Source organism: Bartonella sp. DGB1, assembly GCF_041345015.1.
GTDB lineage: Bacteria > Pseudomonadota > Alphaproteobacteria > Rhizobiales > Rhizobiaceae > DGB1.
In genome coordinates this window covers 1205888-1321230 of record NZ_CP166769.1, presented here as the reverse complement: position 1 = coordinate 1321230, position 115343 = coordinate 1205888, and the positions used below count along the sequence as shown (strand labels likewise).

Sequence of the window (115343 nt, the reverse complement as noted above, 5' to 3'; positions counted from 1 at the left end):
GAAATATTCTATAGAACAGCTACAGGATACATTAGCTGAAGTAGAACAAGAATTAATTTGGTTATTGAATAAATATAATGATCCAAATTCAGTATATTTATCTTATAGCCGCCCTAAAAACGCTAATTATAAGAATGATTATGATCATTTGGCTCGTATAGATGAATGGTTGGAGGGATTACACAATGATTAATCAAATTCCTACAATAGCTATTGCAGCACAAAATATGGCCTCAAATCCAGATATGAATATTTGGGTTGCAGCTAATGCTGGTTCTGGAAAAACACATGTGTTAACTGAAAGAGTTTTACGATTATTGTTAACTGGAGTTAAACCCGCTCGCATATTATGTCTTACTTATACCAAAGCTGCGGCAGCTGTTATGCAAGAGCGAATATTTAATAGATTATCTTTATGGGTTAACTTAAGTGAAGAGCAGTTAAAACAAAAGTTATTTGCTTTAACTGGTAATCATCCAAGTCAAAAAGACATCATTAAAGCCAGGCAATTATTTGCTAAAGCTTTAGAAACTCCTGGTGGGCTTCGAATACAAACAATACATAGTTTTTGTGAGGGTATTTTACGACAATTTCCGTTAGAGGCTCAATTATTTCCAGCTTTTAAAGTGGATGAAAATAAAATTAATATAATTTTTGAGCAATGTTATCAGGAATTATTTATTGATGTTAAAAACGATAAAAATTCTATTGAAGCTGATTTATTAATAAATAGCTTTAGAAAATTAGGCGGATATAATTTTAAAAAATTTTTACGAGAAATAGTTAAAAAAGAGGAAGTTATATTAAATTTACATCAAGAGTTAGAAAATTCTTTTTATTTGGAATTATTTAATCTACTTCAAGATTTAACTAAAGACGACTTATATATAAAAATTAAGAATGATTTTAGCTCTATTAGTTGGAGAAATATTCTACAGGCATTATCATATGGAGGAAAAAGAGCCGCTAATTTTATAGCTCAATTAGATGAATGTTGGAAATTACCAGCTGATTGCTGGTCAGAAAAATTAATATCTATCTTTTGTGTTAAAGCTGATTCTAAGCATATTGAATTAAAACAATTTAATATAATTGCTACTCAAGCTACTAGAAATGAGTTACCTGATATTGTTGAGTTAATGGAATTAAAGGCAAAACAATTATTAATCTGGTTAGAACAAATAGCTATCTTAGATTTAATAGAAGATAATATACAATTATTTAAAGTAGCTAAATATTTTTTAGGTAAATATAATAGGTTAAAAAATCAATCGTCCATTTTAGATTATGATGACTTAATTTCTAAAACTTTAGCCTTGTTAAAATCTTGTGATGTCGCTTGGATTCATTATAAACTTGATAAAGGTATAGAACATATTTTAGTTGATGAAGCGCAGGATACTGGTAAACAACAATGGGAAATTATTCAATTACTAACAAGTGAATTTTTTGCTGGTGAAGGGCAAATAATTAAAAATCGTACTATTTTTGCTGTTGGCGATGAAAAACAGTCAATATATTCTTTTAGAGGAGCTGATCCGCAAGAATTTGCGAATAATTATAGATATTTTAAAAATAAAGCTAAAGCAGCAAATTTATCATTTGAGCAAGTTAAATTGAATTTTTCTTTTAGGTCTTCACCCGCAGTGATTGAAGCCGTTGATAAAGTTTTTTCTAAGCCAAATAATTATAGAGGTTTAAGTGTTGATAAACAGCCAACGACACATGATTTTATTAGAAAAAATATCGTTGGAGAAGTGGAATTATGGGATTATGTAATTGTTGAAAAAGTTAAGAATGATTTCACTAATTGGGATATGGATAAAGCTAGCGTAACTACAGCTGTAAGTAAATTAGCTAATAAAATAGCTAAAACTATATCTGGTTGGTTAACAGAAAAACAGATATTGTTAGAAAAAAATCGACCTATAAAACCAAGTGATATATTAATTTTAGTAAAAAATAGAACTAATATATTACCTTTATTAATAAAGTCATTTAATAATTATAATATTCCAACCACGGGTGAAGATACTTTAAAATTATTAGATCACATTGCTATTCAAGATTTAATTGCTTTAGGTAAATTTTTGTTACAACCAGCTGATGATCTGTCTTTAGCTGCAGTGTTAAAAAGTCCTATTTTTAATTTAACAGAACAACAGTTATTTGACTTAGCTCATAATAGAGATAAAAATTCCAGTTTATTCTATGCGATTAAAAAATATGCAAAAGATGATCAAAAGATAGCTGATATTTTAATGGAATTAGAGATATTTTTAGCGTTAGTAGATAATATTACACCTTTTGAATTTTATAACCGTATTTTAGCACAATATGAAGTTAGAAAAAGGTTCGTTGCTAGATTAGGTGAGGGTGTGAATGAAATATTAAATATTTTTTTAGATAAGTTGCTTGATTGTGAAAATAATAAAATTAATAGTTTAGAACTGTTAATAGATAATTTAACGGAAGCAAATCCTACAATTAAGAGAGATTTAGAGCAGACTTTAGATCAGGTAAGAATTATGACAGTTCATGGTTCTAAAGGGTTAGAAGCTCCTATTGTTTTTTTAATTGATCCAGGAAAAATAGAGTCAAACCCAGCGAAAAGTTCAACTAATTTATATGTTTTTGATAGAAATGCTCAAGATGATAAGAAATTACATTTATTTTTAAATAAGGATAATAAAAATTTATCTGTATTTAAAGAAATCTGTAATAAAGAATTGCAGCAAAAAGAGGATGAATATTGTAGATTATTGTATGTAGCTATGACTAGAGCTGAAGATAGATTGATAATATGTGGTTTTAAAGGTGAAAAGAATACAAAAGATAATTTATGGTTGGATAGAGTAAAAGCCGTTTTTAATGCGGAGGAGCTGGAATCTTATCTTGATGAAGATAAGCTTTGGCGTTGGAAATATAAAAAAAATGCAAGTAATCTGCTGTTAGTCAATGAGCAAAAAACGGAAACGATCGTTAATTATCCAGAGATACCAGATATATTTAGAAAAACTTTACCGGTAGAAAAAAATTTAACTTACCATATTCAACCTTCAAATATTTTAGTAAAGGATGACCAAGAAAAATATCAATCACCTTTGTTAACAATTCCTTCTGAAAAGAGTGTATTTTTATTAGAACGAGGTATAATAATTCATAAATTGTTACAATATTTACCTATGATAGATAAAAATAAGCATGAAGAAGCAGCAAAAAATTATATAAAAAATTATGCAATAAATTGGAGTCAAACACAGCAACAATCTATAATTACTTCTGTTTTAAAATTATTAAATGATCCAGAATATAATTATATTTTTAGTAAAAATAGTAAAGCAGAAGTTCCAATAAGAGGAGAATTGTTAATAAATGGAAGCAAAAAACAAATTTCAGGTTTAATTGATCGAATTATCATCGAAGATAATAATTTATTGTTAATTGATTATAAAACTAGTTTTTGCCCTTCAACTATTGAAGATATTCCAATAGCTCATATTGCACAGTTAGCATTATATGAAAAAATTGTTCAACCCTTATATCCTGATAAGAAAATTGATGTTATTTTGATTTACACGCAGGTTCCAAAGTCATATAATATTACTGAAAATTTAAGAAATAACGCTTATAACGAAATAGTAAAAACAATAACTTAAATATAGTTAGGAATATATGATGCTTTTATCAGTAACAAAACAAAATTTTGAAGAAAAAGTATTACAATCACCAGAGGTTGTAATAGTAGATTTTTGGGCAGAATGGTGTGGACCTTGTAAAGCTGTGGCGCCGATATTAGATGAGATTGCTACAGAAGTAGGAGAAAAAGCAAGGATTGTAAAAGTTAATATTGACGATCAACCAGATTTAGCCGCGCAATATGGTATTAGATCTATTCCAACTTTTTTAGCTTTTAAAAATGGAGAGGTTACCGCTAATTTAGCCGGAGCTGTGCCTAAAAGCCGCTTATTAGAATGGATTAAGTCTTTAATGTAATTTACTTTGTGATAATTATAGAAATATAAATCTAATATTAGCTGAATGATTTTTAATTAATATTAGATTTATATATTATTTGAGGGTGATTATTATTTTTAATATTTCACCAACTAGATAAAGCTAACTATTAAATATAATTCTTAGCATTGAAACATTTTTATAGCTCTCTGATAGATAATTATAGATTATAGTTATTGAATATTAAATTTGTATATTATTTTATTGCGGGGGAGTATGATTTTTTCTAATCTTTCATTAACTAGATAAAGTGAACCATTAAATATAATTCTTAGAATTGGCGCATTTTATAGCTCTCTAATGGATAGTTATAGATTATAGTTATTGAATATTGAATTTATATATTATTTCATTGCGGAGGAGTATTATTTTTTTCTAATATTTCACCAACTAGATAAAGTGAACCATTAAATATAATTCTTAGCATTGGAACATTTTTATAGTTCTCTGATAGATAATTAATGGCAGCATCTAAACTTTCTTGTTTAATAGCCTTTAAATTATAGTTTATTGCTATATTCGCTAATAAATCTGGGTCAGTGGATATTTCTTTGTTTAATGGTATTGTGAGTATTTCTAAATCGATGTTAATCTTATTATTTGCTATTTCTTTCAGATAGCCTTCCGCATCTTTCCTTGGTAGCATTGCTAATAGTAAAATATTTTTTGCTGGTTGTTTTTTATTTAGTTTTAATATGGTTTGCATTAATTCTATAGCAGAATCAGCATTATGACTACCATCTAACCAAATTTGTGCTGTAGAAGGTAGTTTGTTAACTAAATTACCGTGTGTTAATGGTTGCATTCTACCCGGCCAAACAGCATTTTTAAGACCTTTAGCAATTATTTCTCTTTCAGTTACTAAATTAGTTACTAATAATGTTTGAATTGCGTTTGCTGCATTCATTATCTGATGATCACCTATTAAGGATGGTAGTGGTAGATCCCATAATAATTCATTATTTTGAAAGATCATTTTATCATTTTCTATAAAAGCGTAAAAATCTTCACCAAAGGAGTAGCTGTTGAGACTATTTTTTTGTGCTAATCGTTGTAATGTAGTTTTGGCTTGTTCATATCTTTGTTTGGCTAAGACTGCAGGAGCATTCTTTTTGAAGATACCTGCTTTTTCTGCAGCTATTTCATTAATATCATAACCTAATTTATCCATATGGTCATATGAAATGCTAGTGATAACCGTAGCTAAAGCTTTATCTATTACGTTTGTAGCATCAAATTTTCCTCCTAACCCTACTTCAAGTAAGGTTATATCAGCTGGATTTTCGCTAAACAGTAAAAATGCAACTACTGTCATTAGTTCAAATAAAGTTATTGATTGTTGGTTATTAGCAATTTCTGCTTTACGTAAAGCTGTGATTATCTCTTCATTAGTAGCAAATCTACTACCACCTTTTTTACCAATACGATATCTTTCTTGCCAGTGGACTAAGTGCGGTGAACTATGACTATGAACTAAAAAACCTTTAGCTTCCAGCATAGCACGCATAAAAGATAAACTGGACCCTTTACCGTTGGTTCCAGCTATATGGATAACTGGAGGAATTTTTTCTTGCGGGTTATCTAAAGCTTGTAATAATCTTTTTATACGGCTCAGAGATAAATCTACTCCTAAAGGGTAAATTTTAGTAAGTCGGGTTATTTCTTTAGTAAGTGGATCTATAACCATTATTCATTAGTTTTTCATGAAGATTTTCAGCAATTTTGCGATTTCTTTCTTTAATTGCTGGCGTGGTACCACCATATCAACCATTCCATGACTTAATAGATATTCAGCACTTTGGAAACCCTCCGGCAGAGTTTCTCTTATAGTTTGTTGTATAACTCTAGCACCAGCGAAAGCAATAAGTGCACCAGGCTCAGCTATATGTATATCACCTAACATAGCATAAGACGCAGAGACACCGCCCGTAGTAGGATTAGTAAGTACGACAATATAAGGTAAATTAGCTTCACGCATCATTTCTACAGCAATAGTAGTACGTGGCATTTGCATAAGTGATAAAATACCTTCTTGCATTCTAGCGCCACCAGAAGCAGCGAATAAAATTAAAGGTCTTTTTTCAGCAATAGCTACTTCAAAACTTTTAATAATTGCTTCTCCTGCAGCCATTCCTAAAGATCCGCCCATAAAAGAAAAATCTTGAATAGTGACCATAACGGGTAGGTCTTCAATTGTTCCTTTAGCGCTAACAATAGCATCTTCAAGACCGGTTTTTTGTTTATATTCTTTTAGTCGATCTGAATATTTTTTTTGGTCTTTAAATTTTAGTGGGTCAACGACAACAGGTGTATGTGATAATATTTCAAATTCCGCATTATCGAAAAAGGATGACAATCTCTTTAGCGCGGGAATTCGTGCATGAAAACCTGACTTAGGAAAAACAAATTGATTGTTCTCTAATTCAAGGTGAAAAACCATTTCTCCCGTAATTGGATCTTTTATCCATAAATTTTCTGGTATATCATTACGTTTAAATATGGAATTTATTTTAGGACGTACATAATTTGTAATCCAGTTCATTTAGATATTCCTGATTCAGTAAATCTTAATTAATATAAATGTTTTGCTATTTTTTGCATAAAATACTATTTCTTGTCAAGAATTTAACTTAATTGTTTTTTATTTTAATTAATTCTTTAGCTATTCTTATTGCTAATTTATAAGAAACTAATTTTTTATCCATTGTTTCCCATGTTTCGCAATTTGTTTTGGTTAGTAAATGAATTTTATTATTTTTTCCTCCCATAACGCAAGAGCCATCTTTTTGTGTGGATACATCATTAGCAATAATCCAGTCAGCTCCTTTAGATAATAATTTTTTCTGTGCAAAATCTAAGAGATCATGAGTTTCAGCTGCAAAGCCAATTAATAACGGGGGCTTTTGCGGGCTGTTACCTAAATTAGCTAATATATCCGGAGTCGGTGCTAATTGTAACATGAAACTGTCAGAATTTTCTTTTTTTATTTTTAGAGACTTAGGATCCTTTAGGTAAAAATCTGATATAGCTGCAGTCATAATTACACAATCAGCCGGTAAATGGTTAGTTAAAGTATCTTGCATTTCTTTAGCTGATTCAACCTTAATTAATTTAACATTAGCAGGAGGTTTAACACTAGCTGTTGCTGAAATTAATAAGACATCTGCTCCTAATGCAGCTAGAGAATAAGCTAAACTATATCCTTGCAATCCTGAAGAGCGATTAGATAAATAACGTATTGGGTCAATATTTTCACGTGTAGCACCTGCCGTTACTATAATTTTTTCATTATTTAATTTTATATCTTTGGGCGATAAAATATTAGCAGCAGCCATTAAAATATTAGATGTTTCTGCCATACGTCCAATACCATATTCATTTTGTTCAGCCATTTCTCCTACTTCAGGTCCTACGGAATAAAAACCTTCTGCTAATAAATAATTATAATTAGCTTGTGTAGCAGGATTTGCCCACATTGTTGGATTCATAGCTGGAGCTAATAATATAGGTACTTTACTAGCTAATGTGATGCTACTAGCTAAATCGTCACAAAAGCCATGCGCCATTTTTGCTAATCTATTAGCAGTTGCTGGAGCTATAATTATTAAATCAGCCCAGCGTGCTAAATTAATATGCGGTATTGTTTCAGCACCATTGATATCAAATAAGTCACTATAAGTAGGATTTTGAGATAAAGCTGCTACAGTGATAGGGGTAACAAATTCTTTAGCGCTAGCAGTTAAAATTACTTTTACTTCACACCCTTTATCTCGCAAGCGTCGGATAAGCTCTAAAGCTTTATAAGCTGCTATACCGCCGCCAATGATTAATAAGATTTTCTTATTAGTCAAATGAGAATAATCTTGATAAATATCATTGCTAGTTGGTATATCAATAGCATTAACAGGCTGTGCAAGACGAAGTCTAGCTTCCTCTTCCATTGAACGCTGGTTTTTTGCCGCGTGATCTTGTAATTGTTGTTTAATATGTGATGGTAATCTTCTAATAGTAATATTATGCATAAGTTACTTATAATTAATTATGCTATCATTTACAAGATCTTTGCTAGCATAATTACCGAAATTAATAAAATAACTACTAATATCAGTAATATTTTATTAATTTTATTGCTAGAACTAATATTTTTATTTATTTCATTTAACAGTGTTATATTATTTTGATTCTGAGTTAGCTGCTGTTGATAATATTGTGGATAATTTAACAATAGCTGCCCCCAGTTAGTTGCAGATTCTTGTATTTTAACTTTATATGCTGTGATGCTTAATTCTTCTCTAATAATTTTTTCTAAGATTGGCGTAGCCGTTTCCCATAAATTAAAGTTATTATCTAAAATTCTAGCGTTACCTTCTACCATTACCATGGTTTTTTGTAATAAAAGTAGTTGAGGTTGAGTTTGCATATCAAATAAGGCGGTAATTTCAAATAAGGTAGCTAATAATTTACCCATAGAGAAATTAGTAGATGATTGTCCATAAATAGGTTCAACCACTGCACGTAAAGCTTGAGCAAATAAATGTACATCATGATAGTTTGGAACATAACCAGCGTCGATATGTGCCTGAGCAACTTTTACATAATCTTTCTTAACAAATCCGTATAAGATCTGTGCCATAAAATGTCTGGTTTCAGGTGAGAGTCGGCCCATTATACCAAAGTCTATCGGTATAATATTAGCTTTATTATCTATAAATACATTTCCAGCATGCATGTCAGCGTGGAAAAAGCCATCGCGCATAGCATGTAATAAAAAAGATTCCATTAAATTTTTAGCTAATTGTTTTTTGTCAATTTTAGCTTTATTTAAATTATCTAGATCATTTAATTTAATGGCGTCTATCCATTCAATGGTTAACATATCATTATTAGTATATTCCCAAATTATTTTAGGTACTTTAAAATGGTGATCATTAATTGAATTTTCAGCTAATTCTTGTAATGAAGCTGCTTCGAAACGTAGATCCATCTCTAATTTTGTTATCTTATCTAACGTTTCAACTACCTCTATTGGTTTTAATCTTGCGATAGTTCGACTAAGAGACGCTTGTAATCGGGCAGCAAAGTAAAAATCCTGTAAATCTCGGGTAAATCTCTTTCTTACTTCTGGGCGAATAATTTTAACAGCTACATGGTTAAATTTATATTTGTGACTTAATGAGTCTGGTAATATAGCCTGATGAACTTGTGCTATTGACGCTGCTGCAATTGGAGGCGAAAAACTTAAAAAGATATTTTCTATAGAATCGTTAATTTTACTTTCTATTTTTTTGATAGCGGTTTCTTGTGAGAAAAATTCTAATCTATCTTGTAATATTGTTAATCTATTAGATAAATTGACGCCAATAATGTCTGGTCTAGTAGCTAAAAATTGCCCCAATTTAATATATGAAGGACCTAATTGTTTAGCTAATTTATTAATTTTGATTTGTGTTATTTCATCATTAAATTTAGGAGATATTTTGCAAATTAATCTTGCGATAAAACCAAAGACACCAGATATTTCTGCTGGTACTTTGATAGAAGAAAATAAGCCGGCACGGAATATTAACCAAAAAGCCCGTGATAATCGAAATATAGAGCCGATATATTTCATTATATTTTCCATCCTGAGTGGATAGCTGCAATGCCGCCAGTTAAGTTACGCCAGGATACGTTAGTAAATCCGGTTGCTTCAATCTGTTGGGCAAATATTTTTTGTGAGGGAAATTTACGGATAGATTCTACTAAATATTTATACGAATCACTGTCACCGGTAAATTTTTCTCCTAACCATGGGATAGCTTTTAATGACCATAAATCATATATTTTTGCTAAACTAGAGGGCGATACTTCTGAAAATTCTAAGCACATAAACCGTCCACCAAATTTTAAAACTCTGTGAGCTTCAGCTAGAGCTTTAGCTATATTGGGGACATTTCTTATTCCGAAAGCAATAGTGTAAGCATCAAAACTATTATCAGGAAAGGGTAATATTTGTGCATCTCCTTCGATAAAGTTAATCTGTTCATCAGTGAATCCTTGCTGATTCGCTCTTTCTTTACCAACGGCTAGCATTGAGCTGTTAATGTCTAATACAGTAGCTTTAATTTTAGTTTTAGAGGATTTTAAAGCTCGGAATGCTATATCACCAGTACCTCCGGCTATATCCAAAATATGCCATTCGCCAGTAGTTGGAGGTGAAAGCCAGCTAATCATAGCATTTTTCCATAAGCGATGAACACCTAAAGACATTATATCATTCATCATATCATAATTATTAGCGACAGAATGAAACACATTATTAACTAATGGTTGTTTTTCTTGTGGGGTGATTTGTGTAAACCCAAAAGAATGTTCCATATCTGAAATTTTTGTTACCCGTTGTTTATCCATAGAGGGAGCCACTTTATATCTCGATTATCTAACCATCAGATTATCTTAATTTTGCTTATTTTTCCAGCAAATTGTTAAATAATAACTGTAAGAGATAAATATAATAGATTCTTATAATTTACAATATATTGAACAGAGTTGTTTCTAATGCATAGAAGCTATGCAAAATTAGCTGTTGTCTGTGTTAAAATAATTATCTATACTTCAGACCATAGTTGAGTTTTTTTGCTTCTCTTTCTTTTTAGGCTCAACTATGTATTTATACGGTTATTCCTCCCAAAACCGTAAAAGAGCCCGCGTAATAACCTCCTACGCGGGCTATTCCTCTCTTTAGTCCCCCGCGGCAACAATAATATACTGTTACGCTCAGATAGAGAATATATATATTTTTTTTTCTTGTCAAAGATTTATTTTTTCTACTATAAAAAAAATATATTTATAGAGTATCTTTGTGTATAAGTTTTAATTAAGATTTAATCAAAAATAAAAAATAATATTTTACTATTACTATAGTATCAGGTAAGGTGAGAGTTGCATGATCTTGGTTTATTTTCATATTGACCAAAGTAATATAAATGCTAATTTATTGTTTAGACAGTTTTTTATAATTATCAATTAACTTTTTTAGTTACTTTTATGGGGTATAGTGTACTCTAACTACAGGGTAATTTACTAAATATATTATTTTGAATTACTAACTTTAAGGTTGAGAAAATACTATTATTTTGGTAGATTTATAAGAATTTTATAATAAAATCATAGGGCTAAAAATGAGTAAGATTACTTCAAGCGACTTTGTCGAAAAAGTTGAAGATTCCAATGTAGAATATGGAGCAGATTCCATCAAAGTCTTAAAAGGTTTAGATGCTGTTCGGAAACGCCCAGGTATGTACATCGGGGATACTGACGATGGCTCTGGCTTACATCATATGGTCTATGAGGTTATTGATAATGCTATTGATGAAACTTTAGCCGGTTATGCTAGTCTTGTAACCGTAACGTTACATGCAGATGGTTCTTGTAGTGTTACTGATAATGGTCGTGGTATACCAACTGATATTCACTCAGGGGAAGGGGTTTCAGCCGCCGAAGTTATTATGACACAGTTGCATGCTGGAGGTAAATTTGATCAAAATTCTTATAAAGTCTCTGGTGGTTTGCATGGCGTGGGTGTTTCGGTAGTTAATGCTTTATCAGTTTGGCTTAAATTATCCATAGCTAGAAATGGCAAAATATATAAAATGCAGTTTTCTCATGGTGTTCCAGATGCGCCTTTAGCAATTACTGGTGATGCAAATGGAAAAACTGGAACAGAAGTAAGATTTTTACCAAGTCCTGAAACTTTTACTATGACTGAATTTAGTTATGATACATTAGAAAAAAGACTCAGAGAATTAGCTTTTTTAAATTCAGGGGTTAAAATCTTATTAACAGATAAACGTTCGCCTGATATAAGGCAAGATGAGTTTTTCTATGAAGGTGGAGTAGTAGAATTTGTAAAATATTTGGATAATACTAAAAAACCATTGTTAGATGAACCTTTATTTTTAAAAGGTAAAAAAGATGGTATAGAGGTAGATCTCGCTTTATGGTGGAATGATTCTTATCATGAGAAAGTTCTTTGTTTTACTAACAATATTCCTCAACGAGACGGTGGAACTCATTTAGCAGGTTTTAGAGGCGCTTTAACTAGACAAATAATTGGTTATGCAGAAAGTGCCGGGATATTAAAAAAAGAAAAAGTACAATTAACCGGAGATGATTCGCGTGAAGGTTTAACGGCTGTATTATCAGTTAAAGTACCAGATCCGAAATTTTCATCACAAACTAAGGATAAATTAGTTTCTTCTGAAGTACGTCCTGTGGTTGAATCTTTAGTTAATTTTGCCTTAGCTGAATGGTTAGAGGAACATCCTACTGAAGCTAAAATGGTTATTGGTAAAGTAGTGGAAGCTGCTACCGCTAGAGAAGCAGCTCGTAAGGCCAGAGAATTAACGCGTAGAAAAGGCGCATTAGATATTTCTTCATTGCCAGGTAAATTAGCAGATTGTCAAGAAAAAGATCCTGCTAAAGCAGAGATATTCATTGTAGAGGGAGATTCAGCTGGAGGATCCGCTAAAGGTGGTAGGTCTCGTAAAAATCAAGCTATCTTACCATTAAGAGGAAAAATACTAAATGTTGAAAGAGCAAGATTTGATCGTATGTTGTCATCTGATATGATTGGAACCTTAATTACAGCGTTAGGAACTTCTATTGGTAAAGATGAATTTAATATTGATAAATTACGTTATCACAAAATTATTATTATGACTGATGCTGATGTAGATGGGGCGCATATTCGTACCTTATTGCTAACTTTCTTTTTTAGACAAATGCCAGAATTAATAGAAAGAGGACACCTCTATATTGCGCAACCGCCACTTTATAAAGTAACAAGAGGTAAAAGATCGCAATATTTAAAAGATGAAGCTGAATTTGAAGATTATTTAATTAATTCCGGTATTGATTCTGCGAGATTAGAATTACATGAAGGTGAAATTATCATTAATGAAGATCTTAAGAGAGTTGCTAAAGAAGCATTGAGAGTGCAAAAGACCTTAGGAGATTTGCAATCTAGATATAATGCTATGGTTATCGAGCAGGCTGCAATAGAAGGTATATTAAATCTAGAATTGTGTGATGACGAAATTGCTGCACAAAAGGCAGCTGAACGCGTGGTTAATAGATTGAATAATATTGCTGAAGAAACAGAAAAACTTTGGCAAGGGGGTGTGGATAAAGAAAGAGGCGGGTGGTATTTTGAGCGTTGTTTGCGTGGAGTAAGAGAGGTAACCTATATAGATAGGGCTTTAGTATGTTCGAGCGATGGGCGTTTATTAAACCAATATTATCCTTTATTGAATGAAATATTTAATAAGCCACCGATGTTTATCTATGATGAGCAGAAAAATATTATTTCAGGTCCATCAGATTTGCTCAAGGTTATTTTTGAATATGGTCGCAAAGGTATTCATTTACAACGTTATAAAGGGTTAGGTGAAATGAACGCTGAACAATTATGGGAAACTACCCTAGATCCAGATGTTCGTTCATTATTACAAGTTAAAGTTGCGGATGCTGCTGATGCAGATTCTTTATTTTCACGTTTAATGGGTGATGAAGTAGAGCCACGTAGGTTATTCATTCAAAATAATGCATTAAGTGTTAATAATCTAGATATTTGATAATTAGATTAAGTTAATTGATTAACATGTAAAATCTTATATATCTCTTTATTAAGAGATATATAATTGTATTGTAGTTATTTTAAGCAGTCCTAGTTAATTAGTCACACAATGTTATTTAATTAATTTGTAAATTTTATGTAATTAATGAATTTATCCGTAACCTCTATTAGTTAACCGTGAGATATTTAATTTTTAATTAGTGTTTTTATCTCTTTAAATGATAAAGGCTACTAAAGTTTAGTAGCCTTTACATAGTTAAAAATTTTTAGAGAGTACTCTTATTATTCAATTTATATATCGGTGATCTACAACTCTAGTTTTACTTATTTCCTTTTTATTAAAGTATAATATTTTACTTTTGTTCAATAACAGAACCTTTGACTTTGATTAAAAGATACCAAGTTAATATAATAAGAGTTAAAATATTCACAATTTGTGAGAAAATAGCTTGAGAATATAATGTGATCCCATAATAGTTTAACATATGTGGACCTATATTTGAAATAGCGCTCCCCCAAGCAAAAATTACAAACGCAATTATTAAATGTTTAGCTTTTATTGAAAAGAATATATCTGGTTTTTTTTTGTTAACCATAGCTGGTGCTTGTTTTATTAGGTTGATAACAAAAAAACTTACTACTAATAACAAACCAAGCCAGTTGTTGATGTGACAAAGAATTTGATACATATTTTCTCCTGAAATAAATTTATAATAAAAGTACAGTAGCAAACACTAATTATTATAAAGTTATTTGTCAATATTAGAAATAACTTAAATAACTGTGGTAATTACATGCAGGGTGAAAACTTACAGCAAATTTTATACTTATATAAAATTATATTATAAGTTGATCTATTTATTTTTGCTGAAATTGACTTTTAGTAAATATTAATTAAAAAAGTAGATCTATAATCATTATTAAAAATTTGTTTAACTGTTTTTGTGTTGTTACACTTGTAAATACTAAGGGCTGTCTGAGAATCTAACAGTGATTGAGGTGGCTTTAAGTGAAGGATAATAATTAAAGCAAAATATTATGTTATATAGGTTGCTTTCTTACTACTGCATGAATTCGGCTATGGGGGGGCATTGGTAATTTATGGGGTTGAGCGTTTGATTTCTAAGGAATAAAAATAATATCATCTAATGATGTGACTATAATTATAGTTTAGATATTCGGTAATGTTTTTTGTTGATTAAAAATATTGCTTAATCGTTAAGAGGGGTTTGTTTTTTAGTTATCACCCTCTAATTTTATAAGTGAAAAATAAATAATATTAAATATATTGAAAATTAATATAGTACAAAAAAATATCCTCTTAGGCATAGGAATATTATAATTAAACTCTAAAGATCTTTTTATAATGTTCTATAGCGATTTTATCACCTGTAGCTTTCAACTCTGTATCAGATAATTTAACGGCATTTTTTCCATTAACTTTTGTTACTTTGCAAACTAAGGACATTGCATTGGCTTGGTTGATATTTTCTATTGAGCATCCAGTGAAATCATTGGTTAAATTTGTTCCCCAACCAAACGCCATTTGTACTCTTCCATTAAAATGGTGATAGGTTCTTTCTATAGCTTCTACATCTAGAGAATCAGAGAATATAATTAATTTATTTTTAGGGTCAATACCTTTTGATTTCCACCAGTTAATTAAAAGTTCTCCACCTTCTATTGGCGGCATGCTATCTGGTCGGAAACCTCGCCAATTAGTTATCCAATCTGGTGCATATTTTAAAAAGCTTTTAGTACCATATGTATCGGGTAAAATAACTAATAGATTATCTTGGTAATATTTTTGCCAATCTTTTAAAACTTGATAAGGTGCTTGTAATTTCTCTGTATCATCTGCTAAGGCGGTAATTACCATAGGTAGCTCGTGTGCATTGGTACCAATAGCTTCTAAGTCATTCTGCATTGCTAATAAAATATTACTAGTTCCAGAGAAATGTGAGTGTAAACCTTCTTTTAAAGCCTCTACACACCAGCGCTGCCATAAGAAGGAGTGACGACGACGTGTACCAAAATCAGCAATTTTTAGATTGGGCAACTTTTTTAGTCTTTCAACTTTACTCCACATTTTAGCTTTTGCACGTGCATATGTAACATCTAGCGAAAATTTACCAAAATTTTGCATCATTGAACGTGATTTTAACTCATTTACAATAGCTAAAGCTGGTATTTCCCACATTGTGGTATAACACCATGAACCATGGAAATTTAAAGAATAATTATCTTCATGAGTGATTAATTCATATTCAGGAAGTTGAAAATTTTCTAACCAAGTTAAAAATTCTGGTGAAAAAATTTGTTTTTCTCTATAAAAACTATTACCTCTTAACCAGATCATCTCTTTTTTGGTAAATCTTAGAGTGCGAGCATGATCTAATTGCGCTCTTAGTTCGCTTTCAGGTATGATTTTAGCTAATTTTATATTTTTATCACGATTAATTAGTGAAAAGGTTGTATTGACATTAGGATATAAACCATAAATCATTTGTAGCATTAACAATTTATAAAAATCTGTGTCTAATAAGCTACGAATAATCGGATCCAGCTTCCAGCTATGATTATATACACGACGTGCAATATCAAAAACAGGCACTAATAACCTCCTTAAAACGGATAAATTTACCTGGAATTTTATAAAGGTAAATTACTTATATAATAATTTGTTTATTACAAAAAAAACTGCCAAATTATTGGCAGTTCTTTAACAATTATTGAAATTTATTCTTTATCAGAATTTTTATTTAAGGCGGCTCCTAAGATATCACCTAGAGATGCACCGGAGTCAGCTGATCCATATTGAGCAACAGCTTCTTTTTCTTCAGATATTTCTAGGGCTTTAATAGATAATTGTATTTTACGATTTTTACGATCAAAAACAGTAATTCTAGCATCTATTTTTTGTCCTACGTTAAAACGCTCAGGTCTTTGTTCATCACGGTCACGAGATAAATCTGCTTTGCGAATAAAGGAGTTTAAGTCAAATTCTACTAATTTAACCTCAATACCATTTTCTGTTACGTCAGTAACTTCTGCTGTTACTACAGCACCTTTTTTCAAACTACCGGAAGCAACACCTTCAGCTAATGTATCTTCTGTTAACTGTTTAATACCAAGCGAAATACGCTCTTTTTCAACATCAACATCTAAAACAACAGCTTTAATGATTTTACCTTTAGGATATTCTTCTAGCAAAGTTTCTCCACTGCGATTCCAGTCTAAGTCAGACATATGTATCATTCCATCTACATTGCCTTCTAGTTCAACGAATAAACCAAATTCAGTTTTATTTTTAACTTCGCCTTCAACAATAGATCCAACTTCATGGTTCTTTGCAAATTCTTCCCAAGGATTAGCAATAGTTTGTTTTAAACCTAAAGAAATACGACGTTTTGCAATATCAATTTCTAATACTACTACTTCTACTTCTTGTGATGTAGATAATATTTTTCCAGGGTGGACATTTTTCTTTGTCCAGCTCATTTCAGATACGTGTATTAAGCCTTCGATACTATCTTCTAGTTGTACAAAAGCACCGTAATCTGTGATATTTGCTACAGTTCCAGTAATTCTTTTACCTATAGGATATCTTTCTTCAATACCTTGCCATGGATCTTGTTCAAGTTGCTTCATACCTAATGAGATACGGTGAGTTTCTTGATTGATACGAACTATTTGAACTTGTACAGATTGACCTATAGTTAAAACTTCAGAAGGATGGTTCACACGACGCCAAGCAATGTCGGTAACATGTAATAGACCATCAATGCCCCCTAAATCAATGAATGCACCGTAATCTGTGATATTTTTAACCACACCTGTAACAATTTGGTTTTCTTCTAAATTTTGTACAATTTCATATCTTTGTTCAGCGCGACTCTCTTCTAAGACGGAGCGTCTAGAAACAACTATATTACCTCTACGGCGATCCATTTTTAAAATTTCAAAAGGTTGTAATACATTTAAAAGTACAGATGTATCACGGATCGGACGAATATCTACTTGACTACGAGGAAGGAAAGCGATAGCACCATCAAGGTCAACTGTAAAGCCACCTTTAACTTGGTTAAATATGGTACCTTCAACTCTTTCATGTTTTTTAAATTTCTCTTCAAGTCTAAACCAGCTCTCTTCACGGCGTGCTTTTTCACGTGATAATACGGCTTCTCCGACGGCATTTTCTATGCGTTCGACGTATACATCTACTTCATCGCCTACGGAAATAGGTGCTTCACTAAATTCTTTAAGAGGAACACGACCCTCTACTTTTAGACCGGCATCAATGATAACAAAATCTTTTTCTATAGCGACAACACGACCTTTTACGATAGAGCCTTCATTTAGGTCTTGTTTTTTGAATGATTCTTCAAGAAGAGCAGCAAAGTCTTCATTGGTTGGATTATAGCTGGACATATATACTCCTAAAAGCTATTAATTATAATAGCTTACGTCTTGTTGATTAATCGGCACAAATAGGCGTAAAGACGCATGACCTATCTGCAGTTTATATTTAACCTTGACTTAAGTAAAGGTCAATGATTTTTTTCACTTCTGTAAAGAGTGTATTAATATCTGCTTCCGTTGTATCAAGCAACATAGCATCGTCAGCTTTTTTTAACGGGGCATATTTACGGTTTTTATCACGTTCATCTCTTTCTTGCAATGATTTTAATATCTCAGCGAATGTTATTTTATTATTGCCTGGTTTTAATTCGTTAAATCGGCGTTTGGCTCTTTCATTAATGTCTGCGGTTATAAAAAATTTTAACGGGGCTGTAGGGCATATTATGGTGCCGGTATCTCTGCCGTCTAAGATTATTCCGTTTTCTTGATGCAGTTTAATAAAGTCTTGTTGTTTTTTTAGTAAAATTGCTCTGACTTTAGGAAAGGCGGCTACAATAGAAGATATTTTGCTAATTTCATAAGCTTTTAGTTTGTCTTTATCAAAGTCGTTAAAATCTACATAGATAGCTTGCTTTGCGGCTTCATCTTCATCATTAAAGTTACAGTTATTAATTATCATCTGATATGCGAGCTGACGGTAAATTAATCCAGTATCTAAGTGAGTTAATTCATAGTGACAAGCAATATTTCGTGCTAAAGTCCCTTTACCAGACGCGGCCGGGCCATCTATAGTAATAATTAAGTTTTTATGTTTGAGCTTCATATATATTGGCTCCTATTTTTTGCATAAGAGTTAAAAAATCAGGGAAACTGGTTTTTATTATTCCAGTATTAGTTACTTTTATCGGTGTATTCATGGCAAGACCTAAAATTAAAAAACTCATAGCTATACGGTGATCATTATTACTATCTATCTCATAAAAATTTGGAGTTTTGTTATTAACTTTAGTATCTATACCATAAATTTTAAGCGAATCTTCAGTTGCTTCACACTTTATATTGCAAATATTCAAACCTTGTTCTAATGATTTTATTCTATTAGATTCTTTATATTGTAGCCTTTGAATGCCTAGAAATTGACTGTTACCTTTAGCCATAGATGCTGCTATAGCTAAAATAGGATATTCATCAATTGTATAGGGTAACCAGCTACTGTCGACTGTTATACCGGTTAACTCAGAATTTTCCACATAGATGTCGCCGATTTTTTCTCCATGTTTTATAGCTATATTTTGTAAAGTTATTTTTGCGCCCATTTCTTGTAAAATTTTAATAAATCCGATTCTTGTTTCATTAATTAAAATATTTTTTAATAATAATTTAGCTTTAGGCACAATTATTGCAGCAACAATTAAAAAGGCAGCAGAAGAAATATCACCCGCAATAGTTATATTTTGTGGGGTTAATTTGGTTTGTCCTTGTATTTTTATTTCTCGTTCATTATTTTCATTAAGCTTAATTTCAATATTAGCGCCAAATTCTTTTAGCATTATTTCGGTGTGATCTCGAGTTTTAATAGGTTCGATAACTGTGGTTATTCCAGCTACGTTGAGGGCGGCTAATAATATTGCTGATTTTATTTGTGCTGATGCAGTTGGTAATTTATAGCATATAGGTGCATTAGTAAAAGATCCTTTAATAGTTATAGGTAAATGAGTTTGTTCAATTGGGTAAATTTGTGCTCCCATTTCTTTTAGAGGAATTAATGTTTGTTTTAAAGGGCGTCTTGATAATGAAATATCACCATAAAAACTTGTTGTTATATCATATGAGCTAACTAAACCCATTAGTAAGCGTAAAGATGTACCACTATTACCACAGTCTAGAGATTTGGTGCTTTCTAGTAAACAACCGTTTCCCGTGCCTTTTACATGCCACTTAAAGTTCTCTTTATATATAATAGCTCCAAGATTTTTTAATGCTTTAATAGTGTTTAAAATATCATCAGATTCTAATAGATTTTCAATGATACTTTCGCCGGTAGCTAAAGAGGATAAAATTATAGCGCGATGAGATAGTGATTTGTCTCCTAATAAATGTAAAGAGCCATTTATTGTCGGGGTAAATTTAGAAATTAAAGCAGGCATAGCATTTTCCATATATTTATAGCTTTTATAATGCTAATTAGGGGATAATGCAAAAACAATTTATTTTAAAATATAATTTTACTTGACAGATACAATGGTTATCCTTAATAACACTGTATTTTTTGAAGTTAAATGAGGTATATCGTGTCACGATCAGATTTAGGTACTAAAAGAATTGATCCAGAAACAGGTAAAAAATTTTATGATTTAAATAGAGATCCGGTTGTGTCTCCATACACAGGTATTTCTTATCCTTTGTCTTATTTTGAAGTGATGCCAGAAGTATTAGCTGAGGAAGATGATATAGGTGAAGAACTTGATACAGTCTTGGAAAAAACAGATTTTATCTCCTTAGAAGATACGGAAATAGTTGATAAAGAATTAGATGATATGTCAGACTTAGATGAGGCTACACTACATGATGCTGATACTGCGGATCATGCATTTTTAACAGTAGAAGATGAAGATGATGATATGTCAGATCTAGTAATAACTGACAGTTTGGATGAAGATTTATAATAAATTGTTTATATTTATTATATTATCAGTTTGATAGTTGAAAAAAATATTAAGTTGTTTTAAACGTTAACTATAGGGGCCATAGCTCAGCTGGGAGAGCGCTTGCATGGCATGCAAGAGGTCAGCGGTTCGATCCCGCTTGGCTCCACCATTTTAGTGTATTTCATCTATACTTAATGTAGCTGCAGCTACTCTTAATATTTATTTGTTATTTTATTTAACATTGTTCGCGTAATATACGATATTATATCATTACCTTAGCTAATAGTTATATTTGTTTTTTAGATATTTCATAATTATCATAGGAGCCTTGTGTTATAAGATGATTATTATAATAAGCTTTCCTTTAAACTATTGACTTTTAGTTATGTATATTGCATCATATTTGTGATGTAAGGAGATACAGATGATTATTTATATTTTATTAGGTGTGATTTTTGTTTTAGCAGTATTGTCAATTAAAACAGTCCCGCAAGGGTATCAATATACCGTGGAGCGTTTTGGTAAATATACTCGTACTTTACATCCAGGGTTGCATATTTTAGTGCCATTCATTGATATCATTGGTCGTAAGTTAAATGTCATGGAAAGAGTCTTAGATATACCTTCTCAAGAGGTTATCTCAAAAGATAATGCTAATGTGACTATTGATGGCGTTTGTTTTATTCAAATTATAGATCCAGTAAGAGCAGCTTATGAAGTAAGTAACTTAGAGTTATCAGTGATTAATCTTACTATGACTAATATTCGTACTGTGTTAGGCTCAATGGAATTAGATGAAATGTTATCACAACGTGATTCTATTAATAATAGATTATTACACGTAGTAGATGCTGCTACTAGCCCTTGGGGGGTTAAAATTACACGTATAGAAATTAAAGATGTACGACCTCCAGAAGAGCTAATAAATGCTATGAATGCACAAATGAAAGCTGAACGTACTAAACGCGCTGATATCTTAGAAGCTGAAGGAGTAAGGCAAGCTGCAATATTACGTGCTGAAGGTGAAAAACAGTCGCAAATATTAAAAGCTGAAGGTGAAAGAGAGTCTGCTTTCTTACAAGCTGAAGCAAGAGAAAGAGAAGCCGCAGCAGAAGCTAAGGCTGTAGATATGGTTTCTTCCTCCATAAGTGCTGGTGATACTCAAGCAATTAATTATTTTATCGCGCAAAAATATACCGAGGCGCTGATGAATATAGGTGCAGCGAAAAATAGTAAAATTATTATGATGCCATTGGAAGCTAGTTCTTTAATTGGCTCTATAGGTGGAATAACCGAATTATTAAATAAAAATACTTCTCCTTTTACTGGAAATGATTCTGATAATGCTAGTAAATCAGGATTAGCTGTACCTAATAGTAGGTCTAATAGATAATAACAATTATTCTAAGGTCAAAAAATGATAGGTTTTACAGGGATTTACTTTTGGATTTTATTAGGTCTTATCTTTGGGGCTTTAGAATTGCTAGGAGCAGCTGGTTATGCGACAGTGGTGGCTGTTAGTGCTTTCGTTATGGCTGGTATAATATCTTTATTCCCTAATTTAACAGCTACAACAATTTTCTTTATATTTTTGATATTGGTAATTTCCTTTGTAATAATTTTCTATATTTGGTCAAATAATAGAGCTGCTAGAAGAATAAAATTATTTAATCAAAAAGATAAAGAGCTTATTGGAGTTAGAGGAATAGTTTCTGCTGATAGTCAATCAGGTTATAGTCGTATGCAGCTAGCTGATACAAGTTGGCGTATATATAGTAAAAACTGTCTTCAAAAAGGTGATAAGGTAATTGTTATCGCTATAGATGGAGCAACTTTAATAGTGAAGAATGACAATGAAGATTCGGTTTGTTAAATATTGTTTTATATTATTTTCTACATTATTGTTAGTGTCTTGTGCGCCAGTATTCAATGCGAAAATATCCAGTTATTCTAGCGTTGCTGAATTTAAAGCTAGCGATAAATTTTATATTATGCCGGTTAGTTCAGTACTGGGCGTAGCAAATGATATTGTATTGCAACACCAAGATAATATCATTAAGCAGGCCTTTTATGATGCAGGTTATATAGTGGTAAATAATGCAAAAAATGCTGATTATATAGTAAAGTTTAAGTATCACATAGATGCTGGTACCAAATATAGTTATAAAAAGCCTTTATATGTCAATGAAAGAGTAAGCCTTTCTGGATCTACTAAAGAGAATGAACAATATCTTGGTAAGAATGAGTTAAAAGTGCGTAAGGACACACATAATGAGCTTAATAAGCAAATATTTGTAGGTTATGAAACTCATTATTATATGTTATACGAACGTAGTTTAGTTTTATCTATTTTGAAAGCTAATGGTAATAAGCAAGAAATTTATCGTGGTGTAGCTGTAAATGTAGATAAGAGTAATAATCTGGGTGAGGTTTATAAATGTTTAATAAATTCAATATTAAAAGAGTTCCCAGGTGAAAGTGGTAAATATAGAACAATCAAATTATTGCAATCTGAATGTTAAATTTAGCTTTAATAATTAAATCTATTGACAAAATAATTAAAATTTCGTAGAAATTGCGGATAAATATAAATTATATATGTTAATCGACTGAAAAAAAGATGTCTTCATTAGTGAAAGACAGTGTTAGAACGGAGAAAAAAATGTTCGCAGTCATCAAAACTGGTGGTAAGCAATATAAAGTTGCTGTAAATGATGTGTTACGTGTTGAAAAATTACATGTAGAATCAGGTAATGAGGTTACATTTTCTGAGGTCCTTGCTATAGGTTCTGGAGAAAATATTAATATAGGAGCTCCTTTTGTTAGTGGAGCAAAAGTTATTGCTGAATTAGTAGAGCAAACACGGGCTAAAAAAGTTATTGCTTTCAAAAAGCGTCGCCGTCAAAATTCTAAACGTACCCGTGGGCATCGTCAGCATCTTACTGTTGTACGTATCCGTGAGTTAGTTGTAGGTTAATATATAGAGCATAAATAGATATCTTATTATTAGGATTCTAATATATTAGGTTAATATCTGATTTGCTATAATTGAAGGATTTAAAAAATGGCACATAAAAAAGCTGGTGGTTCGTCTCGTAACGGTCGTGATTCAGAGTCTAAACGTCTTGGGGTTAAGAAGTTTGGTGGAGAAATGGTGCGGGCAGGTAATATTATTGTTCGTCAACGTGGTACTAAATGGCACCCAGGCACTAACGTAGGTATGGGCAAAGATCATACTTTATTTGCTTTAGTTGAAGGTAAGGTAGCTTTTTCTGTTAAAGCTAACGGTCGTAGTTTTATCTCAATAGAGGCATAAATTATAATATATTATGATTTTAAAGAGGGCGATGCCCTCTTTTTTATTATTTTGGATTTTAGTAAATAATAATTTGTTTTATGTAATATATTTTATACTAAGTAAGAATTAGTTTTTAATTAAGTTTATTTGTCTAATAGCTTCACCTGTTACCATCGCTACGGCCATAGCTAAATTTAGGGATCTAGCATCTTTTTTCATAGGAATCGTTAAACTAGCATAAGTATTATTATGTACATATTCTGGTACACCAGCTGATTCTCGTCCAAATAAAATTAAATCTTCTTCATTAAAATTAAAGTCACTATAGGGTGTTTCTGATTTGGTAGTTAGTAAAATTAATCTTTTATTAGTTTCTTCTTTCCAGTGTAAAAAATGTTGCCAACTTTTATGTTTAACTAAATGAGCATTAGCAATATAATCCATCCCCGCTCTTTTAAAAGATTTATCTGAAATATCAAAACCGGCAGGTTCAATAATATGTAACTGTAAATCTAAACATGATACCATACGTAGAATTGTACCACTGTTTCCAGGGATGTCTGGTTGAAAGAGAACAATATGTAATGACATAATAAAGTGTCCTTGAAAATAAAATTTATTTTTGTAATAATAATTATATTAATATTTTAACATAATTTGGTAAATATGGTTGATAAAAAAAAACGTGACTTTTTACAGTTGGCGACAGGGGTTGCTGGCGCAGTTGGTGTTACAGCTATCGCAATAGCTTTTACTAAACAATTTCAACCAAATAGTCTTTTAGAAAATAATAAAACTATAGATATAAATGTTTCAGAAATTCACCCGGGCATGTCGTTAACAACTAGATGGGCGGGTAAGCCTATTTTTATTAGAAATAGATTACCTGAAGAAGTAATTGAAGCTAAAAAGGTGGATATTTCAATATTAAAGGATAAATTTGCTCGAAATGCAAATTTACCAGTAACTAGTTTGGCAATAGATATTAATAGGAGTGCAGGAGAGGGTAAAGAAAATTGGCTGGTATTAATTGCTATCTGTACTCATTTAGGCTGTTTACCAATAGGTGAAACAGGAGAATATGGCGGCTGGTTATGTCCTTGTCATAATTCTCAATTTGATAGTGTAGGAAGAGTGCGAGCAGGTCCAGCGTCAGAAAATTTACATATTCCGCCTTATAAATTTATTGGTGATGATATTATTAGAATTGGATAAAATTTTATGTATAAGCCAAAAAGAAAATTTACTATCTGGTTGGATAATAGATTACCAATAATAAGATTTTTTCATAAGCATTTATTTTCTTTTAAAGTACCAAAAGATTTAAATTATTTTTATAGCTTCGGCGGTATTTTAATAATTATGTTGCTCTCGCAGTTGTTAACCGGTCTGGTAATGGCTATTCATTATATAGCATATGTAAATGAAGCTTTTGCTTCTATAGAAATATTTTCTAGATCAGGATCTTTAGGCTGGTTATTTCATCCTTGGCATACTATTGGTTCTAGTTTTTTCTTTATCGCTGTTTATATTCACATAGCTCGTAGCTTATATTATAAAAGCTACCAAGGTGGTAAAGGATTAAATTGGGGCTTGGGGGTATTTTGCTATTTATTAATGCTTATAATAGCATTTTTAGGATATACATTGTCATGGGGGCAAATGTCTTGGATGGCTGTTACTGTGGTGAGCAATTTTTTTACGGCTGTACCTATCATCGGCGAAAATCTTAAAGTATGGTTTTTGGGTGGTTACGAAATAAGTCAATATAGCTTAAATCGTTTTTATACCTTTCATTATTTTTTAACATTCGTTCTTATATTGATAATTTTATTACATATTATTGCGGTACATACTACTGGACAAACTGGATCTAAAGATAATTTATCATTTCATAAAGCTCCACCGGTAGAATTGGTAAATTTTTATCCTTATTATTGGATAAAAGATTTATTTGCTATATGTATATTTCTGTTGTTTTTTTGTTGGTTTTTATTTTATATACCAGATTATATGGGGGGTGGATCTAATTTTATGCCAGTTAATCCTCTGATACCTCCTAAAGATATAATAGTAGAATGGCATATTTTGCCTTTCTATGCTATGTTAAAAGCAGTTCCATTTAATATAGGTTCTATTGCTGCGAATAAATTGGGCGTATATATATTGGTGGCGGCATTAGTTATTTTATTTTTTGTTCCTGTGTTAGATAAACAACAGGGAGGTGCTACTAGAAATATTTTATTATCTCAAAAAATATTTTTTTGGTTATTTATCATTAATTTTATTAGTATGGGGTATTTAGGAACGCAAAAATTAGCTTTTGAAGGAGAGTTAATATTAAAATTAATGACAATATATTACTTTAGTTATTTTTTAATAATATTACCTTTATTTTCTTATCTTCGTAAAAGAAATTTAAAAAATGCTTATAAAAAATCTTAAAATTATTTTTATAGCTTCTCTATTAATTTTACCAATCAATGGATATGGTTATGATTGGTCTTTTGCTAAACCTTGGGGAGTGTATGATATAAAACAACTGCAGAGAGGTTTTAAAATATATAGAGAAGTTTGTGCTTCTTGTCATTCCTTACGTTATGTGTCTACCAGTGATTTAGCCGCGTTAGGTTATGATAAAAAAACAATTTTAAATTGGGCAGAAGAAACTAGAGTTATAGATGAAAAAAATACATATTACCCTATCAATATGAATTTAGACAATTTTCCCTATTTTTTATCTAATTATCCAGGAGAAATAGTTGACTTATCTTTGATAGCTAAAGCTAGAGAAAATATTAAAAAAAAGTCATTAATATCTAATAATCAAAATAGTGCAGATTATATTGTAGATTTTTTATTAGGATATAGAGATCCACCTAAGGATATAAAAAATAATAAATTTGGTTATTATAATATAGCATTCAGTGGGTCTAATTTTACTGCTATGCCTGATATTTTAGTAGATGATCTTGTTAATTATGAAGATAATGTTGCACAAACAAAAGAGCAATATGCTAAAGATATCGCGGCTTTTTTAGTTTGGGCATCAGATCCACATATGGAAAAAAGAAAAATTCTAGGTTTTTGGGTGATAGTTTTTTTAGTTATCCTGTCTATAATATTATATATTAGAAAAATTATTATTTGGAAAAATGTAACTAAATCAGATAAGTAAAATTAATAAATATTATATTTATTAATTTTACTTTAGGCACTAATAGCGTTGATATTGCTATTAATGTAGGTAATATAAGTAAATAAAACTATAATATTTTATAGATTGCGATTTTTTATGTTTACCATTAACCATAGGTGACGAAAAGATAAGTTTGGTTTGCAGTTATAGTTTTTAGTTATTCTAGTTATAATATATAATAAAATTATGACTGAGATATAGTCAAATTGGATAAAAGAAAATGATCAATATCACCTCAGAAGAAAAAAATATTTTGACAAATAAAATAGTAAATATTTATGATTATCCTATAAAAGGCGTTGTTTTTAGAGATATAACTCCTTTATTAGCTAATGCTCAAGCTTATAATTTGATAATAGAAAAAATCGCTAAAACATATAAAAATATTGATATTGATTATATAGTAGCTATAGAAGCAAGAGGATTTATTTTAGGAGGGGCTTTAGCCTATAAGTTAAATACTGGATTTATACCGTTACGTAAAAGAAATAAGTTACCTCGAGAGGTTTTATCAATTAATTATGGTTTAGAATATGGTGAAAATATTCTAGAGATACATAAAGATGATTTACCCAATAATGCAAGAATATTATTGATAGATGATGTTTTAGCAACGGGAGGTTCAGCTCTGGCAGCAATTAATTTATTGCAACAGCTACAAGTTAAAATTATCTCTAGTTGTTTTTTAATTGATTTAAAATATTTAGGTGGTAAAAAAAGATTGCAACAAATTGGCATTGATGTAAAATCTGTTTTAGAATTTAATTAATCAATATTTATGGTCACAAGGATGGTTATGTTTTTTGGCGTTATTATTGTCATACCTATTGTGATTATATTTTTTTTAGTAAATTTAAATAAAAAATTATCTAATATATTATGGTTATTACCTATACCATTAATTTCCTGGTGGCTTTATTATCTTTTAGGTAGTCCGCAACAGCCAGATAAGCCTTGGCAAGCAAAGGTTGAGTTAATAGATATTCAAGGCAAAAATTTACAAGAGATAGTGAATTTTTTAGAGGTTATAGCTATAAAAAAACCTGAAGAAACTAAGATATATGATATTTTAGCAGCTTTATATTTAGAATTAGAACAACCTTTAAATGCGGCAGAAAACTTTAGAACTTCTATATTTTTGAATGGTGCTAATAATAAAAGGTTAGTCGGTTTAGCGGAATCTTTATTAATTGCTAATGATTATCAAGTAAATGAAGAGATATATAAAATTTCTTTAGAGGCGCTCAGCTATAATGATAAAGATATTATTTCATATTCACATATATTACAATTTTTATTATCAAAAAATAATATACCTGAGGCTATAAAAACTTTAGAAGAATTATTAACTAAAATAGATAATAACACTATAGAATATAAAAATTTTACTAAGTTATATAATTTGCTTAAGCAAAATCCTTTAAATGGATTAGAGAAAAATAATGAATAATGAAAATATAGCAAAAAATATTAAAGCTAAATTAAAACAAAGACGAAAAATTAGAATTATATTAATTTTATTATTCACAATTCTTGTTGCTATTTTTGTTGGTTCTATAGTTTACGGTTTACGTTCTACTATTAATTTTTTTAGAACTCCTTCTCAAATCACGGATAATGATTTAGTTAATCAACATTATTTAAGGTTAGGAGGCTATGTTGTAAAAGGTAGTATTGTTAAAAATACACAAAATATTTTTTTTACTGTTACGGATGGTACCGCAGAGATTAGAGTTAGTTATGCTGGCGTTATACCAAATTTATTTGCAGAGGGGGAAGAAATTCTTGCTGAAGGTAGATTAGTAGCTATAGATTTATTTATAGCTGATCGTATCTTAGCTAAACATGATGAAAAATATAAATCTTCTATTATTCCACCTAAATTAACTCCTGATAAGGTAAAAAAAGATGATCATTGAATTAGGACATTTTTTATTAATTTTATCGTTTTCTTTAAGTATAATTTTGGCTATTTTTCCTATTATTGGAGTTTATTGGCAAAAAGAAGAGTTTATTAAGTTAGCTTTTCCTTTAATTGGTTTAATTTCTGTTGCTTTATTTTTTTCTTTATTAACGTTACATTATAGTTATCTAGTTTCAGATTTTTCTGTAAAAAATATTTTTGAAAATTCTAGCGTAACTCAACCTTTATTATTTAAGGTTATCGGGGTTTGGAGCAATCATGAAGGCTCGATGTTTTTATGGGTGGTGTTGCTAGCCTTATATAGTCTTGCTACATCAATATTTACAAAGTCTATGGATAGAAAGTTTAAGGCTTTATTTTTGGCCTTCCAGGGCTGGTTATTAGTAGCATTTTTAGCTTTTTTAATTTTTACCTCTAATCCTTTCATTCGTTTAGAAGAGTTACCATTAGAAGGAATGGGACTCAATCCATTATTGCAAGATATAGGCTTATTGTTACATCCTCCTTTATTATATTTGGGCTATGTAGGATTATCTGTCTGTTTTTCTTTTGCTATTATTGCATTATTGCGTCAAGAAATAGATAAAAATTGGGCAGTGCAATTACGACCGTGGATTATATTATCGTGGATCTTTTTAACTTCTGGTATTGGTTTAGGTAGTTATTGGGCTTATTATGAATTAGGCTGGGGTGGATTTTGGTATTGGGATCCGGTAGAAAATGCATCAATCATGCCTTGGTTAACTGCTACAGCTTTAATTCACTCTATTTTAGTTATGGTACAAAGAGGCATTTTAAAAATATGGACTATATTTTTAGCTATAGTTAGTTTTTCATTTGCTTTGTTAGGAGCTTTCTTAGTTCGTTCGGGGGTGTTAATCTCTGTTCATAACTTTACTGTAGATCCTGTGCGAGGTTTATTTATTTTATTGATCTTTTCGGTTTTCGTTGGTGGAGCTTTTATATTATTTGCTCTTAGAGCTAATGGATTAAAGAAAGGCGGTTTATTTGCACCTATATCAAAAGAAACAACGATAGTTTTAAATAATTTTTTATTATTATTTATAGTATTGTCTATCTTTATAGGGACATTTTATCCGTTAATAATAGAAGCTTTAACAGGGGAGCAGATATTTGTAGGCCCTCCATTTTTTAATATGATTTTAAGTATATTTGCTTTTCCGTTATTTTTACTATTACCTTTTTCTTTATATTTGTCATGGAAGAAAGGTAAAATATTAAAAGTGATTAAAGCGTTAACCTTTATAGGTATTTTGACAATAATTATCATTGTTTGGATATTATATAAATATCAATTAAAATTAATATCTGTGGCTTTTTTTATTGGTTTAGCTATTTGGATTATAGCTGGTAGTTTATCTTACTTTATTAGTAGATCAGCAATTTTAAAGGATAAGCATAGATCTATATTCAGGAAAGTAACAAAAATACCATTATCAATTTATGGTTTTACTATGGTGCACATGGGGCTAGGAGTAACTTTGTTAGGTATTATTGTTTCAACTAATTTCGGAAATATTGCTAGTTATGAAATAAAAATAGGACAAGAAATTACTTTTATGGGGCGAATCTTATTATTAAAAAATATTGAGATAAAAAATCTTTCTAATTATAGTGCAGAGTTAGCAACTTTTTCGTTGAAAAAAGATAATAATACTGAAAGTCTAAACATAGAAAGAAGATATTTCCGCTTAAAGCAAATGTATTTAGTTAAGACAGCGCAATATAGAGATGGTTTAACACATTTTTATTTAGTATTAGAAGGTAGAGATAAAGATAAATTAAGAATAACATTATATTATAAACCGTTGGTGTTAGCTATATGGCTAGGAGCTATATTTATGATTTTAGGAGGATTTTTAGTTTTAATCGATAAAAGATGGAGAATTAAAGTTGAGCAAGATAAAATATAATTATCTGATATTTTTATTAATAATAACTCCAGCTGTTGCTCAGATAGATTATAACATAGCTAATGAAATATTATCACAATTACGTTGTCTAGTTTGTGATGGTCAATCTGTTGTAGATTCTAATTCTCTATTTGCTTTAGATATTAAAAATATAGTCTATGAAAAATTAGCAGCAGGAGAAAATCAGCAACAGATAATTGATTATCTAGTAGAAATCTATGGAGAGAATATTTTAATCCAGACTCCGATGAATAGTTACATGATATTCTTATGGATAGTTTTATTTTCTAGCTTTGTGCTGATATTCATTACCTTAATTTTATATTATAAATATAAATATATTAAAAAATAATTAGATAATAATTAATTGTTAAGCACATAAAAGTTTTACATTATTTGTTAAATTTTCATTCTTTTGGTTCGGTATAGTTATGGAGATAATTGTTCCAGTTCCTTCTTTTGAAGAAATTTTTAGTTTGCCGCCGTGCAATTCTACTAGTGATTTAGATATTGCTAATCCTAATCCTGAACCTGTGTGACTTTTGGTAAATTGATTTTCTACTTGCTCAAAAGGTTGCCCTAATTTTTTTAGTGAACTTTTTGGAATCCCTACACCATTATCAAAGATTGATATAGTTATAGCTGTTGCAGTTTTACGGCTTCTTACAATTATTTTTCCACCGTTATTAGTGAATTTAACTGCATTAGAAAGAAGATTAATAAAAATTTGTTTGATAGCACGTTTATCAGCAAAAATAGTTAAATTTTGTGCGATTTTATTAATAAGGTTAATTTGTTTTTCTTCTGCTGGAAGTGAAACTATTTTAACTGTTTCATTGATGATAGGAGACAGGTCAACAAATTCTTGTTCTATATTAAATCTACCAGCCTCTATTTTTGACATATCTAATACATCATTAATAACATTTAATAAATAAGTACCGGAAGTATATATATCATTGATATATTCTTTATATCTTTCTGACCCTAAAGGGCCAAATGTTCCAGTGTTCATAATTTCTGAAAAACCAATTATCGCATTTAAGGGTGTTCTTAATTCATGCGAAATATTAGCTAAAAATTCTGATTTTGCTTTATTGGCTTCTTCAGCTTTTTGTTTTTCTATTGCATATTTTTGTGCTAACTCTGTTACTTCTTTCACTCTTGCCTTTTCTGCTTTTCTAGAAAGACTTAGTTCTTGAATAGTAGATAACAAGCGTTTTTCTTTTTCTTTCATCTGTTGTTGATGTTGTTTTAGTAAAGTAATGTCTGTACCAATACTAACTAAACCGCCATCTTGGGTTCTTTTTTCATTTATTTGTAACCAACGTCCATCAGGTAAACGTTTTTCAAAATTATTTTCATCGTTAGAGATAATATTAGGATAAGATTTTTCATTGATTGATGAATTAGAAAATAACTTAACGTCTTGACGTTTTATTTTACCTAATAACTTATGTCTAGGTAAATTAGCATATTCATTAAATTTGCTGTTAGACATAATTAGGTTATCATTATTGTCCCACAATACGAAAGATTCTGAGATAGTTTCTATTGCTTCTTTGATACGTAAATCTGCTTGTGTTGTTTTTTGTACAAAGCGATGCTGTTCACTAACATCGAAAGCTATTCCTACTAAATGTACATTATTAGTCTGTGAAATTTCTGCGCGAAATCTTAACCAAACATTTGTACCTTTGGCATGTCGCATAGGCAATATAACATCTATTTGTTGTATTTGTTTACTGAGTGCTTCTTCAGCGATCTTATAAAGATCTATCTCTTTATTATTTATAATGTTAGATATATCTCTTAAAGATAGCAATGTATCATATGGTTTATATCCTAGCATCTCATACATAGAAGGAGACCAATATATAAGCCCTCGTGATAAATCCCAATCCCATAGACCACAACGTCCACAAACTAAAGCTAAATCTATTCTAGATTGCATATTAAGATTATTTTTTTTTGCTTTTTTAGCTTTTTTAGTTTGTCGATAACAGATTATTAATAAAGTGGAAATTATTAAAAAGATAGAGCCATATTTGATAATAATAGTTTTAAATTGCTTATCATATAAATTAGCTCTTTTCTCATCAAAAGAGCCTAATAATATTATTTGTTGATCATTCAATGGAGATATAACTGCTTTTGCAGCTAATGAACCTTGATAGGATATTAATTTAGTTGATCCGATAGTTGTGAGTGACTGTTGTTTTTGTGCAAAAAACTGTGGTAAAATAGCTTGATCTAATTCATTGAAATGATAGCTAACTTTTGCAGATTGATAGTCTTTGCTAAGAATTGCGATGAAAATATCATCTGTTAGAGCTTTATTTTTAGCAAAATTTGTTATTGTTGCTACTAAATTAATTCCTTTTTTGCTAACCAACTCTTTTAATTCATTGGTATTTAATAGTAATTGATAATTTAGATTGTCTTTATTTTGCTGTTGTTTTAGCTGATATAAGTCTGCACTTGCTATATAAGTTATAAATATTATTATAGCGCTAGTTATTAGAATACTGAAAAATTTATTGAATATGCTTAAAAATGACAAATTAGATGATTTTGATGATGAAATTTTTTGTTCAACAACTTGAGTTGTTGTTTCCTTTATTTCATTATCCTTTTTTTGCCACCCTGTCATTAAGAGATTACTTTCATTAGTGATTGATTTCTATGAAATTTTTTCATTATTAATAATGAATCAAAAGTTGACACTTATGTCTAGTGTTTTTTTATATAGCACACAAAATTAAAATTTTATTTTTTGTTTGACTTCTAATAAATCATGCCATGCGTATTTTTTTTGACTGGGCATTTTTAATAGGTCTGAAGGGCTAAAGCTAGGCATAAGTAAGCATGTTTGTCCGTTTGTAGTTTGATATTCTTGCCATTTTCCTCTTATAGTTAAAAATACATTATTTTTTAATAATATTTGCGTTGCTAATCCTCCCATTGCTAAAATAACTTTTGGAGCTACTAATTCTATCTGTTTTTCTATCCACGGGCGACATTTTTCAATTTCTATTGTGGTAGGGGCTCTATTACCTGGTGGACGCCAAGGAATAATATGGGTCAGATAAATAGTTTCTCTGGTTTCATTAATAGATAATAACATTTTATCTAGCAATTGTCCGGCTATTCCTGCAAATATTGTACCGTTTTTATCTTCTTCTCTATCTGGTGGTGGGCCAATTACCATTAATTTAGCATTTATTATACCTGTACCAAAACAGTCATTTTGCGCTGTTCTTTTTAAAGAAAAATTAGTAAGATTAGCCATAAATTTATTAAGGTCAGCTAAATTATTAATATTATCAGTAGCGCAAACAGGTTTAACTTCTTTTTTTAGAATGGGTTGTGTTAAAATAGCAGGAGTTTCTAAAATAGAATAGTCAAGACCTGCGTCTTGATAAAAGGTTAAAATGTCTTTAATAAGAAAAGATGACATGAAAGTATTTTCTAATTATATTATAGCTGTTCCTTTATAACATAATTTTATAATTTTTGTTTAATTTTATCAATGCTAGGATAATATAAAATGATTGATAACAATGAGATTACTAAATTACCTGATCGTGAAACTATGAGTTTTGATGTAGTGATAGTGGGTGCTGGGCCAGCTGGTTTAAGTGCAGCTATAAGATTGAAGCAATTAGATTCTAATGTATCAGTGGTTGTGATTGAAAAAGGAGCAGAAGTATCTAGTCATATTATTTCTGGTGCTATTATGGATGTATCAGCGATATCAGAATTAATTGATAATTGGAAAAGTGATCCAGAAAGTCCCTTTCATACGGTAGTTACGGATGATAATCATATATTTTTAACTGCTAATAGAGCTGTAAAAATTCCTAAATGGCTTTATCCTAAAATATTTAAAAATAAAAATGGTTATATTATTTCATTAGGGCATTGCTGCCAATGGTTAGCAAAAATAGCAGAAAATTTAGGGGTGGAGATTTATCCTGGTTTTGCAGGCGCTGAATTGCTTTATGAAAATGATAAAGTAATAGGTGTGGCTACAGGTGATATGGGGCTAGATAAAGAAGGGCGATTTAACTCTAATTCTATCCGCGGCATGGCATTATTAGCAAAATATACTTTATTAGCTGAGGGTGCTAAAGGTTCTTTAACTAAACAAGTGATAAAAAAATTTGATTTAGATAAAAATGCACAAGTAGCTAAATATGCGTTAGCTTTTAAAGAAATTTGGAAAATAGATCAAAAATTTCATAATAAAGGTGAGGTTAATCATTATCTAGGTTGGCCTTTGAATGATAAAGCTGGAGGCGGATTTATTTATCATGCTAAAGATAATTTATTGTATGTGGGTTATGTAGTACATTTGGATTATAAGAATCCATATTTATCTCCTTTTAATGAGTTTCAAAAGTTTAAAACACACCCTAAAATAGTTAATATCTTACAAAATGCTAGTAGGGTTGCTTATGGAGCTCGTGTAGTTAATGAAGGTGGTTGGCAGTCGGTACCTAAAGTAACTTTTGCTGGTGGAGCTATTTTAGGTTGCAGTGCAGGTTTTATGAATAATTTGCGCTTAAAGGGCTCTCATAATGCTATTAGATCAGGTAAATTAGTAGCTGAAACTATAATAGAAGCTTTTAAGGAAAATAGAGAAAATGATGATCTAGTTAAATATAATGAGGGTTGGAAATTATCAGCTATTGGTAAAGAACTTTATCTAGTTCGTAATTTTAAACCATTGTTAGAAAAATTAGGAATAAAAACAGCGCTAATGCTAACAACCTTAGATATTTTTACGCAAAAATATTTAAAATTTTCATTTTTTGGAACTTTAAAACATAATAATAGTGATGCTAAGTCATTAGTAAAAGCTAATCAGGCAGAGATTATTAATTATACTAAAGCAGATGGTAAAATTACTTTTGATAGATTATCTTCAATTGCTTTAACTAATGTAAATTATTCTCCGCAACCAAATCATCTTAAAGTAAAAAATTATCAAATACAAAAATCTATTGAATATGGTGAATTTGCTGGACCTTCCACAAGATATTGTCCTGCTGCGGTATATGACTGGGTTAAACAAGATGATGAAATTAGCTATATTATTAATAGTGATAATTGTATACAATGTAAGACATGTGATATAAAAGATCCAACTAATAATATAGATTGGCAAGTTCCATATGGTGGTGATGGACCTTTGTATAAACAGATGTAAAATGTATATTAAAATTATTTTATTGCTGTTAACAGGGCTAATACCAATTAAAGCTACAGCTAATAATTTTAATAACGATAAAATTTTAATAGATTGCTTACTGGATTATCAAAAAAACAGAAAAAATATTAAAAATAATACAACCCTAGGTTGGTTAGATTTTGCTAAATCAATTTGTAAATTAAGGCATGATGGTATAAAAATAGATGATTTACCTGATAATATAATATTGCCTAAAGCTATTTCTCCAGAATTTAGTCATCTTCCTAAATCTATTGCTAGAACAAAAACCTGCAGTAAATTTTATCAACAAAATTTAAAACAGAATAATTTAGGTCAAATAAAATGGAATATGCATAATGGAGTAAGGGGATATCGCAGTATATGTTTACAAAGTTTAAAAGCTTATGAAAAGTTAGTTGATGTCAATTGAGGGGTAGACGAATGACTTTGTATAAGAAAATGAATAAAAAAAATAGGCACATAGTGCCTATTTTAAAATATATTTTATTAACTATTAAAATTTATAGCCAAAGGAAACAGAATATTTTAGATTATTCTGACCAACGTTATAAACTTTAAGATTATGATTTTGTTTTTTTCCGTCTTCATATGCTGCAATTGTACTATCGCCATTGCGTAAATATGCAACACCACCACTTAAGCTAAAGCCTTTGTGGAATTTATATTCAGCACTTACAGCTACTAACATATCTTTCCCTGCGTCCATACCAGCAAATAAATCAGCGGAGAATTTCTCAGAGAATTTATAACTGGCACCTACAGCACCATATATAGCACCATTCCAGTCGCCATAAGGTTCAACGCTTGTACGAGCTATAAATCCATTTTCGAAATCAACATTTATAGCTTTCCCTTTTTTATCTACATGATGGTAAACTTCGCCACCATTTTTATAGCCACCTTGTACCCAAGTCGTTAAACCATTGCTAAATTCAGTCGCTACTTTTGCTCTTAAAGTTGCACGGTACATATTTGGGTTAAAGGAAGTTACAGCAGCTACAGTTACTTTAGAAAGAGCAGAAGACTTAGAAAGTTCAAACGGCATTTCTGCGCCTACTACCAATATAGGTAATTTCCCTATAAAAGGATCTAATGTATCTTTCCCTGTGAAGCCTTTAACAGTATGGGTGTTTTTAGCGATTTTATATTTATCTTTATTATCTTTTGAATCTAAATCAATTACTGGTTTGGTTTGTCTTTCTAAAGAAACAACCGCTTTAAATCCATTATTTAAAGTAACCATATATTCTAAATGGCTAGTTTTAATACCATAATCATAGTTAGGGGAGTGAGCTGTTGTAGCATAAGGAATTAAGCTTGAGTAAGCAGAGCCAAAATAGCCAAAGGAGAATTTACCTACATTGGTATCAAAAGATACTTTTCCTTCTTTCAGAGCTATTTCTTTAGCTTTCATATTATCCCAAGAGCTACCAAGAGCTAATGTTCCTGTAACAGTACCCCAAGCTAGAGCAGAAGAACTTTCAAGCTTAATATTAGCATCGCCAGGTAATTCAGGCTTAAAATCAGCTTCGTTTAGCTTGCCTAGGTCACCACTAAATTTGTGATTGATTTTAGCGTTACCTGATAACTTTAAGCATGTTTTACTATCTGCATTATATACAGACAAAGATTTTTCTGTACATTTTTTTGCATCTAGTGCAGTAGCAGTTTTTATTGCCCATGGATTTTGTGTATTTTTATTATCCTCAGCTGCTGCTAGTGCCGGATTAGACATCAAACATATAGTAGCCACGGATAAAGTTAGAACTTTTTTTAACATAATAGCCTCTTACAGTTCATGCATTATCTATGCATAAGAGGTTACTACAGTAGTTGGTGCTAATGAAAGGTTTAATTATCTTTTTAGGTAATAAAATTGTGGATAATCATTATATATTGGTTTAAAATAAATATTTAATTTGCGCTAAAACCCCTAAAGAATGGGTGTCTTTGCCATATACTTCGATTATTCCATATTTTTCTTTATTAACCGTGGTTTCATCTCCCCAAGAGATATAATTTAATTCTGATAATAGAATTACATTATTAGATAATTTATAGGTAGCATTGACACCAGCTATTATTGTATTAATGCTATCTGCCCCAACCTGAGCATATAGTACTAATTTAGGAGTAGCTTGGTAAGACATCCCTAAATAACCATAAAAATGACCACCCCAGGCGCCATAAGCATCATATTTTAGCCTTTTTAAATATAAAGAGCCTTCTGGAATATCTTTTTTATCACTAGGATTAAAAGCTTCTCCATTTTCATTTACGAAAATATAAGAATCTTTACGGCTTTTAAAGCCACCTTGCACCCAAAATCCTATTAGTGGAGTTGCTTGCCAGTCAGCTCTTATGCGAGTAGCAAAGTCAAATGATTGGGGGGTAAAGGCTGTTACATTACTAAAACTAAACGGTTCATAGTTAGCTTTAGCAGCAATTACGACCGAGGGTAATTTATTTTTATTAGACCAATCTATATCGCTGATAGCTAAATTATTATAATCAAAAGCATTGATAGCATAATAAGGGGAGGTTAATGGAGAGATAGCAGTATTATTAGGAAGTTCAACTGAAATGGCCAACGATAGATCATTAGTATAATTAGTAGTATAACGAATTGCAGGTGTTGTACCTGCTAAGGCAAATGTTACATCATTGTTAAAAGTACCTCCGTAAGAAATCCAAGAATAAAATAAAGAATCAATATAACCTAACGTTATTTTATCTTGGTCATTAGGTAGATAAGAGATCGAAGCATAACGTAATCTAACTGGAGCAAACATTAAGTTATTTGCCCAGTCACTTCTAAATAATACATCACTAGTGAAGATACCAGAGTCAGTTTTGGAATGAGACTGTATCTGTAGATCGACTCTTCCGCTCGCGTAAAAGTCAGGATCTGGTAAGAATAAATAAGTTCTAGCAAGAGGCCCGGTTAGAGGGTATCCATAATTCCCCATACCAAATATAGATCCAGATATTTCTAAACAGTTATTATTATTAGCAAAAATATATGAGGATCTTACACCTGGTGTACAGGCCGGTGGACGAGGATCGTTGCGTTTTTTTTCTTGTGCGGCAAAGGCTGTAGAAGTTAATATACAGGACAATGCTGAAATATAAAAAATTGATTTAGTTAAAAAATTATTATTACCCATAAATCAAAACTCCTGTTTAGAGAAATATAAAAGGTAGGACCATAGGATAAAATGTAGGGGATGAATAAAAAATAGAAAGTTATTTAAAAATATTTGTTATTTTGGTTGAAATAAAAATAAAAAACTTGTATTTATAGATGATGTAATAAGTTGTGTCTTAATGCGGAGAGGTGGCCGAGTGGTCGAAGGCGCTCCCCTGCTAAGGGAGTAGGCTCCAAAAGGGTCTCATGGGTTCGAATCCCATCCCCTCCGCCATATTTTAAAAACATAGTAAAACAAACGATTTACAGAATATTTAAGCTTATTATACTGCTTTTTACACGACCTTTTACATTCAATGTATTAAAAGAATCTGTAAGAAGTTAAAAGAGTTATCTCCTATTAAATAATTTTTTATTCATTCCAAGTTATTATCTATAGTTGTTAAGAATTTTTGACCTCTATAAGATAAATAACAAATATTGATATTACAGACTTGTTTAACTAGCGTAATTGAGGTTTAAAGAATATGAAAAAATTTTAAACATAGAATCAGTATTTTTTAATTTTACGATCTAATAGTTGTAAAATCATTTTAGAAAGTTCTTATTATATTTTACTTTGGAGAATATAATAAGAGGATAGCCTTTAATATAGCCTTTAATTAAGAAGCACTACAGTTTAAATTAAAAGATGATTTTCTATTATATTTTTTAAGGTATCTTTGATAAAAGAAAAGACATATTAAAAATGATACAGCTTCTCCACTCAAAAAAAGCATAAGAATATTAGCTGCTGTATGTATATTAAATAACATAACAAACAATAATACTATTCCTACACTTATATTTGAAATATATGCTATTTTAGAGTTATTTTTAATATATCTAATACGATTAGATATATTTTTAGCTAGCAAATATAATAGAACAGTAAGAACACATATAATTACATTCCAAAAATATGTAATGTCACTAAATATTATCCAGCTAATTAATGGAGAAAAACTAATATAAAAACATATATATATAAAAATAGATATAGTAGAAATAGCTAAAAATTTTTTTTCATTGTTTATGTAGTTTACAGTAATAGAGGTGACTATTGCCATAGCAGTAACTTGTATGAAATTCAAAATATTAAAATATAAATAAAGTTTTGCAATTTCAGATTCAATCATTGTTCCAGAAAGAAGCCAGATCAAAATAGTCATTAACCCAACTGATATAATAGAGTTAAAAGATTCATTTATTCCAATAGAAATAAAACCTTTAAAATAAGAAAAGTTTAATTTGAGATATTCGATATATTTAATTAACGGTAGTATTGATAAAAATGCAGCAATAATTCTAGAAATTGTTAATGACCATACTATGGATAATAACGCATCATTAACCATTGTATAAAAAATAAAAATTAAAGCAACATTTATAGCGCTTGTTATTATATTAATAATAAAAACATAGCGAGCTTTTTGTATGGTTTCTAAAACAGTACAGTTACAACCGTAAATAGAAAGCGGTATAATTCCAAAAGCTAAAAAATTTATAGTTTTTAAGGTAATTAAATCCTGTGTATAAAAAGGACTAACAATATATAACAATATTGTAAGAATTATTCCCCAAATTATTGCAAAAGCCAAAATATTTAAATAATTTTTCAGCATTATTTTAATATCATTAGGATTTGATTTAATATTAATACCCACAAAAAAACGACTAGATGCTACAACAAAAACTTGCACTAATTGCCCGGCTACCAGTAAATATCCAGCACTTATTATATCAGTTTTATAGACGAAGGCTGAAATAAACAAAGCTAATAAAGAAAAAGATAGGCGACTATTTAACATAGGCACAGATTTTTTTAAAATATCTCTAGCAGAATATGATAAATTCATTATTTTCACCTTTCTTTGGTAATTTCTGCTAGTTTTAAGTTATACCAATATAAAATCTTAAGTATATAAACAACGAGATGATTTTCTATATAAAATAATTATATATTATAATAATATGCATATAGAATAAAATCCATATTAATATATAATGTTTAAAAACTTTTAATAAAACAAATGTAATCAAAAGCTATATTAGTTTCAGTGATAATTATGTATAGTTGTTACAGTGCTGTGGGGGAGTTTATGAAATTAGCTAAGGATACTGATTTAGTAAAGGAATTTTTATAGTTCTTTTAAGTGAACTTGGCGATAAGATTATAGAATAGCAGAGAGAAAAAATACCTTAGCTATTTTTAAGATTTTGTTATTCTGGGGTAAATAGTTTATTGTCAAAGCTATGTTAAGTAATAGATGGTATTATCACAATATTTGCTATGGTTATAGAGGGTCAAAGATTCTTAACAGCTATAGATATATTTTTGAATAGGTAAAAAAATTATTTAGCAGGGGGATAAGTTTTTCAGATTCTTTTGTATGATTTCAAGTGCATTAAGCTTAAAAGGGTGTGTAAAAAGCTAATATTATAATTTTAAATCTGCTATAAATCGTTGATATTCTTAGCTTTTTATGAAAATTATGGTAGCGGAGGAGGGACTTGAACCCCCGACACATGGATTATGATTCCACCGCTCTAACCAACTGAGCTACTCCGCCGTTTAGAATTAAATAATTCATTATCTTCTATAAAACTGCTGACATATTATGTCAAGTATTCTTATTAATTATTAAATTATTTTTATAGATATATATAGTGTAAAATAAATAATAATGTTATTATCCAGGTAGCTATATGAATTTCTTTATATTTACCAGTGGTTAATTTTAAACTAGTATAACTAATGAAGCCTATTGCTAACCCATCTGCAATAGAATACATAAATGGCATACATATAGCAGTTAAAATTGTTGGCATTATTTCTGTTAAATCTTCCCAATTTATTGACGTAATTTCTCTTACCATTAAAATAGCTACGTAGATTAATGCTGGAGCAGTCGCAAAAGTAGGTACCGCAGCGGCTAATGGTGAAAACCATAAGCATATTAAAAAACATATTGCTATAGTTAATGCTGTTAGACCAGTACGCCCTCCAGCTTGTACACCCGCAGCGCTTTCAATATAAGCCGTTGTGGAGCTTGTTCCTAAAATAGATCCTGATAAAATAGCTGTACTATCAGCAAAAAGTGCTTTATTTAAATTATCAGCCTTACCTTTTGCTAGTAAACCAGCTTTTTGGCTTACACCTATTAACGTACCAGTTGCATCAAACATTTCAACGATCGTAAATACTAAGATAATTTGTAATAATCCTAGTTCCAATATAGATTTTAAATCTAACTTAAAAAAAGTTGGTGCCAAACTAGGTGGATAATTGATAATACCATCTAGATGAGAATATCCTAACAATATTGATAATAAAGTAATTGTAAGTATACTAAATAAAATTGCGCCCTTAATTTTAAAATTTTCTAATATAACAATTAACATTAAGCCTAATGCTACTAATAATATTTCGGTGCTTAATAAGTTGCCTGCACTCATTATTATGTTAGGGTTAGCAGTAACTATTCCGGTAGTTTTGAATGCAGTTATCGCTAAAAATAAACCTATACCGGCTGTGATACCTTGACGTAATGATATAGGAATACCTTTGATTAGCCATTTACGCAAACCAAGAATGGTTAATAGTAAAAATACTATTCCTGAAACAAAAACAGCAGCTAGTGCTTGTTCCCATGTGTAGCCCATAGTTTTAACCACCGTAAAAGCGAAAAAACTATTTAGCCCCATGCCGGGGGCTAAACCAATAGGCCAATTGGCAACTAAAGCCATTAATGCTGTTCCTACTGCTGCAGCTAAACAAGTAGCAACAAATACAGCCCCTTGATCCATACCAGTAGCGTTATGTAATAAATTTGGATTGACAAAGATAATATAAGACATAGTCAAAAAAGTAGTTAGACCTGCTACAATTTCTGTCTTAATATTTGTGTTGTTGGCTTTTAGTTTAAAAATTTTTTCTAACATGGTAAATCTATGTTGTTGATATTATAAATTTTAATTTATCATGATAAATTTATATAAACTACTAAAATTATGCTTATTTTATTAGCCGCCTACTTATTTTATCAGCTAAGGAAGGGGTTTCAGTTTTAGTTTGAGAATAATTATCCACAAATGTTTCTATAATTTTTTTGTTTTGTAAGTCATTAGTAAGATATTCGGCTATTATTTCGGCTGCATAATCACTTATTTCATTTTTTACAGACGTTACATCGGTAAGACATGATGTTAATATATAAGAATTCGGTGCATTTTTTTGCGCTTTAGCTTTCATTTGTGAAATATTCTTTATTTTAAAGAATATATTTTGTTCTTTTAATGACAATATTTCGCGTTTTTGCTGTATTATTTCTGTTAAAGCCTTATTTATAATTGCTTCATCTGCTACAGTTCCTTTGATAAGATCTGCTATATAATTTTCATCATTTATTAGATATGATTTTATTTTATGGTAATCTTTTTCTAATAAAGCATATTGTGTTTTTAGATTATTAAATTGATGTAATTGTTCTTGGTTATGATTTAATGATATCTGTTGCAACATGGTTTTTTTATTAAGATTTTTATATCTTTTATTAATTTTATATAATTCTACTGCATGTTTTGCGCGCAAAGCATCATATTCTGCTTGAACTTCTGCTAATGAAAATGGGTGATAATTTTCCAGTTGTTGCTTGGCTAGATAAATTGCGCGATTCCAAAAAATCGGGGCAAGCAAAAAAACTATCAATAATGCAAAGCTAGCTCCTAATATAATAAAAATTATTGCTTGAATCATAATAACTCCGTATAATTTCTAGTATATAGGGTATATAAAAAAATTGTCTGTAGGAATTAATTAACTATTATAGTAAAATTTAGAAGGAATAATGCGGATGGATAAAAATATAAATTGGATGGAATTTTCTTCTTTATTAGCAGGTAAAATCTGTCATGATCTTATTTCTCCTATAAGTGCTACTAATAATGGAATAGAGTTATTAGAAGACATGCCTAATGATATAGAGGTAAAAGACCTTATTACAGAATCTGCTAAAATTGCACAAAAGAAATTACAATTTTTTAGATTGGCTTATGGAGCGGCACAGTCTTATGGAGCTGAGATAGCTCTAGCAATGTTAAAAAAACATGCAGAAGAATATTTTTGTAAGGAAAATGTTAAGTTAATATGGGATGAAAAAATGCCCTCAACATTATTATTGGTAGTTGGTAAAATTTTATATAATTTGTTATTAGTCGCAGCTAATTTTATGCCAAAAGGTGGAATTATTAAAATTATATATGGTTTTAAAGGTGAGTTAGAGTTACAGCTAAAATCAGATAAAATAGTGATACCGGATGCTTTTAAACAGATCTTTATTGAGAAAGATACACTTTACCCATTAAATCCTTGGTCTATAAATTATTATCATTTGTTGCTACTGCTTAATCAGCAAAATATGATATTAAACGCTAATGAGATTAACAATCAGACAATTTTAGTTAGTTATAAATAGATGTTTATTAAGTGACTTGTGCATCTTGTTGGCTAGTTTCAACAAGGGTATTTTGTTTTTGTGGATCTTTTAAGATATATCCTCTACCCCAAACGGTTTCTATATATGAGGTTCCATTTGAAAGTTCTTCTAATTTTTTTCTTAATTTACAGATGAATACATCTATAATTTTTAATTCTGGTTCATCCATACCACCATATAAGTGATTAAGAAACATTTCTTTGGTTAGGGTGGTGCCCTTTCTTAATGACAATAATTCTAGAATTTGATATTCTTTACTAGTGAGAGGTACAGTAATACCAGAAATATCCGCTGTTTTAGTGTCTAAGTTTAAAGTAAGATCACCAGTTTTAATCAAAGAGTGCGAATGTCCTCTAGTTCTTCTAATTATAGCGTGAATACGTGCGATAAGCTCATCTTTATCAAAAGGTTTAGTAAGATAATCATCTGCTCCAGATCCAAAGCCGCGAATTTTGCTATTGATGTGGTCTTCCCCGGATAAAATTAAAATAGGTGTTTCTATCTTAGCAGCACGTAAATTTTTTAATACTTCAAATCCTGATATATCTGGTAGGGTTAAATCTAATAAGATGAGGTCATAGTCGTATAATTTACCTAAATCTATTCCTTCTTCTCCCATATTGGTAACATAGATGTTAAAGTTAGCGTTTTTTAACATAAGAGTGATACTCTGTGCAATTGACCGATCATCTTCTATTAATAATATACGCATGTTTAATCCTTTTCACATTTATCGTTAACCTATTATTAGTATATAGTGAAAAATTTAAATGGTACAGATATAAAGTCAATAAATTTTTAAAATATGTGTTGAAATAATAAAAAAATAGCTGTAGAACCATAAGATGTTGCATTATTAAAATCAACCGCATTTGCCTTTGACGCATTTTGTGGAGCGAGATTATGGAATTAAAATTAAATAGTTTGGATTTAGCTTTAGAGCCGCACAACACACGCGTAGTAGTAGCTATGTCTGGAGGGGTGGATTCTTCTGTTGTGGCAGGTATCTTGAAACATGAAGGATATAATGTAATTGGTATAACATTACAATTATATGATCATGGGACTGCTACTCATCGAATAGGCTCATGTTGTGCCGGACAAGACATTGAAGATGCTAAAAAGGTATGTGAAAAATTAGACATACCTCATTATGTATTAAATTATGAAAAGAAATTTCAAGAATCTGTTATTAACCCTTTCGCGCAAAGTTATATAGATGGACAGACTCCAGTACCTTGTATTGCCTGTAATCAAACGGTAAAATTTTCTGATTTATTAAATACGGCTAAAGAATTAGGAGCAGATGTCTTAGCAACAGGACATTATGTAAAAACTAAAATTAATGGTAATAATAGATCGTTATTTCGTCCGTTAGATATTGATAAAGATCAAAGTTATTTTTTATTTGCAACCACTCAAGAACAATTGAATTTTTTGCGCTTTCCGTTAGGATATATTCCAAAAAGTAAAGTTCGAGAGATAGCTCAACAAATGGGGCTTGAGGTAGCAAAAAAACAGGATAGCCAAGATATATGTTTTGTACCACAAGGTAAATATACTGATATAATTGCTAACATGAAACCTAATGCTATTGTATCAGGAGATATCCGACATATTGATGGAAGAATTTTAGGAAAACATAATGGTATTATTCATTATACAATTGGGCAGCGTAGAGGATTAGGAATATCTACAGGAGATGCTTTATATGTAGTACATCTAGATCATAAGAATAATCGTGTGATAGTAGGACCATCTGAAGCCTTGAAAATTTATAAAATCTTTTTGCGAGATATAAATTGGTTAGGGGATGAACCTTTAGATGAATTAAAAGATAAAATTATTTCTGTCTATGCTAAAGTTAGATCTACACATAAACCTAAAAAAGCTAATTTACATTGTGATAGTGACGGTAAAATTTGGGTGGAATTTATCGAAGAAGAAAAAGGCATAGCACCAGGACAAGCTTGTGTGTTTTACTCTGACGATACTAATAACGCTAGAGTATATGGTGGTGGATTTATCTCACATACTAATTTACACCCTAAATTTGAAGCAGCTTTAGCTGAGTTATATAATAGATAAGACGCTCCCCCGTGAGCGCATATTATTAACTATAAATACTATCTAAAGTATTTAAAATAGGTTTAATAAAAGGTGATGTTACAGAATAATAAATAGTTTGTGCATCTTTACGTGTAGACACAAGTCTTAGTGCACGTAGTTTTGCTAAATGTTGTGATAAAGCAGATTGACTAAGTTTAACTTTTTGCGCTAAGGCCCCCACTGACATTTCTTCTTGTGATAAAACATATAGAATTTGTAAGCGTTTTTCATTAGCCATAGCTGTTAATAGTTGGCTTGCAGGTACCATATAATCATTATTGTGACATAAAATTTTCTCAGTTTCCATAATTTAGGCTCCGGTTGTAGTAAATAATTATTACTTAATAAAGGTGGTATAGATACGCTACGCAAATATTTATTATAATATTAAAATTAACGTATAAAATAATTTCCGTTATTATTTTAAAACTATTTTATAGGTTCTATATACATATATATTCTACTTTAATTAAAATTAAAGAAGCCGAACTAAAAAATTATGTTTTTTTAATGAAAAATTTATAAATGTGGATTGAGGAGTAAATTTTATTAGTTAGTGGTTTTTTTGAGACAATTTAATATATCTAATGGTGATATTTCTCCAATTAAGTTATCATTTTGCGTTACCGCAATAAGATCATTTTTATCGTTAAAGTAAGATAAAAGATCTTTGATAGGCGTATCAGCATGCACTCTAGTAGTATATTTGTTATTTGTTATTTGAATTGGTGTCATTACATCTTTTGCAGATAATATACTTAAGGGATTTAGGTTGGTAGAGAAATTTTTAACATATTGATTGATAGGATTAAATACGATATTTGCAGGTGTATCACATTGGATTAAATTACCATCTTTCATTATAGCAATCTTAGTACCTAATTTTACTGCTTCTTCAAGATCGTGTGAGACAAAAATTATTGTTTTAGATAATTTTTGTTGTAACAATTTTAGTTCGTCTTGTAAATGCGTTCTTATTAGTGGATCTAGAGCTGAAAATGGCTCATCCATAAGTAATATAGGTGCTTTTGTGGCTAACGCTCTGGCTAAACCAACTCTTTGTTGCATACCACCAGATAGTTCTGATACATGCCTGTCTTTATAATCGTTTAATCCTACTAATTCTAGATGTTCATTTATTATCTTAATTCGATCAGCTTTTTTAATACCTGCAATTTCTAGACCTAAGCTTATGTTTCCAGCAACATTTCTCCATGGCAATAAAGAAAATTGCTGAAATACCATAGAAATGAGATGGGTTCTCACATATTGTAATTTACTATCAGATATGGTGGTAAGGTTATATGATTTATTTTTGGTCTTTAATAATATATTTCCTCTAGAAGCAGGTATTAAGCGGGTGATAGCGCGTAAAAAAGTTGATTTACCTGAGCCTGATAGCCCCATTATTACTAGGGTTTCTCCTTCTTGTACTTCTAGATTGCAATTATATACGCCGATTACCGCGCCGGTTTTTTGTTTTATTTCTTGCCTAGCAAAACCTTTGTCAGCCATTCGCAAGGCTTTTTTTGTTTGTTGTTTATCGCCTAAAACTACAGATAAATTTTTTGTTGTTAATGTAATCATATTATTTCTTTGGTGGTTTTTGAAAACGAAATAGATAATCTAAAATAAGAGCTACTACTACTATTATTAAGCCAGCTTCAAATCCTAAGGATGCATTATATTGTTGTAAAGCACGATAGACGGGCACTCCGAGACCGTTGCCACCAACAGTAGCAGCTATAACTACCATTGACAATGAAAGCATGATAGTTTGAGTTAATGCTTCCCGCAATTGTGGGATAGCGTGTGGTAATTCAATTTTCCATAACAATTGACGTGAGCTAGTTCCAAATGATTTACCAGCTTCAATAAGATGAGAAGGAGTAGTAGCAATACCAATTTGCGTCAGTCTTATAGAGGTAGGTAGTACAAAAAAGATTGTAGCAATTAGCCCAGGTACCATGCCAATTCTAAAAAATATAATAGCTGGTATTAAATATACAAACGTTGGTAGTGTTTGCATCAGATTAAGGACTGGCTTTAACCATAAATAAAACTTTGGATGATGAGCACTGAATACCCCGATAGGGACTCCAATAGTCATACAGAATATACAAGACCATAGAATTAGAGAAATGGTTTGCATGGTTTCTAGCCAGTAACCTTGATTAATAATGAATAACATACCTAATGTGACGAAAATTACTAACATCCCGCGCCTATGCAATATAATATCAAGCAATGCAATGACTACAGTAATTAATATAATATATAAGGGGAAGGCGCTAGCAAAAAATCTAGTGTGGTTTGTAATAAATTATCTAAAATTACTCTTATAAAATTAAATATACCACTAAAATATGTACGTAGCCATTCCACAAATATAGCTATCGTATCGCCTACCGGTAGTTTATTCATTACTATTTACTCCATTTAGGTAAATGTTTTTTATTTAAACTTTTTGCCATTATCTAAATTTAAATTATTTTTTATTATATCTTTGGCGTTTTCTCCTTTAGTGGAGTATACATTTTTTAGCCATTTATCAAGCAACTGTTGATTTTTCTGTAGATAGTTTTTTATAGTTTTGAGAGGCGTGTTTTTATTGTTAATTACTTCATCTAGCCACTCATTTTCCATCTCTGTGGTAAAGGTTAATTGGCCAAGAAATTTAGCTACATTAGGACATTCTGTTGCGAAATTTTTTCTTGCATTTGTGTGTACGTTAGCTGTCCCTTATTGAAACCAAAGTAATTTTCAGCACCAGTTAAATATTTAATATCATAACGTATATTCATCGGATGCGGTTCCCATGCTAAAAAAACGATAGGTTGTTTCTGAGAGATTAATAAATCAGCTTGAGATAACATAGCTTGTTCAGAAGATTCTATTAACTGGAAATTATTTATATTAAATTTCTTATCATTTATTATTGATAATATTATTTGGTTGCCATCATTTCCTGGTTCGATACCATAAATTTTATTGTTTAACAGATGTGAGAATTTAGCAAGATCTTTTATATCAGTTAAACCTGCGTCATAAAGATATTTAGGGACTGCTAAACCATAATTTGCACCAGTTAAATTTGTATGTAATATTTCTACGGTCTTATTTTCAGCATATGGTTTGTAGATCTGATTCATACTGGGATCCCAATATCCCAAAAACACATCTACATCACCAGCAGCGAGTGAAAGATAGGTAATAGGTACGGAGATAAAAACTTCTTTGGTTTTATAACCAAGGGTTTGTAAAACATAAGCTGCAGCTGCTGTGGTAACAGTTACATCACTCCAACCAGGATTGGCAAATCTTATTATAGCACATTTTCGTGATTCTTGTGGAACACTGGCTGTGACATTTAAGGTTAGCATACTATATATAATAAAAAAGTAAAAAAATATTTTTTCATAATTTTCCTATATTCTTTCTGATTATATTACATACTAAATTATATATTTTTTTTTTTTACAAGTATTTTAAAAGGTTGTTAAAAGTATTAAGCTCTATTGACATATAAAAGTTATGTTACATTTTTGTTAAGGAGACGATAAGTGTAAATTCAGGGCTGGGTTCCCCCGCTATGCTCAGTCTTGATGGTTGAAGGCAACTTCAATCGAGAGAAAGTCCAAGTAATTTGCTTGGACTTTCTTTTTTATAATCATTATAATAAGGTAATAATTATAAGTTAAGTGATTTTCTAGTGAATATTATGCAAAAAAACAGTGCAAATCTATTATTTTAATTGATCATCAAGATTCATTCGTATACACCTTGGCTAATTATTTTAGCATATTAGGTCAAGAAGTAATTGTTGTACGTCCACCTGTTACCCAAGAGATATTTAATAAACAAAAATTTCACTTAATGGTGCTCTCTCCAGGTCCAGGAACTCCAGCTGATTTTAATTGTAATAATACAATTAAAATAGCAATAGAGAATAATTTACCGATTTTTGGTATATGTTTGGGTTTACAAGCTTTAGTAGAGTTCTATGGGGGGAAATTAACTAAACTTATACCACCTAAACATGGTAAAATTTCTATTATAGATGTTTTGCGTCCTTCAATTATATTTGATAAATTACCAGATAAAATTAAAGTTGGTAGGTATCATTCTCTTTGTGTGGTGCGGGACTTTGTGCCAAATTGTTTTAATGTGACGGCTGTTACTGATGATCAAGTGATAATGTCTATTGAACATAAAGAAAAAAATATATCAGCTGTGCAATTTCATCCAGAATCTATATTGACAGCGGATAATAATTTGGGATTAAAAATGTTAGATAACATATTGAAGTATCTTAATAGAGGTTAATGTGCAAAAAAAATTAATATTAATTTTATGGTTAGCTATAGTTGTAAGCTTTTTAGTTTTTTCGTTAAAATATACAGCTTATTATTTAACTAACTCTACGGCATTGTATGCTGATGCAATAGAATCTTTAGTTAATATCTTTACTTCTATTATGAGTTTATACGCCATATATATCAGTTTTAAACCTGCTGATAGTAATCATATTTATGGACATTATAAAGTAGAGTATTTATTTGCAATAGTTGAGGGTATATTAATTTTAGGTATTGCTATTTTAATTTTTTATCATTCTTACAATAATATTATTAGCTATGCCAATGGTAAAAAATTAATACTGCATAATATTAGTTGGGGTCTAATATTTAATTTTATCGCTTTAGTAGTAAATCTAATTTTAACTAAATAAATGTTTATTTGCTTATTCTCGTAAATATAAATCTCCTGTTTTAGCAGCAGAAGGACACCATTTATTAAGTGATATAATGTTATCATGTGGTATTATTATAGGAATAATTTTCACGTGGTGGACTGGTTGGATACTTTTAGACTCCATTATTTCGTTATTAATTGCTATATTTATCTCAATTCAAGGTATTTATGTAATTTGGAATTCGGTTAATGGCTTAATGGATTATGCTGTTTCAAGTGAAGAATCTGCTAATATAAAAGAGATAATAGAAGAAAATTACTCAGGTGCTATTGAGTATCATGATTTAAAAACTCGCGTAGCAGGAAGAGTAACTTTTATAGAATTTCATTTAGTGGTATCAAGATATATGCAGGTAGGTGAGGCTCATGAAATATGTGATAGAATTGAAGATGCACTTACAAAAGAAGGTTATCAAGTTACTATACATATAGAACCGGATACTCATGCGCATAACAAATATTAAGCTAAGAATATTTAAAATTATTCCATTTAAATATTTTTGTATAGCTTATTTTAAACTCATTATCATTATTTAATTGATAGCGTTGGAAGCTGCAACAAGCTTTATTTTTATAAGTGGTTACTTCAAATAGATTGTAAGAACTAGAAGGTTTTCTATGACCATTTTTTTGTACTAAGGAGCTTACACCAATTACTGGAGTGAATCCATTTGCTGTTTTATTTAAGATATGTTGAGTAGGTAAATGTGTATGGCCATGTAAGATTAGTTCTGCGCCATAATTATATATTATTTTTTGAAATTGTTTATAATTCCATAAAGAATTATGCCATTTGGAATTAGTTAAGATAGGTGGATGATGTAAAACAACTACTCGAAATAAATTTTCTCTTTTAGCTACTATCAACATTTCTGTTAATTTCTTTAGCTGTTTTTGGTTTATATATCCTGCGGCTATAAAAGGAGGTTGAGCAATTGCAGATGATAAGCCTATTATAGCTAGATTACCTCTTTTATGATATAAGGATATATAGTATTTTGGGTGATATCACTATCTGATTTTAACCAAGGAGAGAAGATTGAGGAAAATTTTGTTAGTGATCCTCTGATATAGGCATCATGATTACCGGGAACTATTGATATATTTTCTGTTTTATCAACTTTTTCTAGCCATTGTTTAGCTTGTAAAAATTCAGCATTGGTAGCAATATTAACGATATCGCCGGAGATTATTAGATGTTGACAATTATGCTGTTTTAGATGTAGTATCGCCGCATTAGCTATATTATTACAATAGTTATTTTCTCTATTTCTTTTCCAATTAATATAGCCGGTTAATCTTTTAGATAATAATTCCATTATAGTAGGTTTTGGAATAGGGGATAAATGTAAGTCAGAAATATGAGCAAATCGTATCATAAAATATTCCGTTATTTTGGTTTACCTATAGTTATAAAACTATTTATAAATGATAGATTAATCTTTATAAAGAAAAAAACAATGTCGCAAACAATTATTAGCAGGTTTAGGAAATCCTGGAAAACAATATAATAGAAATCGTCATAACGTTGGATTTATGTTGCTTGATGAAGTCGCTGATCAATATAATGCGGTTGCGTGGCAAAATAAGTTTAACTCTTTAATAACTTATATTTTTATTCCAGAATGTTCTGATAGTAAAATTTTGTTAGTTAAACCACAAACTTATATGAATAATTCCGGTCAAGCTATAAGAGAAATTTTAAGTTATTATAAATTGCCTTTAGAAAATTTATTTGTTGTTTACGATGATTTGGATTTACCGCTTGCTAAAGTAAGAGTAAAAACAGCTGGCGGTGCTGGAGGACATAATGGCGTTAAGTCTGTTAATCAATATTGTGGTAACAATTATAATAAAGTGAAAATAGGTATTGATCGTCCTAAGCATAAAGAGTCTGTGCAAAATTATGTTTTGAGTGATTTTAATAAAGACGAAAGAGAAGAAGTTGAGCTAATATTAGCAAAAATTACGCAAACTTCATTTATTTATTGTTAACTAACCAATCAAGTCAATTTATGAATAAGATTATTTTATAAATTATAGAATAGGAAGAATATCATGGGATTAAAATGTGGCATTGTTGGTTTACCTAATGTAGGTAAATCTACTTTATTTAATGCTCTCACCAAAACCGCAGTAGCACAAGCTGCAAATTATCCTTTTTGTACTATTGAGCCCAATACAGGGGAGGTGGCTGTTCTTGATTCTAGACAAAATGAAATTGCTAAAATAATGGGTTCTAAAGAAATTATACCAGCAAGAATGAGTTTTGTTGATATAGCTGGCTTGGTAAGAGGAGCCTCTAAAGGCGAGGGTCTAGGAAATCAATTTTTAGCTAATATTCGTGAAGTAGATGCTATTATTCATGTATTAAGATGTTTCGAGGATGATGATATCACTCACGTAGAAGGCAAAATAGACCCTGTGTCTGATGCAGCAACGGTAGAAACTGAATTAATGCTAGCTGATTTTGAGAGTTTGGAACGTCGTTTACCTGCAATGAAAAAAAGAGCAACTAGTAAAGATAAAGAAGCTCAATTATTAGTACCTATTATGGAAAAGGCGTTAGCCTTATTAGAGCAAGGACAGCCAGCGAGAAATTTATTCTCAGAATTAACACCAGATGAAGTAAAATTATTGAATAGCTTGAATTTATTAACTTCTAAAAAGGTATTATATATTTGTAATGTGGCGGAATCAGATATTATCAAAGGGAATATTTATGTTGATAATGTTCGAAGAATGGCTGAACAACAATCTGCACAAATAGTTATTATCTCAGCTGCAATAGAAGCAGAATTAGCACAATTAGACAGTGAAGAAGCTTCAGAATATTTACAAGAATTAGGATTAAAAGAAGCTGGTTTAGATCGACTAATAAGAGCCGCTTATCAATTATTAGAGTTAATAACTTATTTTACTGCGGGTCCAAAAGAAACAAGAGCATGGACTATTACCAAAGGAACTAAAGCGCCGCAAGCAGCAGGAGTAATACATAGTGATTTTGAGCGTGGTTTTATAAGAGCGCAAACAATTTCTTATGAAGATTATATTAAATATAATGGTGAACAAGCTGCTAAAGAAGCTGGTAAAGCTAGGGACGAAGGTAAAGAATATATTGTACAGGATGGAGATATTATTTTATTTAAACATAATGTTTAAAAGTAGCAATTCTTACGGTTTTATTGTTTTTTAGATTTGATGCATTATTTTATCAGTGATTATCTATAAAAAGCTGAGAAATGATATGTTAGATTCTAATTTTAAATTTTGTCATAATCCTTTTTTTATATGGGGTGATCAGTTTCGGCAACAATTATATAATATGTTAGAGGCAATAGAAAAATTAATAAATAAATCAACTAATCAGCCTGCAAACAATATTTTCAATATCAAAAATTGGGAACATATAAGTGAAAATGATTATTATTTAAATAATATTTCTTTTTCTGAGGGTAAAATTTTTGAAAAAATATAATGCAATTTGCTCAAGAGAAAAAAATTGAAACACACGCTAATGATAGCTATGCTACAATATTATTTGATTATAACATATATCCAGTAAATCCTTTTATTCCCGCGCTAAATTTTAATTATTATATGTTAAATGAGCGGCCCTTAAACTTTGGTTTTGCTTTAGAATTGATTCCTATGTTACATTATAAGCGTGATCAACATGATTATGTTAATGTAGCATTTCAAAAGGCTTTCACCTGTTTATGTGAAAAATATAGCCATTTTATTAGATATGAGAAATTATTATCTGCAGCCAAGCACCGTTTTTATTTACCCACTAGGCAGATAACACGTGGTAGTATAGGCTTATTTTATGAGATTTTAATTAGAGAGAATGATCCGCAAATTAGTTATTATATATTTAATTTTATTAAAGATCTTCATAAGACGATATTATTATTTTATCATCATATAATAGTTAAAAATATAGGGGTTGATTGGACTTTGCAAGATAAGAAAGAACAATTATTTTTTAGATCTATTTGCGCTGAATATTATCTTTTTACGGATAGAAATATTGTTGAAAATATGATTTTAGGAACATGTAAAGCAGCCTTATTAGAAAAAATGCCACCTTTATTAGTTAGACAAACTATTTAATATTTTGATTAATTCTTCTCTTGATATATTAAAATTATCTTTGATCCAAATGTTCTTTAATTTATTGAAGATTATGCCGAAATTTTTTCCCTCTTTTATACCAGCGTTAAAAATATCTTGACTATTAATAGGAAAAATAGGAGCAATGTTATTGGTAAAATAATCTATTAGCTGATCAATTTGTTTAACATAATTAGCATCTACCACTTTTTTATCTATTGCTATAGCTTTGCGTAATTTTAAACTATCAATTAAGGCAGGAGAAACTTTATTATATAATAATTCATTCTTTTGCACTTCAATTTGTGTAAGCGTAGTTTGTGTGTATATTTGCCATAATGTTAAATATTCTTTTTTTTGTTGATTGGATAAGTTTAAGCGAATATTTATATTATTAACTTTTTCTATATTTGGCGGTATTATACTTGCTAATCTTAATAGAAAATTTATTTTTTCTTTGCTTGCTGTTTCATATTTTATTAACGAATGAAAATGTTCTAGACCCCATTTATCACTTTCAGGTACTAAGATAGTTAATATAGCTGTTTGTCTAAGCCATAACATAGTTTTCGTTATTTGTGGTGCCATTAAGATCTTGCGAAATTCATCCCAGATACGTTCTTTAGCTAAAAATTTAATTTTATTTTTTAAAGCTGTGCAGGCTAATATTGCTAATTTATCAGGACGACCTTTGCCATAATAAGTATAGAAGCGAAAAAATCTTAAAATTCGTAAATAATCTTCGTTAATTCTTTCATAGGGATCACCAATAAATCTGATATAGTTATTATGTAAATCTTGTAAACCATCTACATAATCGAATATTTCTCCATCAGCTGTTAGATAAAGAGCGTTTATAGTAAAATCTCTACGTTTTGCATCTTCAGCCCAACTATCAGTAAAAACTACTTTTGCATGGCGTCCATCAGTTTTAATATCTTTTCTTAATGTAGTTACTTCATATGATTGGTTTTTACCTATTATAGTAACGGTACCATATTTTATACCAGTATTTATAACTCTAAAATTATTTTGTTGAGCTAATGTTATTACTTCTTCTGGATAACATGAGGTAGCTATATCAATATCATAAATATCTTTATTAAGGTAAGCGTTACGAACGGCACCACCTACAACCATAGCTTTTTTATTATTAGGCGATAAAAAAGCTAATATTTGCTGTAATTCAGGATTTTTTAACCAAGAAAAATTAGGATTTTTTAACATATCATTCACATATCTATTTTGTTAGTGATATGATATTTATTACTAAAAAAAACAACCCTTAAAGGGTTGTTTTTATTAATTATCTATTCTGTTGTGTCTTCTGTAGTAGTTTCAGTTGTATTTCCTGTAACATTACTAACGTTTGATCGGTAGCATGTTCAGAAATTGTTACACCTTCAGGTAATTGAATATCTGAAACATGGAGAGTATCACCGATATTCATATTAGCCACATCTACTTTTATTGACTCTGGTATAGCATTAGCATTTACGCTACATGTTATAGTATGAGAGATAATATTTAGATGACCACCTAATTTTACCCCAGCGACAGAATCACTATTTAAATAATTTATTGGTACTTCTACTTCTACTACTGATGCAGATGTTATACGTAAGAAATCTACATGTAGAGGCTGATCTTTAACTGGATCTAATTGGTAATCTTTAGGTAAAACAGCTATTTTTTTCTTATCTAATTCAATATTAAATACGGTTGTTTTAAAACCACCGCCATATATTTTATAATAAATATCCTTATAAGCTACAGCTATTGCGATAGGAGCTTTTTTATCCCCGTAAATTACCGCAGGAATTAAACCCTGTTTGCGTAATTGTCGAGAGGACCCCTTACCAGCTCGTGTCCTTAATTCGGCTTTGAGCGTATTCATTTGGCTCATTTCCGTATCCTTTCAATATGGAGAGATTAAAGGTAAAATTATTTGTTAATTTTGCACCTACTATGTTGCCTCCAAGGGTGTCTACATAGTAGGTGTTTTATACTATAATTTATTATTTTTCTCAATAGTTATCTTTTATTTACGAGCTCTATGTGAATTATATTAAAAAAGCGTGTGCTTTTTTTTAAAATTTGATAATGTAAAAAAAAATAATGGAATCCTGATGAAAATAGATATAAATCTTGGTAAGCAACTGCCTAGCAGGTTTGATTTAAATAATATTGTTTCTGATAATTTACCAGATGCTTTTATGGATCTGGAAGAATTATTAGCAACAAGGCTTTTAGTACAGGGTAATTCAGGTTCTGGTAAATCTCATTTATTGCGGCGGTTATTAGAAAAAAGTGCGGAGTGGGTGCAACAATGTATTATTGACCCAGAAGGTGATTTTGTAACTTTATCAGAAAAATTCGGACATTTAGTAATAGAGGCTGCACAATATAATGCTAATGAATTAGCTCAAATTGCTCAAAGAGTAAGGCAAAATAGAATCTCTGTCGTGCTTAATTTAGAAGAGCTAGAAATAGTTAAACAAATGCAAGCGAGTGCTATATTTTTAAATAACTTATTTGAAGTAGAGCGTGATTATTGGTATCCTATGTTAATTGTAGTGGATGAAGCACAATTATTTGCTCCTGCAGTGGGTGGAGAAATACCTGAAGATATTAGAAAAAATTCCTTATCATCTATGACAAATCTTATGTGTAGAGGTCGAAAAAGAGGTTTAGCAGGTATAATAGCTACTCAGAGACTTGCAAAATTAGCTAAAAATGTAGCCGCGGAAGCATCAAATTTTCTTATGGGGCGAACCTTCTTAGATATAGATATGTTAAGGGCAGCTGATTTATTAGGAATGGAAAGAAAACAAGCTGAGTTATTTAGAGAACTTAGAAGAGGATATTTTGTTGCTCTTGGACCTGCTTTATCTAGAAAACCATTAATAATTAAAATAGGTGAGGTGGATACTCAGTCAAAATCCGCTAGCCCTAAATTATTGCCATTACCAATTATAGACCAAAATCAACAACAAGAGATGTTATTTGAGAATTTCATTGATATAAGTAATAAATCTTCTCAGGAAAAGTTAGTTGAAGATAATAAAAATATTTTTACCGATATTGATAAAAAAATAGCTGAGATGCAACAACAAGATCAATTAATTGAGAATATTAATCTTAATAATGCTCAAATGAATTTAATTGATGATTATGAACGACAAGAAAAAGAACAATATTTACTTAAAAAAATTTGCAAAGATATGGTTAATGATAAGCAGATATCTTATCGACAAGTAGCAGTTTTATATCAAGATTTTTTAGTGCATTGTAGGATTAATAAATGGAGTAAAAATTTACCAGATATAAATATTTTCCGTCATAATTTATCTATTGCGCAGGCTGAAAATATCTATCCTAAAATTTTAGAGGATGGTAAGCAACAAAAATGGAATTTAGCAATAGAACAAGCAGAAAAGATGCCTGAAGATACTCAAGCAGTATTTTTAACTTTAGTAAGGGCTGCTTTGCTAAAGGAAGATTGTCCCTCAATGGATAGTTTAGCTAAAATATATGGCACTTATTCTATTTCAAGAGTGAAACGATTAATAGATTGGTTTGAAAAACAAGATTTATTGGTGCTTCGGAAAGATTTTTCTGGTAGCGTAAAGATAATATTCCCTGATTTTGATTGTAGTTTAACTTACAGCAACGGAAAATAATTGTTATTTCTTATAATATTATCGCTATTCTAAGTTATATAGTAATTAAACTGAATACGAGTAAAATTTATAATTAGTATATTTTATAAAATATACATTCATCACAAAAAAATAAGAGGTCATATGACCTCTTATTTTTATAGATGTTTATATTATAACTATTACCAGACTTTAAAAGCAATACCAGCTGAAGCGCCTAGGGAGAAGTTTTTGACTGGAGAAGCTACGCTCGCTTTAAATATTATTCTACCATTTGGTGTTGTATAATTAACACCAGCGGCTAAAGCACCTTCAGCCTGCCAATAACCAGTACCAATAGAGAAACTTAAAGAACCAGGATCAGTGCTATGGATTAAACCAGCTACCGCAAGACCTAATGCACCCGCTTGACTTGCCTCAACACGTATTTGAGCAACTTCGGTTTTTAGTTCATCAACACCACTTTTGAGTCTTTCAATATTATTATCAAATTGTCTCTTTTTCAGCTCTTTTTTAAATGTACGCAAATTAACACCGTCTTTACTAGCTTTAGCATCATCTATATTCGTAATACGTCTTGGTGTACCTGGAGTTTTATTTTTTTCATTATTATCACTTGCTGACGGAGCGTCGGTATTGGTAGCTCTACTGCCTGTTGTTTCAGATATGATCTTCTTTTTAGATATATTCGAACCATCAGATTCTGTATCTGTTCCTGGGCTTGGATTATTATTATCTTTATTTTCTCTATCTTCTTTTTCTTTAATAGTTTCTCCTGCATTCCAAACACCTTTATTGTCTTCATCTTTTGTAAGTGTAGGTATATGTTTCTTAAGGTTTTCTAATTCTTTTTTTAATTGAGTAATATCATCTTTATTAATCAGACCTGTTGCTCTAAAATTAGCGATTGTAGCAGCATCAGTATCAGCTTCACCTTTAGCAACGTTAGTTAATCGACGTTCCAGCCCTTTCTGGCCAAAGCTAACTACATTACCATTAGCGAAAGAGTTATTACCTATAGCTATACCCCCCGCTTGAGCATTAGCATTATTACCAAATGCTAATGAATTTTCATCTTTAGCCGAGGCGGCATTACCTATGGCTATAGCATTAATATGATCTGCCAAAGCATTATTACCAATGACTAAAGCTCCTTTAATAGATTCTTCATTGATCTTACCTAAACGAGTTTCAACAACGTTTTTGTTAATTAATGATTTAGCGGTTTTTACATTTACTGCATCTGTTTCATGTTCAGCATCAGCTAGATTAGAGATTCTATTACCTTTAGCATTATAATAGGAGTTTGTTTCTTTGTCTAAGGCTAAGGAATTAGCAAATGCCTCAGCTATTTTTGGTGTTAATACTTCGTTAAGTGCTTTTGTTATTTTATCATCAGTTACATTCTTTTTTATCGTTTCATCTAAGGATATTTTAATCTCTTTTTCATATTTATTTGTAATTATGTCTTCTAGTTTTTTAGTTACCCTGTTATATTGATTCTCTATTTTAGCTTCGATATTCGTAGCTGCTTTATTTAAATTAGCTATTGTAGCAACATCAGTTTCAGTTTCACCAGCAAGGACATTAGAAATTTGCTTGCCTCCAGCATCAAAGCTATTTCCATCTAATTTTATAGTATTAGCAAATTTCTCATTTAGATTAGCTATTGTAGCAACATCAGTATCAATTTTACCAGCAAGTACATTAGAGATTTTCTGACCTCCAGCATCAAAGCCATTTCCATCTAATTTTATAGTATTAGCAAATTTCTCATTTAGATTAGCTAATGTTGCAGCATCAGTATCATTTATACCTTTATCAACATTAGTTAATCGACGTTCCAGCCCTTTATTACCAAAGCTAACTACATTACCATTAGCGAAAGAGTTATTACCTATAGCTATACCCCCCGCTTGAGCATTAGCATCATTACCAAATGCTAATGAATTTTTACCTTTAGTTTCTGCGTTAGTACCTATTGCTATAGCATTAATATGATCTGCCAAAGCATTATTACCAATGACTAAAGCTCCTTCAATAGATTTTTCATTGATTTTACCTAAACGAGTTTCAACGTTTTTGTTAATTAATGATTTAGCTGTTTTTACATTTACTGCATCTGTGTCAGTTTTAGCATCAGCTAGATTAGAGATTCTATTACCTTTAGCATTATAATAGGAGTTTGTTTCTTTGTCTAACTGCATACTATTATCTAATAAGGATTTAGGCATTATATTTTTTAACTCTTTTGTATGTCTCTTTACATCTGCTATTGTAGCAACATCAGTATCAGCTTCACCAGCAAGTACATTAGAGATTTTCTGACCTCTAGCATTAAAGTGATCATTTTTAAATTTTATAGTATCAGCAAATTTCTCATTTAAATTGGCTAATGTTGCAGCATCAGTATCATTTATACCTTTATCAACATTAGTTAATCGACGTTCCAGCCCTTTATTACCAAAGCTAACTACATTACCATTAGCGAAAGAGTTATTACCTATAGCTATACCCCCCGCTTGCATTAGCATCATTACCAAATGCTAATGAATTTTTACCTTTAGTTTCTGCGTTAGTACCTATTGCTATAGCATTAATATGATCTGCCAAAGCATTATTACCAATGACTAAAGCTCCTTCAATAGATTTTTCATTGATTTTACCTAAACGAGTTTCAACGTTTTTGTTAATTAATGATTTAGCTGTTTTTACATTTACTGCATCTGTGTCAGTTTTAGCATCAGCTAGATTAGAGATTCTATTACCTTTAGCATTATAATAGGAGTTTGTTTCTTTGTCTAACTGTAAAATATTATTTGATAACGCATTTTCTATGGTTTGTTCTAATGATTTTCTTTGTTGTTTTAAATTAGACACTGTAGCAACATCAGTATCAATTTCACCAGCAAGGACATTAGAAATTTGCTTCTCTCCAGCATCAAAGCCATTTCCATCTAATTTTATAGTATTAGCAAATTTCTCATTTAGATTAGCTAATGTTGCAGCATCAGTATCATTTATACCTTTATCAACATTAGTTAATCGACGTTCCAGCCCTTTCTTACCAAAGCTAACTACATTACCATTAGCGAAAGAGTTATTACCTATAGCTATACCCCCCGCTTGAGCATTAGCATCATTACCAAATGCTAATGAATTTTTACCTTTAGTTTCTGCGTTAGTACCTATTGCTATAGCATTAATATGATCTGCCAAAGCATTATTACCAATGACTAAAGCTCCTTCAATAGATTTTTCATTGATTTTACCTAAACGAGTTTCAACGTTTTTGTTAATTAATGATTTAGCTGTTTTTACATTTACTGCATCTGTGTCAGTTTTAGCATCAGCTAGATTAGAGATTCTATTACCTTTAGCATTATAATAGGAGTTTGTTTCTTTGTCTAGGTTTAGAGTATCAGTCAATAAGGACTTAGGTATCTTCTTCTCCCACTCTTTTGTATGTCTATTTACATCTGCTATTGTAGCAACATCAGTATCAATTTTACCAGCAAGTACATTAGAGATTTTCTGACCTCCAGCATCAAAGCCATTTCCATCTAATTTTATAGTATTAGCAAATTTCTCATTTAGATTAGCTAATGTTGCAGCATCAGTATCATTTATACCTTTATCAACATTAGTTAATCGACGTTCCAGCCCTTTATTACCAAAGCTAACTACATTACCATTAGCGAAAGAGTTATTACCTATAGCTATACCCCCCGCTTGAGCATTAGCATCATTACCAAATGCTAATGAATTTTTACCTTTAGTTTCTGCGTTAGTACCTATTGCTATAGCATTAATATGATCTGCCAAAGCATTATTACCAATGACTAAAGCTCCTTCAATAGATTTTTCATTGATTTTACCTAAACGAGTTTCAACGTTTTTGTTAATTAATGATTTAGCTGTTTTTACATTTACTGCATCTGTGTCAGTTTTAGCATCAGCTAGATTAGAGATTCTATTACCTTTAGCATTATAATAGGAGTTTGTTTCTTTGTCTAACTGTAAAATATTATTTGATAACGCATTTTCTATGGTTTGTTCTAATGATTTTCTTTGTTGTTTTAAATTAGACACTGTAGCAACATCAGTATCAATTTCACCAGCAAGGACATTAGAAATTTGCTTCTCTCCAGCATCAAAGCCATTTCCATCTAATTTTATAGTATTAGCAAATTTCTCATTTAGATTAGCTAATGTTGCAGCATCAGTATCATTTATACCTTTATCAACATTAGTTAATCGACGTTCCAGCCCTTTCTTACCAAAGCTAACTACATTACCATTAGCGAAAGAGTTATTACCTATAGCTATACCCCCCGCTTGAGCATTAGCATCATTACCAAATGCTAATGAATTTTTACCTTTAGTTTCTGCGTTAGTACCTATTGCTATAGCATTAATATGATCTGCCAAAGCATTATTACCAATGACTAAAGCTCCTTCAATAGATTTTTCATTGATTTTACCTAAACGAGTTTCAACGTTTTTGTTAATTAATGATTTAGCTGTTTTTACATTTACTGCATCTGTTTCATGTTCAGCATCAGCTAGATTAGAAATTTTGTTACCATTAGCATTATAGGTATTTGTTTTTTCGTCTAGGTTTAGAACATCAGTCAATAAGGACTTAGGTATCTTCTTCTCCAACTCTTTTGTATGTCTATTTACATCTGCTATTGTAGCAACATCAGTATCAGCTTCACCAGCAAGTACATTAGAGATTTTCTGACCTCCAGCATCAAAGCCATTTCCATCTAATTTTATAGTATTAGCAAATTTCTCATTTAGATTAGCTAATGTTGCAGCATCAGTATCATTTATACCTTTATCAACATTAGTTAATCGACGTTCCAGCCCTTTCTGACCAAAGCTAACTACTCCATTACTATCAGCTATAGATTCAGCACCTATTGCTATACCACCATGGCTAGCACGAGATGCATGACCCAATGCTAAGGAATTTTCACCTTTAGTTGCTGCGTTAGTACCTATTGTTATACTAGTATCATGATCTGCCCAGGTATTATCACCAAATAATAATGCTTTCTTATTAGAGTTTGAAGATATCCGACCTAAGCGGTTTTCAAGGTTTTGTTCAACTAATAATTTAGCAGTCCTCATATTTACTGCATCAGTGAAACCTTCGTTTAGATCTGCATCGCCTAAGTTATATATTTTTTTTATTTTTAGCATCGAAATCTTTTCCATTTAAGATTATAGTTTCATTGTTTAATTTATTATTTATTATATGCTCAAGACCTTCTTTAGCTTTATTTATGTTAGCTATTGTCGCAACATCGCCATCCTCTGTGCCTTCTTTTACATTATATATTTTCTTATTTTTAGCATCGAAATCTTTTCCATTTAAGATTATAGTTTCATTGTTTAATTTATTATTTATTATATGCTCAAGACCTTCTTTAGCTTTATTTATGTTAGCTATTGTCGCAACATCGCCATCCTCTGTGCCTTCTTTTATATTAGATATTTTCTTACGTCTCGCATCAAAATTACCTGTGCCATCTACAAATAGAGTGTCTTTAAATTTTTCATTTAAATTAGCTAATGTTGCAGCATCAGTATCATTTATACCTTTATCAACATTAGTTAATCGACGTTCCAGCCCTTTCTTACCAAAGCTAACTACATTACCATTAGCGAAAGAGTTATTACCTATAGCTATACCCCCCGCTTGAGCATTAGCATCATTACCAAATGCTAATGAATTTTTACCTCTTGCGATAGATTTATTACCAATCGCTATGTTAGTAGTATGATCTGTATGAATATCACTACCAATTACTAAAGATCCATTAGCGGATTGTTCATTAATCGCACCCAAACGTTTATTTATTTCTTGTATAATCAAGGATTTAGCTGTTCTTACATTTATTGCATCTGCGTTAGCATTGATATCTGCGTCAGCTAAATTAGAGATCTTTTTATTTTGAGCAATAAACACACCCTGATCATTTAAAGTTAAAGATTTATTAAATTTGTCCTCTACCGCTTTATGAATCGTTGGAGAAAATGTCTTAGACAGATTATTAGCAGTATATTCTTTCTTAGCTAAATTAGTTACGAGTTCAGTAGTTTGTTTTTTGATTTTTTCTCTTTCATCATCTAAAGCTGTATCAACTGTCTGATTTAGAGTCTGGTTAATTTCCTTGTTTGATTTATCTATTTTTTCGTTAATTTTCTTTTCTGAATCAGTTAAATTAGCGATTGTAGCAACGTGATCATTCTGTGTACCTTTAGCAACATTTTTGATGACTTTACCTTTAGCATCAAAAACTTCTCCATCATGAGTTAGCGCTTTACTAAGGCTCTCAGTTAAATTAGCCATTGTAGCAACATCATTATATTCTTCACCTTTAGCCACATTAGAGATTTTTTTATAATTAGCATCAAAGACATTGTTATTTAATTTTAGAGCATTAGCGAATTTCTCATTTAAATTAGCGATTGTAGCTACATCAGTATCACCTATACCCTTAGCCACATTAACTAACTTACGTTTTAAATTTTTGTTACCAAAGCTAACTTCATTTTCAGCTTCAGTAGTAGAATGGGATCCAATAGCTACAGAAGCTTTATGTTTAGCATGTGCAGATACACCTATAGCTATAGATTCTTCAGCAGCAGTGGCTGCGTCATAACCTATAGCTATAGAATTTCTCCAACCGGCCTTAGCACCTGAACCAACCGCTACAGCTCCGTAGCCTGCATTAGCCTTATAGCCAATAGCTACAGCATCATCGGTGTTTCCAGAGGTTGCTTCTACACCTACTACTGTTGAGCGTTTTCCGGCAGCAATAGATTTATCACCATAAGCTAAGGAATCTTGACCAGTAGCGTTACCGCGTATCAATTGACTATAAGTAACAGCATCAGTGTCATTTGTACCTGCAGCAAGATTAGAGATTTTGTTATCTTTAGCATTAAAGTAATTATTCTCTAATTTTATAGTATTAGCAAATTTCTCATTTAAATTAGCTAATGTTACAGCATCAGTATCATCTGTACCTTTAGCTACATTAACTAACTTACGTTTTAAATTTTTGTTACCAAAGCTAACTTCATTCTCAGCTTCAGTAGTAGAAAAGGATCCAATAGCTATAGAATTTTTATGTGTAGCTGTTGCAAATGCACCTAAACTTATAGCGTCGTCCATCGATCGAAGTTTGATTTATAACCTAAAGCAATAGAATTTCTACCCGTGGATTGAGATTCGGAACCAACCGCTACAGCTCCGGTAGTTGCATTAGCCTTATAGCCAATAGCTACAGCATCATCGGTGTTTCCAGAGGTTGCCTCCACACCCACGACTGTTGAGCGTTTTCCGGTAGCAATAGATTTATCACCATAAGCTAAGGAATCTTGACCAGTAGCGTTACCGTACATCAATTGACCATAAGTAACAGCATCAGTATCATTTGTACCTGCAGCAAGATTAGAGATTTTGTTATCTTTAGCATTAAAAAATGATTTATCATTTAATGTTAGAACTTTACCAATTTGTTCCTTAAACTGACCATAAGTAAGGGCATCAGTATCATTTGTACCTGCAGCTACATTAACTAACTTACGTTTAATATTTTGGGAACCAAAGCTAACTTCATTCTCAGCTTGAGTAGTGGAAAGGGATCCAATAGCTATAGAATTTTTATGTGTAGCTGTTGCAAATGCACCTAAACTTATAGCGTCGTCCATCGAAGATTTTGATTTATAACCTAAAGCAATAGAATTTCTACCCGTGGATTGAGATTCGGAACCAACCGCTACAGCTCCGGTAGTTGCATTAGCCTTATAGCCAATAGCTACAGCATCATCGGTGTTTCCAGAGGTTGCTTCTACACCTACTACTGTTGAGCGTTTTCCGGCAGCAATAGATTTATCACCATAAGCTAAGGAATCTTGACCAGTAGCGTTACCGTACATCAATTGACCATAAGTAACAGCATCAGTGTCATTTGTACCTGCAGCAAGATTAGAGATTTTGTTATCTTTAGCATTAAAGTAATTATTCTCTAATTTTATAGTATTAGCAAATTTCTCATTTAAATTAGCGATTGTAGCAGCATCAGTATCATTTGTACCTGCAGCTACATTAACTAACTTACGTTTAATATTTTGGGAACCAAAGCTAACTACATTATTAGCTCCAGTAGTAGAATGGGATCCAATAGCTACAGAATCTTTATGTTTAGCATGTGCATATGCACCTAAACTTATAGCGTCGTCCATCGAAGATTTTGATTTATAACCTAAAGCAATAGAATTTCTACCCGTGGATTGAGATTCGGAACCAACCGCTACAGCTCCGTAGCCTGCATTAGCCTTATAGCCAATAGCTACAGCATCATCGGTGTTTCCAGAGGTTGCTTCTACACCTACTACTGTTGAGCGTTTTCCGGCAGCAATAGATTTATCACCATAAGCTAAGGAATCTTGACCAGTAGCGTTACCGTACATCAATTGACCATAAGTAACAGCATCAGTGTCATTTGTACCTGCAGCAAGATTAGAGATTTTGTTATCTTTAGCATTAAAGTAATTATTCTCTAATTTTATAGTATTAGCAAATTTCTCATTTAAATTAGCGATTGTAGCAGCATCAGTATCATTTGTACCTGCAGCTACATTAACTAACTTACGTTTAATATTTTGGGAACCAAAGCTAACTACATTATTAGCTCCAGTAGTAGAATGGGATCCAATAGCTACAGAATCTTTATGTTTAGCATGTGCATATGCACCTAAACTTATAGCGTCGTCCATCGAAGATTTTGATTTATAACCTAAAGCAATAGAATTTCTACCCGTGGATTGAGATTCGGAACCAACCGCTACAGCTCCGTAGCCTGCATTAGCCTTATAGCCAATAGCTACAGCATCATCGGTGTTTCCAGAGGTTGCTTCTACACCTACTACTGTTGAGCGTTTTCCGGCAGCAATAGATTTATCACCATAAGCTAAGGAATCTTGACCAGTAGCGTTACCGTACATCAACTGACCATAAGTAGCAGCATCACTACCTTGTTTACCTGCAGCAATGTTAGAGATATTTTTATTTCTTGCGTTAAAGCCAGGGCTGCCAGCTGCTGTTAGAATATCACTAACTGCGTTTTTCAACTGACCATAAGTGGCGGCATCAGTATCATTTGTACCTGCAGACACATTAACTAACTTACGTTTGATATCCAAGCTACCAAAGCTAACTACATTATCAGCGCTAGCAACAGAGTTATAACCTATAGCTATAGAATTGTTTCTAAGCGCCTTTGCTTGTGCACCTAAAGCTATAGAATCATCAGCATTAGCAATAGAGTTATAACCTATAGCTATAGAATTGTTTTTTGAGGCTCCAGAACGCGCACCAATCGCTACAGATCCGTCAGCTATCGCATAAGCCTTAAAACCAACAGCCACAGCATTATTAGCACTTTTAGCTTCTGCTTCTACACCTATCACTGTAGTTCTGGCTCCTTCGGCAATAGCTGAACGACCAAAAGCCAGCGTTCCCTCCTTTTTAGAAGAACCACTATAAGTTAAAGCAACTAACTGACTATAAGTAGCGGCATCATTTTCCATTACACCATTAGCGAGATTAGTAATTCTTTTGTTTTTAGCATTATAGCTTCTAGTTATATTATCCCACATCAGAATATTTTGAACAGTCTCTCTTAGCTGACCATAAGTAGCAGCATCACTATCCTTTATACCGCCAGCGACATTAGTTAGTCTGCGTTTAACAGTTGAATTACCAAAGCTAACTTCATCTTTATCGCTAGTAATAGACCTTGTTCCAATAGCTACAGAATTTTCATAAGCAGCTCTTGCATGTGCCCCCAAAGATACAGCCGATGGAGCAGTTGTTTGTGCATTATAACCAATAGCCACAGAATCTTTTTTTGAAGAAGAAGATTCTGTGCCAACCGCTATAGATTGATCGGCGGTTACAGAAGAATAATAACCAATAGCGACGGCATTATTGGTGTTTCCAGAGGTTGCATACGCACCCACTACTATAGAACTAGTTCCACTGGCCGTAGATTGAAAACCATAAGCTAAGGAACTGTCCTTAATAGCGTTACCCCTCATTAGGTGATTATAAGTAATTAGATCTTTATTATAAACAGCGTTTTGGTTATTAGGCTGAATTTGAGAATTTTTTACATTCTCAAAACACTCATCAGAGATCAGGGTTTCTTCACTAATACTTGCAGGTGCAGAATTTAATTGTACATCGGCTAATTCATCACTAGTAGCTGTAGTACTTTTAGCAATATTTATCATATTTGTATTAATATCCAGATAACTATTAGTACTAACGCGGGTATCAATGATTATCTCTTTATTTGCTAATAAATTACTAAGCTTTATTGCTAGTTGTTTTTTGTCAACTGAGTTAAAAGCGGTTCTAGGACTAGCAACATCGGAATTTCGCTTATTGACAAAAACCGCAGAACTCGCACTTAATGGATTTAATGGGAACGAAGATGACGCGTGAGTTTTTGCTGAGATGCCGGTTAATAGAAGATTAGACAAAATACGATAAGTCTTGATATCATGATTATTTTTAACATCTAACTTATTAGTCTCAGTATTTAAGGGCGCACTAACAACTTGTAAAGGATTAATAAAAATCGAAGTTGTTAAAACCGTACTGCCTAATAAAATTTTTTGTAATTTCTTAGAAATCTTTACAGATATTGAATCTTTTTTCATCTTAACTTTCCTAGTTTAGTCATCTATTCTCGTATTCGAAGGTACATGATATACTGGTACTATACTTATATATACTAATAACTATTTATTATATTAGCATATTTAGAAATAAAGTAAATACATTACTTAAGTAATATAAAACATATTTATACCATAAAACTTCCAATATCATTTAAAAATGGTAATTTATACCAAAATTTATACCAAACGACATATTTTTAATTGCACTACTTAAACTAGCCTTCATACTAGTTTTGCCTGAAGTGGTTCTGTAGCTAACGCCTGCTGCTAAAGCCATTTCTTTTTCCCAGTAACCTGCAGCAATAGCAAAGCTTATACCACCTGCGGCAAATTCATTTGGTAAAGCATTAGAAGCTAATTGCATGGCAGCAGCTCTATGAGCTAGTTCAGAAGTCCCTTTAACCTCTTCCTTAGTATTATTTATTCCATGCTCCAGATCTTTTAAATTTTTTTCTATTGTATCTAATTCACGATCTAAGGTTCCTTTATTCATCAGATCTGTTTCATGTTTAGGGTCATAGACGTTAGTTATTATATTCTCGTCGCTGCTGTTATTATCGCTTCCCCAATTGAGGTTTCCTTGATCGTCTAATTTTGGTGTTTTATTTTTTAAATCTACAATTTGTTGTTTTAATGATTTAAGTTCGTCAATGAGTTTTTTAGAAATATCAATATCATTGTCGTTATATATCTTTTTTACTTTTTTATTTAGCTGACCAACATTCATTACATCAGTATCAGATTCACCTTCAGCGACATTAGTTAATCGACGTGCAAGACTTTGTTGACCAAAAAATATTTCATCATCAACTATATGAACTTTTGGTAGGGATAAAAGATTATCAATAAAGGCAATATTATCGTTATCTTTTTGTTTGAGTAGATTATCTAGGGTCTTGTTAACCATTAATTTAGTTTTTCTAACATTTTTACTGCATCTGTTTCATTTTCATCAGCATCGCCTAGATTAGAGATTTGGTTGCTGTTAGCATTATAAAAAACACCCCGTTCACCTAATAATAAAGTTTGACTTACATACTGAGCTGATTCGTTTTCAATATCTATATTTTTTATAGAAGACAAGCTCGCTATTTCTTTCTTTATAGTCTCTATTATTGTACTATCTTTTACAGTGATTTTTATTGAGGTATCAAAGCCATCTGGTTTTAGCGTTGATATTTTCTGAAGGAGATCGTCTTTTTTTCTATTTATCTGACCAACGTTAATAGCATGATGTTCAGATGACCCATCCTTTACATTATTAATAGTTTTATTATTAGCATTATAGTTTTTACCGTTTAAATAGATAGCAAATTCATTTAATTGCTTCATATTAATTACGTCATTATCTTTTTCACCTTTAGCGACATTAGAGATTTTTTTATTTTTACCATCATAATTTTTACCATCATAATAAAGAGCATAGTTATTTAGTTGTTCAATATTAATTACATCAGTATCATTTATACCTTTATCAACATTAGTTAATCGACGTTCCAGCCCTTTCTTACCAAAGCTAACTACATTACCATTAGCGAAAGAGTTATTACCTATAGCTATACCCCCCGCTTGAGCATTAGCATCATTACCAAATGCTAATGAATTTTCATCTTTAGCCGAGGCGGCATTACCTATGGCGATAGAAGTAGAATGATTTGTATTAGTGTTATTACCAATTGCTATGGCGACTGGATGCTCATTAACTTCACCTAAACGAGATTTAAGATTTTCATTAATTAATGATTCAGCTGTTTTTAGATTTACTGCATCTGTTTCATGTTCAGCATCTTCTAGGTTGGAAATGCGTTTATATTCAGAACTAAAAGCATCATCTGTTAAGGCTAGAGCTCCATGCATAACATCAGCTATATCTTGCTCAAGTTTTTCTTTATCATGATTAAGATTAGCTAATGTAGCTGCGTCATTATCTTTTTCACCTTTAGCGACATTAGAGATTTTTTTATTTTTACCATCATAATTTTTACCATCATAATAAAGAGCATAGTTATTTAGTTGTTCAATATTAATTACATCAGTATCATTTATACCTTTATCAACATTAGTTAATCGACGTTCCAGCCCTTTCTTACCAAAGCTAACTACATTACCATTAGCGAAAGAGTTATTACCTATAGCTATACCCCCCGCTTGAGCATTAGCATCATTACCAAATGCTAATGAATTTTCATCTTTAGCCGAGGCGGCATTACCTATTGCTATAGCATTAATATGATCTGCCAAAGCATTATTACCAATGACTAAAGCTCCTTTAATAGATTTTTCATTGATTTTACCTAAACGAGTTTCAACGTTTTTGTTAATTAATGATTTAGCTGTTTTTACATTTACTGCATCTGTTTCATGTTCAGCATCAGCTAGGTTGGAAATGCGTTTATATTCAGAACTAAAAGCATCATCTGTTAAGGCTAGAGCTCCATGCATAACATCAGCTATATCTTGCTCAAGTTTTTCTTTATCATGATTAAGATTAGCTAATGTAGCTGCGTCATTATCTTTTTCACCTTTAGCGACATTAGAGATTTTTTTATTTTTACCATCATAATTTTTACCATCATAATAAAGAGCATAGTTATTTAGTTGTTCAATATTAATTACATCAGTATCATTTATACCTTTATCAACATTAGTTAATCGACGTTCCAGCCCTTTCTTACCAAAGCTAACTACATTACCATTAGCGAAAGAGTTATTACCTATAGCTATACCCCCCGCTTGAGCATTAGCATCATCACCAAATGCTAATGAATTTTCATCTTTAGCCGAGGCGGCATTACCTATTGCTATAGCATTAATATGATCTGCCAAAGCATTATTACCAATGACTAAAGCTCCTTCAATAGATTTTTCATTGATTTTACCTAAACGAGTTTCAACGTTTTTGTTAATTAATGATTTAGCTGTTTTTACATTTACTGCATCTGTTTCATGTTTAGCATCTTCTAGGTTGGAAATGCGTTTATATTCAGAACTAAAAGCATCATCTGTTAAGACTAGAGCTCCATGCATAACATTAGCTATACGTCGCTCAAGTTCTCCTTTATAATAATTAAGATTAGCTAATGTAGCTGCGTCATTATCTTTTTCACCTTTAGCGACATTAGAGATTTTTTTATTTTTACCATCATAATTTTTACCATCATGATAAAGAGCATAGTTATTTAGTTGTTCAATATTAATTACATCAGTATCATTTATACCTTTATCAACATTAGTTAATCGACGTTCCAGCCCTTTCTTACCAAAGCTAACTACATTACCATTAGCGAAAGAGTTATTACCTATAGCTATACCCCCCGCTTGAGCATTAGCATCATTACCAAATGCTAATGAATTTTCATCTTTAGCCGAGGCGGCATTACCTATGGCGATAGAAGTAGAATGATTTGTATTAGTGTTATTACCAATTGCTATGGCGACTGGATGCTCATTAACTTCACCTAAACGAGATTTAAGATTTTCATTAATTAATGATTCAGCTGTTTTTAGATTTACTGCATCTGTTTCATGTTTAGCATCAGCTAGGTTGGAAATGCGTTTATATTCAGAACTAAAAGCATCATCTGTTAAGGCTAGAGCTCCATGCATAACATCAGCTATATCTTGCTCAAGTTTTTCTTTATCATGATTAAGATTAGCTAATGTAGCTGCGTCATTATCTTTTTCACCTTTAGCGACATTAGAGATTTTTTTATTTTTACCATCATAATTTTTACCATCATAATAAAGAGCATAGTTATTTAGTTGTTCAATATTAATTACATCAGTATCATTTATACCTTTATCAACATTAGTTAATCGACGTTCCAGCCCTTTCTTACCAAAGCTAACTACATTACCATTAGCGAAAGAGTTATTACCTATAGCTATACCCCCCGCTTGAGCATTAGCATCATTACCAAATGCTAATGAATTTTCATCTTTAGCCGAGGCGGCATTACCTATGGCGATAGAAGTAGAATGATTTGTATTAGTGTTATTACCAATTGCTATGGCGACTGGATGCTCATTAACTTCACCTAAACGAGATTTAAGATTTTCATTAATTAATGATTCAGCTGTTTTTACATTTACTGCATCTGTTTCATGTTTAGCATCTTCTAGGTTGGAAATGCGTTTATATTCAGAACTAAAAGCATCATCTGTTAAGACTAGAGCTCCATGCATAACATTAGCTATACGTCGCTCAAGTTCTCCTTTATAATAATTAAGATTAGCTAATGTAGCTGCGTCATTATCTTTTTCACCTTTAGCGACATTAGAGATTTTTTTATTTTTACCATCATAATTTTTACCATCATGATAAAGAGCATAGTTATTTAGTTGTTCAATATTAATTACATCAGTATCATTTATACCTTTATCAACATTAGTTAATCGACGTTCCAGCCCTTTCTTACCAAAGCTCTAACTACATTACCATTAGCGAAAGAGTTATTACCTATAGCTATACCCCCCGCTTGAGCATTAGCATCATTACCAAATGCTAATGAATTTTCATCTTTAGCCGAGGCGGCATTACCTATGGCGATAGAAGTAGAATGATTTGTATTAGTGTTATTACCAATTGCTATGGCGACTGGATGCTCATTAACTTCACCTAAACGAGATTTAAGATTTTCATTAATTAATGATTCAGCTGTTTTTAGATTTACTGCATCTGTTTCATGTTTAGCATCAGCTAGGTTGGAAATGCGTTTATATTCAGAACTAAAAGCATTATCTGTTAAGACTAGGAAATCACTCGATATCACCGCTATATCTTGCTCAAGTTTTTCTTTATCATGATTAAGATTAGCTAATGTAGCTGCGTCATTATCTTTTTCACCTTTAGCGACATTAGAGATTTTTTTATTTTTACCATCATAATTTTTACCATCATGATAAAGAGCATAGTTATTTAGTTGTTCAATATTAATTACATCAGTATCATTTATACCTTTATCAACATTAGTTAATCGACGTTCTAGCCCTTTCTGACCAAAGCTAACTACATTACCATTAGCGAAAGAGTTATTACCTATAGCTATACCCCCCGCTTGAGCATTAGCATCATTACCAAATGCTAATGAATTTTCATCTTTAGCCGAGGCGGCATTACCTATTGCTATAGCATTAATATGATCTGCCAAAGCATTATTACCAATGACTAAAGCTCCTTCAATAGATTTTTCATTGATTTTACCTAAACGAGTTTCAACGTTTTTGTTAATTAATGATTTAGCTGTTTTTACATTTACTGCATCTGTGTCAGTTTTAGCATCTTCTAGGTTGGAGATTATGGAATTTTTAGCATCATAAAATTTAAGTGATTCACCTGATTTACCAGATTTATTTACTAATAATAATGTCTTATTTACCGAGTATTCTTTATAGTTAGATGTTTCTTCATCAATTATGCTGTTTAAAATATAAGAGGCTTTTTTGTTAAGAATCTCAGTGATCAATTGATCTGCCAGAGGATGTATGAGATTATCTGTGAACAGTTTTTTAGTGAGTTCTTCTACTCGATCATTTCCAATCTCATCTTTAACATCTTTTTTAATTGAATAAAAAAGCTCTCTTTCTTTACTATTTACTTGACCAACATTGATAGCATCATCTTTAGACAAACCATCTTTTACATTAGTAATATTCTTATTAATAGCATTATAGGCTTTATCATTATAATAAGGAGCAAACTCATTTAATTGTTTTACATTGATAACATCATCTCTATTTTTAGCTGGTGCAACATTAGAAATTATTTGATCTATAGCAGAATAAGCATCATTATTAAGATAAATGGCAGAGTTATTTAGTTGTTCAATATTAATTACATCAGTATTATTCATACCTTTAGCAATGTTAACTAATTTGCGTTGTAGATTGCTTTTACCAAAGCTAACCTCATTACTATCATCAGCTGAAGAATTGTTACCAATAGCTATACCACCATTTGTAGCACTAGCATTATTGCCAACTGCTACGGCATTATTACCTCTTGCTTTAGCACTGGCACCTATTGCTATACCAGTAGCATGATTTACTAAAGCATTACTACCAATTACTAAAGCTTTTTTATGAGATTTTTCATTAACTTTACTCAAACGAGTTTCAACACGTGTGCTAATTAATGATTTAGCTGTTCGTACATTCACTATATCTGTTTCAAAAGTAGCATCACTTACATTGGAGATTTTTTTACTTTGAGCATTAAAACCTTCTCCATTTAAAATCATAGAATTACTAAACTTGTTATCTATAGTTGTATTCAATTCTTTTATAGCTTCATTTAAATTAGTTATTGTAGCGGCATCCGTAGCTTCTGTACCTTTGGTGACTTTAACGATATTTTTACTACGCGCATTAAAACCTTCTCCATTTAAAATCATAGAATTACTAAACTTGTTATCTATAGTTGTATTCAATTCTTTTATAGCTTCATTTAAATTAGTTATTGTAGCGGCATCCGTAGCTTCTGTACCTGGGATAACATAAGCTATCTTCTTCTTACTAGCAGTACTATATTTTTTTCACACCATCAGAGTAAATAATATTATCCTTTAATTGCCCAACATTAATTACATCGGTATCAGATTTAGCGTTAGCAATGTTAACTAATTTGCGTTGTAGATTGCTATTACCAAAGCTAACCTCATTACTATCAGCTGAAGAATTGTTACCAATAGCTATACCACCATTTGCAGCGCTAGCATTATTACCAAATGATAGGGAATTCTCCTTTTTGGTTTTAGCGATGCTACCTATAGCGATAGAATCAGCACCACTTGTGCTAGCATTATCACCAATGGTTATGGATTTATCGTGATGAGCACCGATTGTACCTAAACGAGATTTAACATTTGTGTTAATTAATAATTTAGCGGTTCTTACATTTACTGCATCTGCATCAGAATTGATGTTCGCATCAGCTAAATTAGAGATTTTTGTGTTTTTAGCATCATAAACTTTTACTGATAACAAAGTTTTATTTATATCATGCGGGGTTCCAGCCGCTGTTTTTTCATCAATTACCTTGGCTAATAGACCCGGTAGAGCTTCTTCAATTGTGTTAGTGATAATCTTATTTGCTATAGGATTAGTTGTCTCATTCATAATTTTGAGAGCGGTATCTCTTATTTTATCATGTTCAATATTATCTTTGATATCTGTTTTAATTGAAGAAATAAACTTTTCTTCTTTTTTATTTATTTGACCAACATTGATAGCATGATTTTCAGATGAGCCATCTTTTACTTTAGCAATAGATTTATTTAAAGCTCTATAGCTAGATTCATCAAAATAGATAGCAAATTCATTTAATTGTTTCATGTTAACAGCACTATTAATCGCTGAATCTGCAGGTGCATTTGAGATTTTTTTTCCTTTAGCATCATAATTTTTACCATTATGATAAAGGGCATATTCTTTTATTTGTGATATAATAGCAGCATTATCATTAGCTGTTCCAGGGGCAGCATTCGTTAATTTACGTTCTGATTGTTTTTTACCAAAAGATGCAACATTAGATTGATTTTTTTCCAGTATTGAATTGCTACCAATGACAATACTACGTCTTGTATCTTCAGCGCCAGCGTTAATATTAGCTCCTAAATAAACACCATCTTTGCGGTAAACTTCTGTTTTCTTATGCTCTTTTATGCCACTTATAATGTTATGACCTATACTAGTATTACCAATACGAAAATCATCGTTAATAATTTTATTGCCAATAATAGTGCTTACAGCTCCATAATCATTTGTGATATCTCTACCTAAATAAACATTATCTTTACGGAAAGAACTAGCCTTTGAACCTATTGATACGTGACGTCTGTCCTCACGTGACATCGAGTTTATAGTATTTTTTAGCTGTTTTACATTGATAGCATCTGTGTCAGTTTTAGCATCAGCTAGATTAGAGATTGCTTGACCATTTGCATCAAAGTAACCTTTTTTATTTAATACTATTGGCTTAGTAGCGTCTAGTCTATCTAATAACTGTCTATAAGTAATCAGATCAGAATCGTTTATTCCTGCAGCGATATTAGTTAATCTACGCTCTGAGCCTTTTCCACCAAAAGAAACAACCTTGGATTGATTCTTGGCTACCGTTGACGATTCACCAATGACAACAATCATTTCTGTGCCTGGATGTTGGGCATAAATGTTAGCACCTAAAGCAACAGAAGATTTTGCAGTCTCTGGATTATCAGGAGTTGCTTTTAGTCCATTTACAATATAATAACCGATATTAACATTCTGAATACTTTTGCTATCATCCTGTATTTGAGCACCAATATTCACACTTTTCTTACCATTAAAATCGTCAATATAGTTACCGATATTAACATTATATCCACCAGAACCAGTAAATTCTTTTTTTGTAACCCCTATTAAGATATTAGCCTGATATTTTGCATCTTTATCTGTGTGGAGTTTTTTTTTCTCGCCATCTGGGTTACGGTACTTTTTAGTTGTTTTACATTGATAGCATCATTATCAGCCTTAGCATCACCTAGATTATAGATTGCTTTACTATTTGCATCAAAGCAACCTTTTGCATTTAATACCATTGGCTTAACAGCAGTAAATCTATCTATTAACTGTTTATAAATAACAACATCATTATCATCTGCTCCCGCAGCGATATTAGTTAATCTTCGTTCTGATCCTTTTTTACCAAAAGACACAACGCCAGATTGATCAGTATCTATAGTGGAATAATGACCAATGATAACATTATTCTTTGTAGAGTCAGCTTTAGCCGCAAAAGAAATATTATTACCTAATATAACAGAATTTTGTTTGTGTACTATATCTTTTCCGGTGTATGTGTATGTAGGATCATTGAAAGAACCGATGACCACTTGGTAAGAGGTGGCGGCACCTTCTACACCTAGATTAGCTTCATCGTAAAAGAATGTGTTATTGGAGCCAATAAATGCTCCTAGAGAAACATATCGCGCCGTTATATTACTACCTATAGAAACATGATTACCAGACAAATACCCTTGCTCTGCACTCTGATTAGTACCTATTATCGTAGTATTTTGATTATTGTCTTCATGACTATTTTTACTACCAATAGCAAATATATTGTTATTAGGTGACGCATCATTACTACTAAATTGACCATAGTTAACAAATTGTTTCACTTGCTTAAAATTTATGGCATCACTAGACGCTGTACCTGCAAGAACATTAGAGATTTTTTTGCTTTCAGCATTATAGTTTTTACCATTATAATAAAAAGTATATTTTTTTAGTTGTGAAATATTAACAACATCATTATCATCTGCTCCCGCAGCGATATTAGTTAATCTTCGTTCTGATCCTTTTTTACCAAAAGACACAACGCCAGATTGATCAGTATCTATAGTGGAATAATGACCAATGATAACATTATTCTTTGTAGAGTCAGCTTTAGCCGCAAAAGAAATATTATTACCTAATATAACAGAATTTTGTTTGTGTACTATATCTTTTCCGGTGTATGTGTATGTAGGATCATTGAAAGAACCGATGACCACTTGGTAAGAGGTGGCGGCACCTTTTACACCTAGATTAGCTTCATCGTAAAAGAATGTGTTATTGGAGCCAATAAATGCTCCTAGAGAAACATATCGCGCCGTTATATTACTACCTATAGAAACATGATTACCAGACAAATACCCTTGCTCTGCACTCTGATTAGTACCTATTATCGTAGTATTTTGATTATTGTCTTCATGACTATTTTTACTACCAATAGCAAATATATTGTTATTAGGTGACGCATCATTACTACTAAATTGACCATAGTTAACAAATTGTTTCACTTGCTTAAAATTTATGGCATCACTAGACGCTGTACCTGCAAGAACATTAGAGATTTTTTTGCTTTCAGCATTATAGTTTTTACCATTATAATAAAAAGTATATTTTTTTAGTTGTGAAATATTAACAACATCATTATCATCTGCTCCCGCAGCGATATTAGTTAATCTTCGTTCTGATCCTTTTTTACCAAAAGACACAACGCCAGATTGATCAGTATCTATAGTGGAACCCTGACCAATCACAACACTATTCTTTGTAGAGTCAGCACTAGAGTTAGTATTAGCACCCAAATTAATGTTGCTTAGTTTAGTTGAGTCCACTTTATCACTAGAGGTATTTCTAGGTGCAATGCTAAAACCGATATTAACGTTCTGACTTAATTTGTCTCCGTAATGTATCTTAGTACCAAGATTCACATCTTTAGCAGAATTTTTAGCTATAATATTATAACCTATATTAACATTATCCCCGAAAAAGGAATTTCTATTTTTGTGTGAAGAGTTTATAAAGACGTTTCGATGCGACCATCCGTCTTGTTCAGGCCCATGATAAGATGTTACAATCTCGTTAGAGAAAAAATCTTTCATTTGCTTTACATTTATAGCATCTGTATTCTGTTTGCCATCAGCAACGTTGAGGATTTTTTTACCTAAGGCACTAAAATTACCGGTGTAATTTAAACGCATTCCATCAAATATATTATTGTCATTTTTTAATTGACCATAAGTAACAACATCATTATCATGTGCTCCCGCAGCGATATTAGTTAATATTCGTTCTGATCCTTTTTTACCAAAAGACACAACGTCAGATTGACCAGTCTCTATAGTTGAACCTGCTCCAAGGACAACACTGTTCTCCGTGCTTCTAATATCAAAAACAATATTGGCACCTAATGTAGTGAAAGATGCTGGAGAAATAGTGCGTGAAGCTTTACCATATTTGTGATCATTCTTATAACCGATGATTGTTTGACGAGAAGTAGGAGCATGACTGTAGCCGTTAGTAGTAGTTCGACTACCAATAATCACGCTATCAGAATTATTAAATGCGTAAATAGTGCTACCCACAGTTACCATTTGTGTATTGTTCCCGTTATATCCGAGAGACAACTTACCAATAAATGTATGAGCAGTCCCAGTAATACCGGAGGTCATGCCAATAATAAAATTACCAGCATTAAGCTTATTACTAGCACCAAATTCTACAAATCTTTTAATTTGCCCTACAGAGATGGCATCGGCTTTCTCTTTGCCGTCTGCAATGTTGGTTATTTTATACCCACCAGGATCAAAATATAACCCTTTCTGTACGTGCAATGCATTTTTATTTAAATCATCTTTTTTGAGACGCAGCTGACCATAAGTAATAACATCAGTATCAGTTTTCCCTGTATCGACATTAGTTAATCTAATCAATTTATTATTTTTGCTAGAAAAGAATATCGTGTTAGATAAATCAACACTATCCAAATTTACTCCAGAACCAATGATAACACTTTGGCTAAGATCACTATTTTTAATATCAATATGACTACCTAAATAAACGCTACCACGACTATTGGATGATTGGTCAGGGGGTTGTGTATCTTTAAATTGTTTACACTGATTTAATTTATTACCGTAGCCTATTGATACATTCTCGTAATCACTACATGCGCCCAGATAGTGCGCTGAAAAATCTGCGCCAATATATGTATTTCCTGATATCTTTTCCTCGGGGATCGAATTTATAATACGGTAATTACTACCTATAATAACATTATTGATAAGAGGATTTTTCATGTAAGAAGCGTGTTTAGTGTAACCTAGAATAGTAGTGCCAACTATTTCACTTGACTTTTCAATAACTATAGGATAAGAGGTAATGGCAAATACATCACTAAAAACACCTTGCGCTTTAACTGTTATACGGAGGGTGCCGTTATCGAGGAATTCTCTTTTTTCTTTTTCGCTGACTATCATATCGTTATAGTTAGCGCTAACATTATTAACAGATTTAGTAAGTGGATTGATATCATTAGTATTAATTGTGTTACCAAAGTTTTTGTTGTTAACCATAGCATTTAGCCCATGATCAGCAAAAAGCGCTATGTCGGATGAACCACTCTTATTATCTATATAAATATACGTTGATTTAGGATATAAAATTACCGATTTAGTATTGTTAGGAGTATTAACTTTAAAAGCGGAAGAGGCAGTTGTTTTAGCCATCAAACCACCTTTCATCATATTGTAATTTACCGGTAAGTTAATAGAAGAACGATATTTTTTTTGTGCCTCAGAGGGCTTGGGGGCTTTCTCATTATTGACATTAGCCAAAACAGTACCAGAGGTAAATAAAGATGCGGTAGTTAGAACTGTACTGCCTAGCAAAAGGCGTCTTAATTTTTTTGAATGTGATTTTCTAATAATGGACTTCATGCTATTTTCTTACTGTGTGACAAATATTAAAAACAATAGATTACTTTAATAGAATATAGTATATCATAGTTATATATATTATAATATATAACTATATTATAGTTATAGTAATTTGTCCAGAGTATATATTTAAATATTTTTTATTAGTTAAATATATTTGTTATAGAGTAAATATTTAAGGAAGAAAGCATAGTTTATTATGAGCTATAGTTTTTTTTAATTACTTATAGGAATAACTTTAATAATTTGTACTATTATAAGACTAGATGTTAGGTTTTATTGATGGAGGAATGACTAAATCTTAAAATAAGAATTAGTAAATTTATTATATATTTTATGGAAAAATATAATAAATTTATATTGATAATAATATTTGTATTAGAGTTGTGACACTATTTATATACTGTGGATAAATAGCTATATACTCACAATATAATATTAAAAATATATTAATAACTTAATTATTAATATAAGACCTATATATTGTTAAACTATACGCTTAAGTTATTAAAAATTATCAATCAAATAGATATGATACAGATTGCTCATTTGCGGTTCTTTTAATTGCTTCAGCTAATAATTGACCTATAGAAATAACCCTAATATTAGGTATATCACTAATATTTATTCTAGGTTTTATGCTATTAGTAATGACTAATTCTTTAAGGCAGGAATTAGCTATTTTATCTGCTGCTTTACCTGATAGAACACCATGAGTAATATAAGCAGCAACACTTCTAGCGCCATCATCAAGTAAGGCTTGAGCTGCATTACACAATGTACCTCCGGAATCAACTATATCGTCTAATAATAGACAATCTTTGCCTTCAGGATCACCTATAATATGCATTACTTCTGAAATTCCAGCTTTTTCTCTTCTCTTATCAATAATTGCAAGGGGGGCATTGGAAAGTCTTTTAGCTAAAGCACGGGCTCTTACTACTCCACCAACATCAGGTGAGGCAACCATAACATTAGATACATCATAATTGTTGTTTATATCACGGCTTATTGTAGGAATCGCATATAAATTATCAGTAGGAATATCAAAAAAACCTTGAATCTGACCAGCGTGTAAGTCTAAAGTTAATACGCGATTAGCTCCAGCTTCTGTTATTAAATTGGCGACTAACTTTGCTGATATAGGAGTGCGAGGAGCGGGTTTACGATCCTGGCGCGCATAACCAAAATAGGGAATAACAGCGTTAATGCGACGAGCGGAGGAGCGTCTGAATGCATCTATCATTATCAGAAGTTCCATTAAATGATCATTAGTAGGATAAGACGTCGATTGTAGAATAAATACATCTTCTCCACGAACATTTTCCCCGATATCTACATATATTTCTTGATCAGCAAAGCGTTTTACCGTAGCTTGACCCAAATTAATATTAAGATAGTCTGCTACTTCTTGTGCCAGTGGTATATTAGAATTACCGCAGAATAACTTCATTTTAGATCCTTTATAATATAAAATAAGATTAAGTTATTTGATTTATACTAAAGTTTTAGATAGCTTTAAAGAAATATTTTAGTTTAAAATTATTTTGGTTAGCTATATTTTTATATTGCAACCCGCGCCAAAGCAAAATACCTTAAATAATTTACCCATTTTATTAGGATTAGTGAGATAGTCATATTCTTTAGCTAATAAATATTGTTCTGTATCAGTTAGTTGAGGAAATTTAGAGGTGATACGAAAAGCTAAGTTAAGTGATTGTAAAAATTTACCTTGCTCTAAACAAAAATTATCTATTTGATTAGCTTGGCATAACTTCTTGAACTGACCAAAATTAACATGACTGGTAAGATCGCAGTTACCAACGTCAGAAAAAATATCTACAAACTTATGATCCTTGATAGCTTGCAAGCTATCTCCATAACCTTCGCAGATACTACCATAATCAACAATTATACCTCCACCTTTATATTTGGAGATATAAGATAACATACAATTAAATATATTTAAGCGCTCAATACTAATTTCATATATCGCACCTTCGGGACTTAGATAAAAATCTGACGGAAGATAACCGGGAGAAAGTTTTTTGTTGCCTAGAGTAAATTGAAAATTATCATCAGAAAAAGTGATTAATCTTTCATAAAATACACCATCAACATTTACATATTGATCTATAGGAATTGCATCAAAAAATTCGTGCGCTATAAATAAAATAGGACAAGATACAGAAATATCTAAGCTGGTATGCCAGCATATATTAGTGTGAGAAGATAAAGTATCAGCTTGGATATTTTTTAGGTAAGGACTAACCTCTATAATTTTTAATGATAGACTATTATAAAATTTACTATCATGAATCTTAATAAAAGATAATATATCTCTCATCAATGATCCAGTTCCTGCACCTAATTCACATATTATTATTTGTTTAGGGCAATCTAAAAAAATCCATTGATCTTGTAACCAAAGGGCTATAGTTTCAGCCATTTGCTTACCTAATTCCACTGCTGTGATAAAGTCACCTTTTTTACCTAAGGGATTCCTATTAATATAATAACCCCAATCTTTATTCGTTAATGATTCACGCATAAAGTGACTTACTGATATAGCTCCATGTTGAGAGATATAATTTTTTAACCAAATATTACCGCTTTTGCACATTATAGGACCTAATTATTAGATATATACCAGCAAATAGCATAGGAAACGAAAGAATCATACCCATGGTTAACCAGTGATTATATAGATAACCTAATTGTGCATCTGGTTCACGAAAAAATTCTACAAAAATTCTGCTAATTGAATAGCCTACAGCAAAAATACCACTAGTTAAACCGGTTCTTTTTAACGAATGGAATAAGAACACCATAGTTAAAAGGAGTAAAAACAAAAATAATCCTTCTAATAAAGCTTCATATAATTGGCTAGGGTGACGGCTGAGTAAATCTCCATACATATTAATACCACCATTAGGAAATTTTACTCCCCAAGGGACATTGGTAACTTTTCCCCATAGTTCACTATTAATAAAATTACAAATTCTAACTAAGCCTATACCAACAGGAGCCGATACGGCGACAAGGTCAAATAAGGCAATGAGATTAATTTTATATTTTTTACTGAATAGATAAAAAGCTAATAGACAACCTAAAAAACCTCCATGAAATGACATGCCGCCATCCCAAATAAAAAACATATGACTAGGAAATGATAAATAATAGTTGAAATTATAAAATAATATATATCCTAATCTACCGCCTATGATAATTCCTAACGTAGCATAGACTATAAGATCATCTAATAGAGGAGCTTTTAAGGGGCTAATAGCATTGCGCCATAATTTTTTTTGTTTCAATAAATATTTACTGAATAACCAAGCAAATAATATACCAACTAAGTAACCAAGACCATACCAATGGATATTAAAAAAACCAATAGAAAAGGCAATAGGGGATATATTAGGAAATTCTAGACCCATTTAAGACTCCATTGAAACTATATGTTATAGATTTATTTTAAAAATAATAGTATACTCTGAAATATATTAGCGCAAATATAAAAATTTACCATAAAGGAAAAATAATGAATAGAGGGCAGAATAAATTATTGGATGATATTGCAAATATTTGTAATCAAGCTGCAAAAACAGTTGAGACATTTAAAGAAGAAACCCAAAATATAGCCCAAAGTCAAATAGAAAATTTAATTAATAAATTAAATTTAGTAAATAGAGAGCAGTTAGAAATTGTTAAGCAAATGGTACAAAAGATACAGCTAGAACAGCAGGATATGAAAATAAAAATTGAGGAAATTGAAAAAAAATTACAAAATTTAACTGATTAATTAATGGGCGAAAAATGTCACTTACTCTTGATAAACTTAAAGTTATTCATATACCAGTAACACCTTTGCGGCAAAATTGTACTTTGTTGATGGATCTTGATAATGACCAAGCAATTTTAGTTGATCCAGGTGGTAATGGAGAAAAAATATTAAAAGTTATTAAAGAAAATAACGCAAATGTTAAAGAAATATGGATAACACATTGCCATTTTGATCATATTGGAGCAGCTAATTTTGTGTCTGAGCATTTGAAGATTAATGTTGTTGGACCAGCTATAGAAGATAAATTATTATTACAATATGATGTTATTGATATTGCAAGAGGTTATGGAATATATGACGATACTATCCAGAATGTAACTATAGAAAAATTCTTAGCAGATGGAGATATCGTAACTTGTGGAATGTATGAATTCAAAGTGTTACATACGCCAGGACATGCTCCAGGACATGTGATATTCTTTTGTGAAAAACTACAATTTGCTATAATGGGAGATGTGTTATTTAGAGGATCAATAGGAAGAACAGACTTGATAGGAAGTAATCATGCTGATCTTATCAGATCTTTAAATAATAAAGTGTTACCATTAGGAGATAATGTGCAATTTATCTGTGGGCATGGTCCAGGTAGTACTATCTTATATGAAAGATTGCATAATCCATTTTTACAAGTATTTAATCAATGAATAACTGTATTTAATTAATAAATAACAGTATTTGATGAGTCAATATTTTATTCATTAATCCGAGGTAGTAAAGCTATTTTAATAGCTTTACTACCTTTATTATTTATAGTCGCATTTACTTCATAAGCAACTTGTTTATTTAACATTCTTTAGGTCAAATATTTATAAGGTTGACAAGATATAAAAACCCTTAATTGCCGTTATAAGATAAATATTTAACAATATATAAATTATAAGTTATTTACATCTTATATAATTGATTTAGTTAACTTCATCTAACAAAGATATTTTAGTAGCTTTTAAACCTTTACTATTGATATTCTCTGTTGCCTCATAAGTAACTTGTTTATTTAACATTCTTTAGGTCAAATATTTATAAGGTTGGCAAGATATAAAGACCTTTAATAGCCGTTATAAGATAAATATTTAACAATATATAAATTATAAGTTATTTACATCTTATATAATTGATTTAGTTAACTTCATCTAACAAAGATATTTTAGTAGCTTTTAAACCTTTACTATTGATATTCTCTGTTGCCTCATAAGTAACTTGTTTATTTAACATTCTTTAGGTTAAATATTTATAAGGTTGACAAGATATAAAGACCTCTAATTGTCGTTATAAGATAATTATTTAACAATATATAAATTATAAGTTATTTACATCTTACATAATTTATTTAATTAACTTCATCTAACAAAGATATTTTAGTAGCTTTTAAACCTTTACCATTGATATTTTCTGTTACTTCATAAGTAACTTTTTGTTTATTTAATAGTTCTGTTAAACCAAATATTTGTAAGGTTGATATATGTATAAAGATATCTAAACCGCCATTATCAGGAGTTATAAAACCAAAACCTTTTTCTACATCAAAAAATTTCACCGTTCCTGTTTGTGATATATTGCCTTCTGACATTATGCCCTCGTAATTTCTTTATTATTTATTATAGAAGATAATACAATAAGGAAAATTGACAAGATATAATATAAAATATACTAATATATTTTATATTAGCGGCCAGGACGACCAGTTTTAGAGCTTCTTCTACTAGGAGAAGTTGGACGTTTCTTTGATTTTTCTTCTTGCGATATTATTATATCTTCTTCGTTATCGTAAAAGATTACTTTTGGATCATCGCTTAAAATTAATAGCATTTGTTGTAACTTTTGTAGCTCATCTCTATAGTCTGCGGCTTGTTCAAAATTAAACTCTTCTGCAGCAGCATACATTTTCTTCTCTGTTTTTTTTATCTTCTTTTCTAGTAATTCTGGTGATAATCGTGGCAAAGATTTATCTTTTTTACTGGAAGTAGAATAATCTGCTTTAGGAAAAGAAAAATTGCTATTATTTTTTGAGGTTGTTTGTGGAATGATATTATGTTTTTTATTATAGGCTTCTTGTTTTTCTCTTCTCCTTTTTGTTTCTTCTAAAGCTTTTTTTATGGAAGCTGTTTCTTTATCTGCATAGATAACAACTTTACCGTCTACATTTCTTGCTGCTCTACCTATCATTTGTATTAATGAAGTTTCTGAACGTAAAAAGCCTTCTTTATCTGCATCTAAAATAGCGACTAAACCACATTCAGGAATATCTAAACCTTCACGTAGTAAGTTGATGCCTATTAATACATCAAATACTCCTAAACGTAGGTCTTGAATGATTTCAATTCTCTCTAATGTATGTATGTCAGCATGCATATAGCGGACGTTAAAATTTTGTTCATGTATATATTCTGCAAGATATTCTGCCATACGTTTGGTTAATACGGTAACTAAAGCACGGTAGCCTTTACTGATAACTGATTTTAATTGATCTATTAAATCGTCAACTTGATATTTGGCAGGTAATACCTCAATTTGTGGATCAGTAAGACCAGTAGGACGGATAATTTGCTCCACAAATACGCCATGAGTTTGTTCAAATTCCCAACGTCCAGGCGTAGCAGAAACGGCTATAGTTTGAGGGCGCATCATATCCCACTCTTCAAAACGTAGCGGTCGATTATCCATACATGATGGAAGTCTAAAACCATATTCTGCTAAAGTTGCTTTACGACGAAAGTCTCCTTTATACATACCTCCTATTTGTGGAATAGAAACGTGACTTTCATCTACAAATAAAATTGCATTATTAGGAAGATATTCAAATAACGTTGGAGGAGGCTCTCCAGGAAGGCGACCGGTTAAATAACGTGAATAATTTTCAATTCCTGGACAACTGCCAGTGGTTTCTAATAATTCTATATCTAAACTGGTACGTTGCTCTAGCCGTTGTGCTTCTATCAGACGGTTAGCGGCGATAAGTTCTGCTAATCTTTCTTGTAACTCTATTTTAATAAGCGAAATAGCTTGTTGTAATGTGGGGCGGGGGGTAACATAGTGAGAATTAGCATATAATTTGATTGAATCAAGTTTAGCAGTAAGTTGACCTGTTAATGGATCAAACTCGCTTAAGCTTTCAATTTCATCACCAAATAAAGATATACGCCACGCTCTATCTTCTAGGTGAGACGGAAAAATTTCAATAATATCACCACGAACTCTAAAAGATCCACGTGTAAAATTAATGTCTTGTCTACGATATTGTTGTTCTACTAGTCTAGACAATAATTGACGCTGGTTAATATGTTCATTAACCTTTAATGAAAAAGTCATAGCTGTATAAGACTCAGCCGAACCTATACCAAATATACAAGAAATAGAGGAAACGATAATGGTATCATCGCGTTCAAAAAGGGCACGTGTAGCAGCATGGCGCATTCTGTCTATTTGTTCGTTGATAGAAGATTCTTTTTCAATATAAGTATCAGATCTAGCTACATATGCTTCAGGTTGGTAATAGTCATAATAAGAGACAAAATATTCAACTGCATTTTCAGGAAAAAATGACTTAAATTCCATATATAGTTGAGCGGCTAAAGTTTTGTTGTGAGCTAAAATAAGAGCAGGGCGTTGAGCTTGAGCTATAACTTGTGCCATAGTAAAAGTTTTACCAGAACCAGTAACACCTAATAAAATTTGTGTTTGCTCTTTTTCTTTTAGACCTTGTAATAAGGAGCAAATCGCTGCAGGTTGATCTCCGGAAGGCTGAAAATCTGTCTGAATAGAAAATTTTTTGCCGCCTTCACTTTTAGCGGGTAAAATAGGGCGATGCGGCTTCCAATCTTTTCCATGTTTAATTAATGGCGAATCTGAAGATATTAGCTTAGATAAAGCCTCTACCGTTGGAGTCATAATAGCAGGATTTTTTTGTTTATCTGCCTTTCTGATTTTAGCGGCAGGAGATTTGTTTACCAAAATAGTCTCTCATGTAAAATGTCAAAGAATATTTAATTAACGTATTTGTTTTAATTTAGTTCAAAAAACTAATATTTGCAATAATTATGTGCATTTTTTTAATGAAATACATTAATATATTAGTGTATATATATGATATAATTATATTTTTTATGAATTGGGTGAAATGTATAAAAAGTTTCTCATATTTTTAGTTATAATAATAACTATGTTAACAAGTATAACTAAAGTAATGGCTGCTAATGCTATTACTACCTCATATGTAAATATGCGTATTGGACCAAATACTGATTATCGTATATTAAAGTTACTGCCTCCTAAATCAAGGTTGCAGGTGAGATATTGTCAAGAATCTTGGTGTCAGGTATCATATAAACAATATACTGGTTGGATGTCCGCAAAATATATAGCATATAAGCAAACTACAGAATCTAAAAATTTAGCTAGGGTTACTTATAGTATTGAGAGGTTTACTGTATGGGAGCCTTTGGTGACCATGCCGCTAAACAAGGAATATAATATTATTTCATTTGAAAGTTACAGGTCTTTTGTTCAGTAACTCCAGCTGGCTGCTTTTGAAAGTATAAATTTTTTAAAAGCATTCATTCTGACGGAATTTCTGAGGGATTCATGGTAATAAAAATAAGCGGTAAATCTTGGAATATCTGCTACATCTGTTAATATTTGCACAAGACCTTCAGTATCTTTAACTATATAGTCTGGTAATACACAAAGACCTAAGCCTTTAATGGTTGCTTCTCTTAAAGCAAGTAGATTATTGATTTTTAAAGTCGATTGTCGAGGAGGCGAAAAAAAACCATTAGCACTTTCTAGCCAATTGAGAGCAACTAAATGTGGTGGAATGGGGTCACCATAAGAAATAATAGTGTGATTTTCTAAGTCACTCAATTGTGTAGGTTTGCTGTGTTTTTTAAAATAATCTTCCGAGCCATATATATGCATATGAATATTAAATAATTTTAATTGGATTAAATTTTGTTGGCTAGGTTGATGTAGTTGTATAGCACAATCTGCTTCACGTTTACTAAGATCTGGTTCAGTGTCTGTTAAATAAAGTTGTAATTGTATATCAGGATAAAGACTAGAAAATTCATGAATACGATGACTCAACCAACCCAGACCAAGTGCAGCAGTGGTCGTAACTCGTAAGCGACCATAAAGTTTTTGACGGCTTTCATATAATAAATTATATGCATCATCTAACTTTTCTATCATAGAATGTACAGTTTTAAATAGTGTCTCGCCTTGTTCGGTCAGAATTAATCCCCTAGCATGACGTTGAAATAATAATACACCTAATTCTAATTCAAGGCTGGTCACTTGACGAGATATAGAAGATTGAGACATATGTAAATTGCTGGCAGCTTGCGTAAATGATCCTGCTTCTGCGGCAGCATAAAATACACGTAACTTATTCCAATCCGAAGGAGTTTGCATTTTCAGTTCACTTAATTTAATTCTTCTAAATATTTTTTAGCATCTAATGCTGCCATACAACCATGTCCCGCTGCTAAAATAGCTTGGTGATAAACTGAATCTGCAACATCTCCAGCTGCGAAGACGCCGGGTATACTCGTTTTAGTAGTACCTGCTTCTACCCATAAATAGTTATCCTGCGTTTTTTTTAGCTGATTGTCAAATAAATTTGTACAAGGGTCAAATCCTATAGCTATAAAAACACCAGAAGTATCAAGTTCGGTGATATTATGATCTAATATATTTTGCAATCTTATTGATGAAACTTGAGGCGGTAACATTTTAGTATGTGTACCTAAAATTTGAATTACTTTTTGGTTCCATAATATGGATATATTAGATTTTTTAAATAAGCGGTCTTGTAATATTTGTTCTGCTCTTAATTTATCACGGCGGTGGATAAGAGTAACATGTTTAGCAATATCAGATAAATATAAAGCTTCTTCTACGGCTGTATTACCACCACCAACTACAACGACATTTTGATTACGATAAAAAAAACCATCACAAGTCGCACAAGCTGAAACACCGCCACCAATAAAAGTTTGTTCTCCATCGATTCCGAGCCAGCGAGCTTTTGCTCCTGTTGCAATTATCAAGGAATCACAGGTGAATATTTTATCACTATCTGTAAAAATTTTAAAAGGTCTAACGTTAAGATCAACTTTAGTTACTATTTCATCTAGAATATTAGCGCCCACATTTTGCGCTTGTTGAAACATTTGATCCATTAGCCAATTACCATCGACAGGATGTGGAAAACCAGGAAAATTTTCTATCTCATTGGTTAGGGTTAATTGTCCACCTTTTTGTAAGCCGGTCAATAAAATGGGGTTTAACATAGCTCGAGCACTATATATAGCTGCTGTATAACCAGCTGCACCAGAGCCAATAATCAAAGTTGAGGTATGTGTAGTAGACATAAATATACCTTATTAAATATATTCTACGTTGATAATTTCGTAAGATCTTATACCAGCAGGAGCTTTAACTTCTATTGTATCTCCAATAGTTTTACCAATTAACGCCCTGGAAATAGGAGAAGATATAGAAATCCGACCTTCGTGAACATCTGCTTCCAGATCACCGACTATTTGATAGATTTTTTTCTCATCAGTTTCTTCATCTATTAAAGAGACTGTTGCGCCAAATTTAACAGTGTCGCCGGACATATTGGAAATATCTATTACTTCTGCGCGAGCAAGAGACTCTTCTAGTTCCATAATACGGCCTTCGTTAAGACTTTGTGCTTCTTTTGCTGCATGATATTCAGCATTTTCTGATAAGTCACCATGTGCCCTGGCTTCTGATATAGCTTCGATAATTTTAGGGCGCTCAATTCTTTGACGTCTGTTAAGTTCTTCCTTAAGTAAAGCAAATCCACGATTTGTCATAGGAATACTATCCATATTTTATCCTTCCTTATTTTATAGTAGTTATATAATTATGGTTATATCAAGTATAAGGTTATGATATATAACATAATGATTAATATATTTATTTACTTTAATGATGCACAAAAATTTTGAATATGTAAACAAGCTTCTTTTAAAATATCCGTAGAAGTAGCATAAGAAACTCTAAAATTAGGAGATAAACCAAAAGCTTCACCATGTACTACAGCTACCCCTTTGGCGTTTAATAGCTCTTCAGTAAATATAGCATCATTTTCGATTATTGTACCTTGAGGAGTTTTTTTACCAATTACCCCAGCACATGAAGGATAAACATAAAAAGCCCCAGATGGTTTTGGGCAAGTTATGCCTTCAGCTTCGTTTAGCATTTTAACTACTAGATCTCGTCTAGATTCGAAGATTTTACGACTATAACTAATAAAGTCTTGAGGGCCAGTTAATGCTTCTTTAGCAGCCCATTGAGATATACTGCATGTACCAGATGTTTGTTGACCTTGTAATAAATCCATAGCTTTTATTAGTTTTTCTGGTCCTGCCGCATAACCGATACGCCATCCGGTCATACTGTAAGATTTAGAAACACCATTCATGACTAATGTGCGATCATATAAATCAGGGCAAACTTGGAGTAAATTAGTAAATGTTTGTCCATCATAAAGTAAATGTTCATATATATCGTCAGACAATATGTGTACATGTGGATATTTGCGAAGCACTTCACCTAATTGTTGTAATTCTGTTATATTATAGGTTGCTCCTGAAGGATTACTAGGAGAGTTTAAAATTAACCATTTTGTTTTAGGGGTTATTGCTTGTTCTAACTCTTCTGGTGTGATTTTAAATTGGTTATCAATTGAAGTTTTTATAATAACTGACTCTCCACCTACGATTGCTACCATTTCAGGATAACTAACCCAATAAGGAGCGGGGATAATTATTTCATCGCCTGGTTCTACTGTAGCCATTATAGCGTTGAAAATTATTTGTTTTCCACCTGTTCCAACAATTGTTTGGGCGATTTTATATTGAAGTTGATTTTCATTTAGAAATTTATCAACAATAGCTTGCCGTAATTCATTAATACCTGATATAGCGGTATATTTAGTTTCCCCTCTTTTAATTGCCTCTATTGCCGCCAGTTTAATATTTTCTGGTGTGTCAAAATCTGGTTCGCCAGCGCTTAAACTTATGATTTTTCGACCTTGAGTTTGTAGTTCTCGAGCTTTTTGTGACATAGCAATAGTTGCAGAAGGCTTTACGCGGGAAAGGCGGCTAGATAAAAAAGACATTATGATTTCCTTAAAATAAAATTTAAAGCTTAGATTTTATTTTTATCATTATTGTATATATTTGTCATATATATATTTTTTTTTTTAACAAAAAAGCTTTTATTCTTATATAAAATAGAATGTAAGATTAATTTATCAATTGCTTTTTATTTTATAAATTAGTTGCAGGATATAAAAATAGCCACTGAAAACAGTGACTTAATATTTTATATTATTTAATATGGATAATAATTAAAAACTGATATGGATATTATTGCTTTAAATAGAAAACCCAAGAATTAGCCTATAGTTAAATCCATATTATTTTAAACTTAAGTAATGACATTTATGATATCATTACTTTTAATAAGTTATTATAAAATAGCTAGGCTATCTGCAGCCATTTTTCCTGATCTTTTATCTTGAACCATTTCAAATTGAACTTTATCGCCTTCGTTTAAGCTTGTTAAACCTGAGCGATTTAAGGCAGAGATATGCACAAACACATCAGAGTGACCTTCATCCGGTTGAATGAAGCCAAAACCTTTTGTTGTATCAAACCATTTTACAGTACCGGTAATCATATATATATACTCCTAAACACCTTATAATAATAACATAGATCGAAAAAGAAGAGATCTACATAATAAGGTGCAAGAGTGTAGTCACTATCTTTGAAGATTCGATAATATTCAGTCTAGGGTTATTTTTTATAAAATGCAAGTTTATTTTGCAACTTTGTCTTATTTATGTAAATTATATGTTAATAGCCGTAATATTAATGTGATTTTACTTAAAATTGCGGCCTTATTGATATTTTGCCTTGTTAATAGATAGTTGTTTGGCTTGCCTATTGGGGTTAATTAAGTTATCTTGAAAACAAATATTAGATTATATAGGAAGGTATGTAAGAGTGTTGATATTTCATTATGATAAACCAAATAAAGGACAAAGAGTAAAGAAGAAAATTCTTTCTATCGTTGATCATTTTGCTCATATTGAGGCTACTAGTGGAGTGTTTTTGCTTCTCGCCGCTGCAATAGCCATTATCTTCGCTAACTCTAGTTATGGTTATCTTTATAATGAATTTCTTGCCGCTAATATAAATTTTTCTATTAATAACTTTAGTGTAAATTTTTCTGTCAGCCATTTTATAAATGATGGATTAATGACAGTATTCTTTTTGATTATCGGTTTAGAGATACGTCGTGAAATGCATGACGGTGTGCTTTCTGATTTTAAACAGGCTTCATTACCAGTGTTTGCAGCTATAGGTGGTGTGATCGTTCCTGCTGTTATATATTTTCTTTTTAACTATAGTTATGGTGTAATGAATGGTTGGGCTATTCCTACAGCTACAGATATAGCTTTCTCTCTTGGGGTTTTAGCTTTATTGGGTAATTTTTTACCTTCCCATGTTAGAGTCATTTTATTAACTTTAGCTGTGGTGGATGATATCATTGCAGTTTTAATTATAGCTCTTTTTTATTCATCGGGAATTCATTTGCCAGGGTTTTATATTATAGCAATAGGTGTAATGATAATTTATCTTTTGCGCTGGCTTGCTATTAATAAGATTTTATTCTATTTAATTCCGGCTTTTCTGGTCTGGTATGGTTTTGAGGAAGCTGGTATACATGCATCATTAGCAGGGGTTGTATTAGGATTACTTGCTCCAGTCAGGCCATTTGCAACTAATCGTAATCCAATTAAAGTTATGAAGGAAACTATAGGCTCTATTTCAGAAGAGGCATCCAAAAAACAGCCTAAACTTAATGAGGTTTCTGATGATTTAAAAATACTGCGTAAAGCACATAGAAGAACTTTGCCTCCTGTAGTGTCCTTGCAGAATGTATTACATGGGTGGGTATCTTATGGAGTGATGCCTATCTTTGCTTTTGCTAATGCTGGAGTTGCTTTTGGAGGGATTGCTCTGCAAGAACAGGGTAGCTTATGGATATTTTTAGGTATTTCAACTGGTTTATTAATAGGTAAACCTCTAGGCATAGTAGGTGTTAGTTGGTTGGTAACTAGGTTGAATATTTGTCAGCTGCCTAAGTCGGTGAAATGGGTGCACATGTTATTGATAGGCTTGTTAGCAGGAATAGGATTTACTATGGCAATTTTTGTTGCTGTTTTATCTTTTAGTTCTGATGCTCAATTAAGTATAGCTAAGTTAGCGGTATTATTAGCATCTGTGTTATCAGCAATATGTGGATTAATTTTAGGCGCAATCTTAGTTTTCTTTAATAAAAAAGATGAAGCTACAAAAAAACATAATGCATAAGAACAAGATAATATTAAAATATTGCAATTGTTTTATAGTATGCTAAAGTGAGTTGTTAATTTAGAAGCTAAAAATAGATAATTGTGCGGGGAAGAGGGTTTAAATAATGAAATTATGGAAACAGAAAGTAATAATTGCATTTAGCTTATTATTTTTTATATTCGTTGCTGCTTGTCAAAAAACTGATAAAGATGCAGATGGTAATTTAACTGAAGGCGGTAGCGCAATAGAACAAAAAAATACATCAGATGTTGCTACTGTTGATAATCAACCAGCTAAAGAGGGTAATTCATTAGAGGAAAAAAAATCATCTGATATTGATACTGCGGATAATCAGTCAGTTAAAGAGAATAATTCTGTAGAAGGAAAAAACACACCCGCTGTTGCGGCTGAAAATACCGCTAAGGAAGAAAAATCTACTAAAAATGCAAAATATAAATATGTAGAATTTTTAAAGTCAGAAATATTAACCGTAAAATTAGAAGATGTATATGATGAAATACCTGTTTACGGGACTTTAAAGCCGCAAGAAAGTGTTCAGGTCACTGCGTCAATTTTAGGTAAAGTTAGTAGTGTTAATGTAGATATAGGTGATAAGGTTACAAAAGGTGATACTTTAGTTGTTTTCAATAAAGACAATGTAACATCTTCTTTATCTTCTGCGGAAGCTTCGGTTGAAGGGATAAAATCGCAATTGAAGAATGCAAGATCTACTTATGAACGTAGTAAAGAATTAAATAAGCAAGGGTATGTTAGTAAGGCTGCTGTATTAAATAATGAAGCGACTGTAGCCAATCTAGTTTCTCAGTTACGTAAAGCAGAAGCTGCTAATGTTCAAGCTGCAAGGCAGCTTTCTGAAGCATCGGTAGTTGCTCCTGTCAGTGGGATAGTTGCATCTAAAGCAGTCAATGTAGGTCAAACTGTAGGTGTTGGTTCTGTATTGCTTACTTTAGTTGACATTTCTAAAATGGAGTTTCAAGCCAATATACCATCAACAGAAATTTCTAATGTCAAGTTAGGGCAAGAGGCGAGTTTGTCTGTTTTTGGTATTGATAAAAAATTTATTGCAACCGTGAATAGAATAAGTCCAGTTGTGGTACAAAATACTCGTAGTATACCGGTATATTTTAGTGTTGATAATCCAGATTATCTTTTGCGGGGGGGGATGTATGCTGACGGATTTATTATGGTCAATGTACAAAAAAATATCATGGTTCTACCAAATTGGTCTGTATTATATAATAAAGATGAAAAAGGTAATTTAAATTATTTTGTTGTTATGCTTAAAGATGGTAAAATTGCTGTTCAGGATGTAGAAGTAGGCGATGTTTGGGAGTCGAAATCATTGATTCAAATAAAATCTGGTCTAAAGGTAGGTGATCAGGTCGTGATTACTAATCTGGAGCAAGATTATGTAGGAGCTAGCTACAAAATAATAGATTTGTAATTATGAAAACAAATAGGCTTATTGGGATTTATAGATGTTTATAACTCGTGTTAGTGTTCGTCATCCTGTTTTTACAGCAATGTTAATGTTGGCGATAGTGGTAATAGGTTTGGTTAGTTATTCACGCTTAGCGTTGAATGATACTCCATCTATAGATATACCTATAGTGGTTATTAGTACTCAATTACCAGGAGCGTCACCTGAGGTTGTTGCAGACACAATTACTAATCCAATAGAGCGGGTAGTTAGTAGTATTGCAGGAATAAAGGAGATTTATTCTACTTCTTCTATTGGTTCATCTATGGTTATTGTGCAATTTAACTTAAATGTGAGTTCTAATGAGGCTTTTTTTGAGGTTCAGCAAAAGGTTAGCGGTTTACAAGCTTCTTTTCCTACTAGCACTAGGCCGTCCAGGATTGTAAAAGCTGATATTAATGCTTTACCTATAATTTCTATATCTTTGTTTTCTCCTACTTTAAGTTTATCTGATCTGACTTCGGTTGCTGAAAATACTGTAGTTACTAGTTTAGGATCTGTTGAAGGTGTAGCGCAGGCTACGGTTAAAGGCGGAGCTAAACGACAAATTACTATAACCCCTGATTTGCAAAAAATGCAGGCTTATAATATTTCACCATCACAGATAACTCAAGTTATTAGCGCAAATAATAAAGACCGCACTTTAGCTACTTTAGATGATGGTCGTTATATGAGTTTAGTAGTTTTAAATGGAAAAATACATAAAGTTGAGGAGTTTGGTAACCTTATTGTGGATATTGAAGGGGGTACTCCTGTATTCTTAAAAGATATTGCAACCATAGTTGATGGAGCTGGTGAGAAAAAGTCTATAGTTACTTATAATGGTCAGAATACTGTTTCTATTGAAGTAGTGAAAATGCAAACTGCTAATACTGTTAGCGTTGCTGATAATGTAAAACGAATGTTGAAGTCAATAGAAGCAGACTTAAAAGATAGAGGGGTAAGTTATATTATCTCGGAAGATAGATCAAAAAGTATTAGAGATTCCGTTGATAATGTAAAAAATATGTTAATTGAAGGAGCACTTCTAACTGTTGTTATAGTATTTTTATTCTTAAATTCTTGGCGCTCTACTATTATTACAGGTATAACTTTACCTGTTTCTGTTATCGGTACTTTTGCTGCTATTCATTTTTTAGGTTTTACTTTAAATCAAATGACCTTGTTAGGATTATCTCTTTCTATCGGTATTTTAATCGATGATGCGATAGTGGTTAGAGAAAATATTACTAGACATTTGCACATGGGTAAAAGTCATTTGATAGCAGCCATTGATGGTACAACAGAAATTGGTCTTGCGGTTTTAGCTACTACTTTATCAATTGTTGCGGTATTTTTTCCTGTGGCTTTTATGGATGGTATTATTGGAAGGTATTTTTTTGAATTTGGGATGACTATAGTTGTAGCGGTTTTGATATCTTTATTTGTCTCCTTTACTCTTGATCCTATGCTTTCTAGTGTTTGGAAAGATCCTGCGATTCAACCTAATGCCAAACGTAATTTTCTAACTCGTCAAATAGATAAATTTGATAATTTTTTTCATAAAATTTCTATAGGATATGGTTCTGTTATCGCTTGGAGTTTAAAGCATAGATTAAAAGTATTATTTTTCACGATAGCTATTTTTATTCTTAGTTTATTCTTGGTAGGAAAAGTAACTAAAGAATTTATTCCATCTGGTAATGCCTCACAAATTCAGGTCAAAGTATCGGTAGATAAAGGTTCATCTTTAGAGTATGTTAATTTAAAGGTTCGTCAAGCTGAAGCGGCTTTAAAAAATATAGAAGATATTGAAAGTGTAGTTGCTATATCTAGCGCCTCTTTATCGGCGTCTAATCAAGGTAGTTTGCGTATTAATCTGAAACCCGTAGAGGTTCGTAAAAATAATACCGATAAAATAATTAAAGATATTAGAGCTAATTTAAATAAAATAGTCGGTGCTCGTTTTAGGGTAAGAGTTCCCGCTATGATTCAAAGTAGAGCAGGCAGTGGATCTGGCAGCTATAAAAATATAGTTTCTTTTAGTATTGTTGGTATTTCTAATAAAGGTGTGGTTGAGGCTGCAAAAGATATTGCTAAAATATTAAAAAGGGATCCACGAGTAAAAGATATTACTTCTGATTTATATAATACAGTTCCTTATGTGAGTTTACGGTTGAAACAGCCAATTGCGACTGATTTAGGTATTTCTGTTAATAATTTATCTTCGGTGGTTAATTCTTTATTTTCAGGAGTAATTAGTGGTTTGTGGGAAGCTCCTGATGGTGAAGGGTATGATGTAGTTCTGCAGCTACCTAAATCTGAGCGTAAAAGTCTAGACCAATTACATGAGATTCTCATACCCTCAGGCAAAAAAGGCTCTGATGGTGCGGCGTTAACCGTAGCTGTCGGTGAAGTTGTTAACACAACAGCGTCTTATCAACCCTCAAGTATATCGCATGAAAATAGGATTAGAAATCTTGATATGTCTTTCTCAGTAGAAGGAATATCTACTACTGATTATTTATTAGAATTAGAGGAAAAATTAAAAAAGGTTAATTTCCAACCCGGTGTTAAAATTAAATATGGTGGTGATGCAGAAGATCTAGAAGAAAGTGTATCTTCAGCTATTGAGGCATTTTATTTAATAGTTATATTGTTATACTTGATTCTTGCTTCTCAGTTCGGTTCCTTTATACAGCCTTTCTCCATAATGGTAGCTCTACCCTTGTCTTTAATAGGTGTAGTATTAGGTCTATTGGTTATGGGGTCTAGTATAAATATGTTATCTATTATAGGATTTTTATTGCTTATGGGTTTAGTGACAAAAAATTCTATTTTATTGATAGATTATTCTAATAAGTTGCGTAGCGATGGAGTTGAATTAAATGAAAGTTTAATAGCCGCTGGTAAAGTGAGATTTCGTCCTATTATTATGACTAGTATGGCGATGATTTTAGGAATGACGCCGATAGCTATAGGAGGAGGTGAAGGTGGTGATATTATCGCTCCTATGGCACATGCGGTTATAGGTGGTTTAATATCTTCTACTCTATTGACGCTATTGGTTGTACCTGTTATTATCACCTATTTTGATAAATTCGAGCGTTTCCTTATGCGGATATCTCCTTTTGAGGTAGATCATGAAGGTATAAAAAATTTAGATAAAAAAAACGATTAATAGGTGAATGATGTCTGATGATGGTTTTATCCGAGAAGTGAATGAAGAGTTGCGCAAAGACAAAATTATTAGTTTTTGGCATCGTTATGCTATTTATATTGTGTTTTTTGTAGGGTTAATTATCTTTGCGGCTGCTGTTCATCAAAGTTATAAATATTTTCAATTGCAAAAAGCAGAAAAATCAAGTGAATTATTGCTAGTAATGTCTGATGCTACTGAGATCACTCCTGAGTTTTTAGTGCAATTACAACAAATAAAAGATTATAAAATTGGAGCATATCCTACTTTAGCAAATTTTAAATATGCTGCTTTATTAATAGCTAATAATGATAAAAAAACGGCTTTGAATATATTTGAAAATATTCTTGCAGATACATCTATAAGTCCTATGTTAAGAAATATTGCTAGAGTTAATGCTGGTTATTTGCTTTTAGATGATGCTACTTATGATGAAATACATGACAAAGTCGGTGATTTAGCCGTCGTAGGTAATCCATTAGAATTTTTAGCTATAGAATTGTTAGCTTATGCTGCTTATTTTAATGGTGATTATAAACAGGCTTATGATTTATTTAAGCAAATAGTAGATTTAAATTCAGAGGATCCAGATTTAACAAATCGTGCTGGACTAATGTTGATGCAGTTATCTTCAACAAATAAATAGGTTAAAAATGTCATTTAAGGTCGCTATTATTGGTCGCCCAAATGTTGGTAAATCAACATTATTTAATAAATTAGTGGGTCGTAGATTGGCGATAGTTGATGATACCCCTGGAGTAACTCGTGATAGACGTGAGCATGAAGCCCGTTTACATGGTTTAGATTTTACCGTTATTGATACAGCGGGGTTAGAAACAGGAGTAATAACCAGTTTACCAGGTCGTATGCGTATGCAAACGCAAATTGCAGTAGAGGAAGCAGATATTTTATTATTTGTTTTTGATACGCGTTCTGGTATTACGGCTGCTGATGAAGAATTTGCTAATAGTTTGCGTGGATGTAATAAACCAATAATATTGGTAGGCAATAAGTCAGAATCTAGATTTGCAACTACAAATTTATATGAGGGATGGAGACTTGGTTTAGGGGAGCCGGTGCTAATTTCTGCTGAACATGGTTTAGGATTAGTTGATTTGCGTGATGCTTTGCTTAATGTTATGAATAATATATCTAAGCAAAATACTAACTCTGTAGCTGAAAATACAGTTTCTGCATCTGATACCACTTCTGTTAATATAGATGACGGTGAGAGAATATTAGACGCTGCGGATAATCATCATTCTGATCTTAACAAACCATTACATGTAGCTATAGTTGGTCGTCCTAATGTTGGTAAATCTACGTTGATAAATAATATTATTGGAGAAGATAGATTATTAACCGGCTGTGAGGCTGGCTTAACTCGTGATTCGATTTCAGTTGATTGGACGTGGCGTGGGCGTAAAATTAAGTTATTTGATACAGCTGGCTTAAGACGTAAGGCTAAAGTTGATAAAAAATTAGAGAAATTATCAGTAGCAGATACTTTGAGAGCAATTAAATTTGCAGAAGTGGTTGTTATTATATTAGATTCTACTATGCCTCTTGATAAGCAGGATATGCAAATTATTGATTTAGTGATTAGAGAAGGGCGTGTGCCAATAGTAGCTTTTAATAAATGGGATCTCATTGAAGAGCCGAATTTACTTTTAAGTGACTTATATGAAAGATTAGAGCGGTTGTTACCGCAAGTTAAGGGTATTCGTGCTGTTCCAATTTCTGGTGTGCAGGGTAAAAATATATCGAAATTAATGGAGAATATCTTTTTATCTTATAAGGTTTGGAATGAACGTATATCAACCGGAAAATTAAATCGTTGGTTAGAAAAAGTTACTGCCGCACATCCGCCTCCAGCCGTATCGGGTCGTAGGTTGAAGGTGAAATATATTACTCAAGTTAAATCTCGTCCACCTTCATTTGTTTTGTCTTGTTCTCGACCAGAGGCTATGCCGCAATCATATGTTAGATATTTAATGAATCGTTTAGGTGAAGATTTTAATATTTTAGGGGTTCCTATTCGAATTTCATTGCATTCTTCTATTAATCCTTATGCCCATAAGGCAAGGAAAACCTAATTGATGGATTTTAATATATGAAAAAAAATAAACTAACCTCAACTACTAAGTTAACTGAAGATAAAAATTTATCAGATCGGTTAGATAAATTAGAAAAAAATATTTCTGAATTTGAAAAAGAAGCAGATAAAAAATATAAATTTAATAAAAAATCTGAGAAAAAATCTTCATTAGCTGGTATATCATTTGGTTTGCGCTTATTAAGTGAATTTATTTCGGCTATTTTGGTTGGACTTGCTTTAGGATGGGCGTTCGATGTTTTTTTTAATAGTGCTCCTTGGGGAATGTTTTTTTTCTTATTTTTAGGTTTTTTTGCAGGGATATTTAATATTTTACGTATAATAAATAATATTTCTACTTCCTTTTCTGCGTTAAATAAGTTAGATAAGGATAAAGATATAGATATAAAATAAATTACTTAATTTTATTAGTTTGAATATTAATATTAAATGGGGTTACCAGGTGGCACAAGATCCAGTACATCAGTTTGAAGTTTATAAGTTAGCTTCGTTAAAAGTAGGTGGTGTGGACTTATCTTTTACTAATGTTTCGGCTTATATGTTTTTAACTGTAATATTGACTAGCGGTCTGATTTATTTATTTTCTCGTTCAGGTCGCTTAATTCCTACAAGGTGGCAATCTTTAGCTGAAATACCTTACGAATTTGTAGAGAATTTACTAAGGGAATCGGTAGGTTCTCGTGGTAGGGTTTTTTTACCTTTAATTTTTTCTTTATTTATGTTTATATTGATAGCTAATCTTTTAGGTATGTTCCCGTATTTTTATACAATAACAAGTCAGATTATAGTTACTTTTGCTTTAGCTATGTTAGTTATATTGACAGTTGTTATATATGGTATTACCAAACATGGCTGGCGGTTCTTACGTTTATTTGTGCCGCGTGGGGTGCCAATAGCTATATTACCGTTAATTAGTTGTATTGAGGTGGTTTCATTTTTGTCACGTCCGATAAGTTTATCAGTTCGTTTATTTGCAAATATGTTAGCTGGTCATATAACTTTAAAGGTCTTTGCTGGTTTTATTGTCTCTTTATCCGCATTGGGTTTTTGGGGAATTGGAGGTGCAATTCTTCCTCTGATAATGACAGTAGCTATTACCGCATTAGAGGTTTTAGTTGCTTTCTTGCAAGCGTATGTATTTACCGTATTAGCTTGTATGTATCTAAATGATGCAGTTCATCCAGAACATTAATAGTAACAATTAATTTATTCATTGAAGGAGAATAATTATGGAAGCTGAAGCAGCAAAATATATAGGTGCAGGTTTAGCCTGTTTAGGTATGGCTGGGACCGCTTTAGGTTTAGGCAATATATTTGGTAGTTATTTATCAGGTGCTTTACGTAATCCATCTGCCGCTGACAGTCAATTTGGTCGTTTGGTTTTTGGTTTTGCTGTTACTGAAGCATTGGGTATTTTCTCATTGCTTATTGCTTTATTACTTTTATTTGCAGTTTAATAATATAGACCATTGAAAGTTATAACTTTCAATGGTCTTCATTCATTAGGAAAACCCCTATGTTAGATGCAGAGATAGTAAAAAATAATCAATCTGTAAAATATAGTCAAAATTTATCGTTAGATAATTTGTCTATAAAATCTGATAATTCAATTGTTATAGCCAAAATGAACGAAACTACAGAAATATCTACATTATTATCTTATAATAATTCCTCAGCTAAGATGATGAATAATGAAGTGGTGAAAACTCACGAAAATAGAGCTTTTCCTCCTTTTGATTCAAGCTATTTCGTATCACATATATTTTGGTTGATAATTAGTTTTGGATTATTTTATCTTTTTATTTCTCGATTGTTATTACCACGGTTAACTTCTATTATTGCTAATCGTAGAAAATTGATTGAAGATGATCTTAATTTAGCAGCTGAAAATAAAGAGAAAGTTGATGAGTTAATAAAAAATTATCAGAAATCATTGGAAGAAGCTAAAATAGAAGCTAGGGAAATAGCAACTGATTCGCTTTTAAAGGCTAGATTAGAAGTTCAGGAGAAAAGGCAAATAATTGAAAGAAAAGTTAAAAATACTTTGACTGAAGGGCTAAACTTATTAGATCAAAATAAACAACAGGCTCTTACCAATGTTAAAGGTATGGTAGCAGATATTTCTACTGATATAATAGATAAGTTAATAGGATCTAATAAAATTAGTAACGAAAAAATATCTTCTGTTATAGAAAAATTGAAAGTAGGAGAAAAAATATGATCGATGCTAGTTTATGGTCATTGATAGCTCTTATTTTATTCATAATTATGCTGATTTTTTTGGGTGTTCCAAAAGCTATAAAATGCTTTTTAGATGATAGAGCGAAACGTATTGCTAGTGATTTAAATGAAGCTCAACGTTTGAAACAAGAAGCGAATGAGTTATTAGAAACATATAAAGCTCAGAGTGAAAAAGCGAAGCAAGAAGCGGAAGAGTTAATTGCTTATGCTCGTAGTGAGGCTGCTAGAATTGTTACTGAGGCAGAAGTAGAAATGGAGCAATATTTAGCAAAATCTATGCAGTTAGCAAAGAATAAGATTGAGTATGCTGAAATGGAAGCCTGTAAAGAAGTAAGAAATTTAGTAATAAAATTATCTGGAAAGGTAGCAGAAGATATTTTATCTACAGAAGTAAATAATAATGTACAAAAAAATATCTTACAACAATCCATTCAAGATATTAAAACGTTAGTTAAATAAATTTGATATTATAATATATAGGTGTAAATATGGCAATTGAGCGTACTTTTTCTATGATAAAACCAGATGCTACCCGTCGTAACTTGATAGGTGCTATAACAAAGCAATTAGAAGAATCAGATTTAACTGTAATAGCTTCAAAACGTGTCTGGATAAGTGAAAAACAAGCAGCTGAATTTTATGCTGTTCATTCTGAAAGACCATTCTTTCAAGAATTAATTGATAGTATGACAGCAGGCCCTACTATTGTACAAGTTCTTGAAGGTGAAAATGCTATTGCTAAGACGAGAGAAGTAATAGGCGCTACTAATCCAGCGGAAGCAGCAGAAGGAACTATCCGTAAAAAATTCGCTTTGTCTGTAGGTGAGAATTCTGTGCATGCTTCTGATTCTCCAGAAACTGCAAAAATAGAAATTGCTTATTGGTTTGCAGGCGTAGAATTACTTAGATAATTATTTTTATAATTAATACAGCTTTTTCTGATATTAACATTATTTGATAACCATAGTTATATTATTTTCTATGGTTATTTTTTTATTTTATCAATTGATCTTAAGCTTTGTTTAAATAACTCCAGCCAGTTATTAGAGTAAATAAATGATTATCTATAATAAGAATAATTTTGTTTAGATGTTCTTTAGCTAGAATTTTATTCTAATTAATATATTTTGTTAATGGTAGTTATATCTGATAACCATAGTTATTATTATACTATGATTATAGTTATTCTTCATTAATCGAGCTTAGGCTTTGTTTAGATAACTCTAGACCGTGATTAGAGTAAATAAATGGTTATCTATAATAAGAATAATTTTGTTTAGCTGTTTTTAGCTGGAATTTTATTCTAATTAATATATTTTGCTAACGTTAGTTATATCTGATAACCATAGTTATTATTATACTATGATTATAGTTATTCTTCATTAATCGAGCTTAGGCTTTGTTTAGATAACTCTAGACCGTGATTAGAGTAAATAAATGGTTATCTATAATAAGAATAATTTTGTTTAGCTGTTTTTAGCTGGAATTTTATTCTAATTAATATATTTTGCTAACGTTAGTTATATCTGATAACCATAGTTATTATTATACTATGATTATAGTTATTCTTCATTAATCGAGCTTAGGCTTTGTTTAGATAACTCTAGACCGTGATTAGAGTAAATAAATGGTTATCTATAATAAGAATAATTTTGTTTAGCTGTTTTTAGCTGGAATTTTATTCTAATTAATATATATTTTGCTAACGTTAGTTATATCTGATAACCATAGTTATTATTATACTATAATTATAGTTATTCTTCATTAATCGAGCTTAGACTTTGTTTTAAATAACTCCAGCCAGTTATTAGAGTAAATAAAGCAGCTACCCATAATAATGTTAAACCTATTGTTAAAAATATATTTTTTTCATTAAAAATTACATCTAGATTTAATAAACTATCACCAGTAGGACCTATTAATAGGCATCCTATGGCTATCATTTGTATAGTGGTTTTATATTTTGCTAAGTTAGATACTGGTATATTTATATGAATATCACTTAGATATTCTCTTAATCCTGATACTAGGATTTCTCTGCATAGGATAATTATTGCGGCCCATAAACTCCAGCCTGCGATAGTACCGTTAGCAGCTAATAATAACAGTGCGCTGACAATTATTAATTTGTCAGCTATAGGATCAAAAATACGACCAATGTTAGAGGTTTGTTTCCAAATACGTGCTAAATAACCATCTAAGAAATCAGTTACACAAGCGAAAGCAAAAATAATCAAACTTAGCAGTCTTGCTGTGTCAGTAGTTTGCAACTTGCCTTCTAAAAAATAACATGCTACAAATAAAGGAACTATCACTATTCGTAGGTAAGTTAGAATATTTGGTAATGAGTAGGTATTTTTTGCCATAAAATTTTTTGTCCTAATAAATTACATTTATTACTATTTATAACAATTCTGTGGAAACGACAAGAGTAAATTCGCGCGCCGTTATTTTTTTTGAAACCAATCATGAATTAATTTAGCCGTAGTTTTGGATATAAAATTGACTTTCTGAAGATCTTCTATTGCGGCTTTAGCTATAGCTTTAGTCGTACCAAAATGTTCTAATAGAGCTTTTTTTCTTTTTGCACCTATTCCTTTTATTTCATCTAAGGGGTTTTGAAGGGCAAATATTTTCCTTTTATTTTTTTGAGTTTCTATAGCAAATCTATGCGCTTCGTCTCTTAGTCTCTGAATAAAAAACAAAGTAGGATCATTATGCGGTAGGGTAAAAGGCTCTTTACTTTCCATGAAAAATTTTTCTCTGCCAGCATTCCTATGTTTTCCTTTAGCTATAGCTATAACAGTTAATTGTTGTTTGATTTTAAATTCTTCTAATACTGATAATACTGCATTTAATTGGGTTTTTCCGCCATCTATTAGCAGTACATCAGGTATTTCATCATTTTTATTATTTAATAAAGATTTTATTCTGCGTGATAAGACTTCTTTCATCATAGCTAGGTCATCACCAGGTTTCATATCAGTTGATTTTATATTATATTTTCTATATTGATTTTTAATAAAACCTTCTTTACCAGCTACGACCATCACTCCTACTGGATGACTACCAGAAAAATGTGAATTATCGTAAATTTCTATCCTTTTAATTTCTTGTTTGATATTAAATATTTTTGCAAAAGAATTAAGTAGCTCGTGTTGAATTATATCTTGTGATAATTTTCTATTTAACGCCTCTTCTGCATTTTTTTTACATTGTTCAACTATATCTTGTTTACTGCCCCTTATTGGACAATTGATAGTAACTTTTTTACCTTTTTGAAGTGTTAAAGCTTGCTCAATAAGATCATTCTCATGTGGAAGATCAGATATTAAAATTTCTTTAGGGATATATTTATCACTATAAAATTGCGTGATAAAGTCTGTTAATATATATTTAGATGGTATTTCTTGATCTGCTTTAGGAAAATAACTTCTATTGCCCCAATTTTGTTCTAGTCTAAAAAAGAATATTTGTATGCAAATATGTCCTGATTTTTCTGCTAATACTATTACATCAGTGTCATGTAGATTTTTGATATTTATTTTCTGATGCGATTGAATATGAGATAGAGCTGCTAATCTATCTCTATATAAGGCTGCTGTTTCATATTGTTTATTTTCTGCTGCTATTAGCATAGCTTTTGATAAATCTTCTTGAATTTTTTGGCTTTTTCCAGCTAATACGGCAGTAGCTTCTTGCACTAGCTTATTATAATTTTCATCTGATATCTTGTCATCACAAGGTGCTGAACATCTTTTGATTTGATATAATAAACATGGACGCTTACGGGTTTTGAAAATCGCGTCATTACAAGTCCTTAATAAAAAGGCTTTCTGCAACATTAATATAGTTTGGTTTACAGCGCTAACGGAAGCAAAAGGCCCATAATATTTACCATTTTTAGATTTGCTACCTCTGTGTTTGAAAATGCCGGGGTAGTTATGAATATTATTAATAAATATATATGGAAATGATTTATCATCTCTTAATAAAAAATTATATTTAGGTTGTAACTGTTTAATTAAATTAGCTTCTAGTAATAATGCTTCCGTTTCAGTATTGGTAATAATAAATTCCATATGATAAGTTTCAGATATCATATTATTTATGCGTTTTGTGTTTCTTACTGGAGAAGTATAATTTTGCACTCTTTTTTTTAGTTGTCGAGCTTTACCTACGTATAATACTTCAGATTTTTTATTAAGCATACGATAAACACCAGCAGCTAAAGGTAAATGTTTAACGCATTCAGCAATAATTTGATATCCAGTTAAATTTTTATGCTTATGGCTTTTTTCAAAGCTATTTTCTACTTGTTCCCATTTTATTTTGCTTAAGTATTTTTGGTTAAAGAGATTTTCTGCCTCATTATACTGATTGTAAGGAAATCCAGCAATTTCATCAGAGTTATTTTTATTATCAGATTCATTCATATTAATAAGTATTTTTTAGATAAGTTATAGATATTTTTTTGGTTACAGTTTGAGATAATAAATTTTCTAATAATGGGGTTAATTTTTTGATATCATCAGCTAAATTATAAGGAGGATTAATAACTATCATACCACATCCATCTAATTTGGGGGTAGAGGAAGGTGTAATATTACAGATTTCCAATTTCAGGGTTTCAGGTAATTCTAAACTCTTTAGCATTTTTGTAAATTCATTAACCATTTTGTAATTTTTAATAGGATACCAAATTGCATATACACCATGACGGAATTTCCTTAAAGCTTGTTTAAGTCCATCAATGATAACGTCAAATTCATTCTTTTGTTCAAAGGGTGGATCAATCAAAATAAGCCCTCTTTTTTCTTTAGGTGGTAAATGACCTTTTAAAGCAAGCCATCCATCTAAAAGAATAGTTTTAGTTTGATAATCATTAGCAAAAAGTTTTTTTAATTTTTTAAAGTCTTCAGGATGTAGTTCAATGGCGGATAATCTATCTTGAGGGCGCATTAATTTTCTACTGATTAGTGGAGATCCAGGATAAAATTGTAATTTCTCCTCTTCATTAACTGATTTAATAACATCTAACCATGGAGTTAATAGCTCCATTTCCTGATCAGTTAGTGCAGGTAAATTAGGGAGAAACATACCAATACCTTGTTTCCATTCTTGTGTTTTTTGCGATAATTCACTGGTTAAATTATATAACGCAGGGCCTGAATGTGTATCTAAAATACGAAAAGCGGTTGCTTTACGTTGTAGATAAATAATAATGCGGGTCAGAATGATATGTTTAAATATATCAGCAAAATTTCCTGCATGATAAATATGGCGATAATTCATTTATACTCTCTAATAATAAATAATTGTATAATTTTAGTTAAATAGGTATAATGTTTATAGCTATAGGAGTTGTTATAATGCAAGGTTTAAGTTTTTCGCAACTATTAATTATATTATTAGTATTTTTATTGCTATTTGGAGGACGTCGTATAACTAGTCTGATGACAGATTTAGCAAAAGGAATTAAAGTTTTTAGGCAAACTATGGAAGAAAAACCAGCCGAATTGAATGATGAACCTGACAATAAGAAATAATGTTTAATTTTTCTATGGCAAAAATAATATTAATTACGGCATTAATATTATTTTTAGTTAGATCAGATGACTTACCTGTTATTATGCGATCTTTAGCACGTTTTATTCAATATGTGCGTTTTTATCGTTTGAAGATTAATAATTATTTCAATAACTTTGTAAATGATATTGAAATACAAACGATGAATCATCTGGCAAAAGAAAATGGAATAACTATAAATAACGAAGAAGCTAATCATAACTTATGTTTAGAAAATAATCCAACTTCTTTTAATAATTCATGGCAAAATTATAATAAATATCTAACAGAGATAAAATATCGGTTAATCTATTTTATCGTAACTTTTGTGTTAATTTTTTGCCTCTGTTTTTTTTATGCTAATAATCTTATTAATATTTTACTTTTTCCTTTTGAAACAGCTTATCTTACTTATAGTCAAACTTCTCTCAATGTAGCAGCGAGGTTAATATATCTTGCTCCATTTGAATATTTAATAAATCAGTTAAATGTATCTTTTGCCGTTGCTTTGGTTATTTCTTTACCTTTTTTTATCTGGCATGTAGCTAATTTTTTATCTCCTGCTTTATATGTTAATGAAAAATTTTTTTGTTTAGTTTTTGCGGTGGCTTCGATAATTTTATTTATTGTTGGAGGCTTAATCGTATATTTCATCTTAATGCCAGCGGTGATATTTTTAGCATTAAATATGCAACAATTAGATGGAAGCACGGTAAATATTGAGTATTTAGCGAATGTTTCGAGCTATATAGATTTATTGTTACGGATGATAGTGGTTTTTGGTTTAATTTTTCAATTACCTATCATCTTGCTATTATTAATAGTTAAAGGTATACTTACAGTTAATTCTTTAGTAAAATTACGTAAGTATGTAATTCTAGTAATTTTTATTGTTGCTGCTATTGTGACACCACCTGATTTAATTAGCCAAATAACATTAGCACTGCCAGCTATATTACTTTATGAAATTACTATTTTAATTGCTAAAAGATTTAAAAAATAATAATTAGGTGAGACATGTTAGATATAAAATGGATAAGAGATAACATTGAGTTATTTGAAAATGCTTTAAAAGCAAGGGGAGTGCCTCTTGTAACTCAAGAATTGTTAAATGTGGACAATGAATTTAGACAAATTTTGTCTAAATTACAAATTTTACAAGAACAGCGTAATGAAAAATCTCGACAAATAGCTGCGATGTTAGCACAAAAGGCGATTAACGAAGCTGATCAATTAAAAAAAGAAGTATCTTTATTAAAAGATGAATTATCTATGTTGCAAGCTCAGCGAAAAGAAGTAGAAGAAGAGCGTAATAAATATTTAACATCTTTGCCTAATATTCCGTTAGCTGATGTTCCTATAGGGGTGGATGAAACAGATAATCTTGAAATATTATGTCATGGAAAAATTAGAAATCTAGATTTTGAACCTAAACAACATTATGAATTAGGGGAAAATCTAGGCATGATGCATTTTGAAAAAGCCGCTCAAATAGCTGGAGCGCGTTTTGTGGTTTTATCAGATGAATTAGCGTTATTAGAGCGTGCTTTAGGTCAGTTTATGTTAGATGTTCATGTTAAAGAGCATGGTTACCGTGAGGTAGTAGTTCCTACATTAGTTAGGTCAGAGGCTATGTATGGTACTGGTCAGTTACCTAAATTTGCAGAGGATCTTTTTAAAACGACCGATGATCGTTGGCTAATTTCTACTAGTGAAATATCTTTAACTAATTTAGTTAGAGAAGAAATATTAAAACAAGAGCAATTGCCACTACGTTTTACTGCATTGAGCCAATGTTTTAGATCAGAGGCCGGTGCTGCGGGGCGTGATACAAGAGGTATGTTAAGACAACATCAATTTTCTAAAGTAGAATTGGTATCTATAACTGATGCTGATTCATCTATAGAAGAACTTGAACGTATGACATTATGTGCTGAGGAAATATTAAAAAGGCTCGAAATACCATATCGTAAAATGTTATTATGTACTGGAGATATGGGGGCTTCAGCTAGGAAAACTTATGATTTAGAAGCGTGGTTACCGGGTCAAAATAGTTATCGAGAAATTTCTAGTTGTTCAGTTTGTGGTGATTTTCAAGCTAGAAGAATGGATGCTAAATATCGTCATTCTGATAATAAAGAAATATCTTTTGTGCATAGTTTAAATGGTTCTGGTCTTGCTATAGGGAGGACTTTAATAGCGGTAATGGAAAATTATCAACAACGAGACGGTAGTATTATTGTACCAGAAGTTTTACAACCCTATATGAATAATCTTACTGTGATCAAAAAAGCTAAGGGCTTATATAGATAGGATAGCAATGCGTATTTTAATAACCAATGATGATAATATACATGCTAATGGTTTAAAGATATTAAAATCTATCGCGGAAAAAATAGGTCATGAAGTATGGGTAGTAGCACCAGAATGTGATCAAAGTGGAATCGGACATGCTATCAGTATGTCTAATCCATTGAGATTACGACAATTAGATAAATATCAATTTGCTCTCACGGGGACACCGGTAGATTGTATTTTAGTTGCTCTTAAACATTTAATGCCACACAAACCTGATCTTATTTTATCAGGAATAAATGATGGTGCAAATATTGGTCATGCTATGGCTTATTCAGGCACATATGCAGCTGCTAGAGAAGGAATGGTGAATGGAATATTGTCTTTAGCAATATCGCAAGCTTCTTATTATAATTCTGAGAAACGTACTCTATTTACTTCTTATGAAGTAGCAGAATATTTTTTAGAAAAGATAATTAATAGACTGTTAGAGGCTAATTTAGTTGAAAATATGTTATTTAATTTGAATTTTCCAGCTTGTAAAATAAGTGAGGTAACTGGTGTAAAGGTTGGTAGTCCTTCAAAAAATCTAGGCTATGAAATAAATGTAACAGAGAGTAAAGATCCTTTATTGCGTCCGGTGCTATGGTTACAGCCTATGCCCGCTAAAGTTATTGCAGAGCAAGATACAGATGTTAGTATATTATCCGAAAATAAAATATCTATTACACCTTTTTCTTTTTACGGATTTGCAGAAAAGTCTTTAAATAATTTGCAAAAACTATTTGCTTAAGTTTGGTGAGTTATGAGAAAAGATACACCTTGTTATATTAGTAAATATGAAGAATTTGCTAGGATTATTTTACAATTAAGAAGTTTAGGTGTTCAAAATAAGGAAATTTTTTCAGCATTAGAGATCTATCCAAGGCAAAGTTTTATACCAATAAAATATGATAGTATTTATCATAATGGTATTATTCCAATTGAATGCGGTCAATATATGGAAAATTTTGATGAGCAAATGATAGCCATCGATAAATTAGATATACAGAATAATCATAATGTTTTAGAAATAGGAACAGGTTCTGGATTTACAGCAGCTATAATATCACAATTAGCTAAACAAGTGGTAACTATAGACAGATATAAAACTTTAGTAGAGCTAGCAAAAAAAAAATTTGAAAAGTTTCTGATCAAGAATATTTTTATAAAACAAGCAGATGCATTAAAGATTTTACCTGATCCATTATTTGATCGCATTATAGTTTGGGGAGCATTTCCGCATTTTCCTGCATATTTAAAAAAGAATTTATTAAATACTGGTAAAATGATATTTGCTTTAGGTAATGAATATAACGTGCAAAAATTAAAATTATATAATAATAGTAGTGCAATTGAAGATGGCGAAACTATAATGAATGTTAGATATCAATTTTTAACTAGCGGTTGTGCTAGGATACTATAATCTAGGGTAATTTATATTTTATTAAGCCAGCTAAATTTTGAATAAATTGCCAAGCTGTTCTACCTGATCTGCTAGCTCTAGTTATTGACCACATAAGTGCTTCTTGGTGTAAATTATAATTATCAGGGATTGGTAATTTAAAATATTCTACATAAT

The 115343-nt window shown here is 31.2% G+C and carries 96 protein-coding genes, 3 tRNA genes and 4 pseudogenes (2 of these 103 running past the window's edge); 51 read left to right on the top strand and 52 right to left on the bottom strand.

The window, feature by feature from the left end:
- The 3 genes in view from addB to trxA are tightly spaced (at most 16 nt apart) and all read left to right on the top strand, a layout consistent with a single transcriptional unit that may run on beyond the window.
- Positions 1-193: the final stretch of a double-strand break repair protein AddB gene (gene addB, locus AB6T46_RS06600; RefSeq protein ID WP_370931345.1), read on the top strand. It extends 2861 nt beyond the left edge of the window; 193 of the gene's 3054 nt are visible here — the last part of the coding sequence; the start codon falls outside the window, past its left edge; its stop codon occupies positions 191-193.
- On the top strand, positions 186-3659 hold the full coding sequence (gene addA / locus AB6T46_RS06595) for a double-strand break repair helicase AddA (RefSeq protein WP_370931344.1): 3474 nt from the start codon (positions 186-188) through the stop codon (positions 3657-3659). Before addB ends, addA begins: the two co-directional genes overlap by 8 nt.
- A 16-nt stretch (positions 3660-3675) precedes the next feature.
- Entirely contained in the window at positions 3676-3996 is a 321-nt protein-coding gene (gene trxA / locus AB6T46_RS06590) for a thioredoxin (protein WP_370931343.1), read from the top strand.
- Between the two features lie 370 nt (positions 3997-4366).
- Here trxA and AB6T46_RS06585 read toward each other — a convergent pair whose 3' ends face one another.
- The 5 genes from AB6T46_RS06585 to ubiE form a co-directional block, all read right to left on the bottom strand.
- Complete coding sequence (locus tag AB6T46_RS06585; protein ID WP_370931342.1) at positions 4367-5704, bottom strand: folylpolyglutamate synthase/dihydrofolate synthase family protein; 1338 nt, start codon at positions 5702-5704, stop codon at positions 4367-4369.
- A 6-nt stretch (positions 5705-5710) separates the two neighbouring features.
- On the bottom strand, positions 5711-6559 hold the full coding sequence (gene accD, locus AB6T46_RS06580) for an acetyl-CoA carboxylase, carboxyltransferase subunit beta (RefSeq protein ID WP_370931341.1): 849 nt from the start codon (positions 6557-6559) through the stop codon (positions 5711-5713).
- Between the two features lie 88 nt (positions 6560-6647).
- Positions 6648-8039 carry a bifunctional phosphopantothenoylcysteine decarboxylase/phosphopantothenate--cysteine ligase CoaBC gene (gene coaBC, locus AB6T46_RS06575; protein ID WP_370931340.1) on the bottom strand — a complete coding sequence of 464 codons (1392 nt, stop codon included), beginning with the start codon at positions 8037-8039 and terminating at the stop codon, positions 6648-6650.
- Between the two features lie 29 nt (positions 8040-8068).
- A complete protein-coding gene (ubiB, locus tag AB6T46_RS06570) occupies positions 8069-9628 on the bottom strand; it encodes a 2-polyprenylphenol 6-hydroxylase (RefSeq protein WP_370931339.1) in 1560 nt (519 codons plus the stop codon).
- The gene (gene ubiE / locus AB6T46_RS06565; protein WP_370931338.1) at positions 9628-10407 is read right to left on the bottom strand and encodes a bifunctional demethylmenaquinone methyltransferase/2-methoxy-6-polyprenyl-1,4-benzoquinol methylase UbiE; all 780 of its coding nucleotides are present in this window, start codon (positions 10405-10407) and stop codon (positions 9628-9630) included. Before ubiE ends, ubiB begins: the two co-directional genes overlap by 1 nt.
- A gap of 770 nt (positions 10408-11177) precedes the next feature.
- On the opposite strand from ubiE, the gene gyrB reads away from it, so the two are divergent.
- Positions 11178-13631 (top strand): DNA topoisomerase (ATP-hydrolyzing) subunit B, encoded by a 2454-nt coding sequence (gene gyrB / locus AB6T46_RS06560; protein ID WP_370931337.1) that lies wholly within the window; start codon positions 11178-11180, stop codon positions 13629-13631.
- Between the two features lie 355 nt (positions 13632-13986).
- On the opposite strand, the gene AB6T46_RS06555 is transcribed toward gyrB, so the two are convergent.
- The 5 genes from AB6T46_RS06555 to aroA all read right to left on the bottom strand — a co-directional run bounded on the left by AB6T46_RS06555 (position 13987) and on the right by aroA (position 20154).
- Positions 13987-14322 carry a hypothetical protein gene (locus tag AB6T46_RS06555; RefSeq protein ID WP_370931336.1) on the bottom strand — a complete coding sequence of 112 codons (336 nt, stop codon included), beginning with the start codon at positions 14320-14322 and terminating at the stop codon, positions 13987-13989.
- Positions 14323-14975: 653 nt separating this feature from the next.
- Positions 14976-16247: a nicotinate phosphoribosyltransferase gene (gene pncB / locus AB6T46_RS06550; protein ID WP_370931335.1), complete on the bottom strand. Its 1272-nt coding sequence runs from the start codon at positions 16245-16247 to the stop codon at positions 14976-14978.
- Between the two features lie 125 nt (positions 16248-16372).
- The gene (rpsA, locus tag AB6T46_RS06545) at positions 16373-18064 is read right to left on the bottom strand and encodes a 30S ribosomal protein S1 (RefSeq protein ID WP_370931334.1); all 1692 of its coding nucleotides are present in this window, start codon (positions 18062-18064) and stop codon (positions 16373-16375) included.
- Between the two features lie 97 nt (positions 18065-18161).
- Positions 18162-18818, bottom strand: a complete 657-nt coding sequence (cmk, locus tag AB6T46_RS06540) for a (d)CMP kinase (RefSeq protein WP_370931333.1) — start codon at positions 18816-18818, stop codon at positions 18162-18164.
- Positions 18802-20154, bottom strand: coding sequence for a 3-phosphoshikimate 1-carboxyvinyltransferase (gene aroA, locus AB6T46_RS06535; protein WP_370931332.1), 1353 nt, complete (start codon positions 20152-20154; stop codon positions 18802-18804). The genes cmk and aroA overlap by 17 nt, the downstream gene beginning before the upstream one ends.
- A gap of 132 nt (positions 20155-20286) precedes the next feature.
- Here aroA and AB6T46_RS06530 point away from each other — a divergent pair, with 132 nt between their 5' ends.
- The 7 genes from AB6T46_RS06530 to rpmA all read left to right on the top strand — a co-directional run bounded on the left by AB6T46_RS06530 (position 20287) and on the right by rpmA (position 23959).
- Complete coding sequence (locus tag AB6T46_RS06530) at positions 20287-20661, top strand: TIGR02300 family protein (protein WP_370931331.1); 375 nt, start codon at positions 20287-20289, stop codon at positions 20659-20661.
- Between the two features lie 75 nt (positions 20662-20736).
- A tRNA-Ala gene (locus AB6T46_RS06525) sits at positions 20737-20812 on the top strand.
- Positions 20813-21067: 255 nt separating this feature from the next.
- Positions 21068-22036 carry an SPFH domain-containing protein gene (locus tag AB6T46_RS06520; protein ID WP_370931330.1) on the top strand — a complete coding sequence of 323 codons (969 nt, stop codon included), beginning with the start codon at positions 21068-21070 and terminating at the stop codon, positions 22034-22036.
- A gap of 24 nt (positions 22037-22060) precedes the next feature.
- Entirely contained in the window at positions 22061-22516 is a 456-nt protein-coding gene (locus AB6T46_RS06515) for an NfeD family protein (protein WP_370931329.1), read from the top strand.
- A complete protein-coding gene (locus tag AB6T46_RS06510) occupies positions 22497-23165 on the top strand; it encodes a DUF4136 domain-containing protein (RefSeq protein ID WP_370931328.1) in 669 nt (222 codons plus the stop codon). Before AB6T46_RS06515 ends, AB6T46_RS06510 begins: the two co-directional genes overlap by 20 nt.
- A gap of 140 nt (positions 23166-23305) precedes the next feature.
- Entirely contained in the window at positions 23306-23620 is a 315-nt protein-coding gene (gene rplU / locus AB6T46_RS06505) for a 50S ribosomal protein L21 (RefSeq protein WP_370931327.1), read from the top strand.
- Between the two features lie 87 nt (positions 23621-23707).
- On the top strand, positions 23708-23959 hold the full coding sequence (rpmA, locus tag AB6T46_RS06500; RefSeq protein ID WP_370931326.1) for a 50S ribosomal protein L27: 252 nt from the start codon (positions 23708-23710) through the stop codon (positions 23957-23959).
- A 108-nt stretch (positions 23960-24067) separates the two neighbouring features.
- On the opposite strand, the gene AB6T46_RS06495 is transcribed toward rpmA, so the two are convergent.
- Entirely contained in the window at positions 24068-24532 is a 465-nt protein-coding gene (locus AB6T46_RS06495) for a tRNA (cytidine(34)-2'-O)-methyltransferase (RefSeq protein ID WP_370931325.1), read from the bottom strand.
- A gap of 75 nt (positions 24533-24607) precedes the next feature.
- On the opposite strand from AB6T46_RS06495, the gene petA reads away from it, so the two are divergent.
- The 8 genes from petA (at position 24608) to AB6T46_RS06455 (ending at position 31350) form a co-directional block, all read left to right on the top strand.
- Positions 24608-25156 carry a ubiquinol-cytochrome c reductase iron-sulfur subunit gene (gene petA / locus AB6T46_RS06490; RefSeq protein WP_370931324.1) on the top strand — a complete coding sequence of 183 codons (549 nt, stop codon included), beginning with the start codon at positions 24608-24610 and terminating at the stop codon, positions 25154-25156.
- Positions 25157-25162: 6 nt separating this feature from the next.
- Complete coding sequence (locus AB6T46_RS06485; RefSeq protein WP_370931323.1) at positions 25163-26386, top strand: cytochrome bc complex cytochrome b subunit; 1224 nt, start codon at positions 25163-25165, stop codon at positions 26384-26386.
- Positions 26367-27119 (top strand): cytochrome c1, encoded by a 753-nt coding sequence (locus AB6T46_RS06480; RefSeq protein WP_370931322.1) that lies wholly within the window; start codon positions 26367-26369, stop codon positions 27117-27119. Before AB6T46_RS06485 ends, AB6T46_RS06480 begins: the two co-directional genes overlap by 20 nt.
- Before the next feature lie 241 nt (positions 27120-27360).
- Complete coding sequence (gene apt, locus AB6T46_RS06475) at positions 27361-27909, top strand: adenine phosphoribosyltransferase (RefSeq protein ID WP_370931321.1); 549 nt, start codon at positions 27361-27363, stop codon at positions 27907-27909.
- 27 nt (positions 27910-27936) lie between these two features.
- Positions 27937-28590, top strand: a complete 654-nt coding sequence (locus AB6T46_RS06470; protein WP_370931320.1) for a tetratricopeptide repeat protein — start codon at positions 27937-27939, stop codon at positions 28588-28590.
- Positions 28583-29059, top strand: coding sequence for a cytochrome c maturation protein CcmE (gene ccmE, locus AB6T46_RS06465; protein ID WP_370931319.1), 477 nt, complete (start codon positions 28583-28585; stop codon positions 29057-29059). The genes AB6T46_RS06470 and ccmE overlap by 8 nt, the downstream gene beginning before the upstream one ends.
- Positions 29049-30998, top strand: coding sequence for a heme lyase CcmF/NrfE family subunit (locus AB6T46_RS06460; protein ID WP_370931318.1), 1950 nt, complete (start codon positions 29049-29051; stop codon positions 30996-30998). The genes ccmE and AB6T46_RS06460 overlap by 11 nt, the downstream gene beginning before the upstream one ends.
- Complete coding sequence (locus AB6T46_RS06455; protein ID WP_370931317.1) at positions 30979-31350, top strand: cytochrome c-type biogenesis protein CcmH; 372 nt, start codon at positions 30979-30981, stop codon at positions 31348-31350. Before AB6T46_RS06460 ends, AB6T46_RS06455 begins: the two co-directional genes overlap by 20 nt.
- A gap of 18 nt (positions 31351-31368) precedes the next feature.
- Here AB6T46_RS06455 and AB6T46_RS06450 read toward each other — a convergent pair whose 3' ends face one another.
- Positions 31369-33651, bottom strand: a complete 2283-nt coding sequence (locus AB6T46_RS06450) for a PAS domain-containing sensor histidine kinase (protein ID WP_370931316.1) — start codon at positions 33649-33651, stop codon at positions 31369-31371.
- A gap of 108 nt (positions 33652-33759) precedes the next feature.
- Positions 33760-34458 (bottom strand): uracil-DNA glycosylase, encoded by a 699-nt coding sequence (locus AB6T46_RS06445; RefSeq protein WP_370931315.1) that lies wholly within the window; start codon positions 34456-34458, stop codon positions 33760-33762.
- A gap of 90 nt (positions 34459-34548) precedes the next feature.
- On the opposite strand from AB6T46_RS06445, the gene AB6T46_RS06440 reads away from it, so the two are divergent.
- On the top strand, positions 34549-36213 hold the full coding sequence (locus tag AB6T46_RS06440; protein WP_370931314.1) for a 4Fe-4S dicluster domain-containing protein: 1665 nt from the start codon (positions 34549-34551) through the stop codon (positions 36211-36213).
- A 1-nt stretch (position 36214) separates the two neighbouring features.
- Positions 36215-36646 carry a hypothetical protein gene (locus tag AB6T46_RS06435; protein WP_370931313.1) on the top strand — a complete coding sequence of 144 codons (432 nt, stop codon included), beginning with the start codon at positions 36215-36217 and terminating at the stop codon, positions 36644-36646.
- A gap of 84 nt (positions 36647-36730) precedes the next feature.
- Here the strand turns inward: AB6T46_RS06435 and AB6T46_RS06430 are convergent, their stop codons facing one another.
- On the bottom strand, positions 36731-38017 hold the full coding sequence (locus AB6T46_RS06430) for a porin (RefSeq protein WP_370931312.1): 1287 nt from the start codon (positions 38015-38017) through the stop codon (positions 36731-36733).
- A gap of 121 nt (positions 38018-38138) precedes the next feature.
- Positions 38139-39404 carry a porin gene (locus tag AB6T46_RS06425; RefSeq protein ID WP_370931311.1) on the bottom strand — a complete coding sequence of 422 codons (1266 nt, stop codon included), beginning with the start codon at positions 39402-39404 and terminating at the stop codon, positions 38139-38141.
- 164 nt (positions 39405-39568) lie between these two features.
- On the opposite strand from AB6T46_RS06425, the gene AB6T46_RS06420 reads away from it, so the two are divergent.
- Positions 39569-39659, top strand: a tRNA-Ser gene (locus AB6T46_RS06420).
- 388 nt (positions 39660-40047) lie between these two features.
- Here the strand turns inward: AB6T46_RS06420 and AB6T46_RS06415 are convergent.
- The 4 genes from AB6T46_RS06415 to AB6T46_RS06400 form a co-directional block, all read right to left on the bottom strand.
- Positions 40048-41283, bottom strand: a complete 1236-nt coding sequence (locus AB6T46_RS06415; RefSeq protein ID WP_370931310.1) for a hypothetical protein — start codon at positions 41281-41283, stop codon at positions 40048-40050.
- 637 nt (positions 41284-41920) lie between these two features.
- Positions 41921-41997: transfer RNA gene (locus tag AB6T46_RS06410), tRNA-Met, on the bottom strand.
- An 82-nt stretch (positions 41998-42079) separates the two neighbouring features.
- Entirely contained in the window at positions 42080-43369 is a 1290-nt protein-coding gene (locus tag AB6T46_RS06405) for an NCS2 family permease (protein ID WP_370931309.1), read from the bottom strand.
- Between the two features lie 73 nt (positions 43370-43442).
- Complete coding sequence (locus AB6T46_RS06400; protein ID WP_370931308.1) at positions 43443-44183, bottom strand: hypothetical protein; 741 nt, start codon at positions 44181-44183, stop codon at positions 43443-43445.
- Between the two features lie 97 nt (positions 44184-44280).
- Between AB6T46_RS06400 and AB6T46_RS06395 the strand changes: the two genes are divergently transcribed.
- On the top strand, positions 44281-44901 hold the full coding sequence (locus AB6T46_RS06395; protein WP_370931307.1) for a histidine phosphotransferase family protein: 621 nt from the start codon (positions 44281-44283) through the stop codon (positions 44899-44901).
- A gap of 7 nt (positions 44902-44908) precedes the next feature.
- On the opposite strand, the gene ctrA is transcribed toward AB6T46_RS06395, so the two are convergent.
- A complete protein-coding gene (gene ctrA / locus AB6T46_RS06390; RefSeq protein ID WP_370931306.1) occupies positions 44909-45634 on the bottom strand; it encodes a response regulator transcription factor CtrA in 726 nt (241 codons plus the stop codon).
- Positions 45635-45825: 191 nt separating this feature from the next.
- On the opposite strand from ctrA, the gene mnmA reads away from it, so the two are divergent.
- On the top strand, positions 45826-47010 hold the full coding sequence (gene mnmA, locus AB6T46_RS06385; RefSeq protein ID WP_370931305.1) for a tRNA 2-thiouridine(34) synthase MnmA: 1185 nt from the start codon (positions 45826-45828) through the stop codon (positions 47008-47010).
- 25 nt (positions 47011-47035) lie between these two features.
- Here mnmA and AB6T46_RS06380 read toward each other — a convergent pair whose 3' ends face one another.
- From AB6T46_RS06380 to AB6T46_RS06360, 5 genes and pseudogenes are all read right to left on the bottom strand, one after another.
- Positions 47036-47338 (bottom strand): ArsR/SmtB family transcription factor, encoded by a 303-nt coding sequence (locus tag AB6T46_RS06380; RefSeq protein ID WP_370931304.1) that lies wholly within the window; start codon positions 47336-47338, stop codon positions 47036-47038.
- Between the two features lie 242 nt (positions 47339-47580).
- Positions 47581-48618: an ATP-binding cassette domain-containing protein gene (locus tag AB6T46_RS06375; RefSeq protein ID WP_370931303.1), complete on the bottom strand. Its 1038-nt coding sequence runs from the start codon at positions 48616-48618 to the stop codon at positions 47581-47583.
- 1 nt (position 48619) lies between these two features.
- Positions 48620-49455, bottom strand: a pseudogene (locus AB6T46_RS06370) (ABC transporter permease subunit).
- Between the two features lie 30 nt (positions 49456-49485).
- Positions 49486-49707, bottom strand: a pseudogene (locus AB6T46_RS06365) (hypothetical protein); the annotation flags it as partial.
- Between the two features lie 5 nt (positions 49708-49712).
- Positions 49713-50414, bottom strand: coding sequence for a glycine betaine ABC transporter substrate-binding protein (locus AB6T46_RS06360; protein ID WP_370931302.1), 702 nt, complete (start codon positions 50412-50414; stop codon positions 49713-49715).
- A gap of 361 nt (positions 50415-50775) precedes the next feature.
- Between AB6T46_RS06360 and AB6T46_RS06355 the strand changes: the two genes are divergently transcribed.
- The 3 genes and pseudogenes from AB6T46_RS06355 to AB6T46_RS06345 form a co-directional block, all read left to right on the top strand.
- Entirely contained in the window at positions 50776-51357 is a 582-nt protein-coding gene (locus tag AB6T46_RS06355) for a gamma-glutamyl-gamma-aminobutyrate hydrolase family protein (RefSeq protein WP_370932060.1), read from the top strand.
- Between the two features lies 1 nt (position 51358).
- Positions 51359-51763 (top strand): cation diffusion facilitator family transporter, encoded by a 405-nt coding sequence (locus AB6T46_RS06350; protein WP_370931301.1) that lies wholly within the window; start codon positions 51359-51361, stop codon positions 51761-51763.
- Between the two features lie 28 nt (positions 51764-51791).
- A pseudogene (locus AB6T46_RS06345) lies at positions 51792-52250 on the top strand (cation diffusion facilitator family transporter); the annotation flags it as partial.
- 1 nt (position 52251) lies between these two features.
- Here the strand turns inward: AB6T46_RS06345 and AB6T46_RS06340 are convergent.
- Positions 52252-52656: a metallophosphoesterase gene (locus AB6T46_RS06340; RefSeq protein WP_370931300.1), complete on the bottom strand. Its 405-nt coding sequence runs from the start codon at positions 52654-52656 to the stop codon at positions 52252-52254.
- Between the two features lie 89 nt (positions 52657-52745).
- Entirely contained in the window at positions 52746-53165 is a 420-nt protein-coding gene (locus AB6T46_RS06335) for a metallophosphoesterase (protein WP_370931299.1), read from the bottom strand.
- A 151-nt stretch (positions 53166-53316) separates the two neighbouring features.
- On the opposite strand from AB6T46_RS06335, the pseudogene pth reads away from it, so the two are divergent.
- The 4 genes and pseudogenes from pth to AB6T46_RS06315 form a co-directional block, all read left to right on the top strand.
- Positions 53317-53781: pseudogene (pth, locus tag AB6T46_RS06330) on the top strand (aminoacyl-tRNA hydrolase); the annotation flags it as partial.
- 63 nt (positions 53782-53844) lie between these two features.
- Positions 53845-54948 carry a redox-regulated ATPase YchF gene (ychF, locus tag AB6T46_RS06325; protein WP_370931298.1) on the top strand — a complete coding sequence of 368 codons (1104 nt, stop codon included), beginning with the start codon at positions 53845-53847 and terminating at the stop codon, positions 54946-54948.
- Positions 54949-55033: 85 nt separating this feature from the next.
- Positions 55034-55264: a hypothetical protein gene (locus AB6T46_RS06320; RefSeq protein ID WP_370931297.1), complete on the top strand. Its 231-nt coding sequence runs from the start codon at positions 55034-55036 to the stop codon at positions 55262-55264.
- A complete protein-coding gene (locus AB6T46_RS06315) occupies positions 55264-55902 on the top strand; it encodes a coproporphyrinogen III oxidase (protein WP_370931296.1) in 639 nt (212 codons plus the stop codon). The genes AB6T46_RS06320 and AB6T46_RS06315 overlap by 1 nt, the downstream gene beginning before the upstream one ends.
- Here AB6T46_RS06315 and AB6T46_RS06310 read toward each other — a convergent pair.
- A complete protein-coding gene (locus AB6T46_RS06310; protein WP_370931295.1) occupies positions 55882-57129 on the bottom strand; it encodes a CCA tRNA nucleotidyltransferase in 1248 nt (415 codons plus the stop codon). The two genes, AB6T46_RS06315 and AB6T46_RS06310, sit on opposite strands and share 21 nt — an antisense overlap.
- A gap of 79 nt (positions 57130-57208) precedes the next feature.
- Positions 57209-57808 (bottom strand): 50S ribosomal protein L25/general stress protein Ctc, encoded by a 600-nt coding sequence (locus AB6T46_RS06305; RefSeq protein ID WP_370931294.1) that lies wholly within the window; start codon positions 57806-57808, stop codon positions 57209-57211.
- A 223-nt stretch (positions 57809-58031) separates the two neighbouring features.
- Here AB6T46_RS06305 and AB6T46_RS06300 point away from each other — a divergent pair, with 223 nt between their 5' ends.
- Positions 58032-59585, top strand: a complete 1554-nt coding sequence (locus tag AB6T46_RS06300) for a helicase HerA domain-containing protein (protein ID WP_370931293.1) — start codon at positions 58032-58034, stop codon at positions 59583-59585.
- A 161-nt stretch (positions 59586-59746) separates the two neighbouring features.
- On the opposite strand, the gene AB6T46_RS06295 is transcribed toward AB6T46_RS06300, so the two are convergent.
- The 12 genes from AB6T46_RS06295 to lgt all read right to left on the bottom strand — a co-directional run bounded on the left by AB6T46_RS06295 (position 59747) and on the right by lgt (position 86019).
- Positions 59747-62101, bottom strand: coding sequence for a YadA-like family protein (locus AB6T46_RS06295; protein WP_370931292.1), 2355 nt, complete (start codon positions 62099-62101; stop codon positions 59747-59749).
- Positions 62064-64775, bottom strand: coding sequence for a hypothetical protein (locus AB6T46_RS06290; RefSeq protein WP_370931291.1), 2712 nt, complete (start codon positions 64773-64775; stop codon positions 62064-62066). The genes AB6T46_RS06295 and AB6T46_RS06290 overlap by 38 nt, the downstream gene beginning before the upstream one ends.
- A complete protein-coding gene (locus tag AB6T46_RS06285; RefSeq protein ID WP_370931290.1) occupies positions 64750-66756 on the bottom strand; it encodes a hypothetical protein in 2007 nt (668 codons plus the stop codon). Before AB6T46_RS06285 ends, AB6T46_RS06290 begins: the two co-directional genes overlap by 26 nt.
- Positions 66741-70313 carry a hypothetical protein gene (locus AB6T46_RS06280; RefSeq protein ID WP_370931289.1) on the bottom strand — a complete coding sequence of 1191 codons (3573 nt, stop codon included), beginning with the start codon at positions 70311-70313 and terminating at the stop codon, positions 66741-66743. The genes AB6T46_RS06285 and AB6T46_RS06280 overlap by 16 nt, the downstream gene beginning before the upstream one ends.
- A 172-nt stretch (positions 70314-70485) precedes the next feature.
- On the bottom strand, positions 70486-71241 hold the full coding sequence (locus tag AB6T46_RS06275) for a YadA-like family protein (protein ID WP_370931288.1): 756 nt from the start codon (positions 71239-71241) through the stop codon (positions 70486-70488).
- Positions 71241-74519, bottom strand: coding sequence for a hypothetical protein (locus AB6T46_RS06270; protein WP_370931287.1), 3279 nt, complete (start codon positions 74517-74519; stop codon positions 71241-71243). The genes AB6T46_RS06275 and AB6T46_RS06270 overlap by 1 nt, the downstream gene beginning before the upstream one ends.
- 206 nt (positions 74520-74725) lie before the next feature.
- Positions 74726-76726, bottom strand: a complete 2001-nt coding sequence (locus AB6T46_RS06265) for a hypothetical protein (protein ID WP_370931286.1) — start codon at positions 76724-76726, stop codon at positions 74726-74728.
- 130 nt (positions 76727-76856) lie between these two features.
- Positions 76857-78641, bottom strand: coding sequence for a hypothetical protein (locus AB6T46_RS06260; protein WP_370931285.1), 1785 nt, complete (start codon positions 78639-78641; stop codon positions 76857-76859).
- 89 nt (positions 78642-78730) lie between these two features.
- Positions 78731-82579 (bottom strand): hypothetical protein, encoded by a 3849-nt coding sequence (locus AB6T46_RS06255; protein ID WP_370931284.1) that lies wholly within the window; start codon positions 82577-82579, stop codon positions 78731-78733.
- Between the two features lie 517 nt (positions 82580-83096).
- Positions 83097-84032, bottom strand: coding sequence for a ribose-phosphate pyrophosphokinase (locus AB6T46_RS06250; protein WP_370931283.1), 936 nt, complete (start codon positions 84030-84032; stop codon positions 83097-83099).
- A 102-nt stretch (positions 84033-84134) separates the two neighbouring features.
- Complete coding sequence (locus AB6T46_RS06245; RefSeq protein WP_370931282.1) at positions 84135-85202, bottom strand: SAM-dependent methyltransferase; 1068 nt, start codon at positions 85200-85202, stop codon at positions 84135-84137.
- Positions 85186-86019, bottom strand: coding sequence for a prolipoprotein diacylglyceryl transferase (lgt, locus tag AB6T46_RS06240; RefSeq protein WP_370931281.1), 834 nt, complete (start codon positions 86017-86019; stop codon positions 85186-85188). The genes AB6T46_RS06245 and lgt overlap by 17 nt, the downstream gene beginning before the upstream one ends.
- Positions 86020-86123: 104 nt before the next feature.
- Between lgt and AB6T46_RS06235 the strand changes: the two genes are divergently transcribed.
- Both AB6T46_RS06235 and AB6T46_RS06230 read left to right on the top strand, forming a co-directional pair.
- On the top strand, positions 86124-86384 hold the full coding sequence (locus tag AB6T46_RS06235; RefSeq protein WP_370931280.1) for an accessory factor UbiK family protein: 261 nt from the start codon (positions 86124-86126) through the stop codon (positions 86382-86384).
- Positions 86385-86398: 14 nt separating this feature from the next.
- Complete coding sequence (locus AB6T46_RS06230; protein WP_370931279.1) at positions 86399-87070, top strand: MBL fold metallo-hydrolase; 672 nt, start codon at positions 86399-86401, stop codon at positions 87068-87070.
- A gap of 683 nt (positions 87071-87753) precedes the next feature.
- Here the strand turns inward: AB6T46_RS06230 and AB6T46_RS06225 are convergent.
- Both AB6T46_RS06225 and uvrB read right to left on the bottom strand, forming a co-directional pair.
- Positions 87754-87978 carry a cold-shock protein gene (locus tag AB6T46_RS06225; protein WP_370932059.1) on the bottom strand — a complete coding sequence of 75 codons (225 nt, stop codon included), beginning with the start codon at positions 87976-87978 and terminating at the stop codon, positions 87754-87756.
- A gap of 110 nt (positions 87979-88088) precedes the next feature.
- On the bottom strand, positions 88089-90311 hold the full coding sequence (gene uvrB / locus AB6T46_RS06220; protein WP_370932058.1) for an excinuclease ABC subunit UvrB: 2223 nt from the start codon (positions 90309-90311) through the stop codon (positions 88089-88091).
- A 229-nt stretch (positions 90312-90540) separates the two neighbouring features.
- On the opposite strand from uvrB, the gene AB6T46_RS06215 reads away from it, so the two are divergent.
- Positions 90541-90933 carry an SH3 domain-containing protein gene (locus AB6T46_RS06215; protein ID WP_370931278.1) on the top strand — a complete coding sequence of 131 codons (393 nt, stop codon included), beginning with the start codon at positions 90541-90543 and terminating at the stop codon, positions 90931-90933.
- Here the strand turns inward: AB6T46_RS06215 and AB6T46_RS06210 are convergent.
- The 5 genes from AB6T46_RS06210 to AB6T46_RS06190 form a co-directional block, all read right to left on the bottom strand.
- Positions 90927-91832: a LysR family transcriptional regulator gene (locus AB6T46_RS06210; RefSeq protein ID WP_370931277.1), complete on the bottom strand. Its 906-nt coding sequence runs from the start codon at positions 91830-91832 to the stop codon at positions 90927-90929. The two genes, AB6T46_RS06215 and AB6T46_RS06210, sit on opposite strands and share 7 nt — an antisense overlap.
- 11 nt (positions 91833-91843) lie before the next feature.
- Positions 91844-92794, bottom strand: a complete 951-nt coding sequence (trxB, locus tag AB6T46_RS06205) for a thioredoxin-disulfide reductase (RefSeq protein WP_370931276.1) — start codon at positions 92792-92794, stop codon at positions 91844-91846.
- Positions 92795-92806: 12 nt separating this feature from the next.
- Complete coding sequence (gene greA / locus AB6T46_RS06200; protein ID WP_370931275.1) at positions 92807-93280, bottom strand: transcription elongation factor GreA; 474 nt, start codon at positions 93278-93280, stop codon at positions 92807-92809.
- A gap of 92 nt (positions 93281-93372) precedes the next feature.
- The gene (locus AB6T46_RS06195; RefSeq protein WP_370931274.1) at positions 93373-94575 is read right to left on the bottom strand and encodes a pyridoxal phosphate-dependent aminotransferase; all 1203 of its coding nucleotides are present in this window, start codon (positions 94573-94575) and stop codon (positions 93373-93375) included.
- Positions 94576-94928: 353 nt separating this feature from the next.
- Positions 94929-95138 carry a cold-shock protein gene (locus AB6T46_RS06190; protein ID WP_370931273.1) on the bottom strand — a complete coding sequence of 70 codons (210 nt, stop codon included), beginning with the start codon at positions 95136-95138 and terminating at the stop codon, positions 94929-94931.
- 329 nt (positions 95139-95467) lie between these two features.
- Between AB6T46_RS06190 and nhaA the strand changes: the two genes are divergently transcribed.
- From nhaA to ndk, 11 genes are all read left to right on the top strand, one after another.
- Positions 95468-96841, top strand: coding sequence for a Na+/H+ antiporter NhaA (gene nhaA / locus AB6T46_RS06185; protein ID WP_370931272.1), 1374 nt, complete (start codon positions 95468-95470; stop codon positions 96839-96841).
- A gap of 106 nt (positions 96842-96947) precedes the next feature.
- A complete protein-coding gene (locus AB6T46_RS06180) occupies positions 96948-98288 on the top strand; it encodes an efflux RND transporter periplasmic adaptor subunit (RefSeq protein ID WP_370931271.1) in 1341 nt (446 codons plus the stop codon).
- 34 nt (positions 98289-98322) lie between these two features.
- Entirely contained in the window at positions 98323-101484 is a 3162-nt protein-coding gene (locus tag AB6T46_RS06175) for an efflux RND transporter permease subunit (RefSeq protein ID WP_370931270.1), read from the top strand.
- Positions 101485-101494: 10 nt separating this feature from the next.
- Positions 101495-102148, top strand: a complete 654-nt coding sequence (locus AB6T46_RS06170; protein WP_370931269.1) for a tetratricopeptide repeat protein — start codon at positions 101495-101497, stop codon at positions 102146-102148.
- Positions 102149-102155: 7 nt separating this feature from the next.
- On the top strand, positions 102156-103598 hold the full coding sequence (der, locus tag AB6T46_RS06165) for a ribosome biogenesis GTPase Der (protein ID WP_370931268.1): 1443 nt from the start codon (positions 102156-102158) through the stop codon (positions 103596-103598).
- Positions 103599-103615: 17 nt separating this feature from the next.
- Positions 103616-104011, top strand: a complete 396-nt coding sequence (locus AB6T46_RS06160; protein WP_370931267.1) for an AtpZ/AtpI family protein — start codon at positions 103616-103618, stop codon at positions 104009-104011.
- Positions 104012-104060: 49 nt separating this feature from the next.
- Positions 104061-104810: a F0F1 ATP synthase subunit A gene (locus AB6T46_RS06155; RefSeq protein ID WP_370931266.1), complete on the top strand. Its 750-nt coding sequence runs from the start codon at positions 104061-104063 to the stop codon at positions 104808-104810.
- A 37-nt stretch (positions 104811-104847) separates the two neighbouring features.
- Positions 104848-105075, top strand: coding sequence for a F0F1 ATP synthase subunit C (locus tag AB6T46_RS06150; protein ID WP_037161651.1), 228 nt, complete (start codon positions 104848-104850; stop codon positions 105073-105075).
- Positions 105076-105134: 59 nt separating this feature from the next.
- Positions 105135-105839 (top strand): hypothetical protein, encoded by a 705-nt coding sequence (locus AB6T46_RS06145; protein ID WP_370931265.1) that lies wholly within the window; start codon positions 105135-105137, stop codon positions 105837-105839.
- Positions 105836-106318 (top strand): hypothetical protein, encoded by a 483-nt coding sequence (locus AB6T46_RS06140; protein ID WP_370931264.1) that lies wholly within the window; start codon positions 105836-105838, stop codon positions 106316-106318. Before AB6T46_RS06145 ends, AB6T46_RS06140 begins: the two co-directional genes overlap by 4 nt.
- Positions 106319-106347: 29 nt before the next feature.
- The gene (ndk, locus tag AB6T46_RS06135) at positions 106348-106770 is read left to right on the top strand and encodes a nucleoside-diphosphate kinase (RefSeq protein WP_370931263.1); all 423 of its coding nucleotides are present in this window, start codon (positions 106348-106350) and stop codon (positions 106768-106770) included.
- A gap of 843 nt (positions 106771-107613) precedes the next feature.
- Here the strand turns inward: ndk and pgsA are convergent.
- From pgsA to AB6T46_RS06120, 3 genes are all read right to left on the bottom strand, one after another.
- Entirely contained in the window at positions 107614-108225 is a 612-nt protein-coding gene (pgsA, locus tag AB6T46_RS06130; RefSeq protein ID WP_370931262.1) for a CDP-diacylglycerol--glycerol-3-phosphate 3-phosphatidyltransferase, read from the bottom strand.
- An 81-nt stretch (positions 108226-108306) separates the two neighbouring features.
- Entirely contained in the window at positions 108307-110295 is a 1989-nt protein-coding gene (uvrC, locus tag AB6T46_RS06125; RefSeq protein WP_370931261.1) for an excinuclease ABC subunit UvrC, read from the bottom strand.
- Position 110296: 1 nt separating this feature from the next.
- On the bottom strand, positions 110297-111154 hold the full coding sequence (locus AB6T46_RS06120) for a 23S rRNA (adenine(2030)-N(6))-methyltransferase RlmJ (protein ID WP_370931260.1): 858 nt from the start codon (positions 111152-111154) through the stop codon (positions 110297-110299).
- Positions 111155-111231: 77 nt separating this feature from the next.
- On the opposite strand from AB6T46_RS06120, the gene AB6T46_RS06115 reads away from it, so the two are divergent.
- The 5 genes from AB6T46_RS06115 to AB6T46_RS06095 are packed head-to-tail and all read left to right on the top strand — an operon-like array spanning position 111232 to position 115187.
- On the top strand, positions 111232-111408 hold the full coding sequence (locus AB6T46_RS06115) for a twin-arginine translocase TatA/TatE family subunit (RefSeq protein ID WP_370931259.1): 177 nt from the start codon (positions 111232-111234) through the stop codon (positions 111406-111408).
- Positions 111408-112430 carry a twin-arginine translocase subunit TatC gene (gene tatC / locus AB6T46_RS06110; RefSeq protein WP_370931258.1) on the top strand — a complete coding sequence of 341 codons (1023 nt, stop codon included), beginning with the start codon at positions 111408-111410 and terminating at the stop codon, positions 112428-112430. The genes AB6T46_RS06115 and tatC overlap by 1 nt, the downstream gene beginning before the upstream one ends.
- Positions 112431-112444: 14 nt before the next feature.
- On the top strand, positions 112445-113740 hold the full coding sequence (gene serS, locus AB6T46_RS06105) for a serine--tRNA ligase (protein ID WP_370931257.1): 1296 nt from the start codon (positions 112445-112447) through the stop codon (positions 113738-113740).
- Between the two features lie 7 nt (positions 113741-113747).
- The gene (gene surE, locus AB6T46_RS06100; protein WP_370931256.1) at positions 113748-114515 is read left to right on the top strand and encodes a 5'/3'-nucleotidase SurE; all 768 of its coding nucleotides are present in this window, start codon (positions 113748-113750) and stop codon (positions 114513-114515) included.
- Between the two features lie 12 nt (positions 114516-114527).
- Positions 114528-115187 carry an rRNA adenine N-6-methyltransferase family protein gene (locus AB6T46_RS06095; protein ID WP_370931255.1) on the top strand — a complete coding sequence of 220 codons (660 nt, stop codon included), beginning with the start codon at positions 114528-114530 and terminating at the stop codon, positions 115185-115187.
- Between the two features lies 1 nt (position 115188).
- Here the strand turns inward: AB6T46_RS06095 and AB6T46_RS06090 are convergent, their stop codons facing one another.
- Positions 115189-115343: the end of an ATP-binding protein gene (locus AB6T46_RS06090; protein WP_370931254.1), read on the bottom strand. The gene runs 721 nt beyond the window's last position; 155 of the gene's 876 nt are visible here — the last part of the coding sequence; its start codon lies beyond the right edge, outside the window; it ends in the stop codon at positions 115189-115191.

Bases quoted from the DNA above. Each gene is read 5' to 3' on its own strand.
- addA (WP_370931344.1), top strand. From the start codon at position 186: ATGATTAATCAAATTCCTACAATAGCTATTGCAGCACAAAATATGGCC.
- trxA (WP_370931343.1), top strand. From the start codon at position 3,676: ATGATGCTTTTATCAGTAACAAAACAAAATTTTGAAGAAAAAGTATTA.
- AB6T46_RS06585 (WP_370931342.1), bottom strand. From the start codon at position 5,704: ATGGTTATAGATCCACTTACTAAAGAAATAACCCGACTTACTAAAATT.
- accD (WP_370931341.1), bottom strand. From the start codon at position 6,559: ATGAACTGGATTACAAATTATGTACGTCCTAAAATAAATTCCATATTT.
- coaBC (WP_370931340.1), bottom strand. From the start codon at position 8,039: ATGCATAATATTACTATTAGAAGATTACCATCACATATTAAACAACAA.
- ubiB (WP_370931339.1), bottom strand. From the start codon at position 9,628: ATGAAATATATCGGCTCTATATTTCGATTATCACGGGCTTTTTGGTTA.
- ubiE (WP_370931338.1), bottom strand. From the start codon at position 10,407: ATGGATAAACAACGGGTAACAAAAATTTCAGATATGGAACATTCTTTT.
- gyrB (WP_370931337.1), top strand. From the start codon at position 11,178: ATGAGTAAGATTACTTCAAGCGACTTTGTCGAAAAAGTTGAAGATTCC.
- AB6T46_RS06555 (WP_370931336.1), bottom strand. From the start codon at position 14,322: ATGTATCAAATTCTTTGTCACATCAACAACTGGCTTGGTTTGTTATTA.
- rpsA (WP_370931334.1), bottom strand. From the start codon at position 18,064: ATGTCCAGCTATAATCCAACCAATGAAGACTTTGCTGCTCTTCTTGAA.
- cmk (WP_370931333.1), bottom strand. From the start codon at position 18,818: ATGAAGCTCAAACATAAAAACTTAATTATTACTATAGATGGCCCGGCC.
- aroA (WP_370931332.1), bottom strand. From the start codon at position 20,154: ATGGAAAATGCTATGCCTGCTTTAATTTCTAAATTTACCCCGACAATA.
- AB6T46_RS06520 (WP_370931330.1), top strand. From the start codon at position 21,068: ATGATTATTTATATTTTATTAGGTGTGATTTTTGTTTTAGCAGTATTG.
- AB6T46_RS06515 (WP_370931329.1), top strand. From the start codon at position 22,061: ATGATAGGTTTTACAGGGATTTACTTTTGGATTTTATTAGGTCTTATC.
- AB6T46_RS06510 (WP_370931328.1), top strand. From the start codon at position 22,497: ATGAAGATTCGGTTTGTTAAATATTGTTTTATATTATTTTCTACATTA.
- rplU (WP_370931327.1), top strand. From the start codon at position 23,306: ATGTTCGCAGTCATCAAAACTGGTGGTAAGCAATATAAAGTTGCTGTA.
- rpmA (WP_370931326.1), top strand. From the start codon at position 23,708: ATGGCACATAAAAAAGCTGGTGGTTCGTCTCGTAACGGTCGTGATTCA.
- AB6T46_RS06495 (WP_370931325.1), bottom strand. From the start codon at position 24,532: ATGTCATTACATATTGTTCTCTTTCAACCAGACATCCCTGGAAACAGT.
- petA (WP_370931324.1), top strand. From the start codon at position 24,608: ATGGTTGATAAAAAAAAACGTGACTTTTTACAGTTGGCGACAGGGGTT.
- AB6T46_RS06485 (WP_370931323.1), top strand. From the start codon at position 25,163: ATGTATAAGCCAAAAAGAAAATTTACTATCTGGTTGGATAATAGATTA.
- AB6T46_RS06480 (WP_370931322.1), top strand. From the start codon at position 26,367: ATGCTTATAAAAAATCTTAAAATTATTTTTATAGCTTCTCTATTAATT.
- apt (WP_370931321.1), top strand. From the start codon at position 27,361: ATGATCAATATCACCTCAGAAGAAAAAAATATTTTGACAAATAAAATA.
- AB6T46_RS06470 (WP_370931320.1), top strand. From the start codon at position 27,937: ATGTTTTTTGGCGTTATTATTGTCATACCTATTGTGATTATATTTTTT.
- ccmE (WP_370931319.1), top strand. From the start codon at position 28,583: ATGAATAATGAAAATATAGCAAAAAATATTAAAGCTAAATTAAAACAA.
- AB6T46_RS06460 (WP_370931318.1), top strand. From the start codon at position 29,049: ATGATCATTGAATTAGGACATTTTTTATTAATTTTATCGTTTTCTTTA.
- AB6T46_RS06450 (WP_370931316.1), bottom strand. From the start codon at position 33,651: ATGACAGGGTGGCAAAAAAAGGATAATGAAATAAAGGAAACAACAACT.
- AB6T46_RS06445 (WP_370931315.1), bottom strand. From the start codon at position 34,458: ATGTCATCTTTTCTTATTAAAGACATTTTAACCTTTTATCAAGACGCA.
- AB6T46_RS06440 (WP_370931314.1), top strand. From the start codon at position 34,549: ATGATTGATAACAATGAGATTACTAAATTACCTGATCGTGAAACTATG.
- AB6T46_RS06435 (WP_370931313.1), top strand. From the start codon at position 36,215: ATGTATATTAAAATTATTTTATTGCTGTTAACAGGGCTAATACCAATT.
- AB6T46_RS06430 (WP_370931312.1), bottom strand. From the start codon at position 38,017: ATGTTAAAAAAAGTTCTAACTTTATCCGTGGCTACTATATGTTTGATG.
- AB6T46_RS06425 (WP_370931311.1), bottom strand. From the start codon at position 39,404: ATGGGTAATAATAATTTTTTAACTAAATCAATTTTTTATATTTCAGCA.
- AB6T46_RS06415 (WP_370931310.1), bottom strand. From the start codon at position 41,283: ATGAATTTATCATATTCTGCTAGAGATATTTTAAAAAAATCTGTGCCT.
- AB6T46_RS06405 (WP_370931309.1), bottom strand. From the start codon at position 43,369: ATGTTAGAAAAAATTTTTAAACTAAAAGCCAACAACACAAATATTAAG.
- AB6T46_RS06400 (WP_370931308.1), bottom strand. From the start codon at position 44,183: ATGATTCAAGCAATAATTTTTATTATATTAGGAGCTAGCTTTGCATTA.
- AB6T46_RS06395 (WP_370931307.1), top strand. From the start codon at position 44,281: ATGGATAAAAATATAAATTGGATGGAATTTTCTTCTTTATTAGCAGGT.
- ctrA (WP_370931306.1), bottom strand. From the start codon at position 45,634: ATGCGTATATTATTAATAGAAGATGATCGGTCAATTGCACAGAGTATC.
- mnmA (WP_370931305.1), top strand. From the start codon at position 45,826: ATGGAATTAAAATTAAATAGTTTGGATTTAGCTTTAGAGCCGCACAAC.
- AB6T46_RS06380 (WP_370931304.1), bottom strand. From the start codon at position 47,338: ATGGAAACTGAGAAAATTTTATGTCACAATAATGATTATATGGTACCT.
- AB6T46_RS06375 (WP_370931303.1), bottom strand. From the start codon at position 48,618: ATGATTACATTAACAACAAAAAATTTATCTGTAGTTTTAGGCGATAAA.
- AB6T46_RS06360 (WP_370931302.1), bottom strand. From the start codon at position 50,414: ATGCTAACCTTAAATGTCACAGCCAGTGTTCCACAAGAATCACGAAAA.
- AB6T46_RS06340 (WP_370931300.1), bottom strand. From the start codon at position 52,656: ATGTTGATAGTAGCTAAAAGAGAAAATTTATTTCGAGTAGTTGTTTTA.
- AB6T46_RS06335 (WP_370931299.1), bottom strand. From the start codon at position 53,165: ATGATACGATTTGCTCATATTTCTGACTTACATTTATCCCCTATTCCA.
- ychF (WP_370931298.1), top strand. From the start codon at position 53,845: ATGGGATTAAAATGTGGCATTGTTGGTTTACCTAATGTAGGTAAATCT.
- AB6T46_RS06320 (WP_370931297.1), top strand. From the start codon at position 55,034: ATGTTAGATTCTAATTTTAAATTTTGTCATAATCCTTTTTTTATATGG.
- AB6T46_RS06315 (WP_370931296.1), top strand. From the start codon at position 55,264: ATGCAATTTGCTCAAGAGAAAAAAATTGAAACACACGCTAATGATAGC.
- AB6T46_RS06310 (WP_370931295.1), bottom strand. From the start codon at position 57,129: ATGTTAAAAAATCCTAATTTTTCTTGGTTAAAAAATCCTGAATTACAG.
- AB6T46_RS06305 (WP_370931294.1), bottom strand. From the start codon at position 57,808: ATGAGCCAAATGAATACGCTCAAAGCCGAATTAAGGACACGAGCTGGT.
- AB6T46_RS06300 (WP_370931293.1), top strand. From the start codon at position 58,032: ATGAAAATAGATATAAATCTTGGTAAGCAACTGCCTAGCAGGTTTGAT.
- AB6T46_RS06295 (WP_370931292.1), bottom strand. From the start codon at position 62,101: ATGATGCTAATGCAAGCGGGGGGTATAGCTATAGGTAATAACTCTTTC.
- AB6T46_RS06290 (WP_370931291.1), bottom strand. From the start codon at position 64,775: ATGCTAAAAATAAAAAAAATATATAACTTAGGCGATGCAGATCTAAAC.
- AB6T46_RS06285 (WP_370931290.1), bottom strand. From the start codon at position 66,756: ATGGACGACGCTATAAGTTTAGGTGCATTTGCAACAGCTACACATAAA.
- AB6T46_RS06280 (WP_370931289.1), bottom strand. From the start codon at position 70,313: ATGAAAAAAGATTCAATATCTGTAAAGATTTCTAAGAAATTACAAAAA.
- AB6T46_RS06275 (WP_370931288.1), bottom strand. From the start codon at position 71,241: ATGGTTAACAAGACCCTAGATAATCTACTCAAACAAAAAGATAACGAT.
- AB6T46_RS06270 (WP_370931287.1), bottom strand. From the start codon at position 74,519: ATGCATGGAGCTCTAGTCTTAACAGATGATGCTTTTAGTTCTGAATAT.
- AB6T46_RS06265 (WP_370931286.1), bottom strand. From the start codon at position 76,726: ATGATTTTAAATGGAGAAGGTTTTAATGCGCGTAGTAAAAATATCGTT.
- AB6T46_RS06255 (WP_370931284.1), bottom strand. From the start codon at position 82,579: ATGAAGTCCATTATTAGAAAATCACATTCAAAAAAATTAAGACGCCTT.
- AB6T46_RS06250 (WP_370931283.1), bottom strand. From the start codon at position 84,032: ATGAAGTTATTCTGCGGTAATTCTAATATACCACTGGCACAAGAAGTA.
- AB6T46_RS06245 (WP_370931282.1), bottom strand. From the start codon at position 85,202: ATGTGCAAAAGCGGTAATATTTGGTTAAAAAATTATATCTCTCAACAT.
- lgt (WP_370931281.1), bottom strand. From the start codon at position 86,019: ATGGGTCTAGAATTTCCTAATATATCCCCTATTGCCTTTTCTATTGGT.
- AB6T46_RS06235 (WP_370931280.1), top strand. From the start codon at position 86,124: ATGAATAGAGGGCAGAATAAATTATTGGATGATATTGCAAATATTTGT.
- AB6T46_RS06230 (WP_370931279.1), top strand. From the start codon at position 86,399: ATGTCACTTACTCTTGATAAACTTAAAGTTATTCATATACCAGTAACA.
- uvrB (WP_370932058.1), bottom strand. From the start codon at position 90,311: ATGACTCCAACGGTAGAGGCTTTATCTAAGCTAATATCTTCAGATTCG.
- AB6T46_RS06215 (WP_370931278.1), top strand. From the start codon at position 90,541: ATGTATAAAAAGTTTCTCATATTTTTAGTTATAATAATAACTATGTTA.
- AB6T46_RS06210 (WP_370931277.1), bottom strand. From the start codon at position 91,832: ATGCAAACTCCTTCGGATTGGAATAAGTTACGTGTATTTTATGCTGCC.
- trxB (WP_370931276.1), bottom strand. From the start codon at position 92,794: ATGTCTACTACACATACCTCAACTTTGATTATTGGCTCTGGTGCAGCT.
- greA (WP_370931275.1), bottom strand. From the start codon at position 93,280: ATGGATAGTATTCCTATGACAAATCGTGGATTTGCTTTACTTAAGGAA.
- AB6T46_RS06195 (WP_370931274.1), bottom strand. From the start codon at position 94,575: ATGTCTTTTTTATCTAGCCGCCTTTCCCGCGTAAAGCCTTCTGCAACT.
- AB6T46_RS06190 (WP_370931273.1), bottom strand. From the start codon at position 95,138: ATGATTACCGGTACTGTAAAATGGTTTGATACAACAAAAGGTTTTGGC.
- AB6T46_RS06180 (WP_370931271.1), top strand. From the start codon at position 96,948: ATGAAATTATGGAAACAGAAAGTAATAATTGCATTTAGCTTATTATTT.
- AB6T46_RS06175 (WP_370931270.1), top strand. From the start codon at position 98,323: ATGTTTATAACTCGTGTTAGTGTTCGTCATCCTGTTTTTACAGCAATG.
- AB6T46_RS06170 (WP_370931269.1), top strand. From the start codon at position 101,495: ATGTCTGATGATGGTTTTATCCGAGAAGTGAATGAAGAGTTGCGCAAA.
- der (WP_370931268.1), top strand. From the start codon at position 102,156: ATGTCATTTAAGGTCGCTATTATTGGTCGCCCAAATGTTGGTAAATCA.
- AB6T46_RS06160 (WP_370931267.1), top strand. From the start codon at position 103,616: ATGAAAAAAAATAAACTAACCTCAACTACTAAGTTAACTGAAGATAAA.
- AB6T46_RS06150 (WP_037161651.1), top strand. From the start codon at position 104,848: ATGGAAGCTGAAGCAGCAAAATATATAGGTGCAGGTTTAGCCTGTTTA.
- AB6T46_RS06145 (WP_370931265.1), top strand. From the start codon at position 105,135: ATGTTAGATGCAGAGATAGTAAAAAATAATCAATCTGTAAAATATAGT.
- AB6T46_RS06140 (WP_370931264.1), top strand. From the start codon at position 105,836: ATGATCGATGCTAGTTTATGGTCATTGATAGCTCTTATTTTATTCATA.
- ndk (WP_370931263.1), top strand. From the start codon at position 106,348: ATGGCAATTGAGCGTACTTTTTCTATGATAAAACCAGATGCTACCCGT.
- pgsA (WP_370931262.1), bottom strand. From the start codon at position 108,225: ATGGCAAAAAATACCTACTCATTACCAAATATTCTAACTTACCTACGA.
- uvrC (WP_370931261.1), bottom strand. From the start codon at position 110,295: ATGAATGAATCTGATAATAAAAATAACTCTGATGAAATTGCTGGATTT.
- AB6T46_RS06120 (WP_370931260.1), bottom strand. From the start codon at position 111,154: ATGAATTATCGCCATATTTATCATGCAGGAAATTTTGCTGATATATTT.
- AB6T46_RS06115 (WP_370931259.1), top strand. From the start codon at position 111,232: ATGCAAGGTTTAAGTTTTTCGCAACTATTAATTATATTATTAGTATTT.
- tatC (WP_370931258.1), top strand. From the start codon at position 111,408: ATGTTTAATTTTTCTATGGCAAAAATAATATTAATTACGGCATTAATA.
- serS (WP_370931257.1), top strand. From the start codon at position 112,445: ATGTTAGATATAAAATGGATAAGAGATAACATTGAGTTATTTGAAAAT.
- surE (WP_370931256.1), top strand. From the start codon at position 113,748: ATGCGTATTTTAATAACCAATGATGATAATATACATGCTAATGGTTTA.
- AB6T46_RS06095 (WP_370931255.1), top strand. From the start codon at position 114,528: ATGAGAAAAGATACACCTTGTTATATTAGTAAATATGAAGAATTTGCT.